The organism is Aeribacillus sp. FSL K6-3256, assembly GCF_037965805.1.
Lineage (GTDB): Bacteria > Bacillota > Bacilli > Bacillales > Aeribacillaceae > Aeribacillus > Aeribacillus composti.
Map to the genome: position 1 here is coordinate 2,119,059 of NZ_CP150188.1, position 115,343 is coordinate 2,234,401.

The following is a 115,343-nucleotide window of genomic DNA, read 5'->3' on the forward strand; positions in this document are numbered from 1 at the left end:
AAAACGGAACGTCTTTTTATCATCTGCATCCCGTTGAATATAAAAGCCATGACGGACAGCAAGACGATCTCTCAGCTTAGGCTGCCGCAATTTTGTCACTGTTATGTTGTCCATCGTATTCAGAATAGATTCAAGCCTTTTAATTTGTTCAATCGTTTCACAGCGCAGAAGCATCCCGCGGCGCATATCATCAACGCCGTTAATCGTAACGATATTAATGTTCAGCATACCGAGCAAAGACGAAACATCTCCCAGCAGCCCCGGCCGGTTTTTTTGAATTTTATATTCTAAATACCATTCAGTTTTTTCCACCTTCAAAGACCCCCAAATAACACACCTATAAATTTATAATAAATCATTTTAGATAAAGAAGAAAGGATAATTGCAAGGAAAAAATAAAGGGCATCTTGGTCATTTCACCAAGTGCCCTAACTTGACAGTAATAAATGAAAAACATCCTAATGGACGCTGTCATTTTGAACAAGTTTCACCATCATGTTGGCGATTGCATGTTGCTCCTCTTTTGAAGCGACACTCCACAGATCGTGAAGAATTTTTTCTTCAGGGTTTTTCGGCTCCACTTGCTTTGCTAAATAATCACCGATTTCATACGCTAAATTGGAAATAACCTCTTGGGACAATCCGCCGCTTTCTGCTTGCTGGAGGCGATCCGCCAAAAAATCTTTCCATTGATTCCAATTTTCCAATACTGACATATGTTCCCCTCCTTTATCGTTTAATCAATTTTTATTTTCCCTTGATCATGCAGTTTTTATACGGGAGAGGGAATCAGCAGTACCATCCTCCATTGACAGCAATCACCTGACCTGTAATGTAGGAAGCTTGCTCGCTAATAAGGAATAAAACAACATTCGCGACTTCTTCAGGCTTTCCATTTCTTTCAAGGGGGATGCTGTTTTTAATATCTTCCAATTCTTCAGGAGAGAATCGATCATTCATACTTGTATCGATCATGCCTGGCGCAACGGCGTTGACGCGAATATTGGAAGGCGCTAATTCCTTCGCTAGTGCTTTCACAAAGGAAATTTGCCCCCCTTTTGCCATGGAATACAAAGCTTCACAGCTGGCTCCTGTCTGCCCCCATATAGAGGAGATGAAAAGAATGCTTCCTTTTTGTTTTCTTATCATTCCACTGACTACTTTTTGAGTAATAAAAAAAGGCGACGTGAGATGAAGCTGTATAATTTTTTGATAATCTTCCATCAAAACATCTTGAATCAGTCCGTAGTGGGAAATACCGTTAGCAAAAATAAGAGCATCTATAGAAGTTGGAATGTTTTCAAGTAATTGTTCCGTCCCGCTTTCCGATGACAAATCCGCATAAACTGGAATGATCTGATCATATAACTTCTTTGCTTCTTTTAACGGTTCAATGTTTCGAAAGTATTGAGCATAAATTTGATATCCTTCCTGAGCCAATTTTTCTACAACCGCTTTTCCGATTCCTCCGCTGGCTCCAGTTACTAACGCTGTTTTCAAGATTTCCCCTCCGCAATATTATGATTTCGGCAAAACTTGGAAAACTGTTAAATAGTCTTCATCAATCGCTTCTTTTAAAACTGCTTCAATCGTGTCCATGTTTACATTTTCTAAAGCTTGCACAACATCGAACAGATTCATTTCGTTAAATTGATACCGGGTAAATTGATTGGCGATAAATTCAGGAGAATTAAAAGCCCTTAAAAAAGAGCCGATTTTTTTCTTTTTGGCGGCTTCCAGCTGCTCATCGGTAAATAACGATTGCTTGCTTTTCATAAGAGCTTCTTTTATATATTCACTCAGCTCATCCGGCCGGTCGGTATCGCCGCCGACCATAGCAAAACCGAAGCTGTACTCCTCTGTATAATCGAAGCTGAACGTATCATCAATGAGCCCTTTTTCATACAATTCCAAATAAAGCTTTGAGCTTTTGCCAAAAAGCATTTCTAAAATTAAATTCATGGAAAGCTCATGCGTAAGCAGCTCTTCCCCTTTTCGGAAAGGATGTTTTGCCTTTAAGCCGACTAAGCATTTCGACGACTTGACATTCATATAAATTTTTTCACTCGTTTTAAACACTTCATCTCTTTCATGTATTTGTTTGCGAACAATATTCGTTGGCTTTTTAAAATCTTTTTTTGCCTGATTCTCTTCCACTTGCTTGATAATTTTTTCCGGTTGAACAGGCCCGATCACAAACAGGAGCATGTTGCTGGGATGGTAAAACGTTTCGTAGCATTCATAAAGCTGCTCTTTTGTAATTTGATTTATCGAATCAATTGTGCCGGCAATGTCAATCCGTACTGGATGGCTTTCATACATGTTTTGGATGAGTCCAAAATAAAGCCGCCAATCAGGATTGTCTTGGTACATGTTGATTTCTTGACCTATAATGCCTTTTTCTTTTTCAACGGATTGGTCAGTAAAATAAGGACTTTGGACAAAATCTACTAACGTTTCTAAATTTTTTTCAACATTTGCCGTGCTGGAAAAAAGATATGCCGTTCTCGTGAAGGATGTAAATGCATTGGCCGATGCCCCTTGTTCACTAAACTGTTGAAATACGTCCCCATCCTTTTTTTCAAAAAGCTTATGTTCCAAAAAGTGAGCAATGCCATCCGGGACGTGAACGATTTCCTCTTTGCCAATTGGAACGAATTTATTGTCAATAGAACCGTATTTAGTGGTGAATGTCGCATACGTTTTATGAATCCCTTGTTTTGGAAGGACATAAACATCTAATCCATTTTCCATTTTCTTATAATAATACGTTTCTTTCAGTTGATCGAATGTAATTTCTTTTATCATAAAGATCCGCCCCCTTTCAAAAAATAAACCGTATCCAGTTGAATTTTTTCAGCAAGCTGGACGATTTCGTCTTTTTGGACCTTTTCTACCCCTTCGATCCATTCTTCAATAGTTCGGTTTGTTTTCGCAACAACATTGTGGTACAGCACTTCCGTCATTCCGTAAGGGGTATCGATTGTTTCCAGCAACTGATTTTTGATCACCGCTTTCGTTTGTTCCAATTCTTTATCTGTAAAATCTCCTTTTTTCATCGCTTCCATTTGTTCATGAATAATCGTGAGAGCGCGTTCGTAGTTCTTCATTTCAATTCCTGACATCACCATTAACAAGCCTTTATGGCTTTCCACTCTCGAGGAAGCATAATAAGCAAGACTGTTCTTTTCGCGAACGTTTAGAAACAGCTTCGAATGCGGAAATCCCCCAAAAATGCCGTTAAACACTTGCAATGCGTAATAATCATGATCACTATATGTTGTGTGCGTGCGGTACCCGATGTTCAATTTCCCTTGGGTAATGTCTTGTTCTTCGATAACTTCGTTAACCTTCTCAATTTTTTTTTCAACACTTTCAGCCCTCGCTTGTTGATTGGATTTTGTTAAACGGAAATATTTCCTGACAATATCAGCCACTTGTTCGTTTTCAATATCCCCGATCACAAATAAATCGACTTCATCATGCTGCAGCATGTTTGTATAATAATCCGTCAGCTGTTGAGGAGAAATTTGGTCGATATGCTCTTTCTCTCCGTTGACATGCAGACGGTACGGCTCAGTTTTGCACATTTCTTGGATTAAACGTAAATTCGCATAACGCATTTTATCGTCATAAACCGCTTGAATGCGCTGTTTTAATGTCCGCTTTTCTTGTTCGATAATGCTTTGATTGAACACCCCTTCTTGAAAAGGAGGCGAAAGAAGTACTTCGGACAACAATTCGATCCCTTTTTCCAATAAAGGTGTCTTATCTTTTAAAAATTTTTCATTCGGGATTTCCATCCGGAACGTAATGATATGGTTTTCTCCCTTTTTGGCTAAATCGACTTGCAATGTTGCACCGTACAAATCATCCAAATATTTCCTTAATTCAGTTGTGGATGGGTAGGATGCTGTACCTCTTTGCAAAACATGGGGAAGCAAAGCTCGAATGGTTACATCCTTTTCCGATAGCGGCGCCTTTAACCTTAAAATGAGTGAATTTGTTTTAAAAGCATTTGATGAAACGGTATGCAGCTGAATCCCGTTTATTTCGCTTACTTGCTCTTGTAAAAAACCCATTCTATCCCTCCTAAGCTGAAAGCTTTCTATATGATATTGTTTCCAATCATGAAAAAACACGTTATTAGTAATTATATCAATCATAGGATATTGAAGGAAATCATAACGAAATGAATTATTATTCAAAGTTTACATAATTAAATTACTGTTAATTATTTAACAAAAGCAGGGATGTCTCTAGCCAGATCAGCTAACTTATGACATCTATAAATAGGGGTATACTATACGATAAGATGCAGGAATTAAAAAGTCTTTAGCAGATTCTCGGAGAAAACACACTATTGATCGTTGCCCAATACTTTTTTGTGTGTTTCAGTTTATTGTTCAATTTTAAGTAAAAAAATACCATATACTTAAAAAGACAACAGAAAATGAATTCTGTTGTCTTTCATCATTATTTTTCAGGCACAGCTTTTGAAACAGCCTTTATGTTCTTTTCTGTTGCCTTTTGTCCGCTGCAGCAGAGCGAGCCAATGCTTGAAGATCGTCCTTGTCGGCAAGCTCTCTTGAAAATTCAATACTTTTACCGTCTGACTTCAAATTTTTTGGCACTTGCGGCAGCTTTGCTTTGTTTTTATCACGCGCTTTTTGCTTATGTGCTCTTCCCATTTTGCGCACCTCCGCAAAGAGGGTGTAGACAGTTGCTTTCACAACATGTCCTATCCATTAGGGTGACATGTTCGGAGCATTTTATAATTGGCATTTTTATGCTTTAATGGCTTTCATGTTTTTCTGAAAAGCCCCCCGCTCTGTCAGCCATTTTAAACGCTCTCGAATATGTGACTTCTTGGGCGCTGCTCAAACTGCTTTTTGCTTTTTTACGTTTCGCATCTTTTGCCATCCATCGATCTCTCACTTTCTAGTAAATGTAGTTTTAGTATGCCCGTTATTAAAATATTTTTGCATGAAAAACACGAAAATTTTTATGACAAACGTTCCTCCAGCTCTTCTTTAGAAATCAACACTTGGCGCGGCTTGCTTCCCTCATAAGGTCCAACTACTCCTCTCTCTTCCATGGCGTCAATTAATCTCGCAGCTCTTGAGTAGCCGATTCTAAATCTTCTTTGCAGCATGGATACACTTGCACTTTGCATGTCCACAACTAGTTGAACCGCTTCATTATATAATTCATCATCAACATCTCCATGATCCTCGGAATCTTCGTTCGGAATCATTTCTTCTTGATATTGCGCCTTTTGTTGTGAAATGACGTAATTCACGACTTTTTCCACTTCTTCATCTGATAAAAACGCTCCTTGAACACGAATCGGCTTTGATGATCCGACTGGCAAAAACAGCATATCTCCTCTTCCGAGCAGCTTCTCAGCTCCCCCCATATCCAAAATAGTGCGTGAATCGGTTTGGGAGGACACACTAAAGGCAATTCTCGATGGAATATTGGCTTTTATGACTCCTGTAATTACATCAACAGACGGACGTTGAGTCGCAATAATTAAATGAATGCCAGCAGCACGGGCCATTTGTGACAAGCGTGTAATCGAATCTTCTACATCAGAAGAAGCCACCATCATTAAATCAGCGAGCTCATCCACGATGACGACAATAAAAGGAAGCTCAGGCTGCTTCTCTTTTGACAGCGAATTTTGCCTTCTGATCATTTCATTATAACCTTCAATATTGCGCGTTCCAGTATGTGAAAACAGCTCGTATCTTCTTTCCATTTCATTTACTACTTTTTGCAATGCGAGCGACGCTTTTTTCGGATTTGTCACAACAGGAGCCAATAGATGCGGAATCCCATTGTAAACACTTAATTCGACCATTTTTGGATCGATCATCATCATTTTCACTTCATGAGGCTTCGCCCTCATCAAAATGCTTGTAATAATCCCGTTAATGCAGACGCTTTTTCCGCTGCCTGTTGCACCTGCAACAAGCAGATGCGGCATTTTGTTCAGTTCAGCCAGCACCGCTTCTCCAGTTATATCACGTCCTAAACCGATCAGCAGCTTGGAATCAGGGCGATCGTTCATTTTGGATTCCAGCACCTCGCGCAATGACACCATCGCAATTTCTGAATTCGGCACCTCAATTCCAATTGCAGACTTTCCCGGAATCGGCGCTTCAATCCGAATATCTTTTGCTGCTAAAGCCAGCGCCAGGTCATCGCTTAAACTGACAATTTTGCTTACCTTCACCCCGACATCCGGGTACACTTCATATTTTGTTACAGCAGGCCCTAAATGTACTTGGGTAACCTTTGCCTTCACTCCAAAGCTTTGGAAAGTGCGCTCTAGTTTTCTCGCATTATCGTAAATATTCCGCTTATCGGCATGCTGACCGCTGTATTTTGGAAGAGACAGCAAATCAATCGGAGGCAATTTATAATCTTTGTTTTCTATCTCCTGAAAGGCGATCGGCTCATCCTTTTCTTCAAGCGTAATTTGTTCCTGCTTTAAATTATTTTCGGGCTCTTTTTTATCATTTGTCACGATTTCTGGATGGTCTGTAAAACTGGAAATAATCGGTTCAGATGTATTTTCTTCTAAATGTTCATCTTCTTGTTCTTGATCGTCTTCAGCCTGAACCTTATTGGAGCGATGCTTCTTTTGCTTTTTCTTTTGTTTTTTTACTAAGGAAAATAAGTTCTTCATATCATCCACAAAAGCAAAAAATTGTTTTTTGAAAATCCGGCCGATGGACTCAACAATTTTGGAGAGGCTGTTTCCGAGTGATTTTCCGGAAATTAAGATGCAACCAATTATGATCAAGACAATGGAAATAATTCGGGTGCCCCCTGAAGAAAATAAATAGTATGATGCAGCAAAAAAAACGGCGCCGAGCATTCCTCCTCCAAGATCTTGAGCGCTTGCCTCCCCGTTTAATTCCTTTAAATACATCTCCCAAGTATTCAATATAACGCTTGGAGAAGCAAAAACTCCTCCCTTTGACAAATTTTCAAACAGCTTCATATGGCTGAGAATTAAAATTGAGCCAACTATAAGATAGATCCCGAGCCATCTTCTCGTTAAAAAATGAGGGAATGTCTTTTTCCAAAATATATATATGGAAAACCATAATAATCCTAGCAAAAAGATAATAAACCATTCTCCAGCGAAGAACCGAAAAAAGGCGACAAGCGCTTTGCCAGCAAATCCAAATTCGCTTAAAGCGATTATCGACAATGATAATAGCAGAAGCCCCGCTATTTCAAATTTTAGTTTATTTTGCCAATCCGTTTTTCTCTTTTTTCGTTTCCTTTTCACTTTTGCCACTTTAATCCCACCTATGTATTATGTAAAACAAGAACGCAGCCACTATTTGGCTGCGAACGACTGTTTGTGTCCATATTATATCATACAAACTTGAATTTAGGTATGCTAGCAACGATGTTGTCTTTAAAAGGAATGTTAGCTTCGAAAAAAAGGTACTTTTTGACCGGGGAAAACAGATTCCAATAAATAATGGTTTGGATTGGTTGAAAGCACTCTGACGATTTGGCATTGATTTTCTCCCGTTTCTTCTATTAATAATGAAATGCCGTTCATCTCAATAATGTGCCTTTTTTGAAAAGCTTCTTGATCTGATGGAAAAATGAGCTCTTCAGGAACAGTCGTGTATAAAATCATTGAAGGATGTCCCCTCCTTTTCCATTCTTTCTTTCCAAAATAAGTTCGTTCAATTTTTTCATCGCGCTTCCTACACCGCCTATTTCATCGATCAAGCCGTACTTAACCGCATCTTGACCGATAACATTTGTTCCAATATCCCTTGTTAAATTTCCTTTTGAAAACATCAGCTCTTTAAATTTATCTTCTGTAATATTGGAATGCTTTGTTACAAAACTAATAACCCGCTCCTGCATTTTATCAAGATATTCAAACGTTTGCGGAACACCAATGACCAAACCGGTTAACCTTATCGGGTGAATCGTCATCGTAGCCGTTTCCGCAATAAATGAATAATCGCATGACACAGCGATGGGCACACCGATAGAATGTCCGCCGCCAAGAACGATGGATACAGTCGGTTTCGTAAGCGAAGCAAGCATTTCAGCGATCGCAAGTCCTGCTTCAACATCGCCGCCGACAGTATTTAAAATGACGAGCAGTCCTTCTATTTTCATATTTTGTTCAATCGCCACAATTTGCGGAATGATATGTTCATATTTTGTTGTTTTATTTTGAGCAGGGAGCTGTATATGTCCTTCAATTTGACCGATAATGGTCAAACAATGAATGTTTGTTTCCTGATCCATTTGCGGAATGTTTGTTTGTCCTAACTGCTGAATTTTGTCAACTACATTTTCGCTTCCCTTTTCCACTGGCTGAACAGTCGGTTGATCAGCATTTCCGTTCATCCCAATCATCCTTTCTTCTTACCGTTATGATGTTAGTATGAACGGAATCCATTTTTTCATACGGCTAGGAAACCGTTTAAAAAATGAGAAAAAAGCAGGCTTCGTCGGCCTGCTTTTTGTCTAAACCTCCATAATAATTGGCAAAATCATCGGGCGGCGCTTCGTTTGCTCATATAAAAATTGATTCAAGACGTCGCGAATGTTTTGTTTCATTGTTGACCAGTCCATTGAGACATCTTCCATACAAGACGACAGTGTGTCATGCACCATTTTCGTAGCTTTGGAAATTAAGCTTTCAGACTCACGGACATACACAAACCCTCTTGATATAATTTCAGGACCAGCGACAATTTTTTTCATCTCTTTGTTTAACGTAACAACAACAATTAAAATGCCGTCCTGAGATAACAAACGCCGGTCTCTTAGCACGATATTTCCAACATCTCCTACACCAAGCCCGTCAATGAGTACATTTCCAGAAGGTACTTTTGTAACCGTTTTGGCAGATTTAGGGGTGAATTCAACCACATCTCCTTGATCGAGCAAAAAAATGTTTTCTTCGCGTATTCCGATCGATTGCGCAATTTTAGCATGCGCTATTTGCATTTTAAATTCACCATGAACGGGAATAAAGTATTTTGGTTTCATTAAATGTAGCATAAGCTTCAGCTCTTCTTGGCAGCCATGACCAGAAAAAAACGCTTTTTTATCAATCGAAACAACATTGGCTCCTGCTCGAAACAGCAAATCAATCGTTTTCGAATAAATAAGTTCTTGTCCGGGTGTTGGGGTCTGAGCAATTAAAACCGTATCATCGGAAGTTATATGATGTTGCTTGTGAATGCCTTTGGCCATTTTTGAAATTTCCGCAAGCGGATCGAATGAATCGCTTGCACATAGTAGAACAGAGTTTTGTTTTTCAAGCTTTTTTAAATGCGACACCGGAATAAACAAATCATCGTCAGCCTTTAAATACCGTAATTGTCTTGCAAGCTCAATAATTTTGGCAAACGATTTCCCTATAATTGCTATTTTTCTTCCAGTCTCAACTGCGGCATTGAAAATTTGCTGAATTCGGTAAATATTCGTCTCTGCTACAGATACAACAACTCTTCCAGGCGAATTATACATAACATCGTTGATCATTTCTCCGGCAAGAGCTTCGGAACCAGAAAAGCCGGGTCTTTCTGCATTGATACTGTCGGAAAGCAAACAAAGAACACCGCTATTACCGATTTCCGCCATTTTACCAAAATCAAGAAAATGACTTCCGATCGAGGATTGCTCTAATTTAAAATCGCCTGTATGCACGATCGCTCCCATTGACGTATGGAAACAAACTCCCATAGAATCAGGAATATTTGAGAATGTGCGAAAAAAAGAAACAGTCACTTGAGGAAAATGTACAGGCTTTCGCATATTCACTTCGCGAAAATCAGCGGTAACAGAATATTGCTTCATTCTTTCTTTTGTCAAGGCAATTGTCCATTTCGTTCCGTAAACTGGCGCATTGATATGTTTTAAAATGTAGAAAATCGCACCGATCCGATCCAATCTGCCATTTGTTAAGAAGATGGCCCGAACCCTATCTTTACGTTCAAGCAAATATGTAATATCCGGTATCACCACATCAATTCCGAGCATCTCGTTTTCAGGATATTTCAAGCCGGCATCCACAATAAAAATATCCGAGTCGATTTCGACGATGTACAGGTTTTTTCCGACTTCCCCAACCCCTCCTAAAGCAATAAGTTGAATTTTTTCAGCTTTTTTCATAAGTGTTAGTGATCCTCCCTAAATATCCCCGTCCAAAGCACTTAGCAATATTATACCTGATGAAAGAAATGGAATACAAGTTAATTTATATCAGGCACACTTATCCGAAAAATTAAGCCGCTAGACTCAGCTGTTTTGAATGGGGCAGAGTGGAATTTTTAAAATAAAAAAAGGCTAATCACGATGATCAGCCTAATTCATGGATCACAGCGGCTAATGATGTTCGCTCATCTGTTGTTAACGGAACTAACGGCAAGCGCACCGGACCAACATCCAGACCTTTTATTTGCAGCGCTGCTTTCACTGGAACAGGGTTTGGCGCCTTAAACAGTTCTTTCATTAATGGGAGAAGTCTTCGATGAAGGCTTCCGGCTTTTTTCACATCACCTGACAAAAAGGCTTGAATCATTTCTTGCATTTCATCTCCTACAACATGGGAGGCTACAGATATGACGCCATCACCGCCTATTGATAATGTCGGCAGCGTTAAGCTGTCGTCCCCAGTGTATAAAGCAAAATCATCTGGCGTTTTCTCGATAATTTTGGCCATATTATCAAGATCTCCGCTAGCTTCTTTAATCGCAACGATATTGTCAATTTCCGATAGACGAATAACCGTTTCAGGCGCGATCGAGGACGATGTTCTGCCAGGCACATTGTAAAGCATCACAGGAAGATGCGTGCTTTCTGCTATCGCTTTAAAGTGCTGATAAATCCCTTCCTGATTCGGTTTGTTGTAGTATGGAGTGACAAGCATAATCGCATCGACGCCGGTTTGTTCCGCCTTTTTTGTCAGTTCTATGGAAGCTCTTGTATTGTTTGTACCTGTCCCTGCAATCACTGGAACTCTTTTATTGACAACAGAAACGACATGTTTAAATAAAGCGAGCTTTTCTTCCGTTGTTAAAGTTGGAGATTCACCCGTTGTTCCAGCCACAACAATTGAATCTGTTCCATGATGGATTAAATATTCTACTAATTTTTCTGTTTTTTGGAAATCAATATTCCCGTTATTGTCAAACGGGGTAACCATTGCAGTTGAAATTCTTCCAAACATACCCACTTGTTCCTCACACCTTTATCGATTATTTTCCAAGATCAAACGCTTTATGAAGTGCATTAACTGCTTGAATCATTTCACTTTCCTTCACAAGCACCCAAATTGTTGTATGGCTGTCTGCCGATTGCAAAATTTGTATCCCTTCCTCCGATAAAGCAGCAACGATTTTGGAAGCGACTCCAGGGACTCCTTGAATGCCTGCTCCTACAATTGAGACTTTTGCACAATGCCGCGTGATCATCGGATCATATCCGATCTCTTTCAAAATTCCAACAGCAAGATCCGTTACATCCCCATGAACAGTATATATGACACTCTTAGGGGTAATATTAAAGAAATCGACGCTAATTCCGCTTGTAGCCATCGCTTTAAAAATTTCTTGATGAAAACGGAAATTCCCTTCTTTTGCATCTACTTTAATTTGCGTGACATCGGAAACATGAGCAATTCCAGTAATTAAACGTTCTTTTATGTCCGCACCTAGTTTATCCTGATGGTGAGAAGTGATAATCGTTCCTTTCGATTTAGAATAAGTGGAACGAATGCGAATCGGGATTTTGGCTTGCATAGCGATTTCAACCGCACGCGGATGAATCACCTTTGCTCCTTGATAGGCCAAATTGCAAATTTCCGTATACGTCACAAATGAAAGGGGCTTTGCATCCTTAACAATACGAGGATCCGCTGTCATAACTCCTTCCACATCTGTAAAAATGTCTACATATTCTGCTTTTAAAGCTGCTCCAAGTGCTGTTGCTGAAGTGTCACTGCCGCCGCGCCCAATTGTCGTCACATCTCCATTTGCTTGTGCTCCTTGAAAGCCTGCGACAACAACGACATCATTTGTTTCTAGAAGCCCGAGCAGGCGATCACATTTCAATTCTAATATTTTAGCATTTGTATGTTCATTTGTCGTCAAAAAACCTGCCTGCGCTCCGCTTAAAGCTGCCGCTTTTATTCCTTTTCCTTTTAGCATGCTAGTAAATACGACAGAAGAGATGATTTCTCCGCAGGACAGCAACATATCCTGTTCACGTTTGGAAATGGTGTCGATCCCGCCTTCCACAAGGCTGATCAGCGTATCTGTTGCGTACGGATCTCCTTTTCTCCCCATCGCTGATACGACGACGACCACTTTTTTTTTCTCAGACAAGGCTTCCTTTATATGTTCGTACGCATGTCTTCTGCCTTGTTCATCACGGACAGACGTTCCTCCAAACTTTTGAACAACAATGCTCATGATGTTCACCTCTATAAAATAACTAAACAGAAGAGAGCTGATGGCTTCAACTCTCTTCTTTTCACCTTATACTAATTTCAGTTTAATTAAACTTTCGGCAATTTGTACAGAGTTTAACGCTGCCCCTTTTAATAAATTGTCGGATACAACCCAAAGGTGGAAGCCGTTTGGCCGATCTAAATCTTTGCGAATTCGGCCTACAAATGTATCGTATTTGCCTTCTGCAAAAGCAGGCATTGGATAAATTTGATTTGCCGGATCATCTTCAAGCGTAACGCCAGGCGCATCTCTTAATACATTGCGAATATCATTTACAGTAACATCGTCCCTGTCGATTTCAATGTAGACTGATTCTGAATGCCCGATGACGACCGGCAAGCGGACGCAGGTCGCTGCAACTTCCAGATCCTTCATATGCATAATTTTTTTTGTTTCATTGATCATTTTCATTTCTTCAAATGTAAATCCATTTTCCTGGAACTTATCAATTTGCGGAATTGCATTAAACGCAATTTGATAATGTTTTTCGTCACTTTTAACAGGTAAAATTTCAGGTACAAACGGCTTTCCTTCTAAAATCGCTTTAGACTGTTCTTTCAATTCCTGGATCGCTTGTGCCCCCGCACCTGATACTGCTTGATAAGTGGAAACAATGACTTTTTTCAGCCCGAACGCTTTACGGATCGGCTGCAATGCAACAACCATTTGGATCGTCGAACAATTCGGGTTGGCAATAATACCGTTATGCCATTTTATATCCTCTTCGTTCACTTCCGGTACTACGAGAGGAACGTTTTCATCCATTCTAAATGCGCTCGTATTGTCGATCACGACCGCGCCTCTTTTGGCTGCTTCCGGTGCAAGCTGCTTCGACACGCTTCCTCCAGCGCTGAAAAGAGCGATATCAACCCCTTCAAAGCTTTCCGGTTCCGCTTTTTGTACTGTGATTGGTTTTCCTTTAAATGTAGCTGTCTTTCCTGCAGATCGTTCGGATGATAACAGCGTTAAAGTTTCCACAGGAAAGTTTCTTTTTTCCAATGTTTCGATCATTCGTGTTCCTACTGCTCCAGTTGCTCCGACAACTGCTACATGAAAACCTTTTTGAGCCATTTTCTATCTATCTCCTTCCAAAATGCATCAGAGTCGAATAATCATGTATTCGTATTACGTTTAATTGTATCACAGTAGCCAAAAAAAGTGATGAGCGATTTTTCATGAAAGCGTTTTATTTGTTTGATTATTTTTTATGTTCAATAATAACCGGCTGAAGCTGTCTATGTTCAAGCGCATGTTCAACTGTTTCCACTAACCGATCCATATTCGCCACCATTGAATTCGGTTTTTGGTGGGGTGCATCTTGGCCGAACGGAACAAAGAAAATATTTTTTGCCGCCATTAGCTTCATTAAATTTACGCCATTTAACCCGAGAGCATCGTTTGTAGAAATGGCTAGTACAACGGGGCGATGGTTTCTCATAGTCGCTTTTGCAGCCATCAATACAGGAGAGTCCGTCAAGGCATTCGCCAGTTTGCTCATCGAATTGCCGGTCATCGGCGCAATGACCATGCAATCAAGAGGAATTTTCGGACCTAAAGGCTCGGCATCCACGATCGAATCAATTACTTGATTTCCAGTCGCTTCTTCAATTCTTTTGACCCATTCTTCTCCTTCCCCGAATCTAGTTGTTGTCGTCTTTACGGTCGAGGTGACAATTGGCAAAACGTTTGCTCCTTTTTCAACGAGCTTTTGAATTTGCGGAAATACCGCATCATAAGTACAATGAGAGCCTGTTAAACCAAATCCGATCCGTTTACCTTTCACTTCCATTATCCATACTCCTTTCAAGCTGATGCTGTTCAGTTAAAAGGATTGTCAACGCATTCGCCAAAATTTGGCCCGCTGTCCTCGGTGCGACAATTCCTGGAAGACCAGGTGCTAAAATGGCTTTCATACCTCTTTTTTCAGCATAGTGGAAATCGGTTCCTCCCGGCTTTGATGCTAAATCGATAATAAGAGCGTGGACAGGCATAGCTGCCAAAACATTAGAAGACAACACCAACGCTGGAACTGTATTTATGCAAATATCGATCGACGACAATTCGTCCTTCAGTTCACTCAAATGAAACGGCTTCATTCCCATTTCCGTGATCCTGGCCAAATCTTTCTGTTTGCGAGCGCCTACCTTCACATTAGCTCCTAATGCTGCAAAAGTGCGGGCAACACTCATTCCTGTCCGTCCAAATCCGATAACGGCAATGTTGGAACCATGAATGGTAAAATCAGTATGTTGAATAACGAGCATTATGGTCCCTTCTACTGTCGGAATGGAATTATATATCGCTACATCATCACGGTCCAGTATCGGTACAAGCTTTCGTTTTTCTTTTTCCATTAACTCTTCTAAATATTTTGTGCGTATCCCAGAATAAAAGATGCAATGCTCAGGAGTGGAGGCCACCATTTCTCTTGTCAGTACGATTTCTTCAGCGGAAAAAACTGCTTCGACCTGTCCTTCGCTTCCGGTTCCTGAAACAGGCAATATTACTGCATCCATTCCTTCCAGACTAATATTATGGCTGTTTATTTTCACTGATCCTGTATACCCATGTTCAAGCTGATCAAATCCGATTAAAAATAGATTGGCATCGTGTTCTGATAGCCTTCGGATCACCTCTAGCTGCCGGGCGTCACCGCCAATTACAGCAACGTTTAAGCCAGTTAACATCCTTTTTTTCACCTTCTTTATGGCAATTCAGTTCAGTTTCGAAAACCATAATTAGCTCCCTGTTTTAAGCATATTATGTAGGCGGCAGCCGATAGGTGAATCGCATCGAAAAATTGCCAAAAAAATAAAGCCGGCTTCTTTAGCCGGCGGATCTTCATTAGTCATCAATTTTATTTAAGGAATTTTCCGGTACGTCAATAATGATCATATCTTGACCAATTTTTTTGATATGCTCCCACGGTACTCGAATATCATGTCCTTGTTTCCTTAAACCGAACCACTTTAAAGAAGGAATAATAAGCGCCGTGATTTGTCCAGTTTCCGCATTGATTTCAAAGTCTGTTTGACCGAGCACGCCTAGACGTTCCGCTCGTTTTACATCGACGATTTCTTTTCCGCTTAACTCGGATAAACGCATAGTATTGGCTCCCCTCTTTCATTTTAAATATACGAACATATTCACAGGCAGAGATTGATTCGAAACTGATGAACATAGCTTTCCATACATGTATACGTTTTTGACAAATAAAAAATGCCCGCCAATCCATCATAGCAGGCATTTTAATTCTGGAATTGCAGAAGAAAGATTCTCTTCCGGACTAATTAAAGATACAGCATATTCATCTGTAAAAATATGTTGAATAAGTTCATTGACGCTCATGATATCAACACGGTTAACCGTTTCGATAATTTCATCCAAAGATCGATGTTTGCCTAAGAGCAGCTCATTTTTGCCGTTTCTGCTCATTCTTGCATTTGTACTTTCAAGACTAAGCATTAAATTCCCTTTAATTTGTTCTTTTGAATGCATTAATTCTTTTTCAGTAATACCGCTTTTTTTCAATTTTTCAATTGTTTGAAAAATCGTTTCAAATAAAATATTCAGCTGGTTTCTTCCAGTCCCACCATATATTGTGAGCACTCCACTGTCTTCATATGAAGTGTGGTAAGAGAAAATAGAATAAGCAAGCCCTTTTTCTTCCCTCACCTCTTGGAATAAGCGGCTTGACATGCTCCCGCCCAAAATATTGTTTAACACAATTAAGCTGTAAATGTCGTCATGACCGACTCTCAACCCTTTAAACCCAATGCAGAGATGCGCTTGCTCCGTCTCTTTTTTCTTGGCGATTTTTTGGTCCAAAAAAACCGGTTCCTTATATTTTTCTTTTTTATGAGACGACTTAAAATTGCCGAACCATTTCTCAACCTCTTGAATAAAGCTTTCTTGAACGTTTCCAGCTACTGAAATAACGATATTGTCAGGAGTATAGTATTTTTCCATATAGCTTTTCAACGCATCGCCGGTAAAACTAGATAAAGTTTTTTCTGTGCCTAAAATCGGATAGCCAAGCGGATGATCGCCAAACGCAGCCTGACTTAACAAATCGTGCACAATATCGTCTGGAGTATCTTCATACATTTTGATCTCTTCTAAAACAACATTTCGTTCTTTGTTTAATTCTTCTTCTTCAAATACTGAGTTAAAAAACATATCAGCCAGCACTTCAAGTGCATAATTTGCATGCTCATCGAGCACTTTTGCATAATAGCAGGTGTATTCTTTTGAGGTGAAGGCATTCACCTGACCGCCAATTTTGTCAAAAGCTTCTGCAATTTCTCTAGCTGTTCTTTTTTCTGTTCCTTTAAAAAACATATGCTCTAAAAAATGAGAAATGCCGTTTGTTTCTTTCGTCTCGTTTCTAGAACCTGTGCCAATCCAAACTCCGATAGCAACGGAGCGAACAGTCGGAATGGATTCTAAAATGATTCTAACACCATTTTGGCATGTATATTTCTTGATCAAATTGTAACCCCCTGTTCTTCCAATCAGTCAAGACGTTTTTCATCCAGCAGACTAGAAAGTGAACCGATGGAAAGATTTTTTTCTTTAATCTTTTTAATTAATGAATCTAGACTCTCTGCGGTCGATGACGTCGGATGCATTAAGATCATGGCGCCGTTATGAATTTTTGACATCACTCGATTGATTAACGTTTCAGGCCGCGGCTTTTGCCAATCAATCGTGTCAACAGACCACATGATCGTTTCCATGTTCATATCTGCCGCTATATCTACGACCTCCTTGCGAAAGCTGCCGCTTGGAGGCGCAAACCATTTCACGTTTTTTCCTGTCGTCGCTTTGATGATTTTGTTCGTCTCTTCCATCTCTTGTCTAATTCTTGCAGACGGCAGGCGGGCCATATCTGGATGCGAGTATGAATGATTTCCAATTTCATGGCCGCTTTCTACAATCATTTTAGCCAGTTCAGGATTTTCTTTTACCCATCTTCCTTCTAAAAAAAACGTCGCTTTGACATGGTGCTTTTTTAGCACGGCCAACATTTTTGGAAGATACTCATTTCCCCATGCAACATTTATTAAAAAGGATACCATTGGCTTATCCGGATGTCCACGGTAGATCACTTCGTTCGGCAAATCACTTAAATGAACAGAAGGCGGAATTTGCTTGAATACAAGAAGCTTCGGATCAAAAGAACCCTTTTTCTTCATTCTCTTATACGATGCGTCAATGTCGACTGATCGCCCATTATAACCGGGCGTTTTTTTCCAAACTCTATGTATTTCAGCATTTTCCGGAGGAATTTCATACTCTTTTGCTTTGGCAACGATTTCTTGATACAATGAATCTCCGCCAGATACAGCCAATTCATGCTTTGCTTTTAATTGCTGAAGAAAGATCAATGTATAACGATTATCCAATATGACATAAGAAAAAAGTATGATCAATATAAAAATGGCTATTTTCCCTTTTTTTCGCTTCATCGCAACATCCCCTTTTTCACTTATAAAACTATGAAAAAAGGGGACAAGATAGAACTGCCAACCGCAAAAATGGAAAAGAAGCCGGGTTTTCCCTGGCTCCGGTCAAGACTTTTGCTGCTCTTTTTGGTCCCTTAAAACGGCCTTTCTTGATAAATTGACACGACCTTGTTTATCGATTTCCATCACTTTGACTAAAATTTCATCACCGACTGACACAACATCCTCCACTTTTCCTACCCGCTCTTCTGCAAGCTCAGAAATGTGGACAAGACCATCTTTTCCGTTAAACAGTTCCACGAATGCGCCGAATTTCTCGATCCGTTTAACTTTTCCTAAATACATTTGTCCGACTTCAATTTCTCTTACAATATCTTCAATAATTTTCTTCGCTTTTTTATTCATTCCTTCGTCTACGGAAGAAATGTAGATTGTGCCATCTTGTTCAATATCGATTTTTACTCCTGTTTCTTCAATGATTTTGTTAATTTGTTTTCCGCTAGGTCCAATCACGTCACGAATTTTATCCGGATTGATGACCATGGTTAAAATTTTTGGAGCATATGGCGATAATTGTTTTCTCGGTTCAGAGATTGTCGCCAGCATTGATTTCAAAATTTCAAGGCGGCCTTTGCGAGCTTGTTTTAACGCTTCTTCTAAAATTTCACGGGACAAGCCTTTAATTTTAATGTCCATTTGCAGCGCGGTGACGCCTTTTTCTGTACCAGCGACTTTAAAGTCCATATCACCAAGCGCATCTTCCATGCCTTGAATATCTGTTAAAACCGTATAGTTGTCACCAGATTTTACAAGTCCCATTGCAATTCCAGCAACAGGCGACTTAATCGGCACGCCGGCATCCATCATCGCTAAGGTGCTTGCACAAATGCTCGCTTGTGAAGTTGAACCATTTGATTCAAGCACTTCTGAAACGAGACGAATTGTGTACGGAAAATCGCGCTCGGAAGGTATGACTGGCTCAAGCGCTCTTTCTCCCAACGCTCCATGACCAATTTCCCGTCTGCCAGGCCCCCTCATCGGACCGGTTTCCCCGACACTAAATGGCGGGAAGTTGTAGTGATGCATGAACCGCTTTGATTCTTCTACGCCGAGTCCGTCAAGTATTTGTACGTCTCCTAAAGCTCCGAGCGTACAAATAGACAGGGCTTGTGTTTGGCCGCGGGTGAAAAGACCTGAACCGTGCGTGCGCGGCAAAATTCCGACGGAAGACGATAATGGACGGATTTCGTCAATTTTTCGTCCGTCAGGTCTCACTTTTTCTTCTGTAATGAGACGGCGCACTTCCTCTTTCACGAGCTTGTGCAAAATTTCTTTTACTTGCTTAATCGTTTCTTCATCTGCTTCTTCTTCCTCAAATATTGCGACAGTCTTCTCTTTCACTTCATTAATAGCATCTTCGCGGGCGTGTTTTTCAGGCACTTGGATGGCTTGCAATAAGTCGGCAAGAGCCATTTCACGAACTCTTTTTTCAAGCTCCTCATCGATTTTATATAATTCGACTTCCATTTTTTCTTTTCCGATTTTTTCTACAATCTCTTCTTGGAATGCAATCAAACGTTTGATTTCTTCATGGCCAAACATGATTGCTTCTAAAATCGTTTCTTCAGGCACTTCATTGGCTCCTGCTTCCACCATGTTGATGGCATCTTTCGTGCCGGCTACGATTAAATGGATATCGCTTTTCTCAAGCTGTTCGACAGTTGGATTAATGATAAACTGGTCATCAAGGCGGCCGACCGTGACTCCGGCAATCGGACCTTCAAACGGAATGTCCGATATTGACAGCGCGAGCGAAGATCCAAACATAGCCGCCATTTCGGAAGAACAATCTTGGTCGACGCTCATCACCATGCTGACTACTTGAACCTCATTGCGAAACCCTTCTGGAAACAGCGGGCGAATCGGTCTATCGATTAAACGGCTCGCTAAAATAGCTTTTTCACTCGGTCTACCCTCTCGTTTAATAAACCCTCCCGGGATTTTACCGACAGCATAAAGCCTTTCTTCATAATTGACCGTTAGGGGAAAGAAATCCACTCCTTTTGCTTCCTTCGAAGCGGTTGCCGTACATAAAACGACCGTATCTCCATAGCGGACTAAAACGGCGCCGTTCGCTTGCTTCGCCAGCTGGCCGATTTCAACAGTCAGCTTACGTCCGGACCAATCTATGGAAAAAACATGTTTCTCTTGATCCATACTTGTTTTGAACCCCTCTTTCATTGACAAAGTCTATCTTCGCACATAAATTGTACAAAAATGTTATTTTTAAACTTTTCAATCTATATCGTTTTTATGTAATCTGTTATAAACTTTTTTGAATACAGTAAAAAAGCGGGAAATCTCCCGCTTCCATACAACTTAACGACGCAAACCGAGTTTATTGATGAGTTGACGGTACCGTGCAACATCTTTATTGCGCAAATACGTCAACAAATTACGGCGTTTCCCAACCATTTTCAAAAGACCTCTGCGTGAATGGTGGTCTTTTTTGTGAACGCGCAAATGCTCATTTAAAATGTTGATTTTTTCAGTTAGGATAGCAATTTGCACTTCAGGAGAACCAGTATCTGATTCATGTGTTTTAAATTGCTCAATCACTTCATTTTTCCGTTCTTGCGTTAAAGCCATCCTTGTCCACCTCCTAAATATAATCCCCGGCTACCTAGCAAGCGTCGGTGACTCGCGTTGCCACGCAGCGGTTAAAAGTTACAAGAATAAGAATACTATTTTTCCCAAGAAAAAGCAAGGAGGTTCCATTAAAAATTTTTTTCAGCCGTGATTTTATCCGATTCTGTCAGCCGCTGAAAAAAATCTTTTGCTTCCTTGATATCCCGTTTGATTTGGGCAATTAATTCTTCCACACCAGAAAACTTTTGTTCACTTCGTATTCGTTTGAACCATTTTACGGTCACATCTATATCATAAATTTCTTCATGAAAATCAAAAATATGAACTTCTATGCTCGGCTTGTCCGGTCTTTTTTCATGAAATGTCGGCTTATAACCGATATTGCATATGCCCGCATATTCCTTCCCATTCATGCTGATTTTGACCGCATATACCCCTGTCGGAGGAGTAATGTAGGATTCGCTTAGTTCAATATTTGCGGTTGGAAAGCCGATTGTCCGCCCTCGCTTTTCTCCATGGATTACCTTTCCGGATACTTGATGAGGCCGCCCTAGAAGAGAGCATGCATAAGAAACATCACCATTTTTAATCGCGTTTCGAACGAGGGAAGAGCTGATTTTTCTTTCACCGTCTGTCAGCTTTTCAACCGTCGTATGCGTAAAGGCTCCTCTTGAATAGAAAGGCAAAGTTTCCATTGTTCCTTTTCCAAACCGGCCGAATGTAAAATCAAAACCGGCCACAACGTGAATGGCATTTAATCCGATAATATATTGATCGACAAATTGTTGAGGCTGAAGCAAGCTAAAGCTTTCTGTAAATTCGACTAAATACAATCGATCAATTCCAAGATCTTCAATAAACTTCAGTTTCTCTTGTAAAGGAGTAATATATTCTATTTGTTGAATATTTTTTTTTAAGACGATGGATGGGTGCGGATCAAATGTCATCACCGCACATTCAACATTTAATTCTTCAGCCTTCTGTTTAGCTGTTTGAATGACTTTTTGATGCCCTTTATGGACTCCATCAAAAAATCCGAGCGCCATTACCGATTTCGGCACATTTTGTTTTGCCAAATGGTGTGGATGTGTTATTTTTATCATTTTCACCGAAAGTTCCCCTTTTCTTACCTATTCATTCGTTTTTAACACCTTGACGGGTTTAAGCACATTGTTTTTTTCTGAATGCTTTTTATATATGGCAATAATTTCTCGATTATTCCATATTGCTACAACATCATTTTGTCCAATATGCTGGAAATCCTCGTTCATTTCCAACATCGCTCCGTTTTTTACTTTCTTTGCTAATGTATCATTTATTTTAATTTTCGGCAATTGATTTAATGCTTCCTCTATGGTAAGAAAACCGTTTGGCAAATCTCCCGTTTTTAAACATTGCTCGACCGCTGAAAACGTGACGCAGTCATGTAAATGAAAACGGCCGGATCTTATTCGCACCAATTCAGACATGTGAGCAGGATACCCTAATTTTTCTCCGATCATGACCGCGAGAGTTCGAATATATGTCCCTTTTGAGCAAGAGACTTGAATGGAAAAGGAAGCCGTTTTGTCATGTTGTTTTATATCGCTTAAAAGGTGTATGGCATGAATGACAACCCTTCTTTTCGGCCTTTCGACTACTTTCCCTTCACGCGCGTATTCGTATAATTTTTTTCCATTCACTTTTACAGCAGAATACATTGGCGGAATTTGTTCAATTTCTCCGCGAAAGCTTTCCAGCACTCGTTCAATTTCCTCTTTTGATGGCGGGAGCTTTACTTCTTTTTCAGCAATAATGCTTCCAGAAGCATCCTCTGTTTCAGTGGCAGCTCCTAATGTTACTTCAGCGATGTATTCCTTATTCTCAGCCATTAAATATGACGAAATTTTTGTTGCCTTGCCGATGCAAATAGGGAGCACGCCTGAGACATCCGGATCTAATGTACCAGTATGCCCCGCTTTTTTCGTTCGAAACAATTTGCGCACTTTTTGGACACAATCATTTGAAGTCATTCCTCTAGGTTTATGTAAGAGAAGAACGCCGTCCACAGTCACACCTTCCTTTTGCCAGCTGCAATCATGAAAAAAGAACCCGTTACACAATTGTGAAACGGGATGCCTCAGCTTTCATGATCTCTTTCTTCTTTTTTCAATTCATGGATTAATGATTCGATTCGATTGCCATAATCAATTGTCTCGTCAAATTCAAAATGAATTTCCGGAGTTTTCCGCAGCCGAATCCGCGACCCGATTTCAGAGCGGATAAATCCTTTGGCTTTCGCCAGCGCCTTCATCGTGTTTTCCTTCTGTTCCTCATTTCCCAATACAGAAATATATACTTTAGCGATTTGCAAATCCCCTGTTAAGCGAACGTCCGTTACAGTTACAAATCCAATTCTCGGGTCTTTAATTTTTCTGCCAATAATATCGCTTAGCTCTTTTTTCATCTGTTCAGCTACTCTGTTTGCTCTTAGGCTCATTTCATCACCTCATTTGCTAAAACCAGTCAAATGTTGTAATGGTTCGTTCAATTTCAGGAAAAGAATCGATCAACTTCAATGCCTGGTTCAGTTCTTTTTCCGCGATGGCGCGGCTCGATGCAAGGCAGGCAATGCCGATTTCGGTCCGCTGCCATGCATCCTGAAAGCCGATTTCTGCAACACTGACATTAAATTTGTTTTGCAGTCTTTTTATAATTCGTTGCACTACTGCACGTTTTTCTTTTAAAGAAGAAGCTTCAAAAATCATGCATTCACATGATACCATTCCGAGCATTATTTTTTAACTTCCTCCATGATGAACGCTTCAATCGTGTCGCCTTCTTTAATATCGTTAAAGTTTTTAATCGTAAGTCCGCACTCATATCCTTGAGCAACTTCTTTTACATCATCTTTAAAACGTTTTAAAGTGTCAATTTCACCTTCAAAAATCACGACTCCGTCCCGAATTAAGCGAACGCCGCTGTCGCGTGTAACAGAACCATCTGTGACGTAGCAGCCGGCAATTGTACCGATTTTAGAAACTTTGAATGTTTGCCGCACTTCAAGGGTACCGATCACTTTTTCTTCGTATTCAGGATCAAGCATACCTTTCATAGCCGCTTCGATTTCTTCGATCACTTTATAAATGATGCGGTGAAGGCGAATGTCGACGTTTTCCGCTTCCGCTGTTCTCTTCGCATTCACATCCGGGCGAACATTAAAGCCGATCACAATAGCGTTGGAAGCAGAGGCAAGCATGATGTCATATTCCGTAATGGCACCGACACCGGTGTGAATAATTTTTACTTTTACTCCTTCAACATCGATTTTTTGAAGAGCTGATGAAAGAGCTTCAACGGAACCTTGCACATCTGCTTTGACGATTAAATTAATTTCTTTTATATCATTTTGCTTAATTTGTTCAAATAAATCATCAAGGCTTAGCTTTGTCTTTTCGCTGCGCTGCTCTTCCAGCTGTTTTTTCGCACGGGCTTCACCGATTTGACGCGCTTTTTTCTCATCTTCAAATACCATAAATCTGTCGCCGGCTAATGGAACTTCATGAAGACCGGTGATTTCAACCGGAGTGGACGGTAAAGCTTCTTTTACACGTTTTCCGACATCATTCACCATCGCACGCACCCGTCCATATGTGTTTCCGACAACAATTGGATCACCGACACGAAGCGTTCCGTTTTGAACAAGCAATGTTGCAACTGAACCTCTGCCTTTATCAAGCTTTGCTTCAACAACCGTACCGGTTGCAAGACGATTCGGATTCGCTTTTAACTCTTCCATTTCCGCAACGAGCAAGATCATTTCCAATAGTTCAGGAATTCCGTCACCTTTTAATGCCGAAATTGGCACAAATATCGTGTCGCCGCCCCAATCTTCCGGTACAAGGCCATGTTCCGTTAATTCCTGCATCACACGGTCAGGATTTGCCGTCGGCTTATCCATTTTGTTGACCGCTACAATAATCGGCACATTCGCAGCTTTTGCATGGTTAATTGCCTCAACTGTCTGCGGCATAACACCATCATCTGCAGCAACGACTAAAACAGTAATATCTGTTAATTGAGCACCGCGGGCTCTCATTGTTGTAAACGCTGCATGGCCAGGTGTATCTAAAAATGTGATCTTTTTCCCTTCCACTTCAACCTGGTAAGCGCCGATATGCTGCGTAATGCCTCCAGCTTCGCCTTCAGCCACTTTTGTTTTTCGAATGGAATCTAAAAGAGTCGTTTTCCCATGGTCAACATGCCCCATAATTGTCACAACAGGAGGACGGCTGACAAGATCTTCTTCCTTGTCTTCGATTTCATACTTTTCAAATTCTGTTTCATCGAAAACAATTTCTTCTTCCACTTCAACGCCGTATTCAGAAGCGATCAGTTCGATAATGTCCTTCTCCAGCTCTTGGTTGATTGTTGCCATGACGCCGAGCATCATGAGCTTCTTAATGATCTCTGACGGTTCTTTATGGAGTTTGTTGGCAAGCTCAGCGACTGTTAAAGAGCCTTGATACGTAATTTTGGACGGCAATTCTTTTTTGCTTGGAGCTTCATTTTGAACCGCTTTTTTGTTTTTCTTTCCATTTTTTTTGTTTTTATGTTTCGTTTGTTGAATCGGAACGTTTTGTTTGCGTTCCTCGCGTTTTGGAGAAGGTTTTTTGCCTGATTTTTTCTTGTTCAATACGATATCCTCATCGTCATCAAATGGAATGTCATCATATGCTGCATGCTTTTCTGCCATTTGTTTTGGTTGATGATCTTTTTGAACGTTTTTCTTAGGTTGTTCCTTTTGATATCGTCCATTGAGTTTTTCAATTGTATTGCTGTCGATCATTGACATGTGGTTTGCAACATTTATATTCATTTCTTTTAATGTATGGATTACTTCTTTGCTCGTTATATTTTGTTGTTTTGCATATTCATATACTCGCATTTTACCCATACGTTCACCCCCAAAGTAGTTATTCAAGTAGAAGCTTCAACTTCTTGGCAAAACCTTCTTCCGTCACGGCAACAACTACTCTTTCTTCCTTACCGATCGATTGCCCAAGTTCGTATCGGTTTGGGGCAATCACGAGCGGAACTTTATAAAACGAACATTTATCCGTAATTTTTTTCTTCGTGTTAGAAGAAGCATCGTCTGCCAATAAAACGAGTTTTGCACGCTTATTTCGAACCTCTTTCAAAACAAGTTCTTCTCCTGAAATCACTTTTCTTGCCCGATAGGCAAGGCCTAATAAAGATTTCCATTGTCCATTCATGGCAATGAAGGTTTCTCCTTCTCAGCTAGCTGAATTAATTCATCATATATAGATTCCGGAACAGGCGCATCTAAATGGACGGATAGCACATTTTTCTTTTTCGCCTTTAAAATGCAGTCTTTATCAAGAGTGATATAAGCACCGCGTCCATTTTTCTTTCCTGTTAAATCAACCGAAACTTCTCCTTCTTTCGAACGAACGATTCGAACAAGCTCCTTTTTGGGTCTCATTTCGCCAGTCGCCACACATTTTCTCATCGGAATTTTCTTTTGCTTTGCCACTGGTAACCACCTCTATTCGTCTTGTTCTTCTCCGTGTTCATCATCCGTATTGTCAAATTGGAATAAACTATCATGCTCTTCGCGAGGATAGATGTTCAGCTCTCTCGCTTCCGATTCGCTTTTAATATCAATTTTCCATCCGGTTAATTTGGCAGCGAGGCGCGCGTTTTGCCCTCTTTTGCCAATCGCAAGAGATAATTGATAATCAGGAACGATGACGGTTGTAGCTTTTTCCTCTTCATCGACAATAACGTCCAAAACTTTTGAAGGACTTAAAGCATTTGCAACAAATTCAACAGGATTTTTAGACCAGCGAACGATATCAATTTTTTCGCCATTCAACTCGTTTACAATTGCTTGAACACGCTGGCCTTTTGGTCCAACGCATGATCCAACCGGGTCAACTTCCGGATTGTCGGAATGAACCGAAATCTTTGATCTGTCACCTGCCTCCCGGGCGACTGATTTAATTTCCACTGTCCCGTCATATATTTCCGGAACTTCCAATTCGAATAAACGCTTCAACAGCCCCGGGTGTGTTCTGGAAACAAAAATTTGTGGTCCTTTTGTTGTTTTTTCTACTTTTGTAATGAATACTTTAATTCGGTCATGAGGTTCGTATTTTTCATTCGGCATCTGTTCCGATTGTGGGAGGAGAGCCTCTATTTTCCCTAGACTTACGTATATATATTTGGGATCAGTTCTTTGGACGATTCCGGTCATGATATCTTCTTCACGATCAATAAATTCCGAATAAATGACTCCTCTTTCGGCTTCACGAACTCGCTGCGTAACGACTTGTTTCGCAGTTTGTGCTGCTATTCGTCCAAATTCTTTCGGTGTCACTTCAATTTCAACGACATCGCCGATTTCATATTGGGGATTGATGTTCATCGCATCATGGATGGAAATTTCCAAACGGGGATCCGTTACTTCTTCCACCACTTCTTTTCTCGCAAACACCTGCATCGTACCTGTTTCGCGATTAATATCGACACGCACGTTTTGCGCTTGGTTAAAGTTGCGTTTGTATGCAGAAATGAGGGCAGCTTCAATCGCATCTATAATGACATCTTTACTAATGCCTTTTTCTTTTTCTAATACTGTCAAGGCATCTAAAAGTTGGCTGTTCATAAAATGATGTTCCTCCTCATCACTTAAATATTAAATGAAACGGCAAGTCTAGCTTTTGCAATTTTTCCCCAAGGAATTTCCACTTGTTTAGTTTTTGTTTTCACTCTTATTTCGAGTGTGGCAATCTCGCCGTCAAAATCCGTTAAAACCCCTTCAAAATGTTTTTCCCCGTTGATCGGCTCGTAAGTTTTGAGTGCGACATTTTTCCCGACAGCCTTTTCAAAATCGGCCTTTGTTTTTAAAGGGCGTTCAGCGCCTGGAGAAGATACCTCCAAGAAATAGTTGTGAGGAATCGGATCGATTTCATCCAGCTTTTCGCTCAGACGTTCGCTTACCATACCACACTCTTCAATATCGACACCATCTTCAGAATCAATAAAAAGCCGTAAATACCAATTTTTCCCCTCTTTTACATATTCAATATCTACTAGTTCCAGCTGCAAATTTTCAAGAATTGGCGATGCTAGTTCTTTGACGAGATCTGTTATAGATTGGCTCATATTTTCCTCCTTAATTTCAGCGTTTCAGAAAGGGACATCTATTTAATCGTCATAAAAAACTAGTTCCAATAGGAAAGAGTGGGTTTTTTCCCCACTCTTTCGTTAGGCTTTTTTTAGCATTTCCATAAATGAATATAACATAACCTTTTCAGGTTTGCAAATTGAATCGCAAATCAGAAAAGGGAGAGCTGATTTTGCTCAGGCAGCGATGCCAAACAGCCATGATTTTCAAGATATTCCATAATCGTTTTTGAAATTTTTGTCCGCTCCTGCAGATCCTCTTTGGATAAAAATTCTCCTTCTTCTCTCGCTTTGACAATATTGATGGCCGCGTTCGTACCAAGCCCTGGTATCGAATTAAACGGCGGTATGAGACTGTCGCCGTCAATAATGAAATCTTTCGCTTGAGAGCGGTATAAATCTACTTTTTGGAATGAAAATCCACGCTCCGTCATTTCAAGCGCCATCTCCAATACGGTCAGCAAGCTCTTCTCTTTTGGAGAAGCATCGAGCCCTTTTGCACTGATCTCTTCAATTTTCGCTCTGATTGCGGTGCTTCCTTTGATCATCGTTTCGATGTCAAAATCGTCCGCTCTGACTGTAAAATAAGTTGCATAGAATAGCAGAGGAAAATGCACTTTAAAATATGCAATCCGCACAGCCATTAATACATAAGCTGTCGCGTGAGCTTTTGGAAACATATATTTGATTTTTTTGCAAGATTCAATATACCAGTCTGGAACGCCGTTCTTTTTCATCTCTTCTTCCCATTCGGGAATCAAGCCTTTTCCTTTCCGAACCGACTCCATAATTTTAAAGGCTAACGACGGCTCCAATCCTTGATAGATTAAATAAACCATAATATCGTCGCGGCAGCCAATGACCTCACTTAATGTACATGTGCCGCTTTGAATCAGCTCTTGTGCGTTTCCTAGCCAAACATCTGTCCCATGGGACAATCCTGATATTTGGACAAGCTCTGAAAATGTCGTCGGTCTTGTTTCCTCCAACATTTGGCGGACAAATCGCGTGCCGAACTCTGGAATCCCCAGAGTGCCCGTTTTACAGCCAATCTGCTCCTCTGTCACGCCAAGTGATTCGGTTGAGGAAAAGATTTTCATTACTTCCGGATCATCTGTTGGAATGGTCTTCGGATCGATTCCGCTTAAATCTTGAAGCATTCTGATGACCGTCGGATCATCGTGCCCTAGTATATCAAGCTTTAATAAATTGTCGTGAATGGAGTGGAAATCAAAATGTGTCGTTTTCCAATCAGCGCTTGTATCATCTGCCGGATATTGAATTGGAGTAAAATCATATATATCCATATAATCGGGAACAACGATGATTCCTCCGGGATGCTGTCCTGTCGTCCGCTTGACCCCCGTACATCCTTTCACAAGCCGATCGACTTCTGCACTGCGGAAATGCAGATTATGATCGTTCATGTAGCCGCGGACAAATCCGAAAGCTGTCTTTTCGGCAACGGTGCCAATTGTTCCTGCACGGTACACTTTATCTTCACCAAACAGCACTTTCGTATAATTGTGTGCTCTCGGCTGATATTCACCTGAAAAATTCAAATCAATATCAGGCACCTTGTCTCCTTTAAATCCTAGAAACGTTTCAAACGGTATGTCATGCCCGTCCTTTTTATATGGTGCTCCGCATTGCGGACAATTTTTATCAGGAAGATCGTATCCGGATCCTACAGAGCCGTCATTGAAAAATTCGGAATGCTTGCATTTTGGACAAACGTAATGAGGCGGAAGAGGGTTCACCTCAGTAATTTCCGTCATCGTGGCAACAAAGGATGAGCCGACTGATCCCCTTGAACCGACCAAGTACCCGTCATCCAAAGATTTTTTTACTAGTTTGTGAGATATCAAATAAATGACGGCAAATCCGTGGCCGATAATGCTTTTCAACTCTTTTTCAAGCCTTGCTTGAACGATTTCCGGCAATGGGTCTCCGTATATTTCTTTGGCACGATTGTAGCTCATTTCCCGAATTTCTTCTTCGGCACCGTCTATTTTCGGTGTATACAGATCATCTTTAATCGGTTTTACATCACCTATGAGAGAGGCGATGTACTGGCTGTTTGTCACAACAATTTCTTTCGCTTTTTCATCGCCTAAAAAACGAAAAGCATCCAGCATTTCATTTGTTGTACGGAAATGCACATCAGGCAATGTATGGCGGTTTAAAGGATTCGCTCCCCCTTGCGAAGAAATTAAGATTTTCCGGTAAATTTTATCTTCCTTGTTTAAATAATGGACATTGCCTGTTGCCACAACCGGAATCGACAGCTTTTCCCCTAGTTTGACTATGTTTGCAATGATTTCTTTGATCGCTTGTTCATTTCGAACCTGCTCCGTCTCAATTAGAGGGTAATATACTTCCGGCGGATGCACTTCGAGAAAATCATAAAATGAAGCCATCTCTTCAACTTCTTCTGGACCTTTTTGCATCATTGCTTCGAAAATTTCTCCCTTGTCGCAGCCTGAACCAATTAAAATGCCTTCCCTATGCTTTAACAATACAGAACGGGGAATGCGCGGAACGCGATAAAAATATTGAACATGGGAAAGAGATACAAGCTTAAATAAATTTTTCAGCCCTGTTTCATTTTGCACAAGAAGCGTCGCGTGAAACGGTCTTGCCCGCTCATACGCTTTTGAATCCCCAGTCCGCTCATTCAGCTCATCATGATAAAGAATTCCTCGTTCATTTACCTCTTGCAGCAATTTTACAAGCAAATAGCCGGTTGCTTCCGCATCATAAATGGCTCTATGATGCTGTACAAGCTCTATATCAAACTTTTTGCACAATGTATTCAGGCGGTGGTTTTTTAAATTAGGATATAAATATCTTGCAAGTTCAAGAGTATCAATGACAGGGTTGTCCGCCTTTTTAACCTGCAAATATTTTTTGTAGCCTGCATTAATAAAGCCCATGTCAAAGCTTGCATTGTGGGCAACTAAAATGCTGTCGGCAGCCCATTCTTTAAATTTGTACAATACTTCATCGACGTCGGGAGCATTTTGAACCATATCATCGGTAATTCCCGTCAGTTCTATCGTTGTTGCTGAAAGCGGATGGTGAGGGTTAGCAAACGATTCAAATCGGTCGATAATTTCCCCGTTTTTTATTTTCACCGCTGCAAGTTCAATGATCGTGTCGTATACAGCCGAAAGCCCTGTTGTTTCAACGTCAAACACAACAAAGGTATCTTCGCTTAAAAGTCTGTGCGATTCGTTATAAGCAATCGGTACACCGTCATCAACAATATTTGCTTCAAGACCGTAAATCATTTTAACGCCAAACTTTTTGCTTGCAGCATATGCCTCTGGAAAAGATTGGACAACTGCGTGATCTGTCAATGCAATCGCTTCATGGCCCCACATTTTAGCTTGTTCAACAAGATCTGTGATCGATGTGACGGCATCCATTTGGCTCATCTGCGAATGAAGGTGCAATTCCACCCTTTTCTCTCCTTCAGGTGCGGTATCGAGCCGTTTTTTCGGGTTGATTTCATTAATGTCATTGGCAATCATGACAAGATCACGAACAAATGTATCGTTTTGAATGCTTCCGCGAACTTTCAGCCACATTCCTTTTTTGATCGATGCAAGCAATGCATTATCTTCTTTATCGCGGCCGAACATTTTGACTAAAATGGAATTAGTATAATCGGTAATTTTAAACGTGCATAACGTTCTTCCGCTTTTTAATTCCTTTGTTTCCGCCTCAAAAACATATCCTTGAATGACGACTCTCCGCTCTTCATCAAAAATGTTATCAAGAGTGCGAATTTCTTCGTCATCTTTTATTTTGTATCCGATAATAAGAGGACCTTCCTGCTTTTTAGGCTCCTGAGTTTGATTTTCCTTTCCATTTTGCTTCATTTCCATCATTGCTTGTAAAATCCGCTCTTCGTCTTCTTTTTGCTTCTGCTCCAAAAATTTTTCCCATTCTTCGTTAGATGCATCGATCACCGTGTCGATAGTCAGCTTTGGAAAGCCGTACTTCTCGTACGCCTGCTGGATGATGGGGCCGTATTTTTTCTTGATCGTTTCATTTTCCGTCTCATTTCTCGTGCGAATCATTAATTTTTGCTTTTCCAGCTTCGGCATTTGTTCTTTTAACAGTGATAATATCGGCGGAGAAACCCCCTCCATTTCTTGGAGGCAAAACTCCCAGTAGTCTTGAACGAGCTGTTCATCATATTCTTGTTTCACAGATGTAATGTGAAACGTAACATTGGCTAAATGAGAAAATGTTTTGTTCAATCTTCTATCAAACAATTGCAGGATACGAAATGGAAGAATGTTTTCAAGCCGAAAAGAGAAATCCCATAATTTAGATTTTTTATGAACTGTTAATTTTAAGATTGCTCCGTTTTGGAAATAAGGGTAGATTTGATCATCCGTCATTTCAAGCTGTTTCAGCAAAATCTGAAACCGTTCTTTTTGCTGCTGCAAGTCTTTATCATCCATTGGTTTCCCCTCTTTCCCAAAAAGTTAATAGGGGGCTTGACCCGTTTGACAAATTATCATAAAGGCAAGACCCCCTACTCTTCACCTATGCCAGCTTCATCTGCGGCATCCAGCTTCATTAGCGGAGAAGTTTGGCAAGCTGCTCTTTTAGCTGATCAACAGAAACTTCTATACTATTTCCGCTTTTTCTTTCTTTCACTTCTACAATCCCTTCACCAGCTCTTTTTCCGACCGTTATTCTGACAGGAATGCCAATTAAATCACTGTCAGCAAATTTCACACCCGGCCGTTCAGCACGATCATCATAAAGGACTTCGTATCCTCTCGCCTGCAAATCGTGATAAATTTGCTCTGCAACCTTGACTTGTTCTTCGTTTTTCATATTAACCGGAATAAGGTGGACTTCAAACGGAGCTAATTTAGCAGGCCAAATAATTCCATTTTCATCATGAAATTGCTCGACCACCGCAGACAGTAAGCGTGAAACACCGATACCATAGCATCCCATGATGATAGGGTTTGTTTTTCCCTTTTCATCTAAAAATTCTGCCTTCATCGCTTCACTGTATCTTGTGCCAAGCTTAAAGACGTGGCCGACTTCAATGCCTTTCGCGAACTTGATCCGTCCCTTTCCGTCCGGGGAAGGGTCCCCTTCCTGAATAAATCTTATATCTTCATACTTGGTAACGGTAAAATCCCGATCAGGGTTTACTCCGATATAGTGCAAATCGTTTTCATTTGCCCCGCATATTCCATTTACGACTGCTTGAACTGCATAATCTGCGACAATTTCCACTTTGTCGGATGCGCCGATCGGTCCTAAAAATCCGGGTGAAACTCCCATTACCTGCTCTGTTTCTTCAGCTGAAGCAAGTTCAACAACTGATGCCTGATAAAGGTTTTTCAGTTTCACGTCATTGACCTCATGATCACCGCGGACAAGAACAAGAACGAACTTTTCATCTACTTTAAATAAAACGGATTTTATTAATTTTTCCTTCGGAACTTGGAAAAACTGCGCCACTTCTTCAATGGATTTTTTGTTTGGCGTTTCTTTTTTTTCAAGCTCCATGAGCGGTTCGTCAACCTTTTCATAAGATGCAACTACCGGAGCCATTTCAATATTTGCTGCATAATCGGACGAATCAGAATATGCGATCGTATCTTCTCCGATTTCCGAAAGCACCATAAATTCATGAGTATCTTTACCGCCCATTGCTCCCGAATCAGCGATGACTGCGCGAAAGTTCAACCCACATCGAGTAAAGATGCGGCTGTATGCTTCTCGAACCTGTTCGTACACTTCATCTAAGCTTTCCTGTGTAGCATGAAAAGAGTAAGCATCTTTCATAATGAACTCTCGTCCCCGCAAAAGACCGAACCGCGGACGCTTTTCATCCCGGAACTTCGTTTGAATTTGATAAAGGGTGAGCGGCAGACGTTTATAAGATTTGATCTCATCTTTTACCAAACTTGTTATAACTTCTTCATGAGTCGGACCTAAAGCAAAATCACGTTCATGACGGTCTTTCAATCTCATTAATTCTGATCCGTATGAATACCAGCGGCCAGACTCCTGCCAAAGTTCTGCTTGCTGCAAAGCCGGCATCAGCAGCTCCACCGCTCCGATCCGGTTCATTTCCTCTCTGATAATATTTTCAATTTTGGTTAACACTCTATGAGCAAGAGGCAGATACGAATAAACACCGCTAGCTGTCTGCCGAATGTATCCGGCACGCAACAGCAGCTGGTGGCTTTTAACTTCCGCATCTGCTGGATTTTCTCTCATTGTGGGTATAAATGACTGACTCTGTTTCATTTAAAGCACCTCGAATTTGATTTCTATATTATTTTTTAAAGGAAAAACTTTTGGATGTCATTCCATGTCACAACGAGCATTAACAGCATTAGAAGTGCAAATCCGATAAAGTGGACGATCCCTTCTTTTTGTCGATCAATCGGTTTTCCCCGGACCGCTTCAATGGCAAAAAACAATAAGCGTCCTCCATCTAGAGCTGGAATTGGAAGCAAGTTCATAATGCCAAGGTTAATGCTTAAGAGAGCCGTCCAGCTTAATAGGCTTGTCAAGCCTGTTTCTGCAACTTTTCCTGTCATATCATATATGCCGACAGGTCCAGAGAGCATATCAATTGAAAATTGTCCGGTTATCAGCTTCCCAACCGCAAATATTATTTCTTTCGACCATGTATAGGTCTCAACTAAGCCATATTTCAAAGAACCGAAAAATGTTTTTTCAACCGGGGAATAAACTCCTATTTGGCCGATCGTTTTGTTTTCGGATTTCACAGAATCCGGCGTTACCGTCATTTCCAATTCTTCTCCGGAACGTTCAATTGAAAAAAGAAGCTCATTCTCCGGATTTGCTCTGATCATTTCAACGACATCTTTCCACGAATTCATCGGCGTTCCTTCTATTTCTTTTACAACATCGCCTTCCCGTAATCCTGCTTGTTCAGCCGCGCTGTCAGGGACGATTTCTCCTAAAACCGGTTCATTCACGGGCACTCCTTGGCTTAAGCCGAGGTAAAACAAAACTAAAAACCCTAATAGAAAATTCATAAAAGGTCCGGCAGCAATGGCGAGCGTTCTTTGAACGAGCGTTTTTGAAGCAAATTGCCTGTTATAAGGTGCAATTTGAATTTCTTCACCGTCAACTACATAAAAGGATGTTTCGCTTACTTCAAACCTTTTTAGACCGCTGTCTTCTCCATCTTCATAGCCTGTGATAAACATTCCATGTTCCAAATCTGCTTGTTCAACTTCAATCACTTTTGCATTAGGATACTTTTCTTTTCTGTTTAAAATAATTTTTTCAACTTGTCCTTTCTGATTAAACAATAGTCCAACCTGATAGCCAGGTTTGACCTCAATCATCTCCGGGTCTTCCCCCGCCATGCGCACGAAGCCGCCGATAGGCAAAAGCCTGATCGTATAGACCGTTTCTTTTCGTTTAAACGACAAAATTTTCGGCCCGAAGCCGATTGCAAATTCACGGCATAAAATGCCTGCCCTTTTCGCCATAACTAAGTGCCCTAATTCGTGGAAAAACACCAATACGCCAAAAATAACGACAAATGCGATCACCGTGTTCACTTATTTTACCACCTCTAATTAATTAAAGATTGAACAAACTGTCTTGTCCTTCCATCCGCTTCTTGTATATCCTCCAAGGTCGGATTGAAAAGCGGAGCATGTTCTTCTAATGCCCTTTCCACAAGTTCTTCTATCTTTAAAAACGGAATTTTATCTTCCAAAAAAGCATTGACTGCCACTTCGTTCGCTGCGTTTAAAACAGCAGGCATTGTACCTCCTATTTTACCCGAATCAAAAGCAAATTTTAAGCAACGGTATCGATCAAAATCAATTTTTTCAAAATGAAGCTGTCCATATTTTGTTAAATCCAATCTTTCGCTTTCATAAGAAGGAATTCTATTTGGATATGTAAGCGCATATTGAATCGGTATTTTCATATCAGGAGTTCCAAGCTGCGCTATGATGCTGCCATCATGAAATTCGACCATCGAGTGAATGACGCTTTCTTTATGCAGCAGCACATCAATTTGGTCGTATGAAACAGAAAAGAGCCAATGTGCTTCAATGACTTCAAGCCCTTTGTTCATCATCGTCGCAGAATCGATCGTTATTTTTGCACCCATTGACCAGTTCGGATGGTTTAACGCTTCCTTAACTGTAACATGCTTTAATTCATTTCGCGATTTATCCCGAAAGCTTCCTCCTGAAGCCGTTAAAATAAGCCGTTCGACGCTTTCCTTTTTTTCCCCGTTCAAGCATTGGAAAATCGCGGAATGTTCACTGTCCACAGGAAGAATTTGCACATTGTGTTTTCGAGCATAGTCGGTCACAATTTGTCCAGCTGTAACAAGTGTTTCCTTATTCGCTAAAGCGACCGTTTTTTTCGCTTCGATCGCTTTTAGTGTTGGAATAAGCCCGACGCTCCCAATGACCGCATTCACTACTATCTCGCCTTTATGATAAGCAGCCGTTTCACACAGCCCGTCATGTCCGTATGTAAGCTGACAGTTAGAAGGGATGTTCAAACGAATTTGATCATAAATTTCACGATTTTTGACAGCAACAAGCTCTGGTTTAAATTCATGAACAGCCTTCAATCCAAGTTCGATATTTTCTCCAAATGACATCGCAACTAGCCTGAATGAATCCGGATTTGCTCGAATCACATCGAGAGTTTGCTGCCCAATAGATCCTGTCGCACCCAGCAAAATAATTTTTTTCACATTGTCACCCCTTGTCTACTGATCAATTGGATGAAGAAATATAAAATCGGCATAATAAAAATCAAGCTGTCAAAACGGTCAAGAACTCCCCCGTGGCCTGGAAAAATCGTTCCGGAATCCTTTGTGCCGTAATGGCGTTTAAAAGCGGACTGTACTAAATCCCCCATTTGTCCAACAATAGAAACAATGACGGACACAAAAACGGTTTGAACATATGTCGGTAAAAAATTTGCAAAATAGTGGAAAATTAATCCAACCAAAATTGCCGAGAAAATCCCTCCGAAAAATCCTTCGACTGTTTTATTAGGGCTGATTTCAGCTGATAGTTTTTTCTTTCCGAAGGCTCGGCCGATAAAGTAAGCGCCTGAATCAGTCGCCCAAATCGTTAGCAGAGCAAACAAAAGCTTGTCTAGACCTAACACTCTCATTTCAATAAAAAAATAAAATCCGACTCCCACATATATGATCGCAATGAGCGCAAATCCAACGTCATCAAAAGAAAATTGATTTTTTGAAAACACTGTATAGATCAATAACAGGATCGCGCCAAAAAAAAGAAAGCCAGTTTTACTTATATGTATTTGATGAAGCAAATCAATATAACGGTTTGGGAAAATTAAAATCCATAAAAGGATAAAGCTGAACAAAACTGGAAATGAAAATAAATGAAATCGTTTCATTCTAAATAATTCAAACAATCCAACTGATGCGAGCACATAAATAGCAATTGTCAGCGGAAGTCCGCCAATAATGACAATTGGTACAAATAAGGCTAAAGCACAAATTGCTGTAATGATTCGTGTTTTCATTTTTTTAGCTCCTTCTATACGCCGCCGAATCTGCGGATTCTCTGCTGATATTCGCGGATTGCCTCCAAAAAATGGTGTTCATTAAAATCCGGCCAGAGCACATCCGTAAACCAAAATTCAGTATAAGCCAGCTGCCAGAGCATAAAGTTGCTTAGCCGAATTTCTCCGCTTGTCCGAATTAACAGGTCAGGATCTTTGAGCTTTTTCGTCATTAAATAGTTGGAAAACAATTGTTCATCTATGTCATCTATATGTAGTTTTCCATCTTCGCGGTCTCTTAATATTTTTTTTACTGCTTCAACAATTTCTGTTCTGCTGCCATAGTTCAACGCAAAATTTAAAATCAGCCCGGTGTTTTGCTTCGTTTCATTCACAGCTTTCTTCACAGCATTTACCGTATAATCGGGGAGCATAGATTGATCGCCGATAACCCGAACTTGCACGTTTTCCTGTATTAATTCCGGCAAAAAAGTCGATAAAAATTCGACCGGAAGGCGCATTAAATAATTAACCTCATCTTTTGGCCTTTTCCAATTTTCTGTTGAAAACGCATATAAGGTCAAAACTTTGATGCCGATATCGCTCGCTAATTTCGTAATTTTTTTAACTACTTTCATTCCTTCCCGATGGCCGGCCATCCTAGGCAGCGATCTTTTTTTCGCCCATCTTCCGTTTCCGTCCATGATGATGGCCACGTGTTCCGGTATTTCATTTACTAAAATGCTTTCTTTCGCCACCAAGTTTTTGGAACCTTTGCTGCTCTTTTTTTTATAAGGAAAATTAAACATAAGAATCCTCCACCGAGAATAATATGACATTAACAAATGTAGCAAATCCTCTTGAACAAAAAAACCCCCTGTGAGAAAAGAGGGTTTTTAGCACATCTCTATTGTACATTCATTTTATTTAAACTTCCATGATTTCTTTTTCTTTTTCTTTTGTTGCGGAATCAATTTTTTTAATGTATTCGTCCGTCAGTTTTTGTACATCATCTTGAAAACCGCGCAGTTCATCTTCTGTAATGTCGCCCGCTTTTTCTAATTTTTTTAATTCATCATTTGCATCTCTGCGAATGTTTCGAACAGCGACTTTTGCATCCTCTGAATATTTACGAACTACTTTTGTCAGTTCTTTTCTTCGCTCTTCCGTCAATGGAGGAATGGCAATGCGGATGACGGATCCGTCCGATGTCGGCGTTAATCCAAGATCAGATTTTAAAATCGCTTTTTCAACCTCACCGATTGTCGATTTGTCATAAGGCTGAACAACAAGCAAACGTGCTTCTGGCGTGGAAATCGATGCCAATTGATTTACAGGAGTTGGAACTCCGTAATAGTCGACTTGAATTTTATCAAGCAAAGACGCGTTTGCCCGGCCTGCACGAACACCTGCTAATTCACGCTTAAAAGCTGATAAAGCTTTTTCCATTTTTTCTTTCGCTTGTGAAAGAACTTGTTTAGACATGTTTATTTCCCCCTTACAATTGTTCCAATATTTTCTCCTAAAACAGCACGTTTAATGTTGCCTTCTTCCATAATCGAGAAAACAATTAAAGGAATATTATTGTCCATGCATAATGAAGAAGCTGTTGAATCCATGACAGCCAACCCGTCTTTTAATAAATCTAAATAAGATAACTCATCATATTTTACCGCTGAGGCGTCTTTTTTTGGATCTGCGCTATATACACCATCTACATTATTTTTCGCCATTAAAATGACATCTGCTTCGATTTCAGCGGCTCTTAACGCAGCCGTTGTGTCTGTTGAGAAATAAGGATTTCCTGTTCCTGCTGCGAAAATGACTACTCTTTTCTTCTCCAAATGGCGAATGGCTTTTCTTCTTATGTACGGTTCTGCGACTTGTCGCATTTCAATTGAAGTTTGCACTCGGGTAGGAATGCCGAGTCCTTCCAAACTATCTTGTAAAGCTAAAGAATTCATAACAGTCGCCAGCATTCCCATATAGTCTGCTGTTGCCCGATCCATCCCCATCTCGCTGCCGATTTTGCCTCTCCAAATGTTTCCGCCGCCAACAACTACTGCGACTTCTACACCCATTTCAGCAATTTCCTTTACTTGTCTGGCAATTGACTGTATGACGGAAGGATTAATTCCAAAGCCTTGAGCTCCAGCAAGCGCCTCTCCACTTAATTTCAGCACGATACGATGATATTTTGGCGTACTCATATTAACCTCCAAGCTATTTCTTGACGCTATATATAGAAAAGTTGAAACAAAGGGTTTTCAAAAAGAGGGAACACTCGCTTGTGTTCCCTTCTTAACATTTTCATGACTTTTATTTCTTAATTTGATTCATAACTTCTTCAGCAAAATTTTCTTGACGCTTTTCAATTCCTTCTCCAACTTCATAGCGAACAAACGCTTTTACGTTTGCGTTTTGTGCTTTGACGAAATCGCGTACTTTTTGATCAGGATTTTTTACAAAATTTTGCTCTAAAAGGCAAATTTCCTCAAAAAATTTGCCGAGACGACCTTCCACCATTTTTTCTACAATGTTTGCAGGTTTTCCTTCTTGAAGAGCTTGTTTTTTAAGAACTTCGCGTTCGTGCTCCACTTCAGCCTGAGGAACATCTTCACGAGAAATATAACGCGGATTAACCGCTGCGATATGCATTGCTACATCTTTTGCAGCAGATTCATCATTTGTTCCCTCAAGCACCGTTAATACTGCAATGCGTCCGCCCATGTGCAAGTAAGCGCCGAAGACATCTTGATCATTTTTCTCGACAACTTCAAAACGGCGTAATGTAATGTTTTCGCCAATTTTAGCAATAGCAGCATGGATGTATTCCTCCACTGTTGAACCGTTTTCCATTTTGGAAGCCAATGCGTCTTTTAAATCAGCTGGTTTGCTTGCCAGCAAGTGTTTAGCCAAATCTTCAATTAATTGTTTAAAAGAATCATTTTTTGCAACGAAGTCTGTTTCGGAATTCACTTCCAAAATAACAGCTGTATTGCCGTCAGTTTTGATTAATGTCAAGCCTTCTGCAGCGATTCGGTCAGCTTTTTTCGCAGCTTTCGCTATGCCTTTTTCACGAAGATAATCTATTGCTTTGTCCATATCACCATTTGTTTCAGTCAATGCCTTTTTGCAGTCCATCATGCCTGCACCGGTTTTTTCCCGAAGCTCTTTTACCATTTGAGCAGTAATTGCCATAAAAGTTCCTCCTTCAATTCGTATGCTTAAAAAAGGTGATAAAAGGCTAAAATCCCCTCTTATCACCTTTTGTCATTTAGGCAGTTGTAGTTTCTTCGCCTTGTTTGCCTTCTAAAACAGCATCTGCTATTTTGGAAGTTAACAATTTGACGGCGCGGATTGCATCATCATTTGCAGGGATTACATAATCGATCTCATCCGGATCGCAGTTTGTGTCAACGATGCCGATAATCGGAATATTTAATTTGCGAGCTTCCGATACAGCGATGCGCTCTTTGCGAGGATCGATAATATAAACAGCATCAGGCAGCTGTTTCATTTCCTTAATGCCGCCTAAAAATTTCTCAAGGCGTTCCAATTCTTTTTTCAAACGAACTACTTCTTTTTTCGGCAATACATCAAATGTGCCGTCTTCTTGCATTTTTTCAATTTCTTTTAAACGAGCAATTCGTTTTTGAATTGTAGCAAAGTTCGTTAATGTTCCTCCCAGCCAGCGCTGATTGACGTAAAACATTCCTGCGCGTTCTGCTTCTTCTTTAACAGATTCCTGCGCCTGCTTCTTCGTACCAACGAATAAAATGTTGCCTCCATTTGCAGCTAACTCTCTTGCAAATTGATACGCTTCCTCAACTTTTTTTACTGTTTTTTGAAGGTCAATGATGTAAATTCCGTTCCGTTCAGTGAAAATATAGCGTTTCATTTTCGGATTCCAACGGCGTGTTTGATGACCGAAATGAACACCAGCTTCTAATAATTGTTTCATTGAAATAACTGACATTTTCATTCCTCCTAATGGTTTTTCATCCTCCGCCCGCTTCATTTTTAAGCATGACTGCACAAAACAGCACCGATGCTTAAATCAACAGACGTGTGTATTAGCACCAAAAACAAATATAACATATGGAAGTTTGGCAATCAAGAAAGAATTCAATCGTTTTGTTGAAATTTCATGACGAGTTCAATTTCTGTTTTGCCGACATGTAATGTTTGTGCGATTTCGTCTATAGTATATCCTTTCTCTAATAATTGGAATACTTGTTTATGCAAATTTTTTCTTTTATCTTTAGGCTCTTCTATAAGCTCTGCATCCTTGTCGATAGGCTCTACATCCGCGCTCGCATCTTTCTGGATTGTGCTCACTTCCACCTTGTCTTCCAGCTGCGCAACTAATTTTTCGAGATCAAAAGAACCGGGCTTGGCGCTGTTTTGCTCGAGCTGTTCAAGAAATTGTTTGTTTTCTTCTTTTAATTCCAATAAAAACATCGCGAGCGAATCTTCTGCTTCTTTTAATAATTGTTCCTGCTTTTCTTCTATTTTTTTTACATTTTGATAGCGTGTATAAAGGAGAATGATAAAGTAAAACGAAACGATGTGCAAAACAAAGCTCAGTAAAAGAAATACCGCCATGTTTCAACCTCATTTAATTGTATTCTTTTTAAGATAAAAGCTTAACGAGCGTTCCTTTTAATTTATATAATGCTTTCGAATGAATTTGCGAAATTCTCGAAGTGGACAAATTCAGCACGTTTCCTATCTCTGTTAATGTTAGCTCTTCTTTATAAAACAAGCTTAATACGAGCTGCTCCTTATCGTTTAATTGTGAGATCAATTTTGTTAAATGCTCAAATAATTCCTCTTTTAACAGATGCTCTTCCGGAGTTAATGTTTTATCATCCTTAAGGACAATATTCATCTGTTCCCCTTCTTCTTGGTCATGCAATTGTTCATCAATTGACAAGACATTGGCAAAAAAGTTTTCATTGACGACATGAACGACTTCTTCGGGTGTCATACCCAACTCTTCTGCAACTTCATTAGGCGTCACATTGCGATGATATTTTTGCTCCAATCGCTCAATGGCTGCTTCCACTTTTTTTGCTTTTTCCCGAAAACTTCTTGGAAGCCAATCTTCTTTCCTTAGTCCGTCAAGAATGGCTCCGCGTATGCGGAAGGATGCATACGTATCGAATTTTAAATCTCGTGTAGGGTCAAATTTTTCCAGTGCATCATATAATCCCATCAATCCAAAACTTATTAAATCATCTTTATCGACATTTTTTGGAAGACCCACTGAAATACGACTGACATGATAGCGGACAAGCGGCATATATTTTTTGACGAGCATGTTGCCCGCATCTTGATCACGGTGACGAAACCACTTGTCCCAGTACACCCTTTCATCATTCAGTGTCATCGATTGGACCATTGCCTTTTTCCTCCTTCTAAAATGTCAATCTCCGGCTATATTTGCTTCACTCCAAGATTGACGGTGCGAATCGTCAAAATGAATGAATTCGTATCAAATTCAATGGTTCTTCCATTTTTACCGCCAACATCTTCGCTAACGATAGGGATATTACTGCTCAACAAATGCTGTTTGACCGCTTCAACATTTCTCGGACCTATTCGCATGATTTTGGAAGATGGCCGATGCGGAAACATTTCAGCTCCTCCAGCTATTTTCGCTTTAAAAAACATGATGTTTCCTCCATAGTTTTTTAAAAGACGAATTAATTCTGTTACAGCCGTATCCGCATATTTTGCACAATTTAAAGGCTCCTTGTTTGAAAGCGAAGAATCAGGCAGCATTATATGAGCAAGTCCTGCCAATTTATTTACATCATCATAGATGACGAGTCCGACGCAAGATCCTAATCCAGTTGTTCGAATTTTCCACGGAGCTTTCACAACATTCATTTCCGAAATACCGACTTTTACAACATTTTCAAAATGCCCCATTTCACTAAACCTCTAATATGTCAAAAATTTTTTTATATGACTGTGAGTCGGGCAGAAAGAAAATATGCCCTCTTATTAATTCGGAATCTTGATGCCCTTCTTCTTTTATAACAGCATCGATGACAAGTGCTTCATCACTTTCAAGCGAAAGCTCGATCAGAGCATGACTGATAATCGCGCCGAACATATCACATTGGATGGCAGGAACGGACGGATTAACCATCAAATTGGTCATGTTCGATAAAACAGATAAATAGGATCCAATCAGGATGTTGCCGAGCTCCTGCAAAACAGAGCATTCCATTTCTTTCATAGTTGAAGCATCCTGAAGAACATAATCATTCATTAATGCTTTTGCATATTTTTTAGCCTGCGGGATCGGCAAAATGAAAAACATCGATCCAGTTATATCCTCTTGAATGCGGATGTATACAGCCGTAACCTCTGTTTCCGCACCGCCTGCTAAATCCATCACATCGTTAAAAGAGGCGACATAAACGTTCGGAACTTTCATTTCAATTTTTTTATTAAGAAGCTGGGACAGACTCGTTGCGGCATTTCCCGCTCCGATATTGGCAATTTCCTTTAATATATCGATCCTTTTGTTTGATAAATCAAACAACTTGCTCATGCTCTATTACCCTCTGATTTTCTTTGCTCAGCACTTTTTCAAGGTCAAGGAGCATAATCAGCCGTTTATCCAATTTTGTAATTCCTTTTATAAACTCGGTTTCTACTTGTTCGATGACGCTTGGAGCAGGTTCAATACTGTCTTCAGATATATCGACGACATCATTGGCAGAATCAACAATCAATCCAACTTCCATTTCATTTTGAACAGCTATAATCACTCTCGTCTGATCTGTTATTTCTTTTTCCGGCATATTCAATCTTTTTCTTAAATCTATGATCGGAGTGACAACACCGCGCAAATTGATGACTCCTTTTATATAGTCAGCTGTTTTCGGAACGCGGGTGATATGGTCAACTTTTTCAATCGATTTCACATTTTGTACAAAAACCCCGTATTCTTTGTCTTGCAGCTGAAAAACTATGACCTTCTGTTCATTAAATACACTATTTGCCATTCTCATCTTCCCCTTCCATCAAGCATTACTGGATTAATGCATTACAATCAACGATCAATGCAACTTGACCGTCTCCTAAAATTGTGGCACCTGAGATGGCGAATACATTTGTCAAATATTGTCCTAACGATTTCAAAACAATCTCTTGCTGACCGATGAAGGAATCGACAACTAAACCAGCCATTTTATCTCCTTTTTTGACAACGACGATTGAAACATAATCTTGGTCATCCTCGGCGTCCACTTCAAAAATTTCTTTTAAAAACACTAGAGGTACAATTTTTCCGCGATAATCAATCACCTTGTTTTGATGTGTCTGTAAAATATCTTCTTTTTTAATAACAAGGGATTCAATGATAGACGAAATCGGAATACCGTATTTTTCATTTCCAACTTCAATGAGCATGGCGGAAATAATCGTTAATGTCAGCGGGAGCTGGATCGAGAATAAAGATCCTTTTCCTTCTTCCGACTCAATGGTGATGCTTCCTCCGAGCGATTCGATTGTATTTTTCACTACATCAAGCCCTACACCCCGTCCAGAGACATCTGAAATTTTTTCAGCCGTTGAAAAGCCTGATGCGAAAATGAGTTCATGAATTTGTTTTTCCGTTAATGTTTCGCTTGCCTCTTTTGTAACGATTCCCCGCTCAATAGCTTTTTGCAATACCTTTTTCTGATTGATTCCTGCACCGTCGTCTTCGATTTCGATAAAGACATGATTTCCGCTGTGATATGCGCTGAGCCGCAGCGTTCCTTCTTCTTTTTTGCCATATTTCAGGCGGGTTTCAGGCGTTTCAATCCCATGGTCGATCGCATTTCGGATTAAATGCACAAGCGGATCGCCAATTTCATCAATGACGGTCCGATCCAATTCGGTTTCAGCGCCAGTGACAACTAAATTGATTTTTTTATTTAAATCGCGGGCGAGATTTCTCACCATTCTCGGGAAGCGGTTAAAAACGGTTTCGATTGGAATCATGCGCATATTTAAAATAATGTTTTGCAAATCAGCTGAAACTCTGGACATTTTCTCAACCGTTTCTTTCAGCTCCGAGTGATTTAATTCTTTTGATATTTGCTCTAAACGCCCTTTGTCGATGACTAATTCTTCAAACAAGTTCATTAAAATATCGAGGCGCTCAATGTTGACGCGGATCGTCTTTTGCTGGTTTTTCTTCTGTTTTTGGCTAGTGTCTTTCGAGCTGTCCTTCTGCTGACGGCTTTGCTTGCTGGAAACAGTAGTTTGTTTGCTAGCAGCAGTTTGTTGGCTGGCATTAGATTGTATGCTGGAAACAGACTGCTGTACTCTTTCAGTACTTGGCTTTTCTACATTCACTTTTTCAACTAGTACTTCTTCAACCTCTGAAATTTTCAATAGGCTGTTCCGGATAAAGTCCTTATCTTCCTTCGTAATGTAGGCAACCGAAAAATTGTTGTCAAACTTTTCTTCTTCGAGTAAATCAACAGAAGGCGATGATTTGACCACTTCCCCGTGCTTCTCAAGCAATTCAAAAACCATAAATGCTCTCGCTGCTTTTAAGATGCAGTCTTCTCGAAGCCGAATGTTGATTTCGTATACTTGAAATCCTTGTTCAATTGATTGAAGAATGACCGTCCTGTCATATTCATCAAACTTCAGTTTTTTCACATCCTGCACTTGTTCTCTTGATGTTTCATTTTCATCTGTCTCATCTTCAATTTGTTCTCCGCTTTCAATCGCTTGCAGTTTTTTCACAATGGCCGAAACATCTTTTTTGCCGTCTCCTCCATCCGCAATCGATAAAACAATTTCCTCCAAATTCTCCAATGCTTCAAAAAGGACATCCATAATTTCAGGCGTTACTTCTAATTTTTGATTGCGAATGGCGTCAAACACATTTTCTATTTTATGTGTTAAATCGGCTAAATCTTCAAACCCCATCGTTGCGCCCATTCCTTTTAATGTATGGGCGGAGCGAAAAATTTCGTTCACAATTCCTAAATCATCCGGATTTTGTTCAAGCTCCAAAAGCTTTTCGTTGCACGACTGCAAATGTTCTTTACTTTCTTCAATAAAAATGTCCAAATATTGATTCATTTCCATGGCAGCACACTCCTTGGATTTAGATCAGCTTTTGAATTAAATACGGAATTTCCATTAAATCTTCCACGTAATCAACCACATTCGCTTGGATGGCGGATTTTGGCATCCCAAATATAATGGAGGTTTTTTCGGACTGTGCGATCCCTGTCGCATCTGTCCTTTCTTTTAATGCTTTCAAGCCTTTTGTCCCGTCAGAACCCATTCCCGTTAAAATACAAGCAATCGTTTGATAATATTTTAAATTCGATAAAGATTCAAACAGTACATCTACTGAAGGTCTGTGCCCTCTCTTTTTTTCCGATTGATCCAGTTCAATGAATAAATTCCCTTGTTTTTCTATTACTTTCATATGGCTGCCTCCAGGCGCTATGTATGCTACCCCATTTCTGACGATTTCTTGATGCTCGCCTTCTTTTACTTCGATGTTTGACATTTCATTTAATCGTTCAGCCAACGATTTTGTAAATCCTGGCGGCATATGCTGTACGATGAAAATCGGCGAATTCAGGTTTTTCGGGAAGCATGGAACGATTTTTTGAAGGGTGCTCGGTCCGCCAGTAGAAGTTCCAATGGCAATTAAAGATTTTTTTCGCTGTCGATGGCTCTTTTCTTTCATCATCTCCTTTCGAGGAAATGTGTCGATCTCTTTTTTTAACATCTGAACTTTTTCTTTTGCCCGTTTTGCTGCTAGAACTTTTGCAATTAATTCTTCTTTCACTTTAAATATGTCAAGAGATATGGAGCCGGAAGGTTTCGGGATAAAATCAAACGCCCCGAAAGCTAAAGATTTTATCGTGTTTTCGGCTCCTTCTTTCGTCGAACTTGAAAGCATAATGACTGGCCTTGGAAACTTGTCCATGATAATCTGCAAAGTATCAAGCCCGTTTAAAACCGGCATTTCAATATCTAACGTCACAACATCAGGATCAAGCTCTGCGATCTTTTCAATTCCTTCTTTTCCATTTTTAGCTGTGCCAATCACATCAATGGAAGGACTCTCTAAAAGCAAATCGGAAATCAACTTTCTCATAAATGCCGAATCATCAATAACCAAAACCTTTACACGACTCAAAAACATCACCTACTTGAAAACAAAGATCTAAGAGAATGAATAAATCCTTTTCTTTTTATTTTACCATTTAAGTACATCTCTGTTATATTTTCTAGTGCTTTCGATATAGGAGCATTCGGAAAACGCAAAATAAACGGAATTTGTTCCATGACTGATTTCTGCACATGATCATCCTCCGGCAAACTGCCGAGCAAATCAATTGTTTTATGTAAAAAACGCTCTGCAGTGGTTCTAATTTTTTCCCATGTTTCTTTCGCTTCAATGTTTTTCTTGAATCGATTGACAACTACTTTCATCACCTTTTCTTGATCGAACTGGTGAATGAGCTTTATCGCACTGTAGGCGTCCATAATCGATGTCGGTTCAGGCGTCGTAATGACGATAATTTCGTCCACTGCAAGCAAAAATTTCAAGCTGTCTTTCGAAATTCCTGCCCCCATATCAAATAAGATGGTGTCGTATTTCTCTATTATTCTTTCAAGCTCGTAAAGAAAAAATTGAAACTCTGCTTCATCGATTGTGACAATATTGGAAAGGCTCATTCCTCCTGACAAATACTGCAAATTTAAAGGACCTTTTTTGATAATTTGTTCAATTCCAATGCGGTTTTTCAGCAAATCGACAATTGATCTTTCTTGATACTGCTGTCCAAGCAAAAGATCGATGTTTGCCATCCCAATATCGCAATCTACCAGCAGTACACGGTCGTTTCGTTTTTTGATCAAGTTTAAAGCGAAATTTAAAACGAAATTCGATTTGCCGACTCCCCCTTTTCCGCTAATCACAGCCACTGTTTTTGCATGACGGTTAGGCGGAGAGTCTTTTATCACCGCATATTTGTTTTGCTGAATAATCCTTCTGAGTTGTTCTGCTTGATCCATATCCTGCTACCCCATTAAATATTGAATAAAAGTTTCATGATCCAGCTTATGAATGTCGTCTGGAACATCTTGACCGTCAGTCATATATCCGGCACCAATCTTTGTTTTGTAGACGATGTTATACATAGCTCCATAAGAGGAGGTTTCGTCATGTTTAGTAAAAATAAATTGATGAATCGGCAAATGAGAAAATTGGTTATAAACTTTTTCCATATCTTCAAATTTTGAAGTTAAAGAAAATACTAAAAATGTTTCCATTTCATCCTGAAAGTCAATGGTTTCGCTTAAATCTTGCACATATTGCTGTTCAAGGAAGTTCCGGCCCGCCGTGTCAATAAAAACGATGTCGCAGTCATTCAGCTTCTTTTTCCCTTCCTGAAAATCAAATGAGTTATAACAAACTTCAAGCGGGGCATTTAAAATTTCGGCATATGTTTTTAATTGATCGATCGCAGCAATTCGATAAGTGTCCGTCGTAAGAAATCCGATTTTTTTCTTGTAATTTATTTTGCAGATTGCGGCAAGCTTTGCCAATGTCGTCGTTTTTCCAACACCGGTTGGTCCTACAACATTCACAAATTTTTTTGAAAAAGTAATGCCGTGAAAAGGAATGTCCGAAATCCTCTTTTTTAACTCTTTCTTCAATTGAAATTCCAGCTGTTCGTTTGTCAGCTTTTTTTGATGGATCAAATACGTTTCCAGTATAGATGCGATCACATCCTGTTTAATCGGCTGCAGCAAACCTAACGAATCAATTTTTTGTTCGATCTCTTTTAGGTCAGGATGAATAACAGTACTGTTTACGGACATGGATTGAACGAGATCCTTCAGTTTTTTTATTTCATTCAGTACAGGAGACATCTCTAATTGTTGGCCCGTTTGATGTTCTATTTTTTCTTTTTGGGACCCGCTGATCATTTCATCTTCTTCGTCAATGCCCGCCACCACTTCAATCATTTTTTTCTTAAACATTCCTAGAAATCCACCAGTATAGACGACTTTCGAATTGAGGATGACAGCATTTTGACCGAGTTGGCTGCGAATCGTCTTCATCGCCTCTTGCATAGTATGGGCTTTGAATTTTTTAATCTTCATTAAATATTCACCACTCCGACACTTTGTACTTCAATGTTTGATTCAAGTTCGTTGTATGACAATACGGGTACATCAGGCAAATATCGCTCGATCAGCTGCCGTGCATACATTCTAACAGAAGGCGAGCAGAGCAAGATTGGCGTTTGCTCTTCCATTGCCAGCTGTTCCACATTTTTTGCAATGGCTTCGACAATCCTTTGTGATACATGCGGCTCCAATGACAAAAAGGTTCCTCGTTCCGTTTGCTGCACGCCATCGGCAATGGCTTTTTCTACTTGAGCGGAGAGAGTAATGACTTTCAATGTCTCCCCTTCTTTTGCATACTGGCTTGTAATTTGTTTTGCCAGCGACTGTCTTACATATTCAGCTAAAATTTCCGGATCTGTTGTAAATTTGGCATAGTCAGCTAATGTTTCAAAAATAACCGGCAAATTTCGAATAGAAATTTTTTCTTTAAGCAGTTTCGCCAAAACTTTTTGAATATCTCCTATAGAAAGTGGATTCGGCGTAACTTCTTCCACTAATATCGGGTATGTTTCTTTTAAATGATCGACAAGCTGTTTTGTTTCGTGTCGTCCAAGCAATTCATGAGCATGCCTCCGGATCGTTTCCGTAATGTGAGTAGAAACAACGCTAGGAGGATCGACGACCGTATATCCTGCCAATTCAGCTTGTTCTTTTAAATGTTCGCTGATCCATTTTGCAGGAAGTCCAAACGAAGGCTCAATTGTGTCAATCCCTTCAATCGAATCATTATCCATTCCTGGCGCCATCGCCAAATAATGATCGAGCATAATTTCACCTTTCGCCGCTTCGTTTCCTTTAATTTTTAATCTGTATTCATTCGGCTTTAATTGGATATTATCCCGTATTCGGACGACAGGAATGACAAGGCCCAATTCTACGGCAAGCTGCCTTCTGATCATTACGATCCGATCCAACAGGTCTCCCCCTTGTCCGCTATCAGCAAGAGGAATTAAACCATATCCGAATTCAAATTCAATTGGATCCATCGATAAAAGATTCATCACTTGCTCCGGACTTTTCGCTTCGTTCATTTCCACTTCTTCTTCAACAATCTCTTCGTCTTTTTCAATTTGTTTCTTCGTACGATTCATCGCAAATGCTAAGAAAGCAAACATGAGAGCGATCGGAGTTGTTACGATCGGACCAATCGGAGTAACAATACCTAAAATAAAGATGATTCCTGCGGTAACATACAGCAGCTTTGGAAATGCTAAAAGCTGGTTCGTAATGTCTTGTCCTAAATTTCCGTCAGAAGCAGCTCTCGTGACAACAATCCCTGTTGCCGTTGAGATTAATAAAGCTGGAATTTGGCTGACTAATCCATCTCCAACTGTAAGAAGCGTGAATTTTGAAACAGCTTCTTGAAAAGAAAGCCCCTGCTGGATCATGCCGATGATAATTCCGAAAATAATATTGATCAGCACAATTATGACACCAGCAATCGCATCTCCTTTTACAAATTTGCTTGCTCCGTCCATTGCGCCATAAAAATCTGCTTCTCTTGCAATCGTTTCTCTCCGTTTTTTTGCCTCGTCTTCCGAGATGATTCCCGCATTCAAGTCTGCATCAATACTCATCTGCTTACCGGGCATGGCATCAAGCGTAAAGCGGGCTGCCACTTCTGCTACCCGTTCAGATCCTTTTGTAATGACAACAAATTGAATAATAACTAAAATGATAAATACGACAAAACCAACAAGGATATTTCCACCGACAACAAAAGTTCCAAACGTTTCCACGACTGTTCCCGCTTCTCCATTAGCTAAAATCGAACGCGTTGTGGAAACGTTTAAGCCGAGTCGATATAACGTTAACAAAAGCAAAAGAGAAGGAAAGATTGAAAATTGTAAAGGCTTTTCAATGTTCATGGATGTAAGGAGGACGAGCAAGGCAAGAGATATATTAATGATAATCAATATGCTCAGCAGCCATGAAGGCAGCGGGATGATAAGCATGGCAACAATTAAAATGACAGCTACTATAACCGATAAATCTCTTGCTGACATGATACTTCCTCCTAGCAAAATTGTTACACTTTTTGTTTTTGACGATAAACATAAGCTAAAATTTCAGCCACAGCCTTAAAAAATTGTTCAGGAATCATCTCGCCAATTTCCACTTGGTCATACAAAGAACGAGCGAGCTGCCTGTTTTCGACTGTTATGATTTCATGGGCTTTGGCAATTTGCTTGATCTTTTGCGCGACAAAATCTGTTCCTTTTGCAACTACGACAGGTGCATCGTGTTCCTTTTCATCATACTTTAAGGCAACTGCATAATGAGTAGGGTTCGTAATGACGACATCAGCTTTCGGAATTTCCTGCATCATCCTTCTCATCGCCATTTCCCTTTGTTTCTGTTTAATTCTCGATCTAATTAACGGGTCGCCTTCCATTTTTTTGTACTCATCTTTTACTTCCTGCTTAGACATGCGAATGTTTTTTTCGAAATCCCATCTTTGATACAAGTAATCTAGCAATGCGATGAACAAAAGCGCACCTGAAGCATATAGTCCTATCTGCACCGCCAGCTTTGAAATTGAAGCAAAAGCTCGTTCAAGCGGCATTTGCGGAAGTCGCAAAATCTCCTGCCAATTGAAATAAATATACGCAAAGGTTACCCCGCCGATAAAGAAAACTTTTAAGATCGATTTCAAAAGCTCGACAATTGCCCGAATGGAATATATGCGTTTAAATCCTTCAATCGGATTCAGTTTATTTAATTTCATTTTCAACGGTTCAGTTGTAAAAAGAAATCCAACTTGAATATAATTACTGAAAACCCCAGCAACGAAGGCTGCTATCATGAATGGAGCGGTAATTTGAGCGCCTTCCAATACATATTTATTAAAGATTGAATGCACATTTTCTTCTGTGATATCCGTCAACAAATAATCTTCAAAAGTAGAATGGAACATGTTTAAAATATTATCAATCACCGTTTTCCCGAAAAACAGCAATGACAGAAAAACTAAAAACATGGTGATGGCTGTGTTCAAATCGGGACTCTTGGCAACCTGCCCTTTTTTCCTGACATCCTGCCGCTTTCTCGGAGTCGCTTTTTCCGTTTTTTCTCCGGCAAAATATTGCAAATCTAACGGTAAATAATTCATGCGCCATCACCTAATAAATTCATTAAGGTTCTCATCACATCGAACATGTATTGGAAAAGCCCCTGAATCAGCATAAATATAATGCCTAAAACGAGCACCATCATCAGAAAGCTGACGCCAATTTTAATGGCAAACCCAATGACAAATACATTCATTTGCGGAACTGTCCGGGCAACAATCCCTAGAGCAAGGTCAACTAAAAAGAGCGAAGCGACTATCGGAAGCGCCATTTGAAATGCTACGAGAAACATTTTGCTGAACGCCTTCAAAACTTGTTCGGCAACAGCTCCATCAGAAATCGGAATAAAATATTGATCCGGAGGGATTACTTGAAAACTGTATACAATCCCGTTAATCAGCATATGGTGCCCGTTTAGGCTCAGCATGAGCAATAGGGCAAAAGAATAAAGAAATTGTCCAATTAACGGCGTTTGAACTCCTGTCTGCGGATCAATAATATTCGCGATGATAAACCCCATTTGAAAATCGATTAAGCTTCCTGCAATGTGGACAGCTGACATGATGATATATGCGATCAGACCAATGAATAGTCCGATTAAAACTTCTTTTATTATCAGCGGGTAGAAATTCGCATCTAAGTCAACCTTTCCCTCATCGATCGTCATGACGATGATAAGGGAAAGGAAAAAAGACATGCCAATTTTAAACCGCATCGGAATATTCCGATATGAAAATAATGGAAGTGTTGCAATAAAAGCTGTTATTCTTGTAAACACAAGCAAAAAAAGCGGATAATACTCCAGCATCATCATTCAACTCATCCAACAAATTGATTGAGATTGCTGAAAATATTATGTGTATACGACAAAATGACAGATAGCATCCATGGGCCAAAAATAATCAATCCGACCAAAACAGCCACAATTTTTGGTATGAACGCCAATGTCTGTTCCTGTATTTGTGTCGTTGCTTGAAAGATGCTGACAATTAAGCCGACAACAAGCGATATTAAAAGAAGTGGCCCACTGATCATTAAAGTTGTATAAACCGCTTTTTCTGCTATGGAAAGGATCATTTCGGTACTCATTGGCTCACCTACTTATTTTAAAAACTTTGCAGCAATGATTTGACAACTAAGTACCAGCCGTCCACGAGCACAAACAGCAATATTTTAAAAGGCAATGATATCATGACAGGAGGAAGCATCATCATTCCCATTGACATGAGGACACTTGATACAACCATGTCAATGATTAAAAAAGGAATAAAGATCATAAAACCTATTTGAAACGCTGTTTTTAATTCGCTGATGGCAAATGCAGGCACTAAAGCCACGAGCGGAATATCGTCAATCGTCTCAGGATTTTCAATATTGGCGTAATTTAAAAACAAAGCTAAATCTTTTTGTCTCGTATGTTTGCTCATAAATTCCTTTATCGGCTTTTCCGCCTGTTCATACGCTTCCTCAATAGTTATTTCATTGTTGAACAAAGGATTCAAAGCTTTTTCATGTATTTCTTGAAAAGTCGGTCCCATTATAAAAAAGGTTAAAAAAAGTGCAAGGCCGATGAGCACTTGGTTGGGCGGCATTTGCTGGGTAGCAAGCGAAGTTCGCACAAACGATAACACGATGACGATGCGCGTAAAGCAAGTCATTAAAATCAATATCCCTGGTGCAATGGACAAAACGGTGAGCAGAAGCAAAAGCTTCACAGTCGTCGCAACATTTTCCGGATCATTTTGATTAAAATAGCTAAAAAACTCACTCATTTTTTTGATCCTTTCTGCCGAAGACGCTGCATCTGTTCACGTCTTTCTTTTAATAGTGATTCCAGTTCTTTTTTGAAGGAGGTCTTCTCGCTACCCTTTTGTTTATGATTATTTAGAATGAAGCGCATCATATTTTGTTCAAAAGAATTGTTGCCGGGCTCTTTCTGCATGTCGATAATTTTCTTATATTCCTCTTCATCATTAATTTCTTGTAATAGTTCAATCGTATCCCCGACGCCAACGATTAGAATGCGATTCCCCACCTTCACCAGCTGGATGGACTTGTTTTGTCCTAAGGAAATGCCGCCGAGATTTTGTAAGTATTTAGTTTCTTGCGGAAGCTTCATTTTTTTGTTTAAAAATTTTAATAAAAAGATTAAGAGACCTAAAACAAGAATAAGTGTAAAAATCATTTTCAAAGCATCGAATACTGATAAGGAGGTGCTGTTGCCACCATCTTCAACCAATTCGTTCGTCGCTTTCTCTTCTTTTTTTTCATCCTGTTGATCGGATGTCTGCTGTTTTAAATATTCCTCAACGGTGGGATTTTTCACGGCTGCATGCACGAAATCGGCGTTTATTGGAACATAAAAAAACAACAGCCATAAACAGCACAAATATGTAATACGTCGTTTCAATGCAAATGCTCCTTATCCCAATGTCTTTTGAATAGCTTCCAGTACACGATCGGCCTGAAAAGGTTTCACAATAAAATCTTTGGCACCAGCTTGAATAGCATCGATTACCATTGCCTGCTGTCCCATCGCTGAACACATGACAACTTTTGCATTTGGATTAATTTTGCGGATTTCCTTTAAAGCAGTGATGCCATCCATTTCAGGCATTGTAATATCCATCGTGACTAAATCAGGCTGCAATTCTTTAAATTTTTCGACTGCCTGCGCACCATCTGCAGCCTCTCCTACTACTTCATATCCATTTTTTGTCAATATATCTTTGATCATCATTCTCATAAATGCTGCATCATCAACGACTAAAATCCTTTTTGACATTTTGCTCCTCACTCCTATCAACTATTTTAGATTCATTATCCGATCTGCTTGACTCATGATATCCGTTACGCGAACACCGAAATTTTCGTCGATGACAACTACTTCACCTTTTGCTACCTTTTTGCTGTTTATGAATATGTCGACTGGCTCCCCGGCCAGCTTATCAAGCTCGATAATGGATCCTTTAGACAATTCCAAAATTTGTTTGATGGATCTTTTTGTTCTTCCAAGCTCAACCGTTACATTTAAAGGAATGTCGAGCAGCAACTCCAAATTGTGCGTGTCTACAGATTGATTCGTTTGTTCATCAAACGTCGCAAATTCAACAGGTTTAACTTCCACAGGCTGAGCTTTTTCCTTCTCGCTTTTTTCTATATGCAGCTGTTGATTTTCTCGCGCTTCTTCAGGTTCTGATTGCACGTTATTTGATGCCTCTTTACTCGCTTTATTCATTAATTCAACAACGAGCTGTTTAGCAAAATCAAGGGGTAAGAGCTGCATAATATTCGAATCAATTAAATTGCCGACAGTTAATCGGAAGGATACCTTTACAAGCAGTTCATCATCAGGAATAGCATCGGTTCCTTCCCCTTCTTTAACATTCAATAATTCGAGGCGAGGCGGTGAAATATCTATTTTTTTATTTAAAACGGTTGACATTGATGTGGAAGCAGATCCCATCATTTGATTCATCGCTTCCTGGACAGCACTTAATTGAATTTCCCCCAATTCGTCCGGGTTGGAACCATCCCCGCCAATCATTAAATCAGCAATGACAGCAGCATCGCTTTGTTTAATTACAAGCAGATTGCTGCCGGACAGCCCTTCTGTAAAAACTACTTCTATTGCTACGTATGGATGTGGAAACTCCTTTGCCAGTTCTTGCTTATTAATAATTGACACGCTCGGAGTAGTGATTTCTACTTTTTGATTAAGCAAGGATGATAAAGCTGTAGCAGAACTGCCAAAAGAAATATTTCCTATCTCCCCAATCGTATCTTTTTCAATATCATTCAATAGATTGTCAGTTTCAGTTGATTCTTGATTTCCCCCTTTTAATAGAGAATCGATTTCCTCTTGTGACAACATGTTATCAGTCATCAGCTTCGTCACCTCTCTCTATGTGGCCTAATATTTGAACGGCCAGCTTCTTGTTCTTTTTGCCAGGCTGTCCAAAAAATTTAGGGACGTCACCTACTTTAATCACCAACGGGTCGCTGGTCGATTGATCAAGACGGATCATATCCCCCACTCGCATTTCAAGAAACTCTTGAACTGTCACAACGGACGTCCCTAATTCCGCAACCACCGGAACTTCTGCAAGCTTTATCCGGTTTTTGATTACTTCCGTTTCCACAGAGTTTTGGGCTTTCCTTTCTGATTGCATCCAATAATGGACGGAAAGCTTTGGAATAATTGGTTCCAACACAACATGGGGAATACAAAGGTTTATCATTCCGCTCGCTTCTCCCACTTGTGTATTAAGGGAAATAACAACAACTGTGTCATTTGGAGATACCATTTGCAAAAATTGCGGATTTACCTCAAATTCCTGCATGCAAGGCTCAATGTCCAAAATGGTACTCCAAGCTTCACGGTAGTGCTCCAAAGTTTTTTCGAAAATGGATGCAATAATTTTCATTTCAATTTCTGTTAATTGTTCAATCTTATTCATGGAAGCCCCGAAACCGCCCATTAACCGATCCATCATTGCGTACGCAATATTTGGGTTCACTTCCATAATAATTCTTCCATCAAGTGTCCCAAGTTCAAAAACATTTAAAACCGTCATTTTCGGAATGGAACGGACAAACTCTTCATAGGGCAGCTGGTCTACAGACGTGACGGTTATTTGGACATATGTCCGCAATTGCGCAGCAAAATACGTCGTTAAAAGCCTTGCGAAATTTTCATGCACTCGAGTAATGCTGCGAATTTGATCTTTTGAAAAACGAAGAGCACGTTTAAAATCGTAAACTTTTATTTTCTTTGCTTCTTCTTCTTTCTTTAATTCATCAACATTCATTTCACCGGTCGTTAATGCAGATAATAGCGCATCAATTTCACTTTGCGATAAAATTTCATTTGACATAATGAGAACATCACCTCCTTATCCCTTTTTTGTCTATTGAAGGATAAAGGAAGTCGTGTACACTTGTTTCACTTCTCCTTCTTGTAAAAGCGCATCGACCTTCTTTTTAATCGTATCTTTAAAGCGGTCCATTCCAGCTTGCCCTTCCAAATCTTTTGCTTCCATATTTGCCAGTTCGGTTATAATAATATCTTTTATTTGAAATTCTCTCTTTTCTAATTCTTCTCTCGCTTTTTTGTCAGATGCTTCAATTTTGAAAGAAAGTCTTACAATATTTTTACTTTTTAAGTTTGTCGTAATTTCAGGAACATCAAATGACGATTCCACCACCTCGTCGATGGAGCGGTTTTTCGCTTCTACCGGATCCTTCGTAAAAAATTCCATGACGACAAACGTAGTCAGTGCAGCAATTCCAACGGTTGAAATGACGATTAATAATGCAGTTATAAATTTTTTACTCATTTTCTTGTCCCCCGAAATAGAAAGCTTTCCCAAAACCAAATTGTTTATAAAGCTCATTGATTTTTGTTACTACTTCCGTCTGTGAATCTTTTACTATATATTTTTTGCCGGATATTAACGTAATAGTCGTATCAGGAAACGATTCAATCCGTTCGATTAACAACACATTCAGATAAAAAGCTTCGCCATTCAGTTTTGTTAATTTGATCACGTTTCAAGCTCCCCCGTTCTTCCTATTAACGTTTTAAGCCAAGGAGCTCCTGCAAAATTTCGTCAGAAGTTGTGATGATTTTCGTATTTGATTGAAAACCTCTTTGTGCCACAATCATTTCCGTAAATTCTTCCGCCAAGTCCACATTGGACATTTCTAGTGAACTATTAATCAATGAGCCTGCTCCATCCTCTCCTGGAACGGAAAGTTCGTTAAGCTGCAGCCCATTGCCATTTTTGTCGATAGAACCAGAGTTAGGCGTTTCTCTAAAAAGATTGCTTCCGATTTTTTCTAATCCTTCTGGATTTGGAAAGTTCGCAAGCCGGATTTGTCCAGCGACTTTTAACTGACCGTTTCGATCAATAAACGTAACCTTTCCATCAGGCCCGATGCTAAAGCTTTTAGCCGAAAGCGGAATTTGGATGAGACCGGCTTCTCCGCTCAACGAATCCGTCCATTGCGCCTCTTTTAAACTTTCGGCAATATCTTCGTATTTAATGACTGCTTGCCCAACATTGTTAAGGGCAACTTTATAATTCTCAATTGTCCCGATCAACTTCGTCATTAAATCAAGCGTATTCGTGTCAGCACTTGAACCTAACGGGATAGCTGTTGACGGATTTTGCGGATAATCCCCCGCTGTAATCGGCAGAATCGGATTCGTGATTGTTGTAATGACGTCAGTATATGGCGGTGTATTGTTAAAATTATTAATAGAATTATTTAATTGTCCGATTGCCGTTTCAAACTGGTTTCGAATATTCCCAAACCCTGACGTTGGGTTTGTAATGGCTGCATTAAACTCTGTCCATATATCAATTAAAGCATTACGTGCATTTTGCATAGAGGTGTATAAAGGTGATGGGTTTTGTCGTCCGTCTTTTTCCCATATTTCCACCGCATCATTATATGCTTCATAAGCTTCCATCAATGCATTCGCTCTTTTTGAAATGTCTCTCAACGATTCATACATATTTTTATAAGGTGTATTGAAAGACGTGATTTGCTGAAGCGCTGCATTTGCTTTTTGAATTCCTTGATCTGTCGGAGGAATTTTTTCACCTGTTTCGCCAATTAAGTAAAGCCCTTCGCCAGTTACTAAATATCCGTTTGCATCCAAATAAAAGTTTCCAGCGCGGGTGTATGCTAAATCAATTGCTCTATCAATGGCGCCCAAAATTTTATTGTCTCCAAATTGTCCTGCGTAATCAATGTTGACTCTCGTTAAATCGGTAATCACTCCGACAGGAAAAAAACCGTCTCCGCTGATCGCTACATCAAGAAGTCTTCCCGTTGATTGAGTTGGTCCAGATGTATGAACAGTGTCGATTGTTCCGATTGCCGCACCCAATCCTACCTGTGCAGGATTTATACCTCCTCGTCCATTTACAGCGGCGCTTGCGCCTGAAATTTGCTGGTTGACTAATTCTTTAAAAGTGACACGTCCTTTTTTGAAGCCGTACGTGTTGACATTCGCGATATTGTTGCCAATGACATCCAATTTCAATTGAAAATTTTTCATTCCGCTAATACCAGAATACATGGAACGCAACATATGAACCTCTCCCTTTCTTTAAAATTTTAATATTATTATCCTTCCTGATCAGATGAATCGTTTTCTCCAGCTTCGGATACTTTCGTAATACTTGAGCTTTCCACTTCATCGCCGTTGGCAAGCGCAATGATGACTGTATCTCCATTCATCCGCACGCTTTTGACAATGCTCTGCTTTTGCTCACCTTCTTTTGAGTATTCTACCGATTTGCCGATGAGCTGCGAATATTTGATGAGTGCATCCGATTTTAAAAAGGCTTCAAGCGATTTATTCATGTTTGTTATTTGTTCCAATGTTGAGAAATTCGCCATTTGAGCAATAAACTCTTTATCTTCCATTGGATTTAGCGGATCCTGATATTGCAATTGGGTAATCAATAACTTCAAAAAATCATCTTTTCCAAGAGTTGACTTAGCTTCCCTTGCTTTGTTTTCTGTATAGGTCGATAACAAATAGCTGTCGATGGAAATTCCGCTCATAAGAACCTCCTATATAATGGCATTTACATACTCTTTTAATTTTTCCATAAAAGTTTGGTCGTTCTGCTGTTCATTTTGATGCTTTTCTTGATCTTCCCCGTTATGTTGCTGCGAATTGCCACGTCCTCTTTTTTCTTGAAAGAAATAATGCTCTTCGTCAAAAATATCAAAGCGGTCAATTTGCAATGTTATATTCGGCAGCGAATGCTTTAACTGCTGAATACTATGCTCTAACAATTCTTTCGCTGATTGAGTCGATGTCTTAATTTTGGCGCTCATTTGGTCGCCATCTTTTATTAATTGAATGGTAATGGTCCCTAAATGCTCCGGAGTGAGCCGTATCGTCAATTTTTGTGCGCCATTGGGAAGCTGGCCAAATCGACTTGTTTTTATTACGTCTTTTAACTTTTGAAAAAATTCCTCTTGGACGTCTATACTCAGTTCAGAATCAATTTGCGAAGCCGGATTTTCTGAGCCAAATTTGTTTATGTATGATGTAAGAGTCAACTCAAACGTATCCTTCGTTTGGCTCGTTAGGAAATTTCCAACACTTTTTTGTTCAGCACGGCTCTCTTGTTGAACAAACTCCATTAGAGGATGCGTTCTTGCCAATATTTCCTCACGCTGCACCAATGGTTTCTTATTCGTGTCCATTTGTTGTATAAAATGAAGCGGCTCTGATGTTTCTAGATCATTAGGCAATATGTCAGCTATGGTAGCACTATGATTCTCATATCGTCCAATCCGACCAGCTGTTAAAATATTTTGAAGCATCGTGCTGCCTAGATCTCCATACTTTCTAGTAATGGTTTCAAAAACTTCGAGCATTCGAATAAACTCGTTCGGCTCATTTCGTTGCAAATAAGCTAAAATAGCAGTGATTTGCTGAAAAAGTACAGTTTTTTCCGGACTTTGCTCCGTATGATCAACATTCAATTCCATATTGCTCGCAAATGTCAATTCCAAATTTTCAGAAGAAGGTTGGCTGACAGAAGATAAACTGCTGTCTTCTCTCTCCTGTTTGTCTTGAGCGTCTGTTTCCTGATCGTGCAAAATGTCAAGAGAGAGCCAATTTTTGATCACATCTTGCAACTCTTCTAAGATAGTTGTTTCGATTTCTAATTTTTTCGGTTCATTTCCTTTCACCTGATCGGCTGGCTTCATGTTCACAAGCTGATCAAAAAACGTTTGAAAAGTTGACTCTTCCTTTTTTTCTTCTCCGTTTGTTGATTGTATGTTTCGCGTGTTCAATTGGAAAAACTGCAATTTAATGGCATCCATTTGTTCACCTCCTGTAATATGATCAGAATGTTCATGTAAGTTATTTATTGAGCAGCTGCCTCTTCAGTTGCTGATGGTGCAGATTCGGCTGCTGGTTGTTCAGATTGAGCTGCTGATTGCTCGGATAACAGCTTCGTATATTTGGCAGCGTCTTGGGGAGTCATTTTTTCTAAAATTCTAGCAAGCACGGCTTTTTTTAAAGATGATAGTATGCTGACTGCTTCATCATCAGAAAGCTCTGTAATGATGGCAGCTGCTTTTTTACTTGACATTTCCCCATATACTTTCGCAATATCAACGGCTTGTTGTTGATTTTTTTGCGGATTGGTTTGAGCTGCGTTTTCCAATGAGTTGATTTGCTGTGTCAGCTCTTGTATTTCTTCATCCTTGCTTTTCAGCTGTTCTTGCAGCTGATTGATTGTGTTTTCCTGCTCTTCAATCTTTTGCTTGAGCTCTTCTTGCTCTTTTTCCAGCTGCTCGTTCAGCCTTTCAAGATTTTCTTGCTTCTGACCTCCTTGCGCTAAGTCCGAAATAATCGGAATATTTTGGGCCGGCAGAATGCCGAGAAAAAACATGACGATTACGGCGACAAGCCCAAGACTAAAAAGTGATAAAAATATGGTCAAGAAAGTTTTTAAACCGCCTCGTTTCTTTTCTTTTTTCGCCATCATTTCCACCTAATTTCTATGAAACGAATATGTAATGATTGATATTTCATCCATCATTTTTCCTTCTTCTCGTTTCCTTAGCTCCATAAATTTCTTGTAATCTTTTTCTTTTATTTTTTCATATTGCTTTACTTCTATATGTTTTTGCATCAAAATCGACTGTTTTTCATTCATTGCATTACGAGAATAAATGACAAGCTGCTGGTAATGCTCAATTGTTTTTTCCAAATTTTGAACAAACTGTTGATACTGCTTAATTTCTTGAACGGACATCCCTTTGTTCAATTTTTCTTCCTGAAGCTTTACGAACTCCTCTTTTTGTTTTAAAAATGTGTACAGCTTTGTTGCAACTTTTTTAAAATTCTCAACGGAATCTTCATATTCTTTTGATGATTTTCGTTTCTCATTTTCCTTTACATCCAATATTTTTTGGTAGCGGAAATGGTATGTCATGTCTTGTCACCTTCTTCAAGTAGCGAAATTAATTGCTGTACGCTTTCCTCAAAAGTTATTTTTTCATTCATATGCTGCTGAAGAAATCCGTTTATTTTCGGATAATAATCCATTGCTTGATCCATTTCTTTTGAAGAGCCTCTTTTATATGCGCCGATCTTAATTAAATCTTCTGACTCGGTATATGTAGAGTACAATGCTTTCAGTTTGTTCGCAGCTTCGAGATGCGCCGGTTCGGCAATATGGTTCATAAGGCGGCTGACGCTTTTTAAAATATTAATTGCAGGAAAATGTCCACTATTCGCCAACTCGCGATCGAGCACAATATGCCCGTCCAAAATTCCTCTCACAGTATCCGCTATCGGCTCGTTCATATCATCGCCATCAACTAAGACAGTATAAATGGCTGTGATCGAACCCTTTTCATTATTTCCTGTTCTTTCTAAAAGTCGAGGAAGCATGGCGAACACTGAAGGGGTGTATCCTTTTGTCGTCGGCGGTTCCCCAACTGCCAGTCCAATTTCCCTTTGCGCAATCGCTACTCTCGTGACTGAATCCATCATAAACATGACATTATATCCTTTATCTCGAAAATATTCTGCAATCGCCGTTGCAGAATAGGCAGCTTTAATTCTCATTAAAGCCGGCTGATCGGAGGTTGCCGCCACAATAATCGTCCGCTTTAGCCCTTCTTCCCCTAAATCTCTCTCAATAAATTCGCGAACTTCTCTTCCCCTTTCACCTATTAAGGCAATCACATTTATATCTGCTCCTGAGCTTCTTGCGATCATTCCGAGCAAAGTACTTTTTCCAACGCCGCTTCCTGCAAAAATACCTACCCGCTGACCTTTCCCAATCGTTAAAAAACCGTCAATTGCTTTCACTCCCACTTCAATTTTTTGGGTGATCGGCGGCCGGGTTAACGGGTTCGGCGGCTCATTCTCAGACAGAATAGTCGTTAAACCTTTTGGAAGATTGGATCCGTCCATTGGATGACCAAATGCATCTAATACTTTGCCGATCAGGCTGATTCCCGATTTTATTTTCAGGGGCGAGCCTGTTGCTTCCACGACACAGCCAGGTGCAATTTGGTTGACCTTTGTAAATGGCATTAATAGAATATTTTCTTCTTTGAATCCAACAACTTCTGCCAGCGTTTTTTCATTTTTTCCTACATGTACATAGCAAACATCACCGATGGAGCATTCAGGTCCGCGTGATTCAATCATGAGTCCGACTACTTTTTTCACTTTTCCATATCTCTTATAAGAGTCCAGCCGATCTATTTGGTCGATCAATTGAGCTACTTTCAATCGCTTCAATCCTCCCTGACAAGATTTAACAGCTTGCTTTTTAATTGCTCCAGCTGTGTATCAATGCTCGCATCAATTTTTCCAAATGGCGATTCCACACAAATTCCGTTTTCGGGCAAATTTACATCCGGAAAAATATAGAGCTCCGTTTTGGTTGTAAATAGTTCCATTAATTCTTCTTTTTGTTCAAGCATAAATTCATATTTGTCAGGGTGAACGTATATTTTGACTTCTGGATATTCCTTTACTTCACAAATCACTTCGCGAACCAATCCAGTAAACAGTTCAGGTTCTCGCTTTAGGTTGGCTGCAATAATTTTTTCCGCTACTTTTACAGCAATTTCAATTATGGTTTCCTCGGAAGCTTCTATTTTTTTCTCATAATCTTTTTTGGAAAGCTGGACTACCTGTCTGGCAGATTCAATCACATTTTCATACTCTTGAAGTCCATCTTTTTTCCCTTTTTCAAAACCGTCTTGATACCCTTCTTTTCTTGCTTCTTCTATTAGGCGCGCCTTTTCTTCCTGCCAAGCTTCCCTTTCTTTTTCGATCTCCTTAAGCAATCGCGTTTTTTCTTCTTCAGCTTTTTCTAAAATTTTCTCTGCTTCCAAATGGGCTGCCTCAAGGAACTGTGAGCGCTGTGTGTTCTCTTTTTGATCGGAAGCGGCGAACTCTTCCTGAATTTGGATCGTTCTGATCGTCAATTTGTGCGGCTTGTGCAATGACCAAGCATGGCCGGATTTTATGACTCTAGACAATGATTTCATCTCCTTGTCCTCGAGCGATCACAATTTCGCCAGCATCCTCTAATCTTCTTATCACTTCAACAATTCTCGATTGTGCTTCTTCTACATCACGAAGCCGAACAGGACCCATGTAATTCATTTCCTCCTTGAATGTTTCCGCCATTCTAGTTGACATATTTTTAAAGACAATTTCTTTCACTTCATCCGACGCAACCTTTAACGCCAGCATGAGATCATTATTATCCACTTCGCGAATGACGCGCTGAATGGCGCGGTTATCCAAGGTAACAATATCTTCAAATACAAACATCCGCTTTTTGATTTCTTCGGCAAGCTCGGGGTCCTGCACTTCTAGTGCTTCCAGTATCGTTCGTTCTGTCGAGCGGTCGACACCGTTTAACACTTCCACTACTGTTTCGATTCCACCCGTTTCTGTGAAATCTTCCGTTACAGTAGAAGAAAGTTTCTTCTCTAAAACTTGTTCAACTTCATTAATTACTTCAGGGGATGTGCGGTCCATAATGGCGATTCTTCTTGCAATATCCGCTTGAACTTCCTGAGGCAAGCTCGATAAAATTTGTCCCGACTGCTTGGCATCCAGATAGGACAAAACTAAAGCGATCGTTTGCGGATGCTCGTTTTGTATAAAGTTTAAAATTTGAGCCGGATCTGCTTTTCTAACAAAATCAAACGGCCGTACTTGAAGAGAAGATGTCAGCCTTCTGATTATTTCACTTGCCTTTTCCCCTCCTAATGCTTTCTCAAGCACCTCTTTCGCATATTGGATCCCCCCTTGGGCAATATAATCTTGCGCAAGGGCGATTTGATGAAACTCTTCGATCACTTCTTCTTTTTTTTGCGAATCCACTTTCCGTACACTCGATATTTCTAATGTAAGCTTTTCAATTTCTTCTTCCGTGAGGTGTTTATAAACGGAAGCAGAAGCTTCCGGACCTAAGGAGATCAATAAAATAGCAGCCTTTTGCCTACCGTTTAACTTTTTCATATGTCATTTCCCCCTAGTCTTCATAGAGCCAAGTGCGCAATAGTTTAGCGAATTCGTCAGGCTTCTCTTTGGCAAGCTCCTCAAGCTTTCTACGCTGCTCATTTGCTTTCGTTTGCTCGACAGATTCTTCTTCTTGCACAGGCTGCGGCACCACTTCTTCTATTTCGTCAAATTCATCATCTTCATATTCATCTTCTTCGTCTCTCCGTCTTTTCCACCACCATAGGAATAACAATCCAAGAAGCAGAATGCCTGCTCCAATTAACACATAGCCCCAAATTGGGAATGATGATGGCTCCTTTAAATCATCCGCATTTATTTTGCCTGAAAACGGCTGAACAGAAACTACGATTTTATCCTCAATGTCTTGATCCGTTAACGGCTCGGCCTCCGGATCTTCATTGATGCTTGTCCGAACAATTGTTGATAAAATTTGTTCAATATCATCTACACTCTGCTGCGGCAACGAATTTGGATTTTCCGGATTCGGGGGCTCAACCATGACTTGAATGCCCAGATCTCTAATTTTATATGGACTTTCAACAATTTCCCGTTTGATCCGGTTTACCTCATAATTAATTCGGTCTTCAATTTTTTCATATTCTCCTTCTCCGTTTGCACCGGCAGCCTGTTGATATGTATTCGGGACATCTGTTTGACCTGTTCCAGCAACGCCGGCAGCTTGCGCCCCAGTACCTGTGTATGTTTCCGTAATCCGTTCTGCACTGATGGCAATTCCTTCATTGTTCTCCTCATCAACTGGCTCCACTAAGTTTTCTTCCCGCTTTTCCTGGGTAAAATCAATATCAGCTGATACGTTGACAACCACTTTGTCTTGGCCCATCATCGTACCCAGCATTCTTTGCACTTGCCGTTGAATATTTTTTTCAATTTCCGATTTGATTTCAAGCTGGGAAGCAAAATTAGTGCCAGGTGTATCCTCTTGTTTCAAATCATAATAATCAAAATTTTGGTCCATTATAACAATGTTTTCAACAGGTAAATTCGGCACGCTCTTGGAAACAAGGTGATAGAGTGCGTTCACTTGCGATTGGTCAAGCTTGTACCCCGGCTCCAAATTTAAAACAATGGAAGCTGATGCTTCTCCTGCGTCCTCGCCGACGAATACCGTTTCTTTAGGTAAATTGACCATCACTTTAGCGTTTTTTACGCCTTCGATTTCTTTAATTAAATTGGCCAGTTCTGTTTGTGTAGCTTTTAATTTTAATACATCAAATTCATTATCTGTCATGCCAAAACCGATATTTTGTCCAAAATACGAATAATCGATATTTCCGCTTTCAGGAATACCTTCAGCAGCAAGCTCCACTTTCAGTGCATTTGCTTCGCTTTCCGGCACTTTAATAGTTGTTCCGTTATCGGCTATTTCCGATTGAATCCCTTTGTTATCGAGGGTTTCTTTGATTCGGCCAGCTTCTTCCAATGATAAATTCGTATATAGCGGTATCATTTTCGGTTTTGACAAAACTATTGACGAAACGATAATGGCAATGATGATGAGCGATGCGCCTCCGATGATGAGGGCTTTTTGCCATTTTGTCCTTTGCCTCCAAAATGACAAAATTGTATCCTTTATTTGCAGTAGTTTTTGATTCATTCTTTCTGATCCCCCGATAATGACATTCCATTTCTAAATAGACTAATTATATTTGCATTCTCATCACTTCTTGATAAGCTTCAATGACTTTATTCCTGAATTCAACAGTTGCTTCAAGTAAAATGCTCGCTTTTTGTGCTGTGATCATGACATCATGAAGCTCTACATTTTGTCCTGCTGCAAGAGCATTTGTCAGCCGATCGGAATTTAATTGAGCTTCATTGACAGCTTCCAGCGATTTTTTCAACATATCTGAAAAGGATGATTTCCCAGAATTTTCCGCACTTTGTGCTCGGTTTTCTAGCTGGATCGATTGAGTCGGAAAAGAAATTTGCTCAATCATTTACATCACTCCTATTCTATTTCCCTATTTCCAATGCTTTCAGCAGCATGTTTTTCGATGCATTAAAGCTTGTAACATTTGCTTCATATGAGCGCGTGCTGCTGATCAAGTCGACCATTTCTTTTAAAGGATCTACATTTGGCAAAGAAACATAGCCATTTTCGTTTGCATCAGGATGGTCGGGATCATAAACGATTTTAAAAGGCGTCTCGTCCTCAACAATGGCTTGAACTCTCACGCCGTTTCCAACGCCGTTCAGCTCTTGATTCAGAAAAGCTGAGAAAGGTTTTGTATCCTCTGCTGTTACAACCATTTTCCGGCGGTAAGGCTGCCATTGCCCGTCCACATATTCAGCTCTAGTCGTCTCCATGTTTGCCATATTCGATGAAATGACATCCATTCTCAGCCGCTGAGCTGTTAAAGCTGATGCGGAAATGTTCAAAGACTGAAAAATCCCCATTATGTACGACCACCTTTTATTACTGTTTTTAATGAATTAAATTTGCCATTCAATCTGTCAATCAATGCATTGTAGAAAATTTGATTTTCCGCAAGCTTTGCCATTTCTTGATCAATGTCGACATTATTCCCATTATGCTGATAAGCACTGTTTGTCCTCGTTTCCACAATCGATGTGCTTTCGCTGCCCACAAAAGGAAGATGACGCGGATTGGTCCGATATGCATCCAGTTTTATTTGTTGATCCAAAACGTTTTTAAAATTAACTGTTTTCGCTTTATACCCTGGAGTGTCCACATTTGCAATATTATTGGCTATAACTTTTCCGTTTAAGGAAGAAATTCGAATTGCCTGCTCCAAATTGGCTATTGAATTAGAAAATATTTTCATTGCTCCCTCCAAAAGTATGATGATCTTGTATTGCAAAAGAAATAAGAAGTAAAAATGTCGAATTTTGCTAATTTATAAATATTATTTTAAAAAAGAAACAGCTTAAAGTCTATGTATAATTTGTAAAAAATCGTCGTACATTGCGATTATTTTTTTTCTAGTTCTAAATGACTATCACTTTTTTAACATTGGAATTTGATTCTGCAGCTTTTTCAGAGGGATGAGTAGGAGGTTAGAACTTATTGAAATTAGACAAATCAGCCGATTTTCAATAAGAAATTTGTAGAAAACATTTATAAAAAGCTGCTTCAAAAGGTTTGATAAACAAACCTTTAGAGCAGCTTTCTTTTAATGGTTTTTTAATTTTTCTAGTTCAACTAAAAATTTGTTGTTTAACACTTTAATATATGTGCCTTTCATACCAAGAGAACGAGATTCAATGACTCCAGCGCTTTCTAATTTGCGAAGCGCATTGACGATCACAGATCTGGTAATGCCGACGCGGTCAGCAATTTTGCTTGCAACTAGCAATCCCTCTGTGCCGCTTAATTCTTCAAAAATGTGTTCGATCGCTTCGAGTTCGCTGTATGATAAAGAGCTGATTGCCATTTGGACAACCGCTTTGCTTCTCGCTTCCTCTTCAATTTCCTCGGCTTTTTCTCTTAAAATCTCCATTCCAACAACAGTTGCCCCGTATTCAGCCAATATTAGGTCATCATCATTAAATTGAGTTCCCAGTCTAGATAATATAAGGGTTCCTAAGCGGTCTCCTCCTCCGATGATCGGAACAATGGTCGTATATCCGTTTTTAAAGAGCTCGCGGTTCTCAACAGGAAATGCAGTATATTCGCTATATACATCTAAATTTGGTGACGTTTCGGTAATATTAAATAAACTTTTCGTATACTCTTCAGGAAATTTTCTTTCCTCCAGCATTTTTTTCATGCGGTCATTATCTATTTGCTTGTTCAAGCCGAAGCCTAATACTTTTCCTCGGCGGCTGAGCACAAAAATATTTGCCTCAATGACTTCACTTAATGTTTCCGCCATTTCTTTAAAATTAACAGGTTTTCCTGCCGCCTTTTGCAGCATCGCATTAATTTTTCTTGTTTTTTCTAATAACTCCATGATCTCAAATCCTCCTAAAAAATTTCATCTTTTTATAAAATAAATTGACTTAAATCTTTGTTTTGAACAATTTTATTTAATTTTTCTTCCACATAGTTCGGTGTAATCACAACCTTTTCTAAATTTATATCCGGCGCTTCAAACAACAAGTCTTCCAGCAGTTTTTCTAAAATGGTATGAAGCCTTCTTGCCCCAATATTATCTGTATCTTGGTTCACTTGGTAAGCAATTTCAGCAATTTTACGAATAGCTTCGTCAGAAAATTCTAATTTTATACCTTCCGTCTCCAATAATGCTTCATATTGTTTTAATAAAGCATTATCCGGTTCAATTAAAATTCGGACAAAATCATCTGCCGTTAGCTTTTTCAATTCCACGCGAATCGGAAAACGTCCTTGCAATTCAGGGATTAAATCCGATGGCTTCGCCATGTGAAAAGCGCCAGCTGCAATAAAGAGTATATGGTCGGTTTTTACGGTGCCATATTTTGTTACAACTGCAGATCCTTCCACGATTGGAAGTATATCTCTTTGCACACCTTCGCGGGAAACATCAGCACCAGAACTGTTGTGGCCGTTTTTGGCAATTTTGTCGATTTCATCGATAAAAATGATGCCTGATTGTTCCGCGCGTTCAATGGCAAGCTGTGTCACTTCGTCCATATCAATCAGTTTTGCTGCTTCTTCATTCGTCAAAACCTTTCGGGCGTTTTTCACAGTAAGCTTTCTTTTTTTCTTCCTTTTTGGAAGAAGACTGTTCAAAGCATCCTGCATATTAAAGCCCATCTGCTCCATCCCTGTCCCTTGCAGGAGATCGAACATAGAGGGCTGCTGTTCCTCAATTTCAACCGTAACAAAATGGTCTTCTAGTTCGCCTGCTGCTAATTTGCGGGCGATTTCTCTCCGCTTCTCCTTTAGATCCTGTTCATTTTCTCCCTGCGTTTCGAACGAATTTGTTTGTTGATTTCCTCCGAAAAGCATTTCTAAAGGATTTTTGTAAGCAGCCTGTTTTTTCTTACTCGGAACGAGGAGCTCGATCAGCCTGCGATTGGCGTTTTCTTCCGCTTGTGCTCTTACTTCCTGCATTTTTTCTTCCTTCACAAGCCGGACGGAAGTTTCCACTAAATCGCGGACCATCGATTCCACATCTCGCCCGACATACCCTACTTCTGTAAATTTTGTTGCCTCCACCTTTACAAAGGGCGCGCCGACGAGCTTTGCAATTCTCCTAGCAATTTCAGTTTTTCCAACCCCAGTCGGACCAATCATTAAAATGTTTTTCGGAACCACTTCATCGCGAATTTTTTCATCCAATAAGCTTCTCCGGTATCGATTTCTTAACGCAACAGCAACCGCTTTTTTCGCTTCTTCCTGACCGACTATGTATTGGTCTAATCGTTCAACAATTTGTTTCGGAGATAATTGCATTTTTTTCATTCGCCTCCCTCCTTTCTAAAGTTCCTCAACGATAATGTTATTGTTCGTAAAAACGCAAATATTTGCTGCTATTTCTAGAGCGGATTTAGCGATTTCTTTGGCAGACATTTGTTCACCGGCATATTGTTTCAATGCACGGCCTGCAGCAAGGGCATAATTTCCCCCTGAGCCGATAGCTAAAATGCCATCATCCGGTTCGATTACTTCACCCGTCCCAGAAAGGAGCAGAAGCTTTTGGGCATCCATCACAATTAACATTGCTTCTAATTGTCTTAATACTTTGTCGCTTCGCCACTCTTTTGCCATTTCCACAGCCGCTCTTGCCAAATTGCCGTTATACTCTTCCAGACTGCCTTCAAACTTTTCAAACAGCGTAAACGCATCAGCAACAGATCCCGCAAATCCAGCAAGCACTTTTCCATTATAAATTTTTCGGACCTTTCGTGCTGTATGCTTCATCACAACTTGATTGCCAAGTGTTACTTGTCCATCACCTGCCATCGCGCATTGTCCTTTATGGCGAATGGCAAAAATCGTTGTCGCATGAAATGTTGACAATTGCAAGCCTCCCTTTAAGAATCTTTTGCCCGTGGATGGTAGGCCATATAAACATTTTTTAAATGGTCTTTTGACACATGGGTATAAATTTGCGTTGATGATAAATGAACATGGCCCAAAAGTTCTTGAACACTTCTTAAGTCAGCTCCAGCATTTAAGAGGTGAGTCGCAAAAGTATGCCTAAACATATGCGGATGAAGATGCAGATTTTTTGCTGAATTATCTATCAGCTGTTTTAAGATATACCGAACTCCCCTTGCTGTTAAAGGCTTTCCCCGATGGTTTACAAACAAAAAGCGATGATCCTGTCCGGACTGATTTTTCATCAGCTTGCTTCTGCCATCATGGATATATCGTTCCGCTGCCTGACGTGCATAGCTTCCGAAAGGCACATAGCGCTGTTTGTTTCCTTTTCCATTTACTAAAATGGTCTCAATGGAAAAATCCAGGTCTTCAAGGCGAATTTGGCATAATTCACTCACACGGATTCCCGTTCCATATAAAAATTCCAAAATCAATTGATTCCGCTGCCCGAGCGGATCATTCAGGTCGGAAATGGAAAACAGCATTTCCAGCTCCTCATCAAATAAAAATCTAGGGATCGCTTTTTTTTGCTTCGGAAGTGACACTAAAGAAAAAGGATTGTCCGTTACATATTTTTCCCGCAAAAGAAAATAATAAAAAGTTCTAATGCTTGAAATTTTACGGGAAATGGATGTTTTGGAATACTTTTTGCTTAAATCCGTCAAAAAAATACGTATATCTGAATATTGTACGTCATCCAGCCTTTCTAACCCTTCTTTTTCCATAAAAGAAAAAAAATCATTCAAGTCATGCAGATAATTCACAATTGTATATTGTGAATAATTTTTTTCAATTTGTAAATATTCAATGAATAAATTTAAATAATTCTTAACATTTTCCACTCTTAGCACCTCACAAAGGGCTACTAAATCGTATCACATTTGCAGTAGCCCTTTCAATCCATTTTATAATTTTTTCGAAATTTTTTGAATAGTTTGAAGTGCTCTTTTTGCCAATTGTTCATTTCTTTCTTTTTTCACTTTAATGTGGGTGTCAAGCGGTTTAAAAAGACCAAAATTCGCATTCATCGGCTGAAAATTATTCGGATCTGCCGTTGTAATATACTTTGCCATGCTTCCCATTGCTGTTTCATCAGGAAATTCAATCAATTCCTTTCCCAAAACGAGGCATGCCGCATTAATGCCTGCTATTAATCCGGAAGCAGCTGACTCAACATAGCCTTCTACGCCAGTCATTTGTCCGGCGAAAAACAAATCCTCGCGCCCTTTATATTGATAAGTTGGTCTAAGCAGTTTCGGGGAATTGATAAACGTATTTCGATGCATCACTCCATATCTGACAATTTCCGCCTTTTCAAGCCCCGGAATCATCTGAATGATTTCCTTTTGCGGACCCCATTTTAGATGAGTTTGGAAGCCGACGATATTATACAAAGTCCCTGCCGCATTATCCTGCCGCAGCTGGACGACGGCAAAAGGACGCTTTCCTGTTTCGGGATGCTCCAAGCCGACAGGCTTCATCGGTCCGAAAAGAAGCGTTTTCTTTCCTCTCTTTGCCATGACTTCAATCGGCATGCATCCTTCAAAAAAGATTTCTTTCTCAAATTCTTTTAGAGGAACAGTTTCCGCGCTGATTAATGCCTCATAAAAGCGATCGAACTCTTCCTCTGTCATCGGACAGTTTAAATATGCAGCCTCCCCTTTGTCGTATCTTGATTTCAAATATACTTTTTCCATATCAATGCTGTCTTTTTCAATTATCGGTGCGGCTGCGTCGTAAAAATATAAATATTCCTCGCCAGTAAGCTTTTTTAATGCTTCCGATAATGCTTCTGAAGTTAAAGGTCCTGTTGCTATTACCGTCGGCCCTTCTGGAATGTCCGTCACTTCTTCGTGAAAGACGGTAATATTGGGATGTTCTTTCACCCGTTTAGTGACGATATCCGCAAATTCGTGGCGATCAACGGCAAGTGCACCCCCAGCCGGAACGGAACATTGATCAGCAGCCGAAATAATTACGGAGTCACACATTCTCATTTCTTCTTTCAATACTCCGACTGCATTTGTCAAAGAATTGGCTCTCAACGAATTAGAGCAGACCAGTTCAGCAAATTTATCCGTATGATGGGCCGGAGTTTGCTTTTTTGGACGCATTTCGTACAAGCGAACTTGAATTCCTCTTTTGGCAATTTGCCATGCCGCTTCGCTTCCAGCTAGCCCAGCACCGATAACGTTGACAACTTGATTGTTCATTTTAGCACTCCTCCGTCTTTATAAAAGCTCTCTTCTTGTTGTGTTTTCGTAAAAAACTGCCGAAATATCTCCATGAAGAAGGTGAGCTTTACATTGCTCACCAAAGAGAAGATATTTGTTAACGCTGCGGTTCTTCTTTATAGTCGCAAGAAGAACATTGCACTTGAACACCTTTTTTCAAACGTTTTTCTACCAAAATTTCTCCACATTTCGGACATTTTCTTTCAACCGGCTTTTCCCAAGAAATAAAATCGCACTCTGGGTAACGGTCACATCCATAAAATACGCGGCGTCTCTTCGACTTTCTCTCCACAATATTTCCCTCATGGCATTTCGGACACTTCAAACCGATTTCTTTTAAAATCGGTTTTGTATTGCGGCAGTCTGGAAAATTGGAGCAAGCCAAAAATTTTCCGTACCTTCCCATTTTGTAAACCATTTCGCTTCCGCATTTTTCACACTTTACACCGGCATATTCATCTTTTATTTCTACCTTTTCCATTTCATTTTCGGCTTTTTTAACATTCTTTGAAAAATCATGATAAAATTCATCAATAATTTTTACCCAATTTACTTTTCCTTCTTCAATATCATCTAAATCATGCTCCATTTTCGCAGTAAATTCCACATCCAAAATTTCAGGGAAAAATTCCATCATCAGCTCGTGGACAATTTGGCCAAGTTCTGTTGGGACAAATCGTTTGTTTTCAAGCGCAACATACCCTCTTCTTTGAATGGTATCGAGCGTCGGTGCATATGTAGAAGGACGTCCTATGCCTAATTCCTCCAGCGTTTTGACAAGCCTCGCTTCCGTATACCTTGGAGGCGGCTGTGTAAAGTGCTGCTCCGGTTTTAAATCTTTTGAAAAGATTTTATCCCCTTCCTGAAGATCAGGCAAAAGACGATTGCTTTTATCTTCTTCTTGATCGTCCGTCCCTTCTACATATACTTTCATAAAACCATGGAATTTGATTTTTGAACCGTTTGCACGGAACATAACACCATTGTTCTCCAAATCAACGCTCATCGTATCCATGACAGCCGGCGACATTTGGCTCGCGATAAATCGTTCCCAAATCAGTTTGTATAATTTATATTGGTCTTTTGTTAAAAAGTCTTTTATTCCATCCGGATTTCGAAAAGCGCTGGTCGGCCGTATCGCTTCGTGAGCATCCTGAACATTGCCTGATTTCTGACTTCCTCTCGTTTTGGCTTGCGCATATTCACTGCCAAACATCTTTTCAATATAACTGATTGCCTCCGATTTCGCTGTGTCTGAAATTCGCGTGGAATCGGTACGCATATAAGTAATCAATCCGACAGTGCCTTCCTTGCCGAGGTCTATTCCTTCATACAGCTGTTGTGCTACCATCATCGTTTTCTTCGCACGGAAATTGAGTTTCCTTGCAGCTTCCTGCTGTAAAGAGGAAGTTGTAAATGGAGGTGCAGGATTTCTTCTCCGTTCTTTTTTTGTTACTTTCGTTACAGTAAACTCATTTCCAATAACTTTTTGGAGCACCTGTTTTACATCTTCTTCTGTTTTCAAATCCTTTTTTTTGCCTTCAACACCCCAAAAAGCAGCTTCAAACGACTCCGTTCCTTTAAGAAAGTCTCCGTTAATCGTCCAATATTCCTCAGGCTTGAAATGTTTAATTTCATTTTCACGATCGATAATTAGACGGACAGCAACAGATTGAACTCTCCCGGCACTTAAACCCTTCTTTACCTTTTTCCAAAGGATCGGGCTGATATTGTAGCCGACCAGCCTGTCTAATACCCTTCTTGCCTGCTGGGCATCAACTAAATCCATGTTAATAGCTCTTGGCGATTTAAAAGAATCTTTGATCGCATCTTTTGTAATTTCATTGAACACAACGCGGCAATCGGATTGGATATCAATATCTAAGCTTTGCGCTAAATGCCACGCAATCGCCTCTCCCTCTCTGTCCGGGTCGGCTGCAAGAAAAACTTTTTTCGCCTTTTTAGCAGCGTTCTTGAGCTCTTTCAGAACCGGCCCTTTCCCTCTTATCGTGATGTATTTTGGTTGAAAATTGTGCTCTATGTCAACTCCCATTTGACTTTTAGGCAAGTCCCGAACATGGCCCATTGAAGCCTTCACGGTATATTTTTTTCCTAAATACTTTTCAATTGTTTTCGCCTTTGCTGGCGACTCCACAATGACTAAGTAGTCCGACATTCATTTTTCCTCCTTAAGAGGTTTTCTCTCTTTTTATGCATCAGTTTATGAAAATGATTGTTGATCATTCAACTGTTAAAATAATCTTCACTATTATTAAATATTCCAATGCATTTTGTCAAACAGTATTCATCAGCTTCCGCCTTTAGACGCAAAAAAATTATTTTTCTTCATACATCGGCTTTAATTCTTCTATAATCTCATCAGGTGACAGGGCAAGCGCTGCCCCTTCCTTTAACAATTGTATATTCCCTTGAAATAATGGATCAAATAATGGCACCGGGGGTGAAAAAACGATTCTCCCTTGTTCCAAAGCATGCTGGGCAGTGATAAGAGAACCGCTTCGTTTGGAAGCTTGAGCAACAAAGGTTCCTAAGCTTAATCCGCTAATAATTCTATTTCGCATTGGAAACATCCATTTTTCCGGTCTTTTATATGGAGGATGCTCAGAGAGGAGAAGATGCTCCTTTTGGATGATTTTAGCCAGCTCCATGTTTTCTTTCGGATAAATATGATCAAATCCGCCAGCGATTACGGCAATTGTTTTCGAATTCTCCTCAATGGCCGTCCAATGGGCTTTCGCATCAATACCGAGGGCAAGCCCGCTGATTATCGTAAATTTTTGCTTCGCCAAATGCGTAACAAAATATTGAACAAGGTCGCAGCCATATTTCGATGCATGACGGGTTCCGACAACGCTTAAATTTCGGATATTTTTTAATAGACTAATATCCCCTTGGCAAAATAAAACGGGAGGCGGATCAAAAATATGCTTTAAATACGTTGGATAATGGGAATCAATGATCGTAATCAGATGGATATTCCTGTTTTTATAATAGTTTAGCAGGCTCTCCGTTGAAATGGATTGGTATTCTTCTATAAACGTTGAATAGTTTTTAGGAGGAATAAACAGACGGGTGGCTAATGTTTGAGGCGTTAGATGCAGAGCTTCTTCATACATGCCTTCCTGTTCAAAAAGCTGAACGATTCTTCTCTTTGCCGCACCTTTGCAATGAGCGAGTTTTATTAATAAATTTCTAGGATTAATAGCCCTCACCTCAATTCTATAAAGAAGGAATAGCCTTGTGGCTACTCCTTTTGTTTTAATGAGTTTTGCATTTTTCATATAAACCTTTTTCTTTTAAAACTGAGATTAACGTCTCGCCAATAACGGAAGGAGTATCTGCGACTTTAATACCACATTCATTCATTTTCTTAATTTTTTCCGCTGCTGTTCCTTTACCTCCGGAAATAATTGCGCCCGCATGTCCCATGCGTTTTCCTGGAGGTGCTGTTTGTCCGCCGATAAATCCTACGACTGGTTTTGTCATGTTTGCTTTAATCCACTCAGCTGCTTCTTCTTCCGCTGTACCCCCGATTTCACCAATCATAATGACGGCATATGTTTCCGGATCTTCGTTAAATGCTTTTAGCACGTCAATGAAGTTTGTGCCGTTTACAGGGTCCCCGCCAATTCCAACAGCCGTTGACTGACCAATGCCTGCTTGCGATAGCTGATGAACCGCTTCATATGTCAAAGTACCTGAACGGGAAACGACTCCGACATGTCCCTTAGTGTGGATATATCCAGGCATAATGCCGATTTTACATTCGCCAGGTGTGATGACTCCCGGGCAGTTCGGTCCGATTAATCGAGTTTTCTTTCCTTCCATGTATCTTTTTACTTTGACCATGTCTAAAACCGGGATATGTTCTGTAATACAGATGACTAGGTCAAGCTCCGCATCAACCGCTTCCATAATGGCATCCGCTGCAAAAGGAGCTGGGACATAAATAACGGAAGCATTGGCACCGGTTTGTTTCACCGCTTCTTCAACCGTGTTGAAAACCGGAACTCCTTCGACTTCCTGACCGCCTTTGCCTGGGGATGTCCCGCCGACAATCTTCGTTCCGTATTCAAGCATTTGTTTCGTATGGAATAACGCAGTAGATCCAGTAATCCCCTGAACGATTACTTTTGTATCTTTATTAATAAATACGCTCATTCTTCTCCCTCGCTTTCCTATTTCACTAATGAAACGATTTTTTGCGCCCCGTCTGCCATAGACTCTGCAGATGTAATATTTAGGCCTGACTCTTCTAGTATTTTTTTACCAAGCTCAACATTCGTTCCCTCAAGACGAACGACTAGCGGGATCGTCAAGCCAACTTGTTTTGTCGCTTCAACGACACCTTGTGCGATGACATCGCATTTCATAATGCCTCCAAAGATATTGACGAAAATCCCTTTTACGTTTTCATCCGACAAAATAATTTTAAACGCTTCCGTAACCTTTTCTGCCGTTGCGCCGCCGCCGACATCTAGGAAGTTTGCTGGCTCACCGCCGTAATATTTAATAATATCCATCGTTGCCATGGCAAGACCTGCTCCGTTTACCATGCACCCGATATTGCCATCAAGAGCTATGTAGCTTAAATCATATTTTGAAGCTTCAATTTCTTTCGGATTTTCCTCATCTAAATCACGATATTCCAACACATCTTTTTGACGGTATAATGCATTGGAGTCAAAGTTTAGTTTAGCATCCAAAGCCATAACCTTTCCGTCGCCTGTAACGACAAGCGGGTTAATTTCCGCAATAGAGCAATCCTTTTCGACAAATACTTGATAAAGTCCCAACATAAATTTAACAGCTTGTCCGACTAATTCTTTCGGAATGTTAATGTTAAATGCGATTCGGCGAGCTTGGAAAGGTTGAAGTCCTACTGCCGGATCAATATATTCTTTGAAGATTTTTTCCGGTGTTTTCGCTGCCACTTCTTCAATTTCGGTGCCGCCTTCCTCAGACGCCATCAAAACAACGCGGGAGGTTGCGCGATCAACAACAAAACCAACATAATATTCTTTTTTAATGTCACAGCCTTCTTCAATTAAAAGACGTTTGACTTCTTTTCCTTCTGGTCCTGTTTGATGTGTAACGAGCGTTTTTCCTAACAATTCACTAGCATACTCGCGAACCTCTTCTAAACTTTTCGCTACTTTTACTCCGCCAGCTTTCCCGCGGCCGCCAGCATGAATTTGCGCTTTGACTACCACTACGTCAGTACCCAGCTCTTTTGCCGCTTCAACCGCTTCCTCAACGGAAAACGCAACTTTGCCGTTCGGTACCGTGACGCCGTATTTTCTGAGGATTTCTTTCCCCTGGTACTCATGGATATTCATATCCCATCCTCCTAACTTATGTATCTTAGCCTTTTCGAGGCAATTTTAGACTGCGCTTTCATTGTATAAAAATGTTTCATCATTGTCTACCATTCTTTATAAAAAGACGTCGTTTATTTCATCTTTGCTGGTCTAAGCGGTATATAAAGCTTAAAAGCTCAGCTACCACTTCATAAAGCTCCTCGGGAATTTGCTCATTTATTTCCACTTCTGACAAAAGTTCAATAAGCGAGGGATCTTCTTGAATCGGAACATTGTTTTCTCTCGCTTTTTCAATGATTTTTTCAGCGACATACCCTTTACCTTTTGCCGATACTTTTGGCGCGGCGTCCTTTTCATCGTTATAGCTGAGGGCAACAGCTTTTAAATCTTTTGTTTCTTTTTTCATATTTTGATGTCCACCTTCTGGTAAGATTGTCCGGAAATGACCTTTTGAGTTTGTTCATCCGTTTTTCCTTTTTGGATAGAAACTCCTGTTAAAACATAATTGATTTGTTTTAAATTTTCCTGAAGGCTTCCCAAATGCTGAACAATATCGCTTTCTTCAAGAATGTCGTTGTAAATCGTAACTTTTACAGCGCGATTTTGAATGAATACGTCCACTACTGTTTCTTTTATTTCTTTTAAATACAATGAAAAAATGATTCGGCAAAAATTAGGATTTATTTTTTCTGTTTCGTCTTTTTTTCCGTTGATTTGGATTGTAATATCCGTCCATTGCTCTCCTAACTGAATCGGGACATGAATAAAAAATTGTTCAACAGGTCCTTTTTGTTCCCGCATAAAATGCTGTCCGTTTATGTAATCTAAAGCGCGCTCCATCGCCCCTCTTAAACTTGAATGTTCCATATTTTGCAAATATTTTATAAGCAGTGTCTTTAATGGCCATTCACTCTGACCGCTACTGCTTTCAGCATGTTCAAATAAGCCGATTTTGGCTATCGCTGTTTTTAACAATTGTTTCACTTCTTGAGCGGAAACGTTGTGGATGCTTTGCTGAAACATCGCTTTCAGCGTATTTTTTTCTTCCGCGTTCAGCATTTGTCCAATTCTACTTCCGTTCGCCTTGTCTTTTGTGAATGGTTGAAGCAATGCTTGCTCACTGTTTTCATTCAGTATAAGCTGCTTAATGGCTAGCGGATTTTCTTTCATCCAAAATTCAAGCTTATTCAACAATTGCTTGGAAAAGGTGTCATTTCTTTCTCGCAATATTTGGTTCACTTCTTCGGCTTTATATAGAAAACGAAGGTTTGTAAGCTGAAACAGGTTTCGGTTTAGATCTTTCATGTCCTCGGCTCTTCCGCTATTGTTTAACATTTCGTCTAATTGAAAAAGGAGCTGAGACAGCTTCTTCTCATCTTGAACAGCCAGCAAAGGACGGATGACATGCTCCGCAATTGGCAGTTTTTTTTCAAAAGCGATGAGAAGCGCCTGAAATAAACTTTCACGAGGAGCTTTTCCCTTAAAGGACTGCAAAATGTTGATGGCAAGAGCCAAGTCTTTTTTGGAAAAAGGAATTTCATTTTCCAGCAGCAAATCAATAAGCTGCGAGGCCATATTGTCAGCAGGCAGGCGGAAATGTTCAAGAATAGCTCGGCCTGTATGACCTTCATCTTTTTCCGGAAACAAAAGCTTCAGTCTGATTCCGCTTTCCGTTACTTCAGTCTGAAACCAATAAGTTTTCATTGCTTGAATATCCGCCTCAACAGCAGCGGTTAATTTCATTTTTCCAATTGCAAGCAATGCATGAGAATTAGGATAAATTTTCAACACTTTTCCTTTCACAATCTCTTGATCTTGAAATGTTTTGGCCGCGGGATCAAAAAGAGATTGAAGACTTATCTTCCTAAGAAGAGCAGATATTTCATTCATTCTTATCACCCGTTAAAAAAGTTTAACGCATCTTGTACCGGAGCAAAGCTTTTCCGATGATGCTCCGTCACACCGTGCTTCTCGATCGCTTCCAAATGCTGCTTTGTACCGTAGCCCACATGACGTTCAAAGCCGTATTCCGGAAATTGCTTTCCCAGCTCTTCCATGTACCTGTCTCTCACAACTTTTGCGACGCAGGAGCTTGCTGCAATCGTAATGCTTTTTTCATCACCCTTAATGATGGAAAGCTGCGGAATATTAATTGGTAATTCAAGAGCATCAATCAATAAATGATCCGGCTTTCCCTGCTTTAATTGATCAATGGCTAAAAGCATTGCTTTTTTTGTCGCATTGTAAATGTTTAGTTCATCAATTTCTTTTGCCGACACAAACCCAATCCCGACATCTACTGCCAGATCCATTATGTATTGAAAAAACTCTTCCCGTTTTTGCTTCGAAATTTTTTTCGAGTCCGTCAGCCCCGGCAAATAAAATTCATCAGGCAAAATCACGCAAGCAGCAACGACCGGACCTGCAAGACACCCTCTTCCCACTTCATCAATGCCTGCCAGCATTCGAAATCCCTTTTCTTTCAATTCTCTTTCGTATTTGCACATGTTTTGAAACTGCTGTCTCAATTGCTGCTCTTTTTCATATTGCTTCAGCCATTTTTTTACTAATTTTTGGACGGTTTTCCGCTCATCTTTTTGGCAGGCAAGAAAAAAAGGGTCGTTTATATCATGGATGGCACTGAGCTTTTCTTCAATTTCCTTCGCCGTTAAATTCAACTTTCTTCAACCTCTCCCTTAATATTTGCATTTGTAAATTTCGTTCGAATAGTTTGTACATGAACGGCTTCCTCGGCTGCAATTTGATTAAGCGTCTATTTTTCACATGCTCAAATGACTTTCAAGACTTTTTTACTATTTCCCGAAAGCTCTTTACCCGTCAAGAAAGGAAAACCGATTAACCGGTTAAGCGCCGATTGCACCGCTTCTCTCAAGTGAACGAGTTTTGTTAAAAATAAAATATAGACACGCGGAATGCGTGCCTTTATTCATTTGGCCGGTCAAAACTTATTTTCCCCAGCTTCAATGTCCGAACATCCCTTATGAACACTTCCGCCGTCTTGTCATAGTCTATCAGGCCGCCAGCTGATAAACAGCCTCTTTTTTTTCCAATATGATCAAATAAGTCGACGATTTCATTTTCATTTGATAGATTGTCGATTTGATAGCGATCCATTAAACGATCTGGATAATGCTTGATCAAGTATCGCATCGCATAAGCTGCTACATCCTGCAAATTTAAAATCTCATCCTTAATGGCGCCTGTCGCAGCCAGCTTCAGCCCGACTTCTTCATCTTCAAATTTCGGCCAAAGAATGCCTGGGGTATCGAGCAGCTCCAATTCTTTTCCTGTCTTGATCCAGCTTTGCTGTTTCGTTATGCCTGGACGATCGCCGGTTTTGGCAATGTTTCTTCCTGCAAGGCGATTGATCAGCGTTGATTTGCCGACATTCGGAATTCCAACAATTAATGCGCGGATCGCCCTTGGTTTTACCCCTTTTGCTTTCATTTTTTCACGTTCTTTTTCGAGCAGTTCTTTTGAAAGCTGCACGATTTGTTTTAGTCCTGATCCTGTTTGCGAGTCGATGGCTATTGATGCAATGCCCTGTTCTTTGTAGTACTGAATCCATTCTTTCGTAATGCTTTCGTCTGCCATATCCTTTTTATTTAAAATTAAAATTCTTTTTTTATTGGCAATAATGTCATCAATCATCGGATTTCTCGATGACTGAGGGATTCGGGCATCGACAAGTTCATAGACAATATCTATCAGTTTCAATTTTTCAACAACTTGCCGTCTCGCTTTTGCCATATGCCCTGGAAACCATTGAATCGTCATCTACTTCACCTACTTTACAACTCCAAATTCAGAAAGCGGCCAATAAACAAAATTAGTTTTCCCCATAACTGATTCAATCGGAATGGTCCCTATATGCCGCGAGTCTTTGCTGTATCTTCTATTATCACCCATAACAAACAATTCGCCTTCAGGCACAGTTGATCTTCCAATAATGTCTTCAAGTTTAAATGGTTCTGTTAAAGGGCCATCCACGCCGTTTTGTTTATATTTTTCCAAGTATGGCTCTTCATACTTCTTGCCGTTAATGTAGAGGGTGTCATCTTTATATTCTATATGATCGCCAGGCAAACCGATGACACGCTTAATGTAGTCTTTCTCTTCCGTTGCATGAAAGACGACAATGTCAAAGCGTTTTATTTCACCAAGCTTCGTTCCGATTTTATTCACGATCATTCGGTCCTGGTCTTGTAATGTCGGCATCATGGAAACTCCATCAACGACAATCGGAGCAAAGAAAAACGTCCGAATGACGACCGCCAACAAGACGGCGACACCTAGAGCTTTCATCCACTCAAAAAATTCATTTTTTTTACGTGACATTTCTTTCACACCTTTATGTTTTTAAAATGGTTTTTTATTTATTTTAATACAATTATTGGCTTAACAAAAGAACATGTCCACCTATTTTTAAACAGATTATGCTTTCGTTAAATAATTTTTTCCAAAAATATTAAATGAATTCATAAGTGAATGACTGCTCACATGACAAAAGGGCCTGTATTGAATACAAGCCCTTTTTATGTTCGAATGTTTATCTTTCTTTAATGCGAGCTGCTTTACCATGTAGATTGCGCAAATAGTAAAGTTTTGCACGACGCACTTTGCCTCGGCGAACAACTTCGATTTTCGCAATTCTTGGAGTGTGCAGCGGGAATGTACGTTCAACACCTACGCCGTAAGAAACTTTACGAACAGTAAATGTTTCGCTAATACCGCCGCCGCGGCGTTTAATTACAACTCCTTCAAAAACCTGAATCCGTTCACGGGAGCCTTCAACAACCTTCACGTGAACACGGACGGTATCCCCAGGTCTAAATTCAGGCAAATCTGTGCGAAGTTGTTCTTTCGTAATTTCTTCAATTAATTTTTGCATCGCAATCATCTCCTTCCAACAGATGCTCATACAAGATGCTTGCAGCGGAACATCGTTTTAAAAAGACAAGACCGGCTGTCTATGTCACAAAACGTATCTTATCATAGGAAACAAACCATTTGCAAGCATTCATTTCGCCTTTTTTATTTCTTCCAGCCATTTTTTTTGCTTTTCCGTTAAAGAATAGCCGTCCAATAAGTCAGGTCTGCGCTCCCACGTTCTTCGGAGCGATTCTTTTTCCCGCCATTCGGCTATTTTTTCGTGATGGCCTGACAATAACACATCAGGCACCTTCATCCCCCTGAATTCAGCAGGGCGGGTGTAATGCGGATGTTCAAGCAGTCCCGTTGAAAAAGAATCATTTTGGTGCGATTCTTCATTTCCGAGAACACCTGGTAGAAGACGCACAACACAGTCAATGATGACCATCGCGGCAAGCTCGCCGCCTGTCAGGACAAAGTCTCCAATTGAAATCTCGTCTGTCGCAAGAAAACGGATTCTTTCGTCGTAGCCTTCATAATGGCCGCAAATAAATATTAGATGATCTGCTTGAGCCAGCTGCTCTGCTTTTTTTTGGGTAAAGCGTTCTCCTTGCGGACAAACAAGTATGACTTTCGAATGCTGTGCGTTTCGCTTTTCTTTTACAGCCTCAACAGAATGAAAGATCGGCTCCGGCTTTAATACCATGCCGGCACCGCCACCGTACGGATAATCATCGACCGACTGATGCTTGTCTGTTGAATAGTCTCGAAAATTAATAACGTTAATCGAAACAGCATCCTTCTCCTGAGCTTTTTTTAAAATCGATTGGTTAAAAACTCCAGCGAACATATCAGGAAATAAAGTCAGTACATCGATAATCATTTGTCCAATAACCCTTCCATAGGAAAAATGATGACTCGCTTCTCTTTCACATCAATATGTTTCACAACATCCTCGATATATGGAATCAACAAATCTTTTTTGCCTTTTCGTTTGACAACCCACACATCGTTGGCGCCGGGCGTTAAAATTTCATTTATGATCCCCAGCTCATCGCCGTCTTCGGTATACACGGAGCATCCGATGATTTCATGAAAATAATATTCTCCTTCATCCAGGCTGCCAAGCTGGCTTTCTGGAACCTTTATGTCTGAGCCTTTAAACGGCTCAACCTCATTGATCGAATCATACCCTTCAAAAGACAATAAATCAAAATTTTTATGAATTCGATGAGATTTGACAATAACTTCAACAGGCTCTTTGTCTTTTTGAAAAATGTATAAACGGTTTCCGCGTTTATATCGCTCATCAGGAAAATCAGTTACGGAAACGACGCGCACTTCGCCGCGAATTCCGTGCGTATTGACAATTTTTCCGACTTGAAACCATTTTTCGGCCATATGATCACCTCTAGCGAATCTCTTTTACTACTCCATCTTCGATCACAATCGTTTTTTCATTCAGCAATTGATCCCAGTTGTCGCCTTCTTTTACTTCGATTACTGCGTTCACTTCCCGTTCTTTTAATTCGCTGCCTAGAGGGAGCATATCGATTTGCTGAAGCTTAAATTCCATCAACTTCATTTTTTCCTTTCTTTTGTTGATTTCCTGATGGTACTGGGAAATGATGGACTGGTTTTTTGTTGTTTTTTCAGCTTTTTTCAGCTGAAAATATAATTGATCGCATTCCCGTTTCATTTCTTCTTTTTTTGCCTGCCATTTATGAATCAGTTTTTCCTTGCTGTTTTCCGTCAATATTTGCTTTACTGTGATCGGATAAATGATTTTCATTCCTCTCTCCTCCAGTCATAAAATTGCTCTGAGGAGTATATTCATGGAAGATCCCTCCCGGCTTTTCCCTTCTGGCCAAGAAGAGGGAGGTCTGGAATCGTCGCAATTTCAAATGTGATTTTTTGATCCTGCGAAATAAGCTTTTCTTCTTTTGTAAAAAAGGCGAGGAGCAATCCCCTCACCTTTTAATCATTAATTTTAAGCGTTACTCTCATTGATTTGCCGCTAGCCGCTGCATAAACGACCGTCCTGATCGCTTTTGCAATACGGCCTTGTTTTCCAATCACTTTGCCAATATCGTCTTGGTGAACAGAAAGAGTATATACAATTTCACCTTTTTTCTCCTCTCTCTTCACCTTGACTTCATCCGGATAATCAACAATAGCTTTGGCAATTGTTGTTATTAACTGTTCCATAATAATCACACATTATTTACTATATTTCGCATTGTGGAATTTTTCCATAATCCCTTGTTTCGAAAACAGGTTACGAACAGTGTCAGACGGTTTTGCACCGTTTTGAAGCCACTTAAGAGCCAATTCTTCGTCAATTTTCACTTCAGCAGGATCCTTTACTGGATTGTACGTACCGATCGTTTCAATGAAACGTCCATCTCGAGGAGAACGGGAATCAGCTACAACAATGCGATAAAATGGAGATTTTTTTGCACCCATGCGTTTTAAACGAATTTTAACTGCCATATTTTTTTACACCTCCGAAATATTTTCAACAAAATAGAATATTATCAATGATCAAAAAGTTTGTAAAGTGTTTTTTCTTAACAGAATAAATTTTTATTACATAAAAGGAAATTTAAATCCTTTTCGCTTGCCTTTTGTCATTGAAGTCATTTGCTTCATCATTTTTTTCATTTCTTCAAACTGCTTTAAAAGCCTGTTTACTTCCTGGACAGAAGTACCGCTCCCTTTAGCAATCCGTTTTCTTCTGCTTGCATTAATAATTTCCGGCTTCTCTTTTTCTTCTTTTGTCATGGAGCGGATGATCGCTTCAACGTGGCTTAGCTGCTTTTCATCAACTTGAATGTTTTTCAAGCCTTTCATTTTCCCTGCACCAGGCAGCATGGAAATCAACTCATCAAGAGGACCCATGTTTCTTACTTGTTCAAGCTGCTCTAAAAAATCATCGAAGGTAAAAGACATCGTCCTCATTTTTTCTTCCAGCTGCTTCGCTTTCTCCTGATCGACGTTCTCTTGAGCCTTTTCGATCAGGGTCAAGACATCTCCCATTCCTAATATACGCGATGCCATTCGTTCGGGATGAAACGGTTCGAGCGCATCCAGTTTTTCGCCCATCCCGGCAAATTTAATCGGAGCACCTGTTGCCGCACGAATGGAAAGCGCAGCACCGCCACGTGTATCCCCATCAAGCTTTGTCAAAATAACACCGGTAATGCCAAGCTCATCATGAAAGCTTTTTGCCACATTGACGGCATCTTGTCCAGTCATGGCATCGACAACGAGAAAAATCTCATCAGGATTTGCAGCTTCCTTCACCTGCTTTAATTCATCCATCAGATTTTCATCGATATGCAAGCGTCCGGCTGTATCAATGAGAACATAATCATGATGCTCATTTTTGGCGTATTCCAGCGCCTGTTTGGCTATTTCAACAGGGCTTACCTTGTCGCCGAGTGAAAATACAGGCATGCCGAGCTGCTTTCCTAACGTTTCTAATTGCTTGATGGCTGCAGGACGATAAATATCAGCTGCAACAAGAAGCGGGTTTCGGTTATGTTTTTTTCGCAAGTAGTTGGCAAGCTTTCCAGTCGTAGTCGTTTTCCCTGCACCTTGAAGGCCCGCCATCAAAATCACCGTCGGCGGCCGTTTGCTTACGGCAATTTTGCTCTGCTCGCCGCCCATCAGCTCGGTCAGCTCTTCTTTCACTACTTTGATAACTTGCTGGCCTGGTGTCAAGCTTTTCATGACTTCCTGGCCAACAGCCCTTTCGCTGACTTTCTTAATAAAGTCTTTGACGACTTTATAGTTGACGTCCGCTTCCAAAAGAGCAAGACGAACTTCCCTCATCATTTCTTTGACATCCGCTTCAGAAACCTTTCCTTTGCCGCGGATTTTAGCCATCGTGTTTTGCAGTCGGTTGGCTAATCCCTCAAAAGCCATGGCGGCTCCTCCTAATCCAGTTTTTCCAAAAGATGAAGTAGTCGGTCAAATTCTTCCTTCATTTCCGATTGGAAAGGCAGACCTTTCAGCTTTTCAATTATTTTTTTACGCTCTTGAAATTTCTTGAACAGCTGAAGCTTCTGCTCGTATTCCTCCAGCATCATTTCCGTCCGTTTTATGTTGTCGTAGACTGCCTGGCGGCTGACGTTGTATTCTTCAGCAATTTCACCTAGGGAGTAATCATCCAAGTAGTACAGAGACATGTAGCTTTTTTGCTTTGGCGTCAACAACGATTGATAAAAATCAAATAAATAATTCATCCTCGTTGTTTTTTCAAGCAACATCAACACCCCCTGTTGTTAAGTGAATTGCCTTTACATGTTTTTAGTGTATCGATTCTAACTGTAGATGTCAAGTTTCTTTCTTAACACAATTACGTTACGCTTCATCTACTAAATCGGCAAACAGCCCATAAACATATTTCTCTGCATCAAATTTCTCAAGATCGTCCATTTTTTCGCCAAGCCCCACCAGTTTTACAGGAATGTTCAGCTCATTTCGAATGGCTAGAACAATTCCTCCCTTCGCAGTGCCGTCCAATTTTGTCAAGGCAATTCCAGTGACATTTGTCGCTTCTGAAAACTGTCTTGCCTGGCTCATTGCATTTTGTCCGGTTGTCGCATCAAGGACAAGCAGCACTTCATGCGGAGCACCTGGAATTTCCCGTTCGATAACCCGCTTTACTTTCTCAAGCTCTTTCATTAAATTCATCTTATTTTGAAGCCGTCCAGCAGTATCACATAATAAGACGTCTACTTTGCGAGAGCGAGCGGCCTGAATGGCGTCATACACGACGGCAGCAGGATCAGAGCCTGCCGATTGTTTAATCACATCTACGCCAACCCGATCCCCCCAAACTTCCAGCTGTTCGATGGCGCCTGCTCGGAACGTGTCGCCGGCAGCAAGAAGGACAGATTTTCCTTCTTCTTTTAATCGATGTGCAAGCTTTCCGATCGTCGTCGTTTTTCCAACACCATTGACGCCAACAAACAATACGATGTTTAACCGGCCGTCTTCAATGTTTAAGTCGTTAGGAGCGCCGTCATCTCCTTGGTAAATTTCAACAAGCTTTTCGGAAATGGCAGCGCGCACTTCCTTCGGTTCTTGAATGTTTCGCCTTTTCACTTCCATTTTCAATTCATCGATCAAGTCCATGACCGTTTGTACGCCGACATCGGCAGTAATCAAAATTTCCTCTAATTCCTCGAAAAATTCTTCATCAACCTTTCGATAGCGCGAAACAAGTTCATTTAAGCTTTCTGTAAAAGAGCTTCTCGTTTTTTCAAGCCCTTCTTTAAATTTTGCCGTTACTGAATCCTTCTGCTTTGAAATTTTTTCTTTTAATTTCTTAAAAAAACTCATTTATTTTTCTTCCTTTCACGACGATTTCACATATCTAACAGTATCTTCCAAGCGGACGGATACAACTTTTGACACTCCCGATTCTTGCATTGTCACACCATATAAAGCATCCGCTTCTTCCATCGTCCCTTTCCGGTGGGTGATGACAATAAATTGAGTATTCTCACTGAAACGCTTCAAAAATTTAGAAAATCTTTGAACGTTTGCTTCATCTAATGCCGCCTCTACTTCATCGAGAACACAAAACGGAACAGGACGTACTTTTAATATGGAAAATAGAAGGGCAATTGCGGTCAAAGCGCGTTCGCCTCCGGACAGCAGGCTTAAATATTGCAGTTTTTTCCCTGGAGGCTGAGCAATAATGTCCACTCCGGTGTTTAACAGATCGTCGGGATTTGTCAAAATTAAATCCGCTTTTCCGCCTCCGAACAGTTCTTTAAAAACGATATCGAATTGAGAACGTATTTTGGCAAACATTTGGGAAAACTGCTTTTTCATTTCTTCATCCATTTCGGCGATGACTTTAAAAAGAGTTTCTTTTGCATTCAATAAATCGTCCCTCTGTTCTGTTAAAAACTCATGCCGTTCACGCACCCGCTCGTACTCATCAATTGCCCCTAAGTTTACGGTTCCAAGCTCTTCTAATGCCAGTTTAATCAGCTTTACTTTTTTCTTCGCCTCTTCTTTCTCCATCTGTAAAGGAAAGCGGGCCTTTGCTGCTTCAAAAGTTAGCTTATACTCATTTTGCAAATAATTCAAGAGCTGATCAAGCTCCACATCCAGCCTGTTTAATTTCACTTCTTCATCTTTTAGAACGTCCGTCAGTTGTCTATGAGCGCGCTTCAGCTCTTTCCATTCTTTTTCTTCTCGTTCCAGCTCTTCTTGCATGCTCATTCGCTGGCGTCTGCGGGATGCGATCAATTCAATTGTTTTATTTTTGTCCTCAAGCTTCTCCTTTTTTATTTCTTCCAATTGGATTTCACCGGAGTGATCGCGGTCGATTTCATCCAATAATAGTTGTAAATCTTTTTCCGCCTCTTTCTTTTTTTGAATCGTCAGATGATATTCTTTTTCAAGGCGTGCTAATTGTTCCTTACAATTTTTAAAGGATTCCTCTTTTCCTGCAAGAATAATTTTGAGCTCTGTTATTTCCTGCATCCATTCTTCCTTTGATTTTTGCTGTTTCTCCTTCTTCTCAGCCAGCTGACGAATCTCTGCATCTAGCTGTTGTATTTGTCCTTCCATTTGTTCGATGGAGGACAGCAATTTTGTTTTTCTTTCATCTAGCTTCTCCTGTTCTTCTACATAGGCGATTTTTTCAGCATCGTAAAGCTTCAAATGATCATTAATATTTCGCTCTTTTAATTCAATTTCCCTCAAGCTTCCTTTCAAAGCTTGCTCTTCCATTCGCAAAGAAGATCCTTCTTCCCGCAGATCATCAAGCTCTTTCTCTTTTTTGGCAATCGATTGCTTCAGATTTTTTACTTCTTTTTCGAGCGAAGCTGTCTTTTCTTCCATTTCCGCAATTTTGTCGCGAATCGACTCAAGCTCACGGTTTTTTGTAAGGAAAGAAGGTGATTTCTGCTTCACCGCTCCTCCTGTCATCGATCCGCCTGGATTGACTACATCGCCTTCAAGCGTAACAATTCGGTGCGAGTACTGAATTTGTTTGGCAATCGCATTTGCCCCTTCCAACGTTTTTGCAATAATAACGTTTCCTAACAGATTTTCTATGATCGGCTTATATGCTGATTCATATTCCACGAGTTGAGACGCTATCCCGATAAAATCAGGATGGCTTTCTGCAATCGAAAGCTGATATTTCGGGATTGAGCGGCCTTTGATGACAGATAAAGGAAGGAACGTCGCTCTGCCGAATGCATTTTTCTTCAAAAACGCAATCGCCTGTCTTGCCGATTCTTCATCGTCAACGACTATATGCTGGCTTGCCGCGCCAAGAGCAATTTCAATGGCTGTTTCATATTCATGTTTCGTTGTCAACAGCTCGATAGCAGCACCATGTATGCCTTTTAGCTTGTGTTTTGCTTTTAAAACTTCGCGGACACCCTGGAAGAAACCGGTATAATCCTCCTGCATCGCCTCTAGCATTTCTTTTTTTGATTTTGCTTTTTGTAAATATTGATATGCTTGATAAAGCAGCGATTCCTTCTTTTCATATTGTTGTTTTAGGCTTTCCAACGTTTTTAAGCCTGTATGATAAGAGGAAAGCTGATTTTGCAATGTTTTTCCGATTTTAGAAAGCTGTGCTTCTATTTTCCCTTTCTCTTTTTTCAGCTCTTTTCTTTCGGAAATATATTTTTCGTTTGCCTCGTCTAAGCGGTCTGCTTTGACTTTTCGCAAGCTTAGCTGCTCCTCAATATAATTGATTTCATTTCGAGCGCTTGCCAGTTCATTTAATTTTTCAAAATAGTCACTTTTTAGCTGCTCAAGCTTTTCCTCGATGTTTCCATCCAGGCTTAGCAGCTCGTTTTCTTTTTTTTGCAGGAAGGATTTTAGTTCTTTTACTTCTTTTTCGCATGTTTCATAGACGCTTTTTTGCTCTTCTTTTTCTTTTAATAATTGATTTATTTGTTCAGTCAGCTCAGCGATTTGCTCTTTCAACTGCTGTTCGTTTTGCGCCGCATGTTTTTTTCTTTCTTTTAAAACTTCTTTTTTCCCTTCAAGCTTCTCCAGTTCTTCGCTTGCCAAAAGAAGAACTTGCTGCAAATCATTGATTGATTCATCCAATGCACTGATTTGATCCCGCATTTCTTCCAGATTCGCTTCTTTTTTTTGTATTTGCGATGTCAGCTCTAGTTCGCGATCGCGATTTTCTTCGACCGAACGCTTCAATGCTTCCCATCTATCATGAAGCTCTTCAATTTCATGCGCGAGAAGAGCGACCTCATGCTGCTTCAGTTCTTCCTTTTTATCCAAATAATCCTTTGCAATAGATGCCTGCATTTTAAGGGGCTCAATTTGCGCATTCAGTTCATATAAAATGTCTTGAACTCTATTTAAATTTTCTTCAGTTTCAGCAAGTTTTATTTCAGCTTTCTTTTTTCGGGTTTTATATTTTAGCACACCAGCCGCTTCTTCAAAAATTGTCCGCCGATCTTCCGGTTTCGCGCTTAAAATTTCTTCAACCTTTCCTTGGCTGATAATTGAAAACGCTTCTTTTCCGAGACCGGAATCCATGAACAGGTCGATAATATCTTTTAAGCGGCAAGATTGCTTGTTTATAAAAAATTCACTTTCTCCAGAGCGGTAAACTCTTCTTGTCACACTTACCTCATGATAATCGATCGGCAAAAACTGATCGCCGTTATCAAGAGTTAAAGTGACTTCCGCCATATTTAAACGTTTGCGAGTATCGCTTCCAGCAAAAATAATATCCTCCATTTTGGATCCTCTTAATGATTTTGCTGATTGCTCCCCAAGAACCCATCGAATAGCTTCTGTTATATTCGATTTTCCGCTCCCATTTGGGCCGACAACAGCGGTAACACCGCCAGCAAAATCAACGCTGATCCGATCTGCAAAAGATTTAAATCCTACGATATCTAAACGTTTGAGGAACATGGTGATCCCCTTTCATTCCAAATAAGTCTTTCCTATTTTACCATAACAAAAAATGATCGGAGCAATATCAATAAAAAATCCCCCGTTTATTTTTGGGGGAATTCGCCTAATTTTTGCAATCCTTGTTCAGCTGCATGCTGTTCTGCTTCTTTTTTGGAACGGCCCACTCCTGAACCGATCACCTCTCCGTTTAAAGATACGGTTGCAACAAATTCTTTATTATGAGCGGGGCCTTTTTCTTCCAAAATTTTATAATCCAAAACACCTTTTCCGTCACGCTGAATAAGCTCTTGCAATCTGCTTTTAAAATCCATCACATGAGAAAAAGCACCTTCGTCGATTTTCGGGAAAACGACCTTATTTAAAAAAGAAGTGACTGACTCAAGACCTTGATCCAAATACAAAGCGCCGATAAATGCCTCAAAGACATCAGCTAAAAGAGCTGGACGACCGCGCCCCCCAGTCATTTCCTCTCCTTTTCCGAGCAAAACGAGTTCGCCAAAAGAAAGCTCGTTGGCAAAAGTAACAAGCGATGGCTCGCAAACAATGGCAGCTCTCAGCTTTGTTAAATTGCCTTCAGACATTGTCGGATATTTTTTATACAAGTACTCCGAAACCGTCAGCTCCAATACTGCATCACCTAAATATTCCAGCCGTTCATTGTCTTCATACGGTTTTTTGCGATGCTCATTCACATAGGATGAATGTGTAAAAGCCTGAAATAAGAGCTTTTCATTCGTGAACGTAATGCCGATTTTTGCTTGGAAATCACGAAACTTTTCTATTTTTTTAAAAAAATTTTTTTTTAAATTTGTTTTGTTAGGCATACGTTACCTCCATTTTCTAAACAAATGAAACAACCTCTACTTTATGTTAACAAAAAAAGGGATGAAAAGGGAGAAAGCCCCGCAAAGATACGGGACTTTTTAAAAACATGCAATTATAGTTTACTCTGTATGTAATTAACTGCATCCCCTACAGTCACAATTTGTTCCGCTTCTTCGTCGGAAATTTCCATGCCGAACTCATCTTCTAATTCCATAACAAGTTCAACAACGTCTAGGGAATCAGCGCCGAGATCGTCTTTAAAAGAGGATTCAAGCTTTACTTCAGATTCATCAACTCCGAGACGGTCGACGATGATCTTCGTAACACGCTCCAATACATCTGCCATAACTTTCACCTCCCTCCAGTATTATAGAAGATTTGTCTTCATATTACTACAACGAATTCAAAATTAATACATGACCATTCCGCCGTCGAGACAAAGTGTTTGCCCTGTCATATAGGAGCTTTTATCAGAAGCTATGAATGTTACCATATTGGCAATATCATTCGGCTCGCCGAAACGTCCGAGCGGAATTTGTTTGAGCATTTCATTTCTTATTTGTTCAGGGAGCTGATCCGTCATATCGGTTGAAATAAAACCTGGCGCTACAGCATTTACTGTAATATTTCGGCCCGCCAGCTCCTTCGCAGTCGTCTTCGTCAGTCCGATAATCCCGGCTTTAGCCGCTACATAGTTTGCCTGTCCAGCATTACCAGCTATACCGACGATCGATGCGATGTTGATGATCCTGCCGGAACGCTGCTTCATCATTTGTCTTGTGACCGCTTTTGTACAATTGAAAACACCTTTTAAATTTATGTTGATCACGTCGTCCCATTCTGATTCTTTCATTCGCATAAGCAAATTATCTTTCGTGATTCCGGCATTATTTACAAGAATGTCGAGACGGCCGAATCGTTCGATTACTTCATTGACCATGCTGTTTACTTCATCAGCATTTGCAACATTAGCGCGAATGGCAAAAGCTTTCCGTCCTAAGGATTCAATTTCTTTTACCACTTCATTGGCTTTTTCCTCATTACCAGAGTAATTTACAGCAACATCCGCGCCATTTTTGGCAAGATCAATAGCAATCGCTCGGCCGATTCCGCGGCTTCCTCCCGTTACAAGGGCCGTTTTCCCTGAAAGCATAATCATACCTCCTTTATGTCATGAACAACTGCTTCTAATGATGACAAATCAAAAATATTGTATGTTTTAACGCTGCGATCCACCTTTTTGACAAGACCTGTCAGAACTTTTCCAGCACCGATTTCAATAAACGTTGTCACCCCTGCTTGAATCATCGACCGTACACTTTCTTCCCATCGAACAGGAGAATAAAGCTGCTCAATCAAAAGGCTCTTGATTTCATCTTTATTTTGAACAGGAGCAGCAGTCACGTTTGCGATGACAGGAACGGATGCATCTTGAATGGTCACTTCATCAAGCACTTTGGACAGCTCGCTGGCAGCCGGCTTCATCAATTCAGAATGAAATGGACCGCTTACTTCCAGCGGGATTACCCGCTTGGCGCCCTTTTCTTTAGCAAGCTCCCCAGCTCTTTGTACTCCTTCTTTTGTTCCAGAAATAACGATTTGCCCGGGACAATTTAAATTTGCCAGTTGTACTAGTGTGCCTTCATTCGAGATTTGTTTTGTTATGTTTTCAAGTTCTTCCTGCACCATACCTAAAACGGCAGCCATGGATCCTTCTCCTGCAGGAACCGCTTTTTCCATCAGTTCACCGCGCTTTCTTACAACATAGACTGCATCTTCAACTGTCATGACGTTTGCCGCCACTAATGCTGTATATTCACCCAGGCTGTGTCCGGCAACATAATCAAAAACGACTTCATACTGTTTCAATGCTTCAAAAATCGCAGCGCTTGTCGTCAGCAGTGCAGGCTGTGCATTGTATGTTAACGTCAATTCTTCTTGCGGACCGTTGAAAATAATAGAAGTTAAATCAAAGTCTAAACGTTCATTTGCTTTTTGAAAAATTTCCTTGGAAATGGGAACTTGATCAAAAAAATCTTTTCCCATACCGACTTGCTGAGAGCCTTGTCCCGGAAACAGAAGAGCAGTTTTCCCCATTGTCAATCCCCTTTCAATTGCATGTTCTGAATCGTTTCTTCTATCGTTGAAGATACGGAGTTCGCCACTATTTCCCGAGCCTGGCGAATAGCATGAAAAATAGCCAGCTCATCGGATGAACCGTGGGCTTTGATCACCGGTGCTTTCAGCCCGAATAAGCAAGCCCCGCCATGCTCTGAATAATCCATTTTTTTCTTTAGTCCTTTTAATTTCGGCTTCAAAACAGCTGCAGCAATTTTCGCTGTAAAAGAGCTTGTCAGCGCCTCTTTCATCATGGCAAATACCGAAAGTGCTGTGCCTTCAATGGCTTTCAAAGCAATGTTTCCTGAAAAACCGTCCGTTACTACAACATCAGCCGCTCCTGACAGCAGGTCGCGCGCTTCTACATTGCCGACAAAGTTGATCGGCGATTGAGACAGAAGTTGAAAAGCCTGTTTAGCTAATTCGTTCCCCTTTTTTTCCTCCGTTCCAATGTTGAGCAAGCCAACTCTCGGAGATTTGATCCCTCTCACCTTTTCTGCATAAACGGAGCCCATGATTGCATACTGCTGCAGATGTTCCATTTTCGCATCTGCATTAGCGCCGACATCGAGCATCACAAAGCCTTTTCCATCAAGGGTCGGCAGCGTTGGTGCCAGCGCCGGCCGGTCGATGCCGTTTATACGGCCGATAATAAACAGACCGGCAGTCATAAGCGCGCCTGTATTCCCAGCTGAAATGCAGGCATCCGCCTTTTTGTCGCGAACTCTTTCAGCCATAATGACCATCGACGCATTTTTTTTTCTGCGCACAGCCCGAACAGGTTCGTCGTCATTTTCAATTTTTTCTTCTGTATGAAAAATAGAAACGTTTGTATGTCTTCCTTCTAACAATGGAGTGATCAGCGACTCATTTCCGATTAATTCAATTTCCAAATCAGAAAATTCATCAAGCGCTCTTAATGCTCCTTTTACAACCGCTTGAGGCGCGTTGTCTCCCCCCATTGCATCAATGGCTATCTTCATGTTTTGCCCCTTCCTTTTTAGATTGATTCGCAGATCTGAACATTTCAAATTCACCTGAAAAAACGAGTTCGTTGCCGACATAGCTGTTTACTTCAACAAACGTGCGGCCTTTATCTCGGTCAATGCGAGTGACTTTTGCTTTTGCGACAACGCGCTCATTTTCTTTTACTTGCCGTGTGAAACGGATTGTCGCTTTAGCCGTTAATGCCAATTCATCATCAATGCAAGCGACGGCAAGAGAGTTCGCTTGTGCAAATAGATGATGGCCGCGTGCAATTTGATTTCGGCTAAAAACATGCTCTTTTTTAACATCAAAAATCGAAATAGCTGATTTATCGAGCTCAAGATCAATAATTTCACCGATCACTTCATCAATCGGAAGGGATTTGACTTCATCTTCAAGTTTTCGTTCAGCGACATGCTTGATTCGTTCTCTTAATTCCGGGATCGACAGTTCTAGTCTGTCCAAACGGATGGTTTGGACGCTGACGCCAAATTTTTCAGCTAATTCTTCATCTGTAATAAAAGGCGTTTCTTGAATTGTTTCCAACAATAAACGCTGTCTTTCCTTTTTACTGCGTCTCATTTTTTACACCGTCCGACTAGTATTAAGACTAGGTACTAATAACAAGTATATAATCAAAGAAATAAGTTTGCAACAATGAATTCTTTTTTTGGCTAATCCAGCTTCTCTCCGCTCAACACTCCGGAAGCCTCTAAATCATCGCGGAGCGGCGCAAATTGTTCATCTTTCCAAAAAGCATCAGACTGAATCAGTTTGGCAGCGTCAGATCTCGCAGTTTCAAGCGCTCTGTAATCATGGACCATGTCGGCGATTTTAAACTCTGGTATGCCGCTTTGTTTTTTGCCGAAAAAATCTCCTGGACCTCTAAGCTCCAAATCTTTTTCAGCTAAACGGAAGCCATCATCTGTTTCCGTCATAATTCTCATTCTTTCTTTTCCTATTTCTGATTTCGGATCTGAAAGCAGTATGCAATAGGATTGCAAGTTTCCCCGTCCAACTCTTCCTCTCAGCTGATGGAGCTGGGCAAGACCAAACCGCTCCGCATCGTAAACTAACATGACCGTGGCATTCGGTACGTTTACGCCCACTTCCACTACTGTCGTGGAGACAAGAACTTGCACTTTATTTTCGCTAAAATCCATCATCACCTGATTTTTCTCTTCTTGTGACATGCGCCCATGCAAAAGGCCGATTTGAATTCTGCCCTGATAAAATTGAGTTAATTGACTGTGCACTGTCACAGCATTTTCAACATCCAAATTTTCCGATTCTTCAATTAACGGACAAATCACATACGCTTGATGGCCCTTTTTCACTTCTTTTTCAATAAATATTAGAATTCGGGTTAACATTTCCGGCCGAACCCAATATGTTTTTACCTTCTTTCTTCCGGAAGGCATTTCATCAATGATGGAAACATCCATTTCGCCAAATGCAGTTATAGCAAGAGTTCTTGGAATAGGAGTTGCCGTCATAAATAACACATCTGGGAATTCTCCTTTTTCCCGCAATATTCTTCGCTGATTGACGCCGAACCGATGCTGTTCATCCGTAATCACAAGCCCTAAACGGCAAAAATTCACTTCCTCCTGAATAAGGGAATGCGTCCCTATGATCATGTTAATGTCCCCGGATTTCAACTGAAGAAGCAGTTCTTTTCGTTTTTTCCCTTTGATTGAGCTTGTTAATAAAGCGATGCGGACAGACGTATGCGAAAAAAGATTTGACAATGATTTCGCATGCTGCTCAGCTAAAATTTCCGTTGGAACCATCAATGCCGCTTGATAGCCGCTTAACACAGCGGCATACATCACAATGGCAGCAACTGCGGTTTTCCCTGATCCAACATCTCCTTGAAGAAGGCGGTTCATCCTGTAGGGTGAAGACATATCGGATAAAATTTCCGAAACGACACGCTTTTGTGCGTTTGTTAATGAAAAAGGAAGCGTGTCGATAAAGGATTGCAATTCTTTTCGATCAAAATGATGAGAAATTCCTCTTGAGGAAGACCTGCGAAAATGTTTAATCGCCTGCATTTTCAATTGAAATAATAAAAATTCTTCATAAACAAATCTTCTTCTTGCCTGTTTCAGTTCATCGGCATTTTTGGGAAGGTGCATGGCTCTTACCGCTTCTTCTTTCATCGGCAATTTATATCGCTTCCTGAGCATTTCCGGCAAATTTTCTGGAATAAAACTGGAATACGACTGGATGGCGGTCCTGATAATCCGTTTTAGCTCTGAAACAGTCAGCTTTCCGCGGACTGAATAAACGGGTTCTACTTCTTGATTTTGCTTATGAGGCCCAAAATGAATCTGTTGAACATTGATAGTTTGCCGATTGCGGTCCCAAATGCCAGAGACGGTAACAACCTGATTGATGGCAAGCTTCTGTTTGTAATATGGTCTATTAAAACAAACTGCAGTGACAACATAACGGCCGACAAGCATGCGAAAGGAAAGACGCGACCGCTTCTTTCCGTAATAGGTCAGCAATGGCTCGCTGTAAACCTTTCCTTCGACTGTCGCTCTTTCTTTATGCTTCACTTCAGCAAGATCCTTTAAACGGTTGTCTTCATAGCGATTAGGAAAATAATAAAGCAAATCAGAAACAGTATGTATTCCCATATCATGCAGCAAACGTTCTGTTTGTTCTCCTACCCCTTTAACCGCTGTGACCGGTTGTAGCAATTGGTTCATGTTCTGTTTGCAGCTTTGAACTTAGCCGCGGGAAACCTCCTTTAAAACCGTTTGAAATATCGATATTTAGTTTACCAAAAATACTTAAACCGTGAAATAAAAAGAGGAAGGCCGAAGCCCTCCTGCTCTACTCAACTGAAAAAATATAAGAATATAATGGCTGATTTCCATTATGAACCTCAATTTCGATATGTTCATAATGATTTTCAACATGTTGGACTAATTGGTCTACTTCGTTTTCGGATGCATCTTCTCCTTGGAGAATCGTCAATATTTCATCCTCTTCATCGATCATTTGATCCAACAACTTTTTGGCAGCTTCAAGCTTGCTTTTATCTTTTGCGACGATGGTTTTCTCGTAAATCCCCATGAAGTCTCCTTTTTCTATCGCAAGTCCGTCAATACTTGTATCCCTTACAGCATATGTGACTTGTCCTGTTTTCACATTCCTGCTTGCTTCCTCCATCGCCTTTACGTTTTCCTCTAAACCGAGTTCAGGATTGAAAGCCAGCAGGGCGGATAATCCTTGAGGAACGCTTTTCGTTTCAATGACTCTTATATTTTTATCAGTTATTTGTGCTGCTTGATTGGCTGCCATAATGATATTGGAATTGTTCGGCAAAATAATAATATTCTCTGCGTTCAACTGTTCGACAGCCTTTACAAAATCTTCCGTACTTGGATTCATCGTCTGGCCGCCTTCAATAATTTTTGTTGCACCAATTGATGTAAAAAGATCGGAAATTCCCGAGCCCATGGCAACCGCGATAATTCCGTACTTTTCATTTTTGGGTGCCGCCGGTTCAGTAGATAATACATTTTCCGTTTGATTATTGACAATTGTACTATGCTGCTCGCGCATGTTTTCAATTTTCATATTCAATAAGCTGCCGTAGCGCTGCCCGTATGTCAATACCTCGCCAGGTTGTTCAGAATGGATATGTACTTTGACAAGTTCATCATCGGCAATTACTAAAAGCGAATCTCCGAACCGGGATAAATCTTCGCGAAATTTCTTTTCAGAAAACGGCTCTTTTTCTTTTTCAAACCGAACCATAAATTCTGTACAATATCCATATTTAATATCTTCTGTATTAATATGACTTTGTGCATTTTTATGATGCTCTGCACTTACCAGTTTGTCCATCGAAGGAAGCTTAGGGGATTCGGAAATTTTCTCTCCCTTTAATTCTGCCAAAAATCCCTCGTAAATAAATACAAGTCCTTGTCCACCGCTGTCCACAACGCCCACTTCTTTTAGGACAGGCAGAAGCTCAGGCGTTCTCTTTAATGACTCCTTTGCTTCTTTTACCACTTCTTCCATAACAATTGTCAGATCATCGGTTGATTTAGCTGTTTTAACAGCTTTTTTCGCAGCATCTTTTGCAACCGTTAAAATGGTCCCTTCAACAGGCTTCATAACAGCTTTATAGGCAGTATCAACACCTGCTTGAAAAGCTTTAGCAAATTCATCCGCATTGATCGATTCTTTTCCTTCAACCGCTTTTGCAAACCCACGAAAAAGCTGGGATAAAATAACCCCAGAATTCCCACGCGCGCCCATTAACAGACCTTTTGCAAATGCTCCAGCTACAGAACCGATATTTGATGAAACATGTTTTTGTACTTCTTTTGCTCCAGCTGTGATGGATAAATTCATGTTTGTTCCCGTATCCCCATCCGGAACAGGAAAAACGTTTAACGCATCCACCACTTTCGCATTATTAGATAGATGATTCGCTCCTTGAATCACCATTTCCGCAAAGCGCTTCCCATCAAGCAAAGTATTGGCCACAAATGTTTCCTCCTTCTCTACGGATTCGTTACACGAACCCCTTGCACATATATGTTAATCGAATCGACAGATAATCCAAGAATTTGATTTAATGTATATTTCACTTTTGTTTGAACATTATGAGCAACTTCTGATATTTTTGTTCCATAGCTGACAATAATATACATATCAATATGAACGCTCTCTTGTTCTTGGCGGACGATCACTCCACGGCTGAAATTTTCTCGCCGTAAAATTTCTGAGAGTCCGTCTTTAATTTGATTTTTGGAAGCCATTCCGACAATTCCGTAACAATCAACAGCTGCACCGCCGGCAACTTGTGCGACTACATCATTCGAAATTTCGATCTGGCCATATTTCGTTTTTAATTCGATGGACATTCGAGTTCCTCCTTTAGCATACGTTCATTACAAACATTTTACTATATGATGATTTGGATTTAAAGAAATGTCATGGCTCCCTACATAATAAGAGCATTAATACATGATGATGTCAAGCGTAAATTCTTGAAAGTGAGGTGAATTTATATTGCAATGATCAAGGGTGTATGTTACATTATTATAGTATCTTGAAACATTGTCAAAATAGCAATTTCCTTGCAAGTTAGGAGGTATAGAAATGGCTCGTAAATGCGTGATTACTGGCAAAAAAACAAGCTTTGGCAATACGCGCTCTCACGCTATGAACGCTTCAAGACGCAAATGGGGAGCGAACCTTCAAAAAGTGCGAATTCTTGTGAATGGAAAGCCAAAACGTGTATACGTTTCTGCACGTGCTCTTAAATCTGGAAAAGTTGAGCGTGTATAAAACAAAAGTTAGACGACAAGAGGTTGGATTATGATCAGAAGAAATCGGCGAATCCCGATATCTTCTGATCAAAAGTATTTCGAAAATAAGCGTTTAAAAAATCGGCGCTTTAACAAACTTCTGCCCGTTTTGTTTCAATACTCTTTATTCACCTTTTGAAGCACTCCCAATGTCACATTTCTTCAAGCACATTCTTCTTTTTAGGCGAATCCTGCAACTTTAAAATCCACTTTAACATGAAATTTTTTCAAACTGCTAAAAAAACTACATAGGTTATTTACTACATATTAACGATCGGAATACATTCCACTTTCTCAAACAGTTTGCCTTTCTTCAGCGCGATCCGTGTTCCTTTCGGCATACACAAAATCAACCGCATAAAGTCTACTTTAAATTAAAAAAATTCTTTTTTACACAAAAAAGATGGAAGAAAAATGAGGCAGCTTTTTAATATTGAAGACAAAAACCCCTGCCATTTACTGTATTTGTTGACAGTTTGCTAAAAACGAAGGCAACATGCACTTAATCGGGGTCCTCTATTATTTTTTCCAGTTGAAGCCGAACATTCTAACAGAATGGTAAATCCCCACAATATAATTTGGTATAAAAAAAGCTTGTAGAGTTCACACCATTTGGCTTTGTCTACAAGCAGAAAGCACCTTGATAGGTGCTTCTTTAATCTTTCTTAAATGAACCGAGCATTGCCCGTATAATTCCTCCTAAAAACCTCGGAAGCTTAATTGTATAAAATCTCATTTATATTTACCCTCCCCATGAGAAATCTAAAAAACGTCTATAAGTAGCATATTCATCATCCGTATTTTAGATACTAATTAGAACGTCTTCATCAACTTTTCTTACAATATCTTTATGCATGAAAAAAATAAAAAAGTACTTGACATCTATTGAAGAATCAACATAAAAATGAAAAATTTTTTCCTTTAAATGTGAAAAGAACCGCATATAAACGGTTCTTTCACATTCCTCTTATAGATTTGATCGCTTGTTTGCGATCTTTTTGATTATAAATGGCTGATCCTGCCACAAGCACATTTGCTCCAGCTTCCACACACAATTTGGCTGTTTCAGCGTTGATGCCGCCGTCCACTTCGATCTCAACTTGCAAATTTCTTTCTTTCAAGATGCTAGAAACTTGCTGAATTTTTTTGATGACTGATGGAATAAACGCTTGTCCGCCAAATCCAGGGTTAACCGTCATCAAAAGCACGAGATCAACATCTTCTATTACATGCTCGATCATCGATACAGGAGTATGTGGATTTAAAACAACACCTGCTTTCACTCCATTCGATTTGATTAAATGGATCGTTCGATGAAGATGCGGGCAGGCTTCCGCATGAACGGACAACAAGTCGGCTCCTGCTTCAACAAAAGCAGGAATATAACGATCAGGCTGTTCAATCATTAAATGAACATCAAGCGGCAGCTTGGTCACTGGGCGGATCGCTTGCACAATGAGCGGACCGATCGTAATATTCGGCACAAAGTGGCCGTCCATCACGTCAACATGAATGTAATCCGCTCCTCCTTTTTCCACATCAATAATTTCTTCTGCCAACCTAGAAAAATCTGCGGATAAAATCGAAGGTGCAATTTTAACCATGTTCAATACCTCGGCTTTCTTTCTTTTATCTCTTCTAAAAACTGAAGATAATGTTCGTACCTGTAGGAGGAAATATCGCCATTTTCAACCGCTTCTTTAACGGCGCATTTTGGCTCCTTCTGATGAAGACAGCCTCGAAATTTACATTGAATGCTAAATTCTTTTATCTCTGGAAAGCAATTCGGCAAGTCAGCAGCTTCTATACCCGTAAACTCCAGCGAACTAAATCCGGGCGTATCGGCGACTAGTCCCCCTCCCAATGAAATGAGCTCTACATGTCTCGTTGTATGCTTTCCTCTCCCCAAATGATCGGAAATTTCTCCTGTCTTCAATTGCAAACGGTGATCCAGGCAGTTCAACATAGAGGATTTGCCAACTCCAGATTGCCCGGCAATCACTGAAATGCTGTCTTTTAAATAAGGAATGACCTGTTTAACTGTTTCAGGCTCTTTTGTAGTCATCAAAAAGACAGGATAGCCAATTTTTTCATAATCTTTGGCAAACTGACGAATTTTTTCATCTATTACATGATCTGCAATTAAGTCCATTTTTGTAATACAAATGATCGGGCGAATATTTTTGGCTTCCATTAACACCAAAAAGCGATCCAGCAGCTTGGCGCTAAAATCTGGACTTACAGCGGAAAAAACTAAGATCCCTTGATCAATGTTTGAAATGGGCGGACGGATCAATTCATTCTTTCTTTGCAAAATTTCTAGAATATAGCCTTCTTTTTCATTTTCCGCCTGAAAAATAACTTCATCTCCTACTAGAGGGGAAATTTTATTTTTTCGAAACACCCCTCTTCCCCTGCATTGATAAAGCTTATTTTCAGCTAATACGTAATAAAATCCGCTTAACGCTTTAACAATTTTGCCTTTTGGCATACATGACCTCCTTTTTCATTAATTTTCAGGATAAGGAACTGTTTCAGTTTTCACCACTTCATTATTCAGCAAAACTTGATAATAAGCGGATTGACCAGGTTGAATCGTCAACTCAATTTTCTTTTTGGTAGGCTTTGATATTTTAAATGTTTCATAAGGTTCACCGATAGAATGCTCAGCATCATTGATATAAATACCCACTTCCGCTTCTTCGCCGTGAATTTCGGGATCAAACGGGATCTCTACTTCACGGACGACTTTTTTGTCCGGCTTTTCTTCCGGACCTAAGGAAATAACCACTTCTATTTTTTCACCTGGAAGCACTTTTTTTCCTGCACTCGGTGATTGGGAAATCACTTGACCGGCAGGAACTTCATCGGAATGTTCTTCTTTCTTTGAAAAAGATAAACCTTCTTTTTCCACATAGTCCTTAACAGCTTCTTCTGTGTATCCCGTTAAATCTGCAAGGGTGATTTTTCTCGGTCCTTTGCTCACGGTTAATGTAATTTCATCTTCATCAGGAATGAGCTCTGCTCCCTCACTCGGAGATTGGTCAATGACAGTTCCTTCCTCTTCACCGCTATATTCTTCCAATACTGTAATGTTGGAAAATCCTTTTACTTCAAGGAGCTGCCTTACTCTCTCGATATCCTTCCCGATATAATTATCAAGCGTTACCTTTTTCTTGCCTGCACTTTCATAAATGATAATAGAAGAACCTTCTTCTACCATTTCTCCTGCTTCTGGTTCTGTCCTTATGACATATCCTTCTTCAATTTCATCGTTTTCCAGCAAAATCGTGTCTTTGACATCAAATCCTTCCTTCAGCAATTGGTTGACAGCTTCCTCATATGTTTTCCCTCTCACATCAGGCACTTCTACATCTTTTGGAAGGATTAGTTTAGGAAGAACGAGAAGTGCTAAAATGATGGCTATGATGACTACAGCTGTCGTCACCCATAATATTTTCAGCCATTTTCTTTTTTTCTTAGGGCTTACAATATTTTCATGCTTTTGTTCCTTTTCTAATCCCGGCGGCTGCCGATCCTTTGCATGATGAATGATTGTTTGTTCCCCAGTTTCAGGTATATCATGTAAAACAATCGGATGGGTGATCGTTTTTTCGTCGTTATCAGGTATTTCAAATTTCTTTTCATCTAATCTGTCTGTATTAAAGGCAGTGCGAATATCTTCTCCCATTTCTTCCGCAGAGGAATAACGGTGAAGAGGGTCTTTCGCCATCGCCTTTAAAATAATATTTTCGACGCTTTGGGGGATCTCAGGGTTCCATCTCTTTGGAGACGGAGCTTCTGATTGCAAATGCTTTAAAGCGATTGATACGGCTGATTCCCCGTCAAAAGGGAGCCTGCCTGTCAGCATTTCATACAGGACGATGCCGAGCGAATAAATGTCAGATTTTTTTGTTGCAATCTGACCTCTCGCTTGTTCAGGCGACAAATAATGTACAGAGCCCAGCACGGAATTAGTGTGGGTAATGGTTGTTGATGTCAGAGCCATAGCAATCCCAAAATCGGTCACTTTAATGTTCCCGAGGTTGTCAATAAGTATATTGTGCGGCTTTATATCTCTATGGACAATTTGATTTTCGTGTGCGTGAGCAATGGCTGATACGATTTGCTCCATTAAATTTAATGCTTCTCTAGGATGCAAAGGTGCATTTTGCTGGATGTACTGCTTTAACGTCTTGCCTTCCACATACTCCATCACGATGTAGTAAATGTTATCTTCTTCGCCGACATCGTAAATGCTGACGATATTCGGATGGGCAAGGCTTGTTGCCGATTGTGCTTCTCTCCTAAATCTTCGTATAAACTCATCATCATCTGAAAAATCTAATCGTAAAATTTTAATGGCAACGTCGCGTTCTAAAATAATGTCTCTTGCTAAATAAACGTTTGCCATTCCTCCTCCGCCAATCACTTTCAAAATTTTATAACGGCCGCTAATCCGCTTGCCGATCAGCATGTTCCATCACTCTCGTGGCCGATGACATGTTTATAAATAATGACAGAAATATTGTCATCGCCGCCGTTTTCATTTGCTAGCCGTATTAATTCCTTCGCTTTTTCTTCCAGTGATTGGTCGGATGATAAAACTGATTCCATTTCATGTTCCTGCACTTTATTCGATAAACCGTCAGAACAAAGAAGCAAATAATCGTTTACTTCTAGGCCGACTGTTTTAATATCTGCATCGACAGATTGTTCTGTGCCGAGAGCCTTCAATAAAATGTTTTTTCGCGGATGCTCTTTCGCATCCTCTTTTGAAATTTGTCCCGATTTCACAAGCTCGTTCACTAATGAATGATCATCGGTAATTTGAGCAAAACCGGCTTTATTTAACAAATAGCATCGGCTGTCGCCAATGTGGGCGATTGTAGCAAAGCTTTCAGTACAGATGGCGCCGACAAACGTCGTGCCCATTCCTTTACATTCCTTATGTTCATTCGCATATGTCAAAAGTTCTTCGTTGACTTCGGCAATATGATCGTTTATCCAGCGCTCCGCCTGCTCGGGATGTTCCATTTTTTCCGCTTCGTTCCAGCTTTTTTCAAAATGCTCGATCGTCATTCTGCTTGCGACATCGCCTGCGAGGTGGCCACCCATTCCGTCAGCTACGACAGCTAAAATTTGCCCGTGTCGGTTAAGAATGGCACTTGCGGCGTCTTCATTATGGGTTCTGACCTTCCCTTTGTCAGTAAAAACAGCGGTTTTCATTTATTCACCTCGTCTCTATTTTTCGCTCTTTTGCCCTTAACTGTCCGCAAGCTGCATCAATATCGTGTCCATGTTCTCTTCGGATCGTGACATTAATCCCTTGTTCCTTTAATGTCCGTTCAAATCGAAAAATTTGATTTTTGCTCGTGCGAACATAATTCCGCTCCGGAACATAGTTGACTGGAATTAAATTCACGTGGCATTTTAAATCTTTTATTAGCTCAGCAAGCTCGAGTGCGTGCTCCACTTGATCATTTACGCCTCCAAACAGTCCGTATTCAAATGAAATTCGCCGCCCTGTTTTGTCAATATAATATTTGACTGCCTTCATTAAATCAGGAAGCTTAAAAGCTTTATTGATCGGCATTAGCTTTGTGCGCAGTTCTGTATTCGGTGCATGGAGGGAAATAGCTAAATTGATTTGTAAATTTTCATCAGCAAATTGATAAATTTTAGGGATAATTCCGCTAGTTGAAACAGTAATGTGGCGGGCGCCAATGTTCAATCCTTTTTCGTCGTTGATGATTTTTAAAAATGACATCATTTCTTCATAGTTGTCAAAAGGCTCTCCAATCCCCATTATGACGACATGGCTGACTCGTTCGCCGATTTCATCTAAAATTTGCTGCACTTTTATGACTTGAGCTACAATTTCCCCCGCAGATAAATTTCGTTTTAATCCACCTAATGTGGAAGCGCAAAAGGTGCACCCGATTCGGCAGCCAACTTGTGTTGTCACACATACTGAGTTTCCGTAATTATGCCTCATTAACACCGTTTCAATGGAATAGCCGTCATGGAGCTCAAACAAAAATTTCATCGTGCCGTCTTTTGACGTTTGCTTAACAATTGTTTTCAATGTTGTCAAATCGAAATGCTCCGCCAATGCTTCCTTCAATGACTTTGGCAAATTGGTCATTTTATCGAAAGAGGCAGCGCGTTTTTTATACAGCCATTCAAAAATTTGTGCTGCTCGAAAGCTTTTTTCGCCTTGTTGTTCAAGCCATTCTTTTAAATCGGAATATTTTAACGAATAAATAGATGGTTTTACTTGCATCTTGTCCATCATTGTACCTTCCTTCTCAAAGCCGCGATAAAAAATCCGTCGGTATTGAAATATTGCGGCAAAATTTGCACAAAGCCGTTTTCGACGTATTGTCGAACTTTTTCCGGCATTCGATCTTTTAACGTCTCATCTAATTGAAAGTCATCATGCTCCTTTAAAAAATATTTTATCATCTCCTCATTTTCTTGTTTATCTATTGTGCAAGTGCTATAAACAAGCAAACCTCCAGGCTTCACCAAATCAGCTACGGAAGCTAATATCTTTTTTTGCACTGATGTTAAAGAAAGAATATCTTCTTCTGTTTTCGTATATTTAATTTCCGGTTTTTTTCTTATGACACCGAATCCGCTGCACGGTGCATCCACTAAAATTTTATCGAAGCTGTTTGGCGGAAAATGCTCCGAGGCGTTGCGGCTGTCCAGCACTTTTGCGTTTACATTCAAGAGCCCAAGCCTTGATGCTTGTTTTTCGATGAGCTGGATTTTATGCTCGTGCAAATCTAGGGAGACGACTTTACCCGTATTATTCAAAAGCTCTGCAATATGAGTTGACTTCCCTCCCGGAGCTGCACATGCATCCAAAATTTGCTCTCCTTCTTTTACATGTAAAGCTAGCGAGACGAGCATCGAGCTTTCATCTTGAATGGTGAACCAACCTTTTTGATAGAGGCTCGTATTCGCTAAATTTCCTTTTACAGCTTCGATGGCCTCATCAACCAGCTTTCCCTTTACCGCCTTTATTCCTTCTTTTTCCAAAGCAGCGATCGCCTGAGGAACTGTCGTTTTCAGCTTGTTCACTCTAGCTGTCTGTTTAGCATGCAAAAGCTGTGAGGATAATATATTTTCCGCAGTCTCAAACCCGTATTGACTCGCAAGCCGTTCGACAAGCCATTTCGGAGCGCTTGTCTTTACCGCTGTACGCTCAATCGGATCTTGTATATCTTTAATGGTAGGGAGGCCTTTTCGTTGTATATTTCGCAAAACACCGTTTACTAGAGCCGCAATCCCTTTATGTCCTCTCTTTTTGGCGATTTCCACTGCCTCATAAAGAACCGCGCGGTCAGGAATCCGATCTAAATACACCATTTGATAAAGCGATATTCTTAAAAGCTGGATCACCCAATTGCTAATTTTTTTCTTTTTCTCTAGAAAATGCGATAAATAGTAATCAAGAGTCAGCTTCCGCTGGATGGTTCCGTAGACAAGCTCTGTCAATAAAGCAGCATCTTTTTGCTCCAATTTATATTTATCAATCCATGTATTTAGCAGCAGGTTGCTGTATGCTTGTTTTTCTTCGATGGCCACTAGTAAATCCATTGCTAGTTCTCTTGCATTTCGTTTTTTCATTCGAATGTCATCCCTATTTCAATTTGCGTTCCTCTTAAAAATTGCTCGCAGCTCATTTTTTTCTTTCCGGACGGCTGAAGCTCAATAATTTTAATGGAAACGTCATTTCCTGTTGCAACAACGAAACCGTCCTTGTCGACGGAAACAATTGTTCCAGGCTCTGCTTGGTGTTCTTTCTTCACTTTTTCTCCCCACCAAATTTTAATCGTCTTTCCGTTCAAAACCGTGTAGGCAACTGGCCAAGGATTTAACCCGCGAATGTGGTTGTACACCTCTTCACCGCTTTTCGTCCAATCGATTTTTTCCTGTTCCCTTTGAATATTCCAGGCAAATGTGGCTTTCGTTTCATCTTGCGGAATTGGAGTTATACTGTTTTCTAAAATTTTCGGTATCGTTTGTGACAAAAGATTGGCGCCTGCTTCGCTCAATTTGTCGTGCAATGTAGCAACCGTATCCCTTTCATCAATTGAAACTTCGACTTGTGTTAAAATATCTCCGGCATCCAGTTTTTCCACCATATACATGATCGTAACTCCCGTCTTCTTTTTGCCTTGCATGATGGCATAATGAATGGGTGCTCCGCCTCGCAGCTCAGGCAAAAGAGAAGCATGTACATTTATACAGCCATATTTCGGTGCGTCCAAAATCTCTTTTGGCAAAATTTGACCAAAAGCAGCCGTTACAATTAAGTCGGGTTTTAACGCCAAAATTTTTTCTATTTCTTCTTTGTGACGGATTTTTTCAGGTTGAAACACTGGAATGTTATGTTGTTCTGCAGCCACTTTTACAGGCGGAGGCGTCAATTGTTTTTTTCTTCCTTTCGGGCGGTCTGGCTGTGTGACAACCGCACAAACGTCATGACCGTCTTTTACGATTCGATTTAGCACTGGTACAGCAAAGTCAGGCGTGCCCATAAATATAATTTTCGCCATACATATCTCCCTTCTATTGTTTCCAACTCATCGACATCTAAAAACTAGATATGATGCTAACAATTTACATAACCAATTTATAGAATGGTATACGGATTTAGATCAATCATCAATTTTAAATCCGTTTGCGACATGTCCTCTTCATAATGCTCGAACAATAATTTCAGTGTTTTATACAAGTTTTTTTCCCGTTTGTATTTTATCATGCATTGAAATCGATATCTATCTTTCATCTTCGGTATTGGCGAACTGACAGGACCGAGGATCTGCGCCTCATTTGATAAATGAAGCTTTAAATATTGTCCAATTTTCTCCGTTACTTCAGCTGCTTTTATCGCATTTGGATGGGAAACGGTAATGAGAATGAGAAAATAATAGGGCGGATAGGCAAAAGATTTTCTCATTTTCATTTCCTGTCGATAAAATGTTTCAAAATCATGCAAGCTTGCCAATTGAATGGAGTAATGCTCAGGCGTATAAGTTTGAATCACCACTTCCCCCGGAAGCTCATGCCGGCCTGCTCTTCCGCTTACTTGCGTTAATAATTGAAACGTTTTTTCTCCAGACCGGAAATCAGGAAGATGGAGCATCGTGTCAGCCGAAAGCACTCCGACCAATGTGACATCAGGGAAATCCAATCCTTTTGCAATCATTTGTGTTCCAAGCAGGATGTCTGCTTTTTTTTCGCCGAATGCGTTTAAAAGCTTTTCATGCATTCCTTTACGGCTGGTCGTGTCGACATCCATCCGTATGACACGCGCTTCCGGGATAAGCTTGTTGAGCTCTTCCTCGATACGCTGAGTTCCTGTTCCGAAAAAGCGGATATGCTCGCTTCCACATTCTGGGCATCGCGACGGCATGGCTGTTTCGAATTGGCAATAGTGGCATTTTAGCTTTTCCCCATGCCGATGATAAGTAAGGGAAATATCGCAATGAGGACATCCTATGACATGTCCGCAATTTCTGCACATGACGAAGGAAGAATAGCCGCGCTTGTTTAATAAAAGTACAGATTGCTCTCCTTTCTTCAAGCGATCTGTCAGCTTTTCAAACAACGTTCTTGAAAACATCGATCGGTTGCCGTTTCTCAGCTCCTCCCGCATGTCGACAATATGGACTTCCGGCAGAGGACGGCGGTTGACGCGTTCTTTTAAAGTTAACAACGTATAAACGCCTTTTTGTGCTCTCGCAAATGATTCAAGCGTCGGAGTGGCGCTTCCTAAAATGACTGGACATTGATGATATTTCCCTCTGTAAATGGCAACGTCCCTTGCATGATACCGAGGACTTTCCTCCTGTTTATAGCTAGTTTCATGCTCTTCATCAATAATAATGATGCCGATATTTTGAAACGGGGCAAAAATTGCTGATCTCGCCCCGACGACAAGCTTCGCTTCTTTCCGGTAAATTTTCCGCCATTCATCGAACTTTTCCCCGCTGGACAACCCGCTATGAAGAACAGCAACCTGGCTGCCAAATCTGCTTTTAAACCGCTGAACCATTTGAGGAGTCAACGATATTTCAGGTACTAGCACGATCGCTTCTTTTCCTTCATTCAATACCTTCTCGATCGCTTGCAAATAAATTTCCGTTTTGCCGCTTCCCGTGACCCCATACATTAAAAATACTTCGTGCTCGTGTCGATTCAGCTTGTCTAAAATCGGCTCCATTGCACGTTTTTGTTCGTCAGTTAACGGTAAAGGCTTCGTTCTCGGAAACTGTTTATGCTCATAAGGATCTCTGTAAATTTCTACTTGCTCCTCTGACAAAATACCTTTTTTAATTAACGCTTTGACGGCAATTGAAGCTCCTTGTATGCTGTTCGTCAACTCCGTTAATAAAATCGGATTAGGATGATCAATAAAAAATTGAATAACCTCTTTCTGTTTATGGGCGCGAGCTGGCAAATGCTGAAGCTGTTCTTCAAGCTCACGAACCGGCAAAAGAGGCTTTACATATTTCACAAGCCGTTTTTTTTGCTTTTGTTCGACACGATAATCGATTTGCAAATTCCCATTACGAATCTCCTTTTGAACGACGGCGACAAGCGATGAAGGTAAATCCTCCCATGAAAGCGGCCCTCCTTTTTCGAAAGCAGTCCTGATCTCTTCAGGCAAATCCTCCAATTGAGCGGAGCTCGATGGCTTGATTTCTTTTATGTACCTCGTTTTCATCGCAGCCGGAAGCATTGCCTGAAAAGCGGTGATTTTATAGCAAAGAGTCGTTTCACTAAGCCATGCGCCAAGCTCTAACAGTTCATGATTTAATACCGGTTCCGGATCAAAAAGCGAATGGATCGGTTTCACACTGTCAATATCTGTTTCATTTTTTAACTGAACGACAAATCCAGTAAGCTTGCGGGAGCCGAAAGGAACGATGACCCTCATGCCAGGCTGGATTACGCCAGCGAATTTATTTGGAATTTCGTAGTCAAATAGCTTGTCCGTGCCTTTTGCCGGGACATCCACAACAACGCTTGCATACCGCATTATCTATTCACCTTTCAAAAGCTTTTCAATTTCTCTTAAAATTGCATTTGCCACTTCTTTTTTAGACATAAGCGGATACGCCTTCTTTTCTCCGTTTCTATGAAAAATCGTCACTATATTTGTATCCTTTTGAAATCCTGCTCCTGGTTCATTTACATTGTTGGCGACAATTAAATCCAAGTTCTTTTCATTCAGCTTATGCAGAGCATATTGTTCAACATTTTCCGTTTCCGCCGCAAATCCTACCAGCAATTTTGTTCCTTTCTTCTCGCCGAGTCTTTTTAAAATGTCTTCCGTACGTTCCAATTCAATGACTAATGAGCCGTCCTTTTTTTTCATTTTTTGATCAAATGTTTGTTTCGGCCGATAATCAGAAACTGCGGCAGATTTAATCACAATGTCGGCTTTGTCAAAATGGTTCATCACTTCATGATACATCTCTTCAGCACTTTCAACTGGCACAAATGTCACCCCGGCCGGCGGCGCAAGAGAAGTCGGACCGGAAATTAAAATTACGCTCGCTCCAAGCTCCTTCGCCTGCTCGGCGATCGCATAGCCCATTTTTCCGCTTGAATGGTTGGAGAAAAACCGGACAGGATCTATTTTTTCCCTTGTCGGCCCCGCAGTAATGATAATTGTTTTCTGATTCAAGACGGAAGGTACCTTCGTTTGATCGGAAAAATGATTTTGAATGAGTTCAACGATTTTGTCCGGCTCTTCCAGGCGGCCTTTGCCAACGTAACCGCATGCAAGATGTCCTTCTTGCGGTTCAATAAACTGATAGCCGTCCCGATAAAGCGTTTCAATGTTGCGTTTTACAGCCGGATGGTCATACATATGTACATTCATTGCAGGAGCAATCCAAACCGGTGCAGTTGTCGCCAGCAGTGTCGTTGTCACCATATCATCGGCAATCCCTGAGGCAAGTTTCCCAATGATATTGGCAGTTGCTGGAGCTACGAGCACTAAATCAGCCCAGTCGGCTAAATCGATATGTGCAATCACTTTCGCATCTTTTTCATCAAAAGTATCTAAAAACACTTCATTTCTCGATAGTACTTGAAACGTCAAAGGGGTGACGAATTTCGTAGCAGATTCTGTCATGATCACTTTCACATCAAAACCCGCCTGTGTCAGCTTGCTCGTCAAAGCTGCAGCCTTGAAAACCGCTATTCCTCCCGTTACACACAATAAAATACGTCTCGGACGTGCCACTTTGTTCTCCTCCTATTTCTCAGCTTTTTAAAAAAATAACAACCTATCAAGTAGGTTGTTATGACAGCAGCTATTATTTCTCAATCTTTTCATAATTAAGCAGCCCTGCATCAATTTCTTCCAGCGCTTTTCCGACATATTTTACAGATACCGTGTTTTCCAATTGCTGGTCATTGTTTTGCTGCATTTGCCGCGCTCTTTTTGCTGCTACAGTTACTAGTGTATATTTTGAATTGATACGGTTTAATAGGGAATCAATTGATGGATAAAGCATCAAGACTCAACCTCCAAAAATTTTTTGTACATTTGTGCAACTCTTTCCCTTCTGCAATGTTCAGCAGTCACAATCGCTTTAATTTTTTCACAGGCAAGATTCACTTCATCATTTACAACAACATAGTCATAATAATCCATCATGTCAATTTCTTCTTTTGCTTTTTTCATCCGATTATTGATCAAGTCAGCTGACTCTGTTCCTCTCGTGACAATTCGATTTTTCAGTTCTTCCAGGCTAGGCGGGAGTAAAAATATAAACAACCCGTCAGGAAATGCCTTTTTAACTTGAAGAGCCCCTTGAACTTCAATTTCTAGAAAAACATCTTTTCCTTCTGCAAGTGTTTTCTCTACATATTCAACGGGTGTACCGTAATAATTCCCAACATATTCTGCCCATTCAAGCAGTTTGTTTTCCT

118 protein-coding genes (2 of these 118 cut by a window edge) are annotated in these 115,343 nt (G+C 40.3%); 1 reads left to right on the forward strand and 117 read right to left on the reverse strand.

The genetic code is table 11. The features are described from left to right. The 105 genes from NSQ84_RS10040 to NSQ84_RS10560 all read right to left on the reverse strand — a co-directional run. Positions 1-312, reverse strand: the 5' end (the start) of a protein-coding gene (locus NSQ84_RS10040) for a YmfK family protein (protein WP_066246441.1). It extends 483 nt beyond the left edge of the window; only the first 312 of its 795 coding nucleotides appear in the window; its start codon is at positions 310-312; the stop codon falls past the left edge of the window. A 146-nt stretch (positions 313-458) separates the two neighbouring features. After that, complete coding sequence (locus tag NSQ84_RS10045; RefSeq protein ID WP_063386726.1) at positions 459-716, reverse strand: DUF3243 domain-containing protein; 258 nt, start codon at positions 714-716, stop codon at positions 459-461. A 73-nt stretch (positions 717-789) separates the two neighbouring features. Beyond that, on the reverse strand, positions 790-1,500 hold the full coding sequence (locus tag NSQ84_RS10050) for an SDR family oxidoreductase (protein WP_066246444.1): 711 nt from the start codon (positions 1,498-1,500) through the stop codon (positions 790-792). 18 nt (positions 1,501-1,518) lie between these two features. Beyond that, positions 1,519-2,808 carry a pitrilysin family protein gene (locus NSQ84_RS10055; RefSeq protein ID WP_066246447.1) on the reverse strand — a complete coding sequence of 430 codons (1,290 nt, stop codon included), beginning with the start codon at positions 2,806-2,808 and terminating at the stop codon, positions 1,519-1,521. Continuing rightward, the gene (locus NSQ84_RS10060) at positions 2,805-4,082 is read right to left on the reverse strand and encodes a pitrilysin family protein (RefSeq protein ID WP_066246449.1); all 1,278 of its coding nucleotides are present in this window, start codon (positions 4,080-4,082) and stop codon (positions 2,805-2,807) included. Before NSQ84_RS10060 ends, NSQ84_RS10055 begins: the two co-directional genes overlap by 4 nt. A gap of 426 nt (positions 4,083-4,508) precedes the next feature. After that, complete coding sequence (locus NSQ84_RS10065; RefSeq protein ID WP_063386722.1) at positions 4,509-4,691, reverse strand: YfhD family protein; 183 nt, start codon at positions 4,689-4,691, stop codon at positions 4,509-4,511. 103 nt (positions 4,692-4,794) lie between these two features. Further along, on the reverse strand, positions 4,795-4,923 hold the full coding sequence (locus NSQ84_RS10070) for a YfhE family protein (RefSeq protein WP_311066216.1): 129 nt from the start codon (positions 4,921-4,923) through the stop codon (positions 4,795-4,797). A gap of 82 nt (positions 4,924-5,005) precedes the next feature. Continuing rightward, the gene (locus NSQ84_RS10075; protein ID WP_066246451.1) at positions 5,006-7,318 is read right to left on the reverse strand and encodes a DNA translocase FtsK; all 2,313 of its coding nucleotides are present in this window, start codon (positions 7,316-7,318) and stop codon (positions 5,006-5,008) included. Positions 7,319-7,453: 135 nt separating this feature from the next. Further along, positions 7,454-7,672, reverse strand: coding sequence for a YlzJ-like family protein (locus NSQ84_RS10080; protein WP_066246452.1), 219 nt, complete (start codon positions 7,670-7,672; stop codon positions 7,454-7,456). Next, positions 7,669-8,403, reverse strand: a complete 735-nt coding sequence (locus NSQ84_RS10085) for a ClpP family protease (protein WP_066246454.1) — start codon at positions 8,401-8,403, stop codon at positions 7,669-7,671. The genes NSQ84_RS10080 and NSQ84_RS10085 overlap by 4 nt, the downstream gene beginning before the upstream one ends. 120 nt (positions 8,404-8,523) lie before the next feature. Continuing rightward, positions 8,524-10,179, reverse strand: a complete 1,656-nt coding sequence (locus tag NSQ84_RS10090; RefSeq protein ID WP_063386718.1) for a ribonuclease J — start codon at positions 10,177-10,179, stop codon at positions 8,524-8,526. Between the two features lie 187 nt (positions 10,180-10,366). Further along, entirely contained in the window at positions 10,367-11,242 is an 876-nt protein-coding gene (dapA, locus tag NSQ84_RS10095) for a 4-hydroxy-tetrahydrodipicolinate synthase (RefSeq protein ID WP_117016776.1), read from the reverse strand. Positions 11,243-11,264: 22 nt separating this feature from the next. Then, a complete protein-coding gene (gene dapG / locus NSQ84_RS10100) occupies positions 11,265-12,479 on the reverse strand; it encodes an aspartate kinase (protein WP_063386717.1) in 1,215 nt (404 codons plus the stop codon). A 66-nt stretch (positions 12,480-12,545) separates the two neighbouring features. Next, positions 12,546-13,589: an aspartate-semialdehyde dehydrogenase gene (gene asd / locus NSQ84_RS10105; RefSeq protein ID WP_063386716.1), complete on the reverse strand. Its 1,044-nt coding sequence runs from the start codon at positions 13,587-13,589 to the stop codon at positions 12,546-12,548. A 127-nt stretch (positions 13,590-13,716) separates the two neighbouring features. Continuing rightward, complete coding sequence (locus NSQ84_RS10110; protein ID WP_063386715.1) at positions 13,717-14,307, reverse strand: dipicolinate synthase subunit B; 591 nt, start codon at positions 14,305-14,307, stop codon at positions 13,717-13,719. Next, positions 14,291-15,205, reverse strand: coding sequence for a dipicolinic acid synthetase subunit A (gene dpaA, locus NSQ84_RS10115; RefSeq protein WP_066246456.1), 915 nt, complete (start codon positions 15,203-15,205; stop codon positions 14,291-14,293). The genes NSQ84_RS10110 and dpaA overlap by 17 nt, the downstream gene beginning before the upstream one ends. A gap of 157 nt (positions 15,206-15,362) precedes the next feature. After that, a complete protein-coding gene (locus NSQ84_RS10120) occupies positions 15,363-15,623 on the reverse strand; it encodes a YlmC/YmxH family sporulation protein (protein ID WP_063386713.1) in 261 nt (86 codons plus the stop codon). Positions 15,624-15,752: 129 nt separating this feature from the next. Continuing rightward, on the reverse strand, positions 15,753-17,009 hold the full coding sequence (locus NSQ84_RS10125; protein WP_066246458.1) for a pitrilysin family protein: 1,257 nt from the start codon (positions 17,007-17,009) through the stop codon (positions 15,753-15,755). A gap of 23 nt (positions 17,010-17,032) precedes the next feature. Further along, positions 17,033-17,989: a polysaccharide deacetylase family protein gene (locus NSQ84_RS10130; RefSeq protein ID WP_327873769.1), complete on the reverse strand. Its 957-nt coding sequence runs from the start codon at positions 17,987-17,989 to the stop codon at positions 17,033-17,035. Positions 17,990-18,091: 102 nt separating this feature from the next. Beyond that, positions 18,092-20,203: a polyribonucleotide nucleotidyltransferase gene (pnp, locus tag NSQ84_RS10135; protein ID WP_063386710.1), complete on the reverse strand. Its 2,112-nt coding sequence runs from the start codon at positions 20,201-20,203 to the stop codon at positions 18,092-18,094. Positions 20,204-20,365: 162 nt separating this feature from the next. Next, on the reverse strand, positions 20,366-20,635 hold the full coding sequence (gene rpsO / locus NSQ84_RS10140; protein ID WP_063386709.1) for a 30S ribosomal protein S15: 270 nt from the start codon (positions 20,633-20,635) through the stop codon (positions 20,366-20,368). Positions 20,636-20,763: 128 nt separating this feature from the next. Continuing rightward, a complete protein-coding gene (gene ribF / locus NSQ84_RS10145) occupies positions 20,764-21,744 on the reverse strand; it encodes a bifunctional riboflavin kinase/FAD synthetase (protein WP_130156272.1) in 981 nt (326 codons plus the stop codon). A gap of 21 nt (positions 21,745-21,765) precedes the next feature. Then, on the reverse strand, positions 21,766-22,647 hold the full coding sequence (truB, locus tag NSQ84_RS10150) for a tRNA pseudouridine(55) synthase TruB (protein ID WP_311067349.1): 882 nt from the start codon (positions 22,645-22,647) through the stop codon (positions 21,766-21,768). Positions 22,648-22,754: 107 nt separating this feature from the next. Continuing rightward, positions 22,755-23,114, reverse strand: coding sequence for a 30S ribosome-binding factor RbfA (rbfA, locus tag NSQ84_RS10155; protein WP_063386706.1), 360 nt, complete (start codon positions 23,112-23,114; stop codon positions 22,755-22,757). A gap of 16 nt (positions 23,115-23,130) precedes the next feature. Next, positions 23,131-23,409: a DUF503 family protein gene (locus tag NSQ84_RS10160; RefSeq protein WP_063386705.1), complete on the reverse strand. Its 279-nt coding sequence runs from the start codon at positions 23,407-23,409 to the stop codon at positions 23,131-23,133. Continuing rightward, positions 23,409-25,571 (reverse strand): translation initiation factor IF-2, encoded by a 2,163-nt coding sequence (gene infB / locus NSQ84_RS10165; RefSeq protein WP_327873768.1) that lies wholly within the window; start codon positions 25,569-25,571, stop codon positions 23,409-23,411. The genes NSQ84_RS10160 and infB overlap by 1 nt, the downstream gene beginning before the upstream one ends. A gap of 19 nt (positions 25,572-25,590) precedes the next feature. After that, positions 25,591-25,890 (reverse strand): YlxQ family RNA-binding protein, encoded by a 300-nt coding sequence (locus NSQ84_RS10170; protein ID WP_063386703.1) that lies wholly within the window; start codon positions 25,888-25,890, stop codon positions 25,591-25,593. Further along, a complete protein-coding gene (locus tag NSQ84_RS10175) occupies positions 25,887-26,171 on the reverse strand; it encodes a YlxR family protein (protein WP_063386702.1) in 285 nt (94 codons plus the stop codon). The genes NSQ84_RS10170 and NSQ84_RS10175 overlap by 4 nt, the downstream gene beginning before the upstream one ends. Before the next feature lie 12 nt (positions 26,172-26,183). After that, positions 26,184-27,305 carry a transcription termination factor NusA gene (gene nusA / locus NSQ84_RS10180; RefSeq protein WP_063386701.1) on the reverse strand — a complete coding sequence of 374 codons (1,122 nt, stop codon included), beginning with the start codon at positions 27,303-27,305 and terminating at the stop codon, positions 26,184-26,186. 23 nt (positions 27,306-27,328) lie between these two features. Continuing rightward, on the reverse strand, positions 27,329-27,805 hold the full coding sequence (gene rimP / locus NSQ84_RS10185; RefSeq protein ID WP_063386700.1) for a ribosome maturation factor RimP: 477 nt from the start codon (positions 27,803-27,805) through the stop codon (positions 27,329-27,331). A 173-nt stretch (positions 27,806-27,978) separates the two neighbouring features. Further along, positions 27,979-32,304, reverse strand: a complete 4,326-nt coding sequence (locus NSQ84_RS10190) for a PolC-type DNA polymerase III (RefSeq protein WP_327873767.1) — start codon at positions 32,302-32,304, stop codon at positions 27,979-27,981. Between the two features lie 118 nt (positions 32,305-32,422). Further along, positions 32,423-34,123 carry a proline--tRNA ligase gene (locus tag NSQ84_RS10195; protein ID WP_339211890.1) on the reverse strand — a complete coding sequence of 567 codons (1,701 nt, stop codon included), beginning with the start codon at positions 34,121-34,123 and terminating at the stop codon, positions 32,423-32,425. A gap of 35 nt (positions 34,124-34,158) precedes the next feature. After that, entirely contained in the window at positions 34,159-35,418 is a 1,260-nt protein-coding gene (gene rseP, locus NSQ84_RS10200) for an RIP metalloprotease RseP (protein ID WP_063386697.1), read from the reverse strand. Positions 35,419-35,432: 14 nt separating this feature from the next. Next, a complete protein-coding gene (gene dxr, locus NSQ84_RS10205) occupies positions 35,433-36,581 on the reverse strand; it encodes a 1-deoxy-D-xylulose-5-phosphate reductoisomerase (protein ID WP_063386696.1) in 1,149 nt (382 codons plus the stop codon). Next, positions 36,578-37,390, reverse strand: a complete 813-nt coding sequence (locus NSQ84_RS10210) for a phosphatidate cytidylyltransferase (RefSeq protein WP_063386695.1) — start codon at positions 37,388-37,390, stop codon at positions 36,578-36,580. The genes dxr and NSQ84_RS10210 overlap by 4 nt, the downstream gene beginning before the upstream one ends. A 14-nt stretch (positions 37,391-37,404) precedes the next feature. Then, entirely contained in the window at positions 37,405-38,178 is a 774-nt protein-coding gene (locus NSQ84_RS10215) for an isoprenyl transferase (protein ID WP_066246477.1), read from the reverse strand. A gap of 118 nt (positions 38,179-38,296) precedes the next feature. After that, the gene (gene frr / locus NSQ84_RS10220; RefSeq protein ID WP_063386693.1) at positions 38,297-38,854 is read right to left on the reverse strand and encodes a ribosome recycling factor; all 558 of its coding nucleotides are present in this window, start codon (positions 38,852-38,854) and stop codon (positions 38,297-38,299) included. Positions 38,855-38,856: 2 nt separating this feature from the next. Further along, positions 38,857-39,579 (reverse strand): UMP kinase, encoded by a 723-nt coding sequence (pyrH, locus tag NSQ84_RS10225; protein ID WP_063386692.1) that lies wholly within the window; start codon positions 39,577-39,579, stop codon positions 38,857-38,859. Between the two features lie 109 nt (positions 39,580-39,688). Continuing rightward, on the reverse strand, positions 39,689-40,570 hold the full coding sequence (tsf, locus tag NSQ84_RS10230) for a translation elongation factor Ts (protein WP_063386691.1): 882 nt from the start codon (positions 40,568-40,570) through the stop codon (positions 39,689-39,691). 76 nt (positions 40,571-40,646) lie between these two features. Next, positions 40,647-41,348 (reverse strand): 30S ribosomal protein S2, encoded by a 702-nt coding sequence (rpsB, locus tag NSQ84_RS10235; RefSeq protein ID WP_063386690.1) that lies wholly within the window; start codon positions 41,346-41,348, stop codon positions 40,647-40,649. 149 nt (positions 41,349-41,497) lie between these two features. Next, positions 41,498-41,977, reverse strand: coding sequence for a hypothetical protein (locus NSQ84_RS10240; protein ID WP_327873764.1), 480 nt, complete (start codon positions 41,975-41,977; stop codon positions 41,498-41,500). Positions 41,978-42,005: 28 nt separating this feature from the next. Then, a complete protein-coding gene (locus NSQ84_RS10245; protein ID WP_063386688.1) occupies positions 42,006-42,776 on the reverse strand; it encodes a FliA/WhiG family RNA polymerase sigma factor in 771 nt (256 codons plus the stop codon). A 35-nt stretch (positions 42,777-42,811) separates the two neighbouring features. Beyond that, entirely contained in the window at positions 42,812-43,309 is a 498-nt protein-coding gene (locus tag NSQ84_RS10250) for a chemotaxis protein CheD (protein WP_063386687.1), read from the reverse strand. Positions 43,310-43,313: 4 nt separating this feature from the next. Then, positions 43,314-43,940: a chemotaxis protein CheC gene (locus NSQ84_RS10255; protein WP_066246481.1), complete on the reverse strand. Its 627-nt coding sequence runs from the start codon at positions 43,938-43,940 to the stop codon at positions 43,314-43,316. Further along, the gene (locus NSQ84_RS10260) at positions 43,924-44,397 is read right to left on the reverse strand and encodes a chemotaxis protein CheW (protein ID WP_063386685.1); all 474 of its coding nucleotides are present in this window, start codon (positions 44,395-44,397) and stop codon (positions 43,924-43,926) included. Before NSQ84_RS10260 ends, NSQ84_RS10255 begins: the two co-directional genes overlap by 17 nt. A 25-nt stretch (positions 44,398-44,422) precedes the next feature. Further along, a complete protein-coding gene (locus NSQ84_RS10265; protein WP_130156284.1) occupies positions 44,423-46,483 on the reverse strand; it encodes a chemotaxis protein CheA in 2,061 nt (686 codons plus the stop codon). Positions 46,484-46,502: 19 nt separating this feature from the next. Continuing rightward, complete coding sequence (locus NSQ84_RS10270) at positions 46,503-47,555, reverse strand: chemotaxis response regulator protein-glutamate methylesterase (protein ID WP_063386683.1); 1,053 nt, start codon at positions 47,553-47,555, stop codon at positions 46,503-46,505. 5 nt (positions 47,556-47,560) lie between these two features. After that, complete coding sequence (locus NSQ84_RS10275) at positions 47,561-48,436, reverse strand: MinD/ParA family protein (RefSeq protein WP_063386682.1); 876 nt, start codon at positions 48,434-48,436, stop codon at positions 47,561-47,563. Between the two features lie 6 nt (positions 48,437-48,442). Then, a complete protein-coding gene (gene flhF / locus NSQ84_RS10280) occupies positions 48,443-49,531 on the reverse strand; it encodes a flagellar biosynthesis protein FlhF (RefSeq protein WP_094246036.1) in 1,089 nt (362 codons plus the stop codon). Next, the gene (gene flhA / locus NSQ84_RS10285; protein WP_066246489.1) at positions 49,531-51,564 is read right to left on the reverse strand and encodes a flagellar biosynthesis protein FlhA; all 2,034 of its coding nucleotides are present in this window, start codon (positions 51,562-51,564) and stop codon (positions 49,531-49,533) included. The genes flhF and flhA overlap by 1 nt, the downstream gene beginning before the upstream one ends. 23 nt (positions 51,565-51,587) lie before the next feature. After that, positions 51,588-52,670 (reverse strand): flagellar biosynthesis protein FlhB, encoded by a 1,083-nt coding sequence (flhB, locus tag NSQ84_RS10290; RefSeq protein ID WP_063386679.1) that lies wholly within the window; start codon positions 52,668-52,670, stop codon positions 51,588-51,590. Beyond that, entirely contained in the window at positions 52,667-53,443 is a 777-nt protein-coding gene (gene fliR, locus NSQ84_RS10295) for a flagellar biosynthetic protein FliR (protein ID WP_066246491.1), read from the reverse strand. Before fliR ends, flhB begins: the two co-directional genes overlap by 4 nt. Positions 53,444-53,448: 5 nt before the next feature. Then, a complete protein-coding gene (gene fliQ / locus NSQ84_RS10300) occupies positions 53,449-53,718 on the reverse strand; it encodes a flagellar biosynthesis protein FliQ (RefSeq protein WP_063386677.1) in 270 nt (89 codons plus the stop codon). A 17-nt stretch (positions 53,719-53,735) separates the two neighbouring features. Further along, a complete protein-coding gene (gene fliP, locus NSQ84_RS10305; protein ID WP_063386676.1) occupies positions 53,736-54,401 on the reverse strand; it encodes a flagellar type III secretion system pore protein FliP in 666 nt (221 codons plus the stop codon). Next, on the reverse strand, positions 54,398-55,039 hold the full coding sequence (locus NSQ84_RS10310; RefSeq protein WP_311066227.1) for a flagellar biosynthetic protein FliO: 642 nt from the start codon (positions 55,037-55,039) through the stop codon (positions 54,398-54,400). Before NSQ84_RS10310 ends, fliP begins: the two co-directional genes overlap by 4 nt. Positions 55,040-55,051: 12 nt before the next feature. Next, positions 55,052-55,414, reverse strand: a complete 363-nt coding sequence (locus NSQ84_RS10315; protein WP_063386674.1) for a response regulator — start codon at positions 55,412-55,414, stop codon at positions 55,052-55,054. A 21-nt stretch (positions 55,415-55,435) separates the two neighbouring features. After that, positions 55,436-56,515 carry a flagellar motor switch phosphatase FliY gene (fliY, locus tag NSQ84_RS10320; protein WP_327873763.1) on the reverse strand — a complete coding sequence of 360 codons (1,080 nt, stop codon included), beginning with the start codon at positions 56,513-56,515 and terminating at the stop codon, positions 55,436-55,438. Next, a complete protein-coding gene (gene fliM / locus NSQ84_RS10325) occupies positions 56,508-57,506 on the reverse strand; it encodes a flagellar motor switch protein FliM (RefSeq protein ID WP_063386672.1) in 999 nt (332 codons plus the stop codon). The genes fliY and fliM overlap by 8 nt, the downstream gene beginning before the upstream one ends. A 33-nt stretch (positions 57,507-57,539) precedes the next feature. Continuing rightward, a complete protein-coding gene (gene fliL, locus NSQ84_RS10330) occupies positions 57,540-57,968 on the reverse strand; it encodes a flagellar basal body-associated protein FliL (RefSeq protein WP_066246495.1) in 429 nt (142 codons plus the stop codon). Further along, complete coding sequence (locus NSQ84_RS10335; protein ID WP_063386670.1) at positions 57,961-58,179, reverse strand: flagellar FlbD family protein; 219 nt, start codon at positions 58,177-58,179, stop codon at positions 57,961-57,963. The genes fliL and NSQ84_RS10335 overlap by 8 nt, the downstream gene beginning before the upstream one ends. A gap of 25 nt (positions 58,180-58,204) precedes the next feature. Beyond that, complete coding sequence (locus tag NSQ84_RS10340) at positions 58,205-59,734, reverse strand: flagellar hook-basal body complex protein (RefSeq protein WP_094246041.1); 1,530 nt, start codon at positions 59,732-59,734, stop codon at positions 58,205-58,207. 35 nt (positions 59,735-59,769) lie between these two features. Continuing rightward, complete coding sequence (gene flgD, locus NSQ84_RS10345) at positions 59,770-60,213, reverse strand: flagellar hook assembly protein FlgD (RefSeq protein ID WP_063386668.1); 444 nt, start codon at positions 60,211-60,213, stop codon at positions 59,770-59,772. Positions 60,214-60,222: 9 nt separating this feature from the next. After that, complete coding sequence (locus NSQ84_RS10350; protein ID WP_327873762.1) at positions 60,223-61,494, reverse strand: flagellar hook-length control protein FliK; 1,272 nt, start codon at positions 61,492-61,494, stop codon at positions 60,223-60,225. 44 nt (positions 61,495-61,538) lie between these two features. After that, entirely contained in the window at positions 61,539-62,162 is a 624-nt protein-coding gene (locus NSQ84_RS10355) for a hypothetical protein (protein WP_066246501.1), read from the reverse strand. 9 nt (positions 62,163-62,171) lie between these two features. After that, complete coding sequence (gene fliJ / locus NSQ84_RS10360) at positions 62,172-62,615, reverse strand: flagellar export protein FliJ (RefSeq protein WP_063386665.1); 444 nt, start codon at positions 62,613-62,615, stop codon at positions 62,172-62,174. Continuing rightward, positions 62,612-63,928 (reverse strand): flagellar protein export ATPase FliI, encoded by a 1,317-nt coding sequence (gene fliI, locus NSQ84_RS10365; protein ID WP_327873761.1) that lies wholly within the window; start codon positions 63,926-63,928, stop codon positions 62,612-62,614. Before fliI ends, fliJ begins: the two co-directional genes overlap by 4 nt. Positions 63,929-63,933: 5 nt before the next feature. Further along, positions 63,934-64,686, reverse strand: coding sequence for a flagellar assembly protein FliH (gene fliH, locus NSQ84_RS10370; protein WP_311066232.1), 753 nt, complete (start codon positions 64,684-64,686; stop codon positions 63,934-63,936). After that, positions 64,679-65,680, reverse strand: coding sequence for a flagellar motor switch protein FliG (gene fliG / locus NSQ84_RS10375; RefSeq protein WP_063386662.1), 1,002 nt, complete (start codon positions 65,678-65,680; stop codon positions 64,679-64,681). Before fliG ends, fliH begins: the two co-directional genes overlap by 8 nt. A gap of 13 nt (positions 65,681-65,693) precedes the next feature. Further along, on the reverse strand, positions 65,694-67,298 hold the full coding sequence (fliF, locus tag NSQ84_RS10380; RefSeq protein ID WP_066246510.1) for a flagellar basal-body MS-ring/collar protein FliF: 1,605 nt from the start codon (positions 67,296-67,298) through the stop codon (positions 65,694-65,696). Between the two features lie 46 nt (positions 67,299-67,344). Beyond that, complete coding sequence (gene fliE, locus NSQ84_RS10385; protein ID WP_327873760.1) at positions 67,345-67,641, reverse strand: flagellar hook-basal body complex protein FliE; 297 nt, start codon at positions 67,639-67,641, stop codon at positions 67,345-67,347. Between the two features lie 16 nt (positions 67,642-67,657). Beyond that, on the reverse strand, positions 67,658-68,101 hold the full coding sequence (gene flgC / locus NSQ84_RS10390; protein ID WP_327873759.1) for a flagellar basal body rod protein FlgC: 444 nt from the start codon (positions 68,099-68,101) through the stop codon (positions 67,658-67,660). Continuing rightward, the gene (gene flgB, locus NSQ84_RS10395; protein WP_063386658.1) at positions 68,101-68,490 is read right to left on the reverse strand and encodes a flagellar basal body rod protein FlgB; all 390 of its coding nucleotides are present in this window, start codon (positions 68,488-68,490) and stop codon (positions 68,101-68,103) included. Before flgB ends, flgC begins: the two co-directional genes overlap by 1 nt. Positions 68,491-68,838: 348 nt before the next feature. Beyond that, the gene (gene codY / locus NSQ84_RS10400; protein ID WP_066246516.1) at positions 68,839-69,618 is read right to left on the reverse strand and encodes a GTP-sensing pleiotropic transcriptional regulator CodY; all 780 of its coding nucleotides are present in this window, start codon (positions 69,616-69,618) and stop codon (positions 68,839-68,841) included. A gap of 32 nt (positions 69,619-69,650) precedes the next feature. After that, a complete protein-coding gene (gene hslU / locus NSQ84_RS10405) occupies positions 69,651-71,054 on the reverse strand; it encodes an HslU--HslV peptidase ATPase subunit (RefSeq protein WP_063388413.1) in 1,404 nt (467 codons plus the stop codon). A 15-nt stretch (positions 71,055-71,069) separates the two neighbouring features. Then, positions 71,070-71,612, reverse strand: a complete 543-nt coding sequence (gene hslV / locus NSQ84_RS10410) for an ATP-dependent protease subunit HslV (protein ID WP_082829323.1) — start codon at positions 71,610-71,612, stop codon at positions 71,070-71,072. 14 nt (positions 71,613-71,626) lie between these two features. After that, complete coding sequence (gene xerC, locus NSQ84_RS10415) at positions 71,627-72,538, reverse strand: tyrosine recombinase XerC (protein ID WP_144597741.1); 912 nt, start codon at positions 72,536-72,538, stop codon at positions 71,627-71,629. Positions 72,539-72,601: 63 nt separating this feature from the next. Continuing rightward, entirely contained in the window at positions 72,602-73,909 is a 1,308-nt protein-coding gene (gene trmFO, locus NSQ84_RS10420) for an FADH(2)-oxidizing methylenetetrahydrofolate--tRNA-(uracil(54)-C(5))-methyltransferase TrmFO (protein WP_066246520.1), read from the reverse strand. A gap of 118 nt (positions 73,910-74,027) precedes the next feature. Beyond that, complete coding sequence (gene topA / locus NSQ84_RS10425; protein WP_063388416.1) at positions 74,028-76,106, reverse strand: type I DNA topoisomerase; 2,079 nt, start codon at positions 76,104-76,106, stop codon at positions 74,028-74,030. 160 nt (positions 76,107-76,266) lie between these two features. Then, positions 76,267-77,232: a DNA-processing protein DprA gene (dprA, locus tag NSQ84_RS10430; protein WP_082829324.1), complete on the reverse strand. Its 966-nt coding sequence runs from the start codon at positions 77,230-77,232 to the stop codon at positions 76,267-76,269. After that, the gene (gene sucD / locus NSQ84_RS10435; RefSeq protein ID WP_066246522.1) at positions 77,210-78,112 is read right to left on the reverse strand and encodes a succinate--CoA ligase subunit alpha; all 903 of its coding nucleotides are present in this window, start codon (positions 78,110-78,112) and stop codon (positions 77,210-77,212) included. Before sucD ends, dprA begins: the two co-directional genes overlap by 23 nt. Before the next feature lie 17 nt (positions 78,113-78,129). Next, positions 78,130-79,290 (reverse strand): ADP-forming succinate--CoA ligase subunit beta, encoded by a 1,161-nt coding sequence (sucC, locus tag NSQ84_RS10440; RefSeq protein ID WP_063388418.1) that lies wholly within the window; start codon positions 79,288-79,290, stop codon positions 78,130-78,132. 118 nt (positions 79,291-79,408) lie between these two features. Further along, positions 79,409-79,678: an EscU/YscU/HrcU family type III secretion system export apparatus switch protein gene (locus tag NSQ84_RS10445; RefSeq protein WP_063388419.1), complete on the reverse strand. Its 270-nt coding sequence runs from the start codon at positions 79,676-79,678 to the stop codon at positions 79,409-79,411. Next, positions 79,675-81,162: a hypothetical protein gene (locus NSQ84_RS10450; protein ID WP_327873758.1), complete on the reverse strand. Its 1,488-nt coding sequence runs from the start codon at positions 81,160-81,162 to the stop codon at positions 79,675-79,677. The genes NSQ84_RS10445 and NSQ84_RS10450 overlap by 4 nt, the downstream gene beginning before the upstream one ends. A gap of 5 nt (positions 81,163-81,167) precedes the next feature. After that, positions 81,168-81,929: a ribonuclease HII gene (locus NSQ84_RS10455; protein ID WP_232515767.1), complete on the reverse strand. Its 762-nt coding sequence runs from the start codon at positions 81,927-81,929 to the stop codon at positions 81,168-81,170. Positions 81,930-82,215: 286 nt separating this feature from the next. Next, positions 82,216-83,070 carry a ribosome biogenesis GTPase YlqF gene (gene ylqF / locus NSQ84_RS10460; protein ID WP_063388422.1) on the reverse strand — a complete coding sequence of 285 codons (855 nt, stop codon included), beginning with the start codon at positions 83,068-83,070 and terminating at the stop codon, positions 82,216-82,218. Positions 83,071-83,079: 9 nt separating this feature from the next. Further along, a complete protein-coding gene (gene lepB / locus NSQ84_RS10465; protein ID WP_063388423.1) occupies positions 83,080-83,631 on the reverse strand; it encodes a signal peptidase I in 552 nt (183 codons plus the stop codon). 211 nt (positions 83,632-83,842) lie between these two features. Next, entirely contained in the window at positions 83,843-84,184 is a 342-nt protein-coding gene (gene rplS, locus NSQ84_RS10470) for a 50S ribosomal protein L19 (RefSeq protein WP_063388424.1), read from the reverse strand. A gap of 129 nt (positions 84,185-84,313) precedes the next feature. Beyond that, a complete protein-coding gene (gene trmD, locus NSQ84_RS10475) occupies positions 84,314-85,048 on the reverse strand; it encodes a tRNA (guanosine(37)-N1)-methyltransferase TrmD (protein WP_063388425.1) in 735 nt (244 codons plus the stop codon). Next, a complete protein-coding gene (rimM, locus tag NSQ84_RS10480; protein WP_066246531.1) occupies positions 85,045-85,566 on the reverse strand; it encodes a ribosome maturation factor RimM in 522 nt (173 codons plus the stop codon). Before rimM ends, trmD begins: the two co-directional genes overlap by 4 nt. A gap of 10 nt (positions 85,567-85,576) precedes the next feature. Then, positions 85,577-85,957, reverse strand: a complete 381-nt coding sequence (locus NSQ84_RS10485) for a YlqD family protein (RefSeq protein WP_063388427.1) — start codon at positions 85,955-85,957, stop codon at positions 85,577-85,579. 185 nt (positions 85,958-86,142) lie between these two features. Then, positions 86,143-86,373, reverse strand: a complete 231-nt coding sequence (locus NSQ84_RS10490) for a KH domain-containing protein (protein ID WP_327873757.1) — start codon at positions 86,371-86,373, stop codon at positions 86,143-86,145. 12 nt (positions 86,374-86,385) lie between these two features. Further along, positions 86,386-86,658 (reverse strand): 30S ribosomal protein S16, encoded by a 273-nt coding sequence (gene rpsP / locus NSQ84_RS10495; protein WP_063388430.1) that lies wholly within the window; start codon positions 86,656-86,658, stop codon positions 86,386-86,388. A 96-nt stretch (positions 86,659-86,754) separates the two neighbouring features. After that, positions 86,755-88,095, reverse strand: coding sequence for a signal recognition particle protein (gene ffh / locus NSQ84_RS10500; RefSeq protein ID WP_066246533.1), 1,341 nt, complete (start codon positions 88,093-88,095; stop codon positions 86,755-86,757). An 11-nt stretch (positions 88,096-88,106) separates the two neighbouring features. Next, positions 88,107-88,439, reverse strand: coding sequence for a putative DNA-binding protein (locus NSQ84_RS10505; protein WP_063388432.1), 333 nt, complete (start codon positions 88,437-88,439; stop codon positions 88,107-88,109). 94 nt (positions 88,440-88,533) lie between these two features. Further along, positions 88,534-89,517, reverse strand: a complete 984-nt coding sequence (gene ftsY / locus NSQ84_RS10510) for a signal recognition particle-docking protein FtsY (RefSeq protein ID WP_327873756.1) — start codon at positions 89,515-89,517, stop codon at positions 88,534-88,536. Between the two features lie 15 nt (positions 89,518-89,532). Next, positions 89,533-93,099 carry a chromosome segregation protein SMC gene (gene smc, locus NSQ84_RS10515; RefSeq protein WP_327873755.1) on the reverse strand — a complete coding sequence of 1,189 codons (3,567 nt, stop codon included), beginning with the start codon at positions 93,097-93,099 and terminating at the stop codon, positions 89,533-89,535. 86 nt (positions 93,100-93,185) lie between these two features. Beyond that, positions 93,186-93,926, reverse strand: a complete 741-nt coding sequence (gene rnc / locus NSQ84_RS10520) for a ribonuclease III (RefSeq protein ID WP_063388435.1) — start codon at positions 93,924-93,926, stop codon at positions 93,186-93,188. Between the two features lie 113 nt (positions 93,927-94,039). After that, complete coding sequence (locus tag NSQ84_RS10525; protein ID WP_063388436.1) at positions 94,040-94,273, reverse strand: acyl carrier protein; 234 nt, start codon at positions 94,271-94,273, stop codon at positions 94,040-94,042. A gap of 63 nt (positions 94,274-94,336) precedes the next feature. Next, positions 94,337-95,080 (reverse strand): 3-oxoacyl-[acyl-carrier-protein] reductase, encoded by a 744-nt coding sequence (fabG, locus tag NSQ84_RS10530; RefSeq protein ID WP_063388437.1) that lies wholly within the window; start codon positions 95,078-95,080, stop codon positions 94,337-94,339. A 2-nt stretch (positions 95,081-95,082) separates the two neighbouring features. After that, positions 95,083-96,024, reverse strand: a complete 942-nt coding sequence (gene fabD / locus NSQ84_RS10535) for an ACP S-malonyltransferase (RefSeq protein WP_063388438.1) — start codon at positions 96,022-96,024, stop codon at positions 95,083-95,085. 2 nt (positions 96,025-96,026) lie between these two features. Further along, positions 96,027-97,028 (reverse strand): phosphate acyltransferase PlsX, encoded by a 1,002-nt coding sequence (gene plsX, locus NSQ84_RS10540; RefSeq protein ID WP_063388439.1) that lies wholly within the window; start codon positions 97,026-97,028, stop codon positions 96,027-96,029. After that, a complete protein-coding gene (gene fapR / locus NSQ84_RS10545; protein WP_063388440.1) occupies positions 97,012-97,614 on the reverse strand; it encodes a transcription factor FapR in 603 nt (200 codons plus the stop codon). Before fapR ends, plsX begins: the two co-directional genes overlap by 17 nt. Positions 97,615-97,706: 92 nt before the next feature. Then, positions 97,707-99,752, reverse strand: a complete 2,046-nt coding sequence (gene recG, locus NSQ84_RS10550; RefSeq protein ID WP_339211897.1) for an ATP-dependent DNA helicase RecG — start codon at positions 99,750-99,752, stop codon at positions 97,707-97,709. Positions 99,753-99,879: 127 nt separating this feature from the next. Beyond that, positions 99,880-101,547, reverse strand: a complete 1,668-nt coding sequence (locus tag NSQ84_RS10555; protein WP_066246543.1) for a DAK2 domain-containing protein — start codon at positions 101,545-101,547, stop codon at positions 99,880-99,882. A 17-nt stretch (positions 101,548-101,564) separates the two neighbouring features. Beyond that, positions 101,565-101,927 carry an Asp23/Gls24 family envelope stress response protein gene (locus NSQ84_RS10560; protein ID WP_063388443.1) on the reverse strand — a complete coding sequence of 121 codons (363 nt, stop codon included), beginning with the start codon at positions 101,925-101,927 and terminating at the stop codon, positions 101,565-101,567. 238 nt (positions 101,928-102,165) lie between these two features. Here NSQ84_RS10560 and rpmB point away from each other — a divergent pair, with 238 nt between their 5' ends. Next, entirely contained in the window at positions 102,166-102,354 is a 189-nt protein-coding gene (gene rpmB, locus NSQ84_RS10565; protein ID WP_063388444.1) for a 50S ribosomal protein L28, read from the forward strand. 675 nt (positions 102,355-103,029) lie between these two features. Here rpmB and spoVM read toward each other — a convergent pair. The 12 genes from spoVM to gmk form a co-directional block, all read right to left on the reverse strand. Next, positions 103,030-103,110, reverse strand: a complete 81-nt coding sequence (gene spoVM / locus NSQ84_RS10570) for a stage V sporulation protein SpoVM (RefSeq protein WP_063388445.1) — start codon at positions 103,108-103,110, stop codon at positions 103,030-103,032. A 220-nt stretch (positions 103,111-103,330) separates the two neighbouring features. Further along, entirely contained in the window at positions 103,331-103,978 is a 648-nt protein-coding gene (gene rpe / locus NSQ84_RS10575) for a ribulose-phosphate 3-epimerase (RefSeq protein ID WP_327847729.1), read from the reverse strand. A gap of 2 nt (positions 103,979-103,980) precedes the next feature. Next, positions 103,981-104,865, reverse strand: a complete 885-nt coding sequence (gene rsgA, locus NSQ84_RS10580) for a ribosome small subunit-dependent GTPase A (RefSeq protein WP_339209945.1) — start codon at positions 104,863-104,865, stop codon at positions 103,981-103,983. 18 nt (positions 104,866-104,883) lie between these two features. After that, the gene (gene pknB, locus NSQ84_RS10585; protein WP_066246548.1) at positions 104,884-106,851 is read right to left on the reverse strand and encodes a Stk1 family PASTA domain-containing Ser/Thr kinase; all 1,968 of its coding nucleotides are present in this window, start codon (positions 106,849-106,851) and stop codon (positions 104,884-104,886) included. Continuing rightward, complete coding sequence (locus NSQ84_RS10590; protein WP_066246550.1) at positions 106,845-107,603, reverse strand: Stp1/IreP family PP2C-type Ser/Thr phosphatase; 759 nt, start codon at positions 107,601-107,603, stop codon at positions 106,845-106,847. The genes pknB and NSQ84_RS10590 overlap by 7 nt, the downstream gene beginning before the upstream one ends. Before the next feature lie 4 nt (positions 107,604-107,607). Then, positions 107,608-108,669 (reverse strand): 23S rRNA (adenine(2503)-C(2))-methyltransferase RlmN, encoded by a 1,062-nt coding sequence (gene rlmN, locus NSQ84_RS10595; protein ID WP_240326728.1) that lies wholly within the window; start codon positions 108,667-108,669, stop codon positions 107,608-107,610. After that, positions 108,669-110,015, reverse strand: a complete 1,347-nt coding sequence (rsmB, locus tag NSQ84_RS10600) for a 16S rRNA (cytosine(967)-C(5))-methyltransferase RsmB (RefSeq protein WP_066246553.1) — start codon at positions 110,013-110,015, stop codon at positions 108,669-108,671. The genes rlmN and rsmB overlap by 1 nt, the downstream gene beginning before the upstream one ends. Next, entirely contained in the window at positions 110,012-110,947 is a 936-nt protein-coding gene (fmt, locus tag NSQ84_RS10605) for a methionyl-tRNA formyltransferase (protein WP_066246555.1), read from the reverse strand. Before fmt ends, rsmB begins: the two co-directional genes overlap by 4 nt. Before the next feature lie 77 nt (positions 110,948-111,024). Then, entirely contained in the window at positions 111,025-113,436 is a 2,412-nt protein-coding gene (gene priA, locus NSQ84_RS10610) for a primosomal protein N' (RefSeq protein ID WP_066246558.1), read from the reverse strand. 3 nt (positions 113,437-113,439) lie between these two features. Continuing rightward, on the reverse strand, positions 113,440-114,651 hold the full coding sequence (gene coaBC / locus NSQ84_RS10615) for a bifunctional phosphopantothenoylcysteine decarboxylase/phosphopantothenate--cysteine ligase CoaBC (RefSeq protein WP_066246562.1): 1,212 nt from the start codon (positions 114,649-114,651) through the stop codon (positions 113,440-113,442). A 73-nt stretch (positions 114,652-114,724) separates the two neighbouring features. Next, on the reverse strand, positions 114,725-114,925 hold the full coding sequence (gene rpoZ, locus NSQ84_RS10620) for a DNA-directed RNA polymerase subunit omega (RefSeq protein WP_063388646.1): 201 nt from the start codon (positions 114,923-114,925) through the stop codon (positions 114,725-114,727). Beyond that, positions 114,925-115,343: the 3' portion of a guanylate kinase gene (gene gmk / locus NSQ84_RS10625; protein ID WP_063388455.1), read on the reverse strand. 205 nt of this gene lie beyond the right edge of the window; the window shows 419 of its 624 coding nt (coding positions 206-624); its start codon lies beyond the right edge, outside the window — the gene reads right to left on this strand; the stop codon is at positions 114,925-114,927. The genes rpoZ and gmk overlap by 1 nt, the downstream gene beginning before the upstream one ends.

Excerpts from the sequence above, each read along its gene's own strand:
- rbfA (WP_063386706.1), bottom strand. The coding sequence starts at position 23,114 with ATGAGCCTAAGAGCAAACAGAGTAGCTGAACAGATGAAAAAAGAGCTA.
- rlmN (WP_240326728.1), bottom strand. The coding sequence starts at position 108,669 with ATGGACAAGATGCAAGTAAAACCATCTATTTATTCGTTAAAATATTCC.
- ylqF (WP_063388422.1), bottom strand. The coding sequence starts at position 83,070 with ATGACGATTCAATGGTTTCCAGGGCATATGGCAAAAGCGAGACGGCAA.
- fabG (WP_063388437.1), bottom strand. The coding sequence starts at position 95,080 with ATGCTTTCAGGGAAAACGGCCCTTGTAACGGGAGGAAGCCGCGGAATC.
- lepB (WP_063388423.1), bottom strand. The coding sequence starts at position 83,631 with ATGTCACGTAAAAAAAATGAATTTTTTGAGTGGATGAAAGCTCTAGGT.
- priA (WP_066246558.1), bottom strand. The coding sequence starts at position 113,436 with ATGCGGTATGCAAGCGTTGTTGTGGATGTCCCGGCAAAAGGCACGGAC.
- frr (WP_063386693.1), bottom strand. The coding sequence starts at position 38,854 with ATGTCTAAACAAGTTCTTTCACAAGCGAAAGAAAAAATGGAAAAAGCT.
- NSQ84_RS10485 (WP_063388427.1), bottom strand. The coding sequence starts at position 85,957 with ATGAAAATCATTTATCCGATCACAGTAAAGCAAATATTGACGGAAAAC.
- NSQ84_RS10055 (WP_066246447.1), bottom strand. The coding sequence starts at position 2,808 with ATGATAAAAGAAATTACATTCGATCAACTGAAAGAAACGTATTATTAT.
- rimP (WP_063386700.1), bottom strand. The coding sequence starts at position 27,805 with ATGAGCCAATCTATAACAGATCTCGTCAAAGAACTAGCATCGCCAATT.
- NSQ84_RS10240 (WP_327873764.1), bottom strand. The coding sequence starts at position 41,977 with ATGGCGGTATTTCTTTTACTGAGCTTTGTTTTGCACATCGTTTCGTTT.
- NSQ84_RS10080 (WP_066246452.1), bottom strand. The coding sequence starts at position 7,672 with ATGATTTTATACACGACTGTTCCTGAAGAGCTCATTTTTCCATCAGAT.
- infB (WP_327873768.1), bottom strand. The coding sequence starts at position 25,571 with ATGGGTAAAATGCGAGTATATGAATATGCAAAACAACAAAATATAACG.
- trmD (WP_063388425.1), bottom strand. The coding sequence starts at position 85,048 with ATGATTATCGATGTACTGACTTTATTTCCTGATATGTTCGCTGGAGTT.
- fliF (WP_066246510.1), bottom strand. The coding sequence starts at position 67,298 with ATGAATCAAAAACTACTGCAAATAAAGGATACAATTTTGTCATTTTGG.
- asd (WP_063386716.1), bottom strand. The coding sequence starts at position 13,589 with ATGGCTCAAAAAGGTTTTCATGTAGCAGTTGTCGGAGCAACTGGAGCA.
- NSQ84_RS10090 (WP_063386718.1), bottom strand. The coding sequence starts at position 10,179 with ATGAAAAAAGCTGAAAAAATTCAACTTATTGCTTTAGGAGGGGTTGGG.
- rsmB (WP_066246553.1), bottom strand. The coding sequence starts at position 110,015 with ATGAAAAAACGAAATGCAAGAGAACTAGCAATGGATTTACTAGTGGCC.
- NSQ84_RS10525 (WP_063388436.1), bottom strand. The coding sequence starts at position 94,273 with ATGGCAGATGTATTGGAGCGTGTTACGAAGATCATCGTCGACCGTCTC.
- dpaA (WP_066246456.1), bottom strand. The coding sequence starts at position 15,205 with ATGTTAACTGGCTTAAACGTTGCTGTAATTGGCGGTGACGCCCGGCAG.
- smc (WP_327873755.1), bottom strand. The coding sequence starts at position 93,099 with ATGTTCCTCAAACGTTTAGATATCGTAGGATTTAAATCTTTTGCAGAT.
- NSQ84_RS10160 (WP_063386705.1), bottom strand. The coding sequence starts at position 23,409 with ATGCTCGGAATGGTATCATGTGAATGCATGATTTTTGAAGCTTCTTCT.
- fliL (WP_066246495.1), bottom strand. The coding sequence starts at position 57,968 with ATGAGTAAAAAATTTATAACTGCATTATTAATCGTCATTTCAACCGTT.
- rpsO (WP_063386709.1), bottom strand. The coding sequence starts at position 20,635 with ATGGCTTTAACGCAAGAACGGAAAAATGAAGTGATTGAGCAATTTAAA.
- fliP (WP_063386676.1), bottom strand. The coding sequence starts at position 54,401 with ATGAGTGAGTTTTTTAGCTATTTTAATCAAAATGATCCGGAAAATGTT.
- ftsY (WP_327873756.1), bottom strand. The coding sequence starts at position 89,517 with ATGAGTTTTTTTAAGAAATTAAAAGAAAAAATTTCAAAGCAGAAGGAT.
- NSQ84_RS10260 (WP_063386685.1), bottom strand. The coding sequence starts at position 44,397 with ATGGCAAATAGTGTATTTAATGAACAGAAGGTCATAGTTTTTCAGCTG.
- rimM (WP_066246531.1), bottom strand. The coding sequence starts at position 85,566 with ATGGCCGAAAAATGGTTTCAAGTCGGAAAAATTGTCAATACGCACGGA.
- fliM (WP_063386672.1), bottom strand. The coding sequence starts at position 57,506 with ATGTCAAATGAAATTTTATCGCAAAGTGAAATTGATGCGCTATTATCT.
- NSQ84_RS10275 (WP_063386682.1), bottom strand. The coding sequence starts at position 48,436 with ATGGATCAAGCAGAACAACTCAGAAGGATTATTCAGCAAAACAAATAT.
- fliE (WP_327873760.1), bottom strand. The coding sequence starts at position 67,641 with ATGATTGAGCAAATTTCTTTTCCGACTCAATCGATCCAGCTAGAAAAC.
- NSQ84_RS10120 (WP_063386713.1), bottom strand. The coding sequence starts at position 15,623 with ATGCGTTTATCCGAGTTAAGCGGAAAAGAAATCGTCGATGTAAAACGA.
- ffh (WP_066246533.1), bottom strand. The coding sequence starts at position 88,095 with ATGGCTTTTGAGGGATTAGCCAACCGACTGCAAAACACGATGGCTAAA.
- flgC (WP_327873759.1), bottom strand. The coding sequence starts at position 68,101 with ATGGGGATTTTTCAGTCTTTGAACATTTCCGCATCAGCTTTAACAGCT.
- rpsP (WP_063388430.1), bottom strand. The coding sequence starts at position 86,658 with ATGGCAGTTAAAATTCGTTTAAAACGCATGGGTGCAAAAAAATCTCCA.
- NSQ84_RS10490 (WP_327873757.1), bottom strand. The coding sequence starts at position 86,373 with ATGGAACAGTTAATAACAACAATTGCCAAAGCTATTGTTGATTATCCG.
- sucD (WP_066246522.1), bottom strand. The coding sequence starts at position 78,112 with ATGAGCGTATTTATTAATAAAGATACAAAAGTAATCGTTCAGGGGATT.
- fliR (WP_066246491.1), bottom strand. The coding sequence starts at position 53,443 with ATGATGATGCTGGAGTATTATCCGCTTTTTTTGCTTGTGTTTACAAGA.
- sucC (WP_063388418.1), bottom strand. The coding sequence starts at position 79,290 with ATGAATATCCATGAGTACCAGGGGAAAGAAATCCTCAGAAAATACGGC.
- NSQ84_RS10350 (WP_327873762.1), bottom strand. The coding sequence starts at position 61,494 with ATGGATGCCATTAAATTGCAGTTTTTCCAATTGAACACGCGAAACATA.
- rsgA (WP_339209945.1), bottom strand. The coding sequence starts at position 104,865 with ATGCCAAAAGGCAAAATTGTTAAAGCGTTAAGCGGATTTTATTACGTA.
- NSQ84_RS10560 (WP_063388443.1), bottom strand. The coding sequence starts at position 101,927 with ATGTCCATCGAATTAAAAACGAAATATGGCCAGATCGAAATTTCGAAT.
- topA (WP_063388416.1), bottom strand. The coding sequence starts at position 76,106 with ATGTCGGACTACTTAGTCATTGTGGAGTCGCCAGCAAAGGCGAAAACA.
- NSQ84_RS10445 (WP_063388419.1), bottom strand. The coding sequence starts at position 79,678 with ATGAAAAAAGAAACAAAAGATTTAAAAGCTGTTGCCCTCAGCTATAAC.
- pknB (WP_066246548.1), bottom strand. The coding sequence starts at position 106,851 with ATGCTGATCGGCAAGCGGATTAGCGGCCGTTATAAAATTTTGAAAGTG.
- rpe (WP_327847729.1), bottom strand. The coding sequence starts at position 103,978 with ATGGTTAAAATTGCACCTTCGATTTTATCCGCAGATTTTTCTAGGTTG.
- NSQ84_RS10590 (WP_066246550.1), bottom strand. The coding sequence starts at position 107,603 with ATGAAAACCGCTGTTTTTACTGACAAAGGGAAGGTCAGAACCCATAAT.
- NSQ84_RS10110 (WP_063386715.1), bottom strand. The coding sequence starts at position 14,307 with ATGGAAGTGAAAGGTAAACGGATCGGATTTGGTTTAACAGGCTCTCAT.
- NSQ84_RS10250 (WP_063386687.1), bottom strand. The coding sequence starts at position 43,309 with ATGGGGCATTTTGAAAATGTTGTAAAAGTCGGTATTTCGGAAATGAAT.
- NSQ84_RS10215 (WP_066246477.1), bottom strand. The coding sequence starts at position 38,178 with ATGTTTAATTTTCCTTATAAAAAAAAGAGCAGCAAAGGTTCCAAAAAC.
- NSQ84_RS10085 (WP_066246454.1), bottom strand. The coding sequence starts at position 8,403 with ATGAACGGAAATGCTGATCAACCGACTGTTCAGCCAGTGGAAAAGGGA.
- flhF (WP_094246036.1), bottom strand. The coding sequence starts at position 49,531 with ATGAAGATTAAAAAATTCAAAGCCCATACTATGCAAGAGGCGATGAAG.
- NSQ84_RS10255 (WP_066246481.1), bottom strand. The coding sequence starts at position 43,940 with ATGAGCAAGTTGTTTGATTTATCAAACAAAAGGATCGATATATTAAAG.
- NSQ84_RS10060 (WP_066246449.1), bottom strand. The coding sequence starts at position 4,082 with ATGGGTTTTTTACAAGAGCAAGTAAGCGAAATAAACGGGATTCAGCTG.
- NSQ84_RS10450 (WP_327873758.1), bottom strand. The coding sequence starts at position 81,162 with ATGAATGAAATATCTGCTCTTCTTAGGAAGATAAGTCTTCAATCTCTT.
- truB (WP_311067349.1), bottom strand. The coding sequence starts at position 22,647 with ATGACTTCAAATGATTGTGTCCAAAAAGTGCGCAAATTGTTTCGAACG.
- NSQ84_RS10505 (WP_063388432.1), bottom strand. The coding sequence starts at position 88,439 with ATGTTGCTTGAAAAAACAACGAGGATGAATTATTTATTTGATTTTTAT.
- NSQ84_RS10355 (WP_066246501.1), bottom strand. The coding sequence starts at position 62,162 with ATGGCGAAAAAAGAAAAGAAACGAGGCGGTTTAAAAACTTTCTTGACC.
- fabD (WP_063388438.1), bottom strand. The coding sequence starts at position 96,024 with ATGGGGAAAACTGCTCTTCTGTTTCCGGGACAAGGCTCTCAGCAAGTC.
- NSQ84_RS10340 (WP_094246041.1), bottom strand. The coding sequence starts at position 59,734 with ATGTTGCGTTCCATGTATTCTGGTATTAGCGGAATGAAAAATTTTCAA.
- fliG (WP_063386662.1), bottom strand. The coding sequence starts at position 65,680 with ATGAAAAAGTTAAACGGTAGGCAAAAGGCTGCTATTTTATTGATCTCC.
- NSQ84_RS10070 (WP_311066216.1), bottom strand. The coding sequence starts at position 4,923 with ATGGCAAAAGATGCGAAACGTAAAAAAGCAAAAAGCAGTTTGAGCAGC.
- fliJ (WP_063386665.1), bottom strand. The coding sequence starts at position 62,615 with ATGACATACCATTTCCGCTACCAAAAAATATTGGATGTAAAGGAAAAT.
- flhB (WP_063386679.1), bottom strand. The coding sequence starts at position 52,670 with ATGAATTATTTACCGTTAGATTTGCAATATTTTGCCGGAGAAAAAACG.
- pyrH (WP_063386692.1), bottom strand. The coding sequence starts at position 39,579 with ATGAGTACGCCAAAATATCATCGTATCGTGCTGAAATTAAGTGGAGAG.
- flgB (WP_063386658.1), bottom strand. The coding sequence starts at position 68,490 with ATGAAAATATTTTCTAATTCAATAGCCAATTTGGAGCAGGCAATTCGA.
- NSQ84_RS10170 (WP_063386703.1), bottom strand. The coding sequence starts at position 25,890 with ATGAATGGACAATGGAAATCTTTATTAGGCCTTGCCTATCGGGCAAGA.
- NSQ84_RS10315 (WP_063386674.1), bottom strand. The coding sequence starts at position 55,414 with ATGTCAAAAAGGATTTTAGTCGTTGATGATGCAGCATTTATGAGAATG.
- NSQ84_RS10190 (WP_327873767.1), bottom strand. The coding sequence starts at position 32,304 with ATGGATGATAAAGACTTGCAGCAGCAAAAAGAACGGTTTCAGATTTTG.
- recG (WP_339211897.1), bottom strand. The coding sequence starts at position 99,752 with ATGAACCAATTGCTACAACCGGTCACAGCGGTTAAAGGGGTAGGAGAA.
- NSQ84_RS10130 (WP_327873769.1), bottom strand. The coding sequence starts at position 17,989 with ATGAAGCGAAAAAAAGGGAAAATAGCCATTTTTATATTGATCATACTT.
- NSQ84_RS10065 (WP_063386722.1), bottom strand. The coding sequence starts at position 4,691 with ATGGGAAGAGCACATAAGCAAAAAGCGCGTGATAAAAACAAAGCAAAG.
- NSQ84_RS10195 (WP_339211890.1), bottom strand. The coding sequence starts at position 34,123 with ATGAAACAGAGTCAGTCATTTATACCCACAATGAGAGAAAATCCAGCA.
- fapR (WP_063388440.1), bottom strand. The coding sequence starts at position 97,614 with ATGAGACGCAGTAAAAAGGAAAGACAGCGTTTATTGTTGGAAACAATT.
- dapG (WP_063386717.1), bottom strand. The coding sequence starts at position 12,479 with ATGAGCATTGTTGTTCAAAAGTTTGGAGGAACGTCTGTCCGTGATGAA.
- tsf (WP_063386691.1), bottom strand. The coding sequence starts at position 40,570 with ATGGCAATTACTGCTCAAATGGTAAAAGAGCTTCGGGAAAAAACCGGT.
- pnp (WP_063386710.1), bottom strand. The coding sequence starts at position 20,203 with ATGGATCAAGAGAAACATGTTTTTTCCATAGATTGGTCCGGACGTAAG.
- spoVM (WP_063388445.1), bottom strand. The coding sequence starts at position 103,110 with ATGAGATTTTATACAATTAAGCTTCCGAGGTTTTTAGGAGGAATTATA.
- NSQ84_RS10210 (WP_063386695.1), bottom strand. The coding sequence starts at position 37,390 with ATGAAAACACGAATCATTACAGCAATTTGTGCTTTAGCCTTATTTGTA.
- codY (WP_066246516.1), bottom strand. The coding sequence starts at position 69,618 with ATGGAGTTATTAGAAAAAACAAGAAAAATTAATGCGATGCTGCAAAAG.
- rpsB (WP_063386690.1), bottom strand. The coding sequence starts at position 41,348 with ATGTCAGTTATTTCAATGAAACAATTATTAGAAGCTGGTGTTCATTTC.
- NSQ84_RS10045 (WP_063386726.1), bottom strand. The coding sequence starts at position 716 with ATGTCAGTATTGGAAAATTGGAATCAATGGAAAGATTTTTTGGCGGAT.
- trmFO (WP_066246520.1), bottom strand. The coding sequence starts at position 73,909 with ATGAACAATCAAGTTGTCAACGTTATCGGTGCTGGGCTAGCTGGAAGC.
- nusA (WP_063386701.1), bottom strand. The coding sequence starts at position 27,305 with ATGAACAGCCAACTTTTAGATGCCTTGACAGTATTAGAAAAAGAAAAA.
- rnc (WP_063388435.1), bottom strand. The coding sequence starts at position 93,926 with ATGCCTAACAAAACAAATTTAAAAAAAAATTTTTTTAAAAAAATAGAA.
- rpoZ (WP_063388646.1), bottom strand. The coding sequence starts at position 114,925 with ATGCTTTATCCATCAATTGATTCCCTATTAAACCGTATCAATTCAAAA.
- hslU (WP_063388413.1), bottom strand. The coding sequence starts at position 71,054 with ATGAAAAAAATGCAATTATCTCCGAAACAAATTGTTGAACGATTAGAC.
- fmt (WP_066246555.1), bottom strand. The coding sequence starts at position 110,947 with ATGGCGAAAATTATATTTATGGGCACGCCTGACTTTGCTGTACCAGTG.
- dprA (WP_082829324.1), bottom strand. The coding sequence starts at position 77,232 with ATGAAAAATGCAAAACTCATTAAAACAAAAGGAGTAGCCACAAGGCTA.
- rpmB (WP_063388444.1), top strand. The coding sequence starts at position 102,166 with ATGGCTCGTAAATGCGTGATTACTGGCAAAAAAACAAGCTTTGGCAAT.
- plsX (WP_063388439.1), bottom strand. The coding sequence starts at position 97,028 with ATGAAGATAGCCATTGATGCAATGGGGGGAGACAACGCGCCTCAAGCG.
- fliQ (WP_063386677.1), bottom strand. The coding sequence starts at position 53,718 with ATGAGTACCGAAATGATCCTTTCCATAGCAGAAAAAGCGGTTTATACA.
- rplS (WP_063388424.1), bottom strand. The coding sequence starts at position 84,184 with ATGCAAAAATTAATTGAAGAAATTACGAAAGAACAACTTCGCACAGAT.
- fliY (WP_327873763.1), bottom strand. The coding sequence starts at position 56,515 with ATGACTGATAACATGTTGTCACAAGAGGAAATCGATTCTCTATTAAAA.
- NSQ84_RS10245 (WP_063386688.1), bottom strand. The coding sequence starts at position 42,776 with ATGGTCCAATCGATGACACTGAATGATGAAAGGGTGTACTGGGACAAG.
- NSQ84_RS10265 (WP_130156284.1), bottom strand. The coding sequence starts at position 46,483 with ATGGAAATGAATCAATATTTGGACATTTTTATTGAAGAAAGTAAAGAA.
- flgD (WP_063386668.1), bottom strand. The coding sequence starts at position 60,213 with ATGAGCGGAATTTCCATCGACAGCTATTTGTTATCGACCTATACAGAA.
- flhA (WP_066246489.1), bottom strand. The coding sequence starts at position 51,564 with ATGTCAGCAAGAGATTTATCGGTTATAGTAGCTGTCATTTTAATTGTT.